The 115,343-nt window shown below is 69.2% G+C and carries 89 protein-coding genes, 1 pseudogene and 4 CRISPR repeat arrays (1 of these 94 cut by a window edge); of the genes and pseudogenes, 58 read left to right on the top strand and 32 right to left on the bottom strand.

Features of this window, described 5'->3' with window-relative positions; translation table 11 throughout:
* Positions 1-653: 653 nt before the first annotated feature.
* Together O7624_RS26675 and O7624_RS26680 are read right to left on the bottom strand one after the other, a co-directional pair.
* Positions 654-1,514, bottom strand: coding sequence for a hypothetical protein (locus tag O7624_RS26675; protein WP_282237724.1), 861 nt, complete (start codon positions 1,512-1,514; stop codon positions 654-656).
* 138 nt (positions 1,515-1,652) lie between these two features.
* A CRISPR array of direct repeats spans positions 1,653-2,906; the repeat unit is 28 nt; unit sequence GGATCACCCCCGCGTGCCCGGGGAGCAG.
* A 441-nt stretch (positions 2,907-3,347) separates the two neighbouring features.
* Complete coding sequence (locus O7624_RS26680; RefSeq protein ID WP_282237725.1) at positions 3,348-3,794, bottom strand: hypothetical protein; 447 nt, start codon at positions 3,792-3,794, stop codon at positions 3,348-3,350.
* 671 nt (positions 3,795-4,465) lie between these two features.
* On the opposite strand from O7624_RS26680, the gene O7624_RS26685 reads away from it, so the two are divergent.
* From O7624_RS26685 to O7624_RS26750, 14 genes are all read left to right on the top strand, one after another.
* Positions 4,466-5,188 (top strand): hypothetical protein, encoded by a 723-nt coding sequence (locus O7624_RS26685; protein ID WP_282237726.1) that lies wholly within the window; start codon positions 4,466-4,468, stop codon positions 5,186-5,188.
* Complete coding sequence (locus tag O7624_RS26690; protein ID WP_282237727.1) at positions 5,188-5,553, top strand: hypothetical protein; 366 nt, start codon at positions 5,188-5,190, stop codon at positions 5,551-5,553. Before O7624_RS26685 ends, O7624_RS26690 begins: the two co-directional genes overlap by 1 nt.
* 11 nt (positions 5,554-5,564) lie before the next feature.
* Positions 5,565-6,257 (top strand): hypothetical protein, encoded by a 693-nt coding sequence (locus O7624_RS26695; RefSeq protein ID WP_282237728.1) that lies wholly within the window; start codon positions 5,565-5,567, stop codon positions 6,255-6,257.
* A gap of 5 nt (positions 6,258-6,262) precedes the next feature.
* The gene (locus O7624_RS26700) at positions 6,263-8,152 is read left to right on the top strand and encodes a hypothetical protein (protein ID WP_282237729.1); all 1,890 of its coding nucleotides are present in this window, start codon (positions 6,263-6,265) and stop codon (positions 8,150-8,152) included.
* A 17-nt stretch (positions 8,153-8,169) separates the two neighbouring features.
* On the top strand, positions 8,170-9,660 hold the full coding sequence (locus O7624_RS26705) for an SCO6880 family protein (RefSeq protein WP_282237730.1): 1,491 nt from the start codon (positions 8,170-8,172) through the stop codon (positions 9,658-9,660).
* On the top strand, positions 9,657-11,210 hold the full coding sequence (locus tag O7624_RS26710) for a hypothetical protein (protein WP_282237731.1): 1,554 nt from the start codon (positions 9,657-9,659) through the stop codon (positions 11,208-11,210). Before O7624_RS26705 ends, O7624_RS26710 begins: the two co-directional genes overlap by 4 nt.
* The gene (locus O7624_RS26715) at positions 11,210-13,060 is read left to right on the top strand and encodes a TraM recognition domain-containing protein (RefSeq protein WP_282237732.1); all 1,851 of its coding nucleotides are present in this window, start codon (positions 11,210-11,212) and stop codon (positions 13,058-13,060) included. Before O7624_RS26710 ends, O7624_RS26715 begins: the two co-directional genes overlap by 1 nt.
* Positions 13,060-13,665 carry a hypothetical protein gene (locus tag O7624_RS26720; protein WP_282237733.1) on the top strand — a complete coding sequence of 202 codons (606 nt, stop codon included), beginning with the start codon at positions 13,060-13,062 and terminating at the stop codon, positions 13,663-13,665. The genes O7624_RS26715 and O7624_RS26720 overlap by 1 nt, the downstream gene beginning before the upstream one ends.
* Positions 13,662-13,919 (top strand): hypothetical protein, encoded by a 258-nt coding sequence (locus tag O7624_RS26725; protein WP_282237734.1) that lies wholly within the window; start codon positions 13,662-13,664, stop codon positions 13,917-13,919. Before O7624_RS26720 ends, O7624_RS26725 begins: the two co-directional genes overlap by 4 nt.
* Positions 13,920-14,133: 214 nt before the next feature.
* On the top strand, positions 14,134-14,658 hold the full coding sequence (locus O7624_RS26730) for a hypothetical protein (protein ID WP_282237735.1): 525 nt from the start codon (positions 14,134-14,136) through the stop codon (positions 14,656-14,658).
* Positions 14,651-15,730: a M23 family metallopeptidase gene (locus O7624_RS26735; RefSeq protein ID WP_282237736.1), complete on the top strand. Its 1,080-nt coding sequence runs from the start codon at positions 14,651-14,653 to the stop codon at positions 15,728-15,730. Before O7624_RS26730 ends, O7624_RS26735 begins: the two co-directional genes overlap by 8 nt.
* A gap of 191 nt (positions 15,731-15,921) precedes the next feature.
* Positions 15,922-16,461 (top strand): MarR family transcriptional regulator, encoded by a 540-nt coding sequence (locus O7624_RS26740; RefSeq protein WP_282237737.1) that lies wholly within the window; start codon positions 15,922-15,924, stop codon positions 16,459-16,461.
* A gap of 191 nt (positions 16,462-16,652) precedes the next feature.
* Positions 16,653-17,831 (top strand): histidine decarboxylase, encoded by a 1,179-nt coding sequence (locus O7624_RS26745; protein ID WP_282237738.1) that lies wholly within the window; start codon positions 16,653-16,655, stop codon positions 17,829-17,831.
* A 174-nt stretch (positions 17,832-18,005) separates the two neighbouring features.
* Positions 18,006-20,835: a CRISPR direct-repeat array (repeat unit 29 nt; unit sequence GGGATCACCCCCGCGTGCGCGGGGAGCAG).
* A gap of 230 nt (positions 20,836-21,065) precedes the next feature.
* A complete protein-coding gene (locus O7624_RS26750; RefSeq protein ID WP_282237739.1) occupies positions 21,066-21,362 on the top strand; it encodes an NIPSNAP family protein in 297 nt (98 codons plus the stop codon).
* On the opposite strand, the gene O7624_RS26755 is transcribed toward O7624_RS26750, so the two are convergent.
* Both O7624_RS26755 and O7624_RS26760 read right to left on the bottom strand, forming a co-directional pair.
* Positions 21,359-24,895, bottom strand: a complete 3,537-nt coding sequence (locus O7624_RS26755; protein WP_282237740.1) for a hypothetical protein — start codon at positions 24,893-24,895, stop codon at positions 21,359-21,361. The two genes, O7624_RS26750 and O7624_RS26755, sit on opposite strands and share 4 nt — an antisense overlap.
* Before the next feature lie 154 nt (positions 24,896-25,049).
* A CRISPR array of direct repeats spans positions 25,050-26,905; the repeat unit is 28 nt; unit sequence GGATCACCCCCGCGTGCGCGGGGAGCAG.
* 224 nt (positions 26,906-27,129) lie between these two features.
* Entirely contained in the window at positions 27,130-29,223 is a 2,094-nt protein-coding gene (locus O7624_RS26760) for an N-6 DNA methylase (RefSeq protein WP_282237741.1), read from the bottom strand.
* Between the two features lie 89 nt (positions 29,224-29,312).
* On the opposite strand from O7624_RS26760, the gene O7624_RS26765 reads away from it, so the two are divergent.
* A complete protein-coding gene (locus tag O7624_RS26765) occupies positions 29,313-29,483 on the top strand; it encodes a hypothetical protein (protein ID WP_282237742.1) in 171 nt (56 codons plus the stop codon).
* Between the two features lie 168 nt (positions 29,484-29,651).
* Complete coding sequence (locus O7624_RS26770; protein ID WP_282237743.1) at positions 29,652-30,236, top strand: hypothetical protein; 585 nt, start codon at positions 29,652-29,654, stop codon at positions 30,234-30,236.
* On the opposite strand, the gene O7624_RS26775 is transcribed toward O7624_RS26770, so the two are convergent.
* The gene (locus O7624_RS26775) at positions 30,172-31,467 is read right to left on the bottom strand and encodes a serine/threonine-protein kinase (RefSeq protein ID WP_282237744.1); all 1,296 of its coding nucleotides are present in this window, start codon (positions 31,465-31,467) and stop codon (positions 30,172-30,174) included. The two genes, O7624_RS26770 and O7624_RS26775, sit on opposite strands and share 65 nt — an antisense overlap.
* Before the next feature lie 258 nt (positions 31,468-31,725).
* Between O7624_RS26775 and O7624_RS26780 the strand changes: the two genes are divergently transcribed.
* The 9 genes from O7624_RS26780 to cas2e are packed head-to-tail and all read left to right on the top strand — an operon-like array spanning position 31,726 to position 42,861.
* Positions 31,726-33,825, top strand: coding sequence for a UvrD-helicase domain-containing protein (locus O7624_RS26780; RefSeq protein ID WP_282237745.1), 2,100 nt, complete (start codon positions 31,726-31,728; stop codon positions 33,823-33,825).
* On the top strand, positions 33,822-36,668 hold the full coding sequence (locus tag O7624_RS26785; protein WP_282237746.1) for a CRISPR-associated endonuclease Cas3'': 2,847 nt from the start codon (positions 33,822-33,824) through the stop codon (positions 36,666-36,668). The genes O7624_RS26780 and O7624_RS26785 overlap by 4 nt, the downstream gene beginning before the upstream one ends.
* 34 nt (positions 36,669-36,702) lie before the next feature.
* A complete protein-coding gene (gene casA, locus O7624_RS26790) occupies positions 36,703-38,364 on the top strand; it encodes a type I-E CRISPR-associated protein Cse1/CasA (RefSeq protein ID WP_282237747.1) in 1,662 nt (553 codons plus the stop codon).
* On the top strand, positions 38,361-39,035 hold the full coding sequence (gene casB / locus O7624_RS26795) for a type I-E CRISPR-associated protein Cse2/CasB (RefSeq protein ID WP_282237748.1): 675 nt from the start codon (positions 38,361-38,363) through the stop codon (positions 39,033-39,035). Before casA ends, casB begins: the two co-directional genes overlap by 4 nt.
* On the top strand, positions 39,032-40,156 hold the full coding sequence (gene cas7e, locus O7624_RS26800; protein WP_282237749.1) for a type I-E CRISPR-associated protein Cas7/Cse4/CasC: 1,125 nt from the start codon (positions 39,032-39,034) through the stop codon (positions 40,154-40,156). The genes casB and cas7e overlap by 4 nt, the downstream gene beginning before the upstream one ends.
* On the top strand, positions 40,153-40,854 hold the full coding sequence (cas5e, locus tag O7624_RS26805; RefSeq protein ID WP_282237750.1) for a type I-E CRISPR-associated protein Cas5/CasD: 702 nt from the start codon (positions 40,153-40,155) through the stop codon (positions 40,852-40,854). Before cas7e ends, cas5e begins: the two co-directional genes overlap by 4 nt.
* Positions 40,855-40,856: 2 nt before the next feature.
* A complete protein-coding gene (gene cas6e, locus O7624_RS26810) occupies positions 40,857-41,534 on the top strand; it encodes a type I-E CRISPR-associated protein Cas6/Cse3/CasE (RefSeq protein ID WP_282237752.1) in 678 nt (225 codons plus the stop codon).
* Positions 41,531-42,502 (top strand): type I-E CRISPR-associated endonuclease Cas1e, encoded by a 972-nt coding sequence (gene cas1e, locus O7624_RS26815; protein ID WP_282237753.1) that lies wholly within the window; start codon positions 41,531-41,533, stop codon positions 42,500-42,502. The genes cas6e and cas1e overlap by 4 nt, the downstream gene beginning before the upstream one ends.
* Positions 42,499-42,861, top strand: coding sequence for a type I-E CRISPR-associated endoribonuclease Cas2e (gene cas2e / locus O7624_RS26820; protein WP_282237754.1), 363 nt, complete (start codon positions 42,499-42,501; stop codon positions 42,859-42,861). The genes cas1e and cas2e overlap by 4 nt, the downstream gene beginning before the upstream one ends.
* A 16-nt stretch (positions 42,862-42,877) precedes the next feature.
* Here the strand turns inward: cas2e and O7624_RS26825 are convergent, their stop codons facing one another.
* Positions 42,878-44,179, bottom strand: a complete 1,302-nt coding sequence (locus O7624_RS26825; protein WP_282236516.1) for an IS256 family transposase — start codon at positions 44,177-44,179, stop codon at positions 42,878-42,880.
* A gap of 220 nt (positions 44,180-44,399) precedes the next feature.
* Positions 44,400-45,341: direct repeats of the CRISPR family, unit length 29 nt; unit sequence GGGATCACCCCCGCGTGCGCGGGGAGCAG.
* 87 nt (positions 45,342-45,428) lie between these two features.
* Between O7624_RS26825 and O7624_RS26830 the strand changes: the two genes are divergently transcribed.
* The 4 genes from O7624_RS26830 to O7624_RS26845 all read left to right on the top strand — a co-directional run bounded on the left by O7624_RS26830 (position 45,429) and on the right by O7624_RS26845 (position 49,856).
* Positions 45,429-46,262 carry an IS5 family transposase gene (locus O7624_RS26830; protein WP_282237755.1) on the top strand — a complete coding sequence of 278 codons (834 nt, stop codon included), beginning with the start codon at positions 45,429-45,431 and terminating at the stop codon, positions 46,260-46,262.
* Positions 46,263-46,569: 307 nt separating this feature from the next.
* Complete coding sequence (locus O7624_RS26835) at positions 46,570-47,241, top strand: hypothetical protein (RefSeq protein WP_282237756.1); 672 nt, start codon at positions 46,570-46,572, stop codon at positions 47,239-47,241.
* Positions 47,242-47,245: 4 nt separating this feature from the next.
* Positions 47,246-49,378 (top strand): hypothetical protein, encoded by a 2,133-nt coding sequence (locus O7624_RS26840; protein ID WP_282237757.1) that lies wholly within the window; start codon positions 47,246-47,248, stop codon positions 49,376-49,378.
* A gap of 43 nt (positions 49,379-49,421) precedes the next feature.
* Entirely contained in the window at positions 49,422-49,856 is a 435-nt protein-coding gene (locus tag O7624_RS26845; RefSeq protein WP_282237758.1) for a hypothetical protein, read from the top strand.
* 189 nt (positions 49,857-50,045) lie between these two features.
* Here O7624_RS26845 and O7624_RS26850 read toward each other — a convergent pair whose 3' ends face one another.
* On the bottom strand, positions 50,046-50,711 hold the full coding sequence (locus tag O7624_RS26850; RefSeq protein WP_282237759.1) for a hypothetical protein: 666 nt from the start codon (positions 50,709-50,711) through the stop codon (positions 50,046-50,048).
* Positions 50,712-51,274: 563 nt separating this feature from the next.
* On the opposite strand from O7624_RS26850, the gene O7624_RS26855 reads away from it, so the two are divergent.
* Complete coding sequence (locus tag O7624_RS26855; protein ID WP_282237760.1) at positions 51,275-52,396, top strand: 5-methyltetrahydropteroyltriglutamate--homocysteine S-methyltransferase; 1,122 nt, start codon at positions 51,275-51,277, stop codon at positions 52,394-52,396.
* Between the two features lie 376 nt (positions 52,397-52,772).
* Entirely contained in the window at positions 52,773-53,363 is a 591-nt protein-coding gene (locus O7624_RS26860; protein WP_282237761.1) for a hypothetical protein, read from the top strand.
* Here the strand turns inward: O7624_RS26860 and O7624_RS26865 are convergent.
* Positions 53,345-54,544 (bottom strand): hypothetical protein, encoded by a 1,200-nt coding sequence (locus O7624_RS26865; RefSeq protein ID WP_282237762.1) that lies wholly within the window; start codon positions 54,542-54,544, stop codon positions 53,345-53,347. The genes O7624_RS26860 and O7624_RS26865 overlap by 19 nt on opposite strands.
* Positions 54,545-54,830: 286 nt before the next feature.
* Here O7624_RS26865 and O7624_RS26870 point away from each other — a divergent pair, with 286 nt between their 5' ends.
* From O7624_RS26870 to O7624_RS26880, 3 genes are all read left to right on the top strand, one after another.
* Positions 54,831-55,688 (top strand): hypothetical protein, encoded by an 858-nt coding sequence (locus tag O7624_RS26870; protein ID WP_282237763.1) that lies wholly within the window; start codon positions 54,831-54,833, stop codon positions 55,686-55,688.
* 364 nt (positions 55,689-56,052) lie between these two features.
* On the top strand, positions 56,053-56,538 hold the full coding sequence (locus O7624_RS26875; protein WP_282237764.1) for a hypothetical protein: 486 nt from the start codon (positions 56,053-56,055) through the stop codon (positions 56,536-56,538).
* Positions 56,539-56,762: 224 nt separating this feature from the next.
* Positions 56,763-57,290, top strand: coding sequence for a hypothetical protein (locus tag O7624_RS26880; RefSeq protein WP_282237765.1), 528 nt, complete (start codon positions 56,763-56,765; stop codon positions 57,288-57,290).
* Between the two features lie 66 nt (positions 57,291-57,356).
* On the opposite strand, the gene O7624_RS26885 is transcribed toward O7624_RS26880, so the two are convergent.
* Positions 57,357-57,836, bottom strand: coding sequence for a barstar family protein (locus tag O7624_RS26885; RefSeq protein ID WP_282237766.1), 480 nt, complete (start codon positions 57,834-57,836; stop codon positions 57,357-57,359).
* A 122-nt stretch (positions 57,837-57,958) separates the two neighbouring features.
* Here O7624_RS26885 and O7624_RS26890 point away from each other — a divergent pair, with 122 nt between their 5' ends.
* The gene (locus O7624_RS26890) at positions 57,959-58,315 is read left to right on the top strand and encodes a hypothetical protein (RefSeq protein WP_282237767.1); all 357 of its coding nucleotides are present in this window, start codon (positions 57,959-57,961) and stop codon (positions 58,313-58,315) included.
* Positions 58,316-58,495: 180 nt separating this feature from the next.
* Here the strand turns inward: O7624_RS26890 and O7624_RS26895 are convergent, their stop codons facing one another.
* From O7624_RS26895 to O7624_RS26925, 7 genes are all read right to left on the bottom strand, one after another.
* Positions 58,496-59,545: a methyltransferase domain-containing protein gene (locus tag O7624_RS26895; protein ID WP_282237768.1), complete on the bottom strand. Its 1,050-nt coding sequence runs from the start codon at positions 59,543-59,545 to the stop codon at positions 58,496-58,498.
* A gap of 470 nt (positions 59,546-60,015) precedes the next feature.
* Positions 60,016-60,282, bottom strand: coding sequence for a hypothetical protein (locus O7624_RS26900; protein WP_204014696.1), 267 nt, complete (start codon positions 60,280-60,282; stop codon positions 60,016-60,018).
* A gap of 68 nt (positions 60,283-60,350) precedes the next feature.
* Positions 60,351-61,367: an NlpC/P60 family protein gene (locus tag O7624_RS26905; protein WP_282237769.1), complete on the bottom strand. Its 1,017-nt coding sequence runs from the start codon at positions 61,365-61,367 to the stop codon at positions 60,351-60,353.
* Between the two features lie 288 nt (positions 61,368-61,655).
* Entirely contained in the window at positions 61,656-61,778 is a 123-nt protein-coding gene (locus O7624_RS26910; RefSeq protein ID WP_282237770.1) for a hypothetical protein, read from the bottom strand.
* Between the two features lie 78 nt (positions 61,779-61,856).
* The gene (locus tag O7624_RS26915; protein ID WP_282237771.1) at positions 61,857-62,186 is read right to left on the bottom strand and encodes a hypothetical protein; all 330 of its coding nucleotides are present in this window, start codon (positions 62,184-62,186) and stop codon (positions 61,857-61,859) included.
* 96 nt (positions 62,187-62,282) lie between these two features.
* Complete coding sequence (locus O7624_RS26920) at positions 62,283-62,726, bottom strand: hypothetical protein (RefSeq protein WP_282237772.1); 444 nt, start codon at positions 62,724-62,726, stop codon at positions 62,283-62,285.
* Entirely contained in the window at positions 62,723-63,142 is a 420-nt protein-coding gene (locus O7624_RS26925; RefSeq protein WP_282237773.1) for a hypothetical protein, read from the bottom strand. Before O7624_RS26925 ends, O7624_RS26920 begins: the two co-directional genes overlap by 4 nt.
* A 185-nt stretch (positions 63,143-63,327) precedes the next feature.
* Between O7624_RS26925 and O7624_RS26930 the strand changes: the two genes are divergently transcribed.
* From O7624_RS26930 to O7624_RS26950, 5 genes are read left to right on the top strand one after another with little or no spacing between them, the layout of a single operon-like run.
* A complete protein-coding gene (locus O7624_RS26930) occupies positions 63,328-64,614 on the top strand; it encodes a transposase (RefSeq protein ID WP_282237774.1) in 1,287 nt (428 codons plus the stop codon).
* A 25-nt stretch (positions 64,615-64,639) separates the two neighbouring features.
* Positions 64,640-65,893 (top strand): non-ribosomal peptide synthetase, encoded by a 1,254-nt coding sequence (locus tag O7624_RS26935; RefSeq protein WP_282237775.1) that lies wholly within the window; start codon positions 64,640-64,642, stop codon positions 65,891-65,893.
* A complete protein-coding gene (locus O7624_RS26940; protein WP_282237776.1) occupies positions 65,890-71,346 on the top strand; it encodes a type I polyketide synthase in 5,457 nt (1,818 codons plus the stop codon). The genes O7624_RS26935 and O7624_RS26940 overlap by 4 nt, the downstream gene beginning before the upstream one ends.
* A complete protein-coding gene (locus O7624_RS26945) occupies positions 71,343-77,018 on the top strand; it encodes a non-ribosomal peptide synthetase (protein ID WP_282237777.1) in 5,676 nt (1,891 codons plus the stop codon). Before O7624_RS26940 ends, O7624_RS26945 begins: the two co-directional genes overlap by 4 nt.
* Positions 77,015-77,764 carry an alpha/beta fold hydrolase gene (locus tag O7624_RS26950; protein WP_282237778.1) on the top strand — a complete coding sequence of 250 codons (750 nt, stop codon included), beginning with the start codon at positions 77,015-77,017 and terminating at the stop codon, positions 77,762-77,764. Before O7624_RS26945 ends, O7624_RS26950 begins: the two co-directional genes overlap by 4 nt.
* 57 nt (positions 77,765-77,821) lie before the next feature.
* Here O7624_RS26950 and O7624_RS26955 read toward each other — a convergent pair whose 3' ends face one another.
* On the bottom strand, positions 77,822-78,400 hold the full coding sequence (locus O7624_RS26955; RefSeq protein ID WP_080648942.1) for a TetR/AcrR family transcriptional regulator: 579 nt from the start codon (positions 78,398-78,400) through the stop codon (positions 77,822-77,824).
* Between the two features lie 90 nt (positions 78,401-78,490).
* Here O7624_RS26955 and O7624_RS26960 point away from each other — a divergent pair, with 90 nt between their 5' ends.
* Positions 78,491-79,417 carry an ABC transporter ATP-binding protein gene (locus O7624_RS26960; protein ID WP_282237779.1) on the top strand — a complete coding sequence of 309 codons (927 nt, stop codon included), beginning with the start codon at positions 78,491-78,493 and terminating at the stop codon, positions 79,415-79,417.
* A complete protein-coding gene (locus tag O7624_RS26965; protein ID WP_282237780.1) occupies positions 79,414-80,973 on the top strand; it encodes a hypothetical protein in 1,560 nt (519 codons plus the stop codon). Before O7624_RS26960 ends, O7624_RS26965 begins: the two co-directional genes overlap by 4 nt.
* A gap of 36 nt (positions 80,974-81,009) precedes the next feature.
* On the opposite strand, the gene O7624_RS26970 is transcribed toward O7624_RS26965, so the two are convergent.
* Positions 81,010-81,249 (bottom strand): hypothetical protein, encoded by a 240-nt coding sequence (locus O7624_RS26970; RefSeq protein WP_282237781.1) that lies wholly within the window; start codon positions 81,247-81,249, stop codon positions 81,010-81,012.
* A gap of 1,067 nt (positions 81,250-82,316) precedes the next feature.
* Between O7624_RS26970 and O7624_RS26975 the strand changes: the two genes are divergently transcribed.
* On the top strand, positions 82,317-83,687 hold the full coding sequence (locus tag O7624_RS26975; RefSeq protein WP_282237782.1) for a hypothetical protein: 1,371 nt from the start codon (positions 82,317-82,319) through the stop codon (positions 83,685-83,687).
* A 32-nt stretch (positions 83,688-83,719) separates the two neighbouring features.
* Here the strand turns inward: O7624_RS26975 and O7624_RS26980 are convergent, their stop codons facing one another.
* The gene (locus O7624_RS26980) at positions 83,720-84,937 is read right to left on the bottom strand and encodes an alpha/beta fold hydrolase (protein WP_282237783.1); all 1,218 of its coding nucleotides are present in this window, start codon (positions 84,935-84,937) and stop codon (positions 83,720-83,722) included.
* Between the two features lie 491 nt (positions 84,938-85,428).
* Between O7624_RS26980 and O7624_RS26985 the strand changes: the two genes are divergently transcribed.
* Positions 85,429-86,679 (top strand): hypothetical protein, encoded by a 1,251-nt coding sequence (locus tag O7624_RS26985; protein WP_282237784.1) that lies wholly within the window; start codon positions 85,429-85,431, stop codon positions 86,677-86,679.
* Positions 86,680-87,387: 708 nt separating this feature from the next.
* On the opposite strand, the gene O7624_RS26990 is transcribed toward O7624_RS26985, so the two are convergent.
* Positions 87,388-87,822 (bottom strand): hypothetical protein, encoded by a 435-nt coding sequence (locus O7624_RS26990; RefSeq protein ID WP_282237785.1) that lies wholly within the window; start codon positions 87,820-87,822, stop codon positions 87,388-87,390.
* 175 nt (positions 87,823-87,997) lie between these two features.
* Between O7624_RS26990 and O7624_RS26995 the strand changes: the two genes are divergently transcribed.
* Positions 87,998-88,846 (top strand): ATP-grasp domain-containing protein, encoded by an 849-nt coding sequence (locus O7624_RS26995; protein WP_282240772.1) that lies wholly within the window; start codon positions 87,998-88,000, stop codon positions 88,844-88,846.
* 100 nt (positions 88,847-88,946) lie between these two features.
* Here the strand turns inward: O7624_RS26995 and O7624_RS27000 are convergent, their stop codons facing one another.
* A complete protein-coding gene (locus tag O7624_RS27000) occupies positions 88,947-91,352 on the bottom strand; it encodes a hypothetical protein (protein ID WP_282237786.1) in 2,406 nt (801 codons plus the stop codon).
* Between the two features lie 125 nt (positions 91,353-91,477).
* Complete coding sequence (locus tag O7624_RS27005) at positions 91,478-91,822, bottom strand: hypothetical protein (protein WP_282237787.1); 345 nt, start codon at positions 91,820-91,822, stop codon at positions 91,478-91,480.
* Positions 91,823-92,620: 798 nt separating this feature from the next.
* On the opposite strand from O7624_RS27005, the gene O7624_RS27010 reads away from it, so the two are divergent.
* The 4 genes and pseudogenes from O7624_RS27010 to O7624_RS27020 all read left to right on the top strand — a co-directional run bounded on the left by O7624_RS27010 (position 92,621) and on the right by O7624_RS27020 (position 95,391).
* Positions 92,621-93,085 (top strand): DIP1984 family protein, encoded by a 465-nt coding sequence (locus O7624_RS27010; RefSeq protein WP_282237788.1) that lies wholly within the window; start codon positions 92,621-92,623, stop codon positions 93,083-93,085.
* Positions 93,086-93,601: 516 nt separating this feature from the next.
* On the top strand, positions 93,602-94,528 hold the full coding sequence (locus tag O7624_RS27015) for a class I SAM-dependent methyltransferase (protein ID WP_282237789.1): 927 nt from the start codon (positions 93,602-93,604) through the stop codon (positions 94,526-94,528).
* Positions 94,529-94,805: 277 nt separating this feature from the next.
* Positions 94,806-95,147: pseudogene (locus O7624_RS30705) on the top strand (GIY-YIG nuclease family protein); the annotation flags it as partial.
* 67 nt (positions 95,148-95,214) lie between these two features.
* Positions 95,215-95,391 carry a hypothetical protein gene (locus tag O7624_RS27020; protein ID WP_282237790.1) on the top strand — a complete coding sequence of 59 codons (177 nt, stop codon included), beginning with the start codon at positions 95,215-95,217 and terminating at the stop codon, positions 95,389-95,391.
* A gap of 83 nt (positions 95,392-95,474) precedes the next feature.
* Here the strand turns inward: O7624_RS27020 and O7624_RS27025 are convergent, their stop codons facing one another.
* On the bottom strand, positions 95,475-95,843 hold the full coding sequence (locus O7624_RS27025) for a hypothetical protein (protein WP_282237791.1): 369 nt from the start codon (positions 95,841-95,843) through the stop codon (positions 95,475-95,477).
* A 117-nt stretch (positions 95,844-95,960) separates the two neighbouring features.
* Entirely contained in the window at positions 95,961-96,362 is a 402-nt protein-coding gene (locus O7624_RS27030; RefSeq protein WP_282237792.1) for a hypothetical protein, read from the bottom strand.
* Positions 96,363-96,443: 81 nt separating this feature from the next.
* On the opposite strand from O7624_RS27030, the gene O7624_RS27035 reads away from it, so the two are divergent.
* Positions 96,444-97,271 (top strand): alpha/beta hydrolase, encoded by an 828-nt coding sequence (locus O7624_RS27035; protein WP_282237793.1) that lies wholly within the window; start codon positions 96,444-96,446, stop codon positions 97,269-97,271.
* Positions 97,272-97,595: 324 nt separating this feature from the next.
* Here the strand turns inward: O7624_RS27035 and O7624_RS27040 are convergent, their stop codons facing one another.
* Positions 97,596-99,044 (bottom strand): NF041680 family putative transposase, encoded by a 1,449-nt coding sequence (locus O7624_RS27040; protein WP_282236745.1) that lies wholly within the window; start codon positions 99,042-99,044, stop codon positions 97,596-97,598.
* A gap of 191 nt (positions 99,045-99,235) precedes the next feature.
* Here O7624_RS27040 and O7624_RS27045 point away from each other — a divergent pair, with 191 nt between their 5' ends.
* Complete coding sequence (locus O7624_RS27045; RefSeq protein WP_282237755.1) at positions 99,236-100,069, top strand: IS5 family transposase; 834 nt, start codon at positions 99,236-99,238, stop codon at positions 100,067-100,069.
* A gap of 35 nt (positions 100,070-100,104) precedes the next feature.
* Here O7624_RS27045 and O7624_RS27050 read toward each other — a convergent pair whose 3' ends face one another.
* From O7624_RS27050 to O7624_RS27060, 3 genes are all read right to left on the bottom strand, one after another.
* On the bottom strand, positions 100,105-101,553 hold the full coding sequence (locus tag O7624_RS27050) for an NF041680 family putative transposase (protein ID WP_282236745.1): 1,449 nt from the start codon (positions 101,551-101,553) through the stop codon (positions 100,105-100,107).
* A 259-nt stretch (positions 101,554-101,812) separates the two neighbouring features.
* Positions 101,813-102,469 carry a response regulator transcription factor gene (locus tag O7624_RS27055; RefSeq protein ID WP_282237794.1) on the bottom strand — a complete coding sequence of 219 codons (657 nt, stop codon included), beginning with the start codon at positions 102,467-102,469 and terminating at the stop codon, positions 101,813-101,815.
* The gene (locus O7624_RS27060; RefSeq protein ID WP_282237795.1) at positions 102,466-103,548 is read right to left on the bottom strand and encodes a HAMP domain-containing sensor histidine kinase; all 1,083 of its coding nucleotides are present in this window, start codon (positions 103,546-103,548) and stop codon (positions 102,466-102,468) included. The genes O7624_RS27055 and O7624_RS27060 overlap by 4 nt, the downstream gene beginning before the upstream one ends.
* 128 nt (positions 103,549-103,676) lie before the next feature.
* Here O7624_RS27060 and O7624_RS27065 point away from each other — a divergent pair, with 128 nt between their 5' ends.
* The gene (locus O7624_RS27065) at positions 103,677-105,182 is read left to right on the top strand and encodes a hypothetical protein (protein ID WP_282237796.1); all 1,506 of its coding nucleotides are present in this window, start codon (positions 103,677-103,679) and stop codon (positions 105,180-105,182) included.
* A 724-nt stretch (positions 105,183-105,906) separates the two neighbouring features.
* Here O7624_RS27065 and O7624_RS27070 read toward each other — a convergent pair.
* Entirely contained in the window at positions 105,907-106,305 is a 399-nt protein-coding gene (locus O7624_RS27070; RefSeq protein ID WP_282237797.1) for a PadR family transcriptional regulator, read from the bottom strand.
* Positions 106,306-106,609: 304 nt separating this feature from the next.
* Here O7624_RS27070 and O7624_RS27075 point away from each other — a divergent pair, with 304 nt between their 5' ends.
* From O7624_RS27075 to O7624_RS27085, 3 genes are all read left to right on the top strand, one after another.
* Positions 106,610-107,341, top strand: a complete 732-nt coding sequence (locus O7624_RS27075) for a hypothetical protein (protein WP_282237798.1) — start codon at positions 106,610-106,612, stop codon at positions 107,339-107,341.
* Positions 107,342-107,634: 293 nt separating this feature from the next.
* Entirely contained in the window at positions 107,635-108,144 is a 510-nt protein-coding gene (locus O7624_RS27080; protein WP_282237799.1) for an O-acetyl-ADP-ribose deacetylase, read from the top strand.
* Positions 108,145-108,550: 406 nt separating this feature from the next.
* Complete coding sequence (locus O7624_RS27085) at positions 108,551-110,119, top strand: ISL3 family transposase (protein ID WP_282237800.1); 1,569 nt, start codon at positions 108,551-108,553, stop codon at positions 110,117-110,119.
* Positions 110,120-110,259: 140 nt separating this feature from the next.
* Here O7624_RS27085 and O7624_RS27090 read toward each other — a convergent pair whose 3' ends face one another.
* Positions 110,260-110,970 carry a hypothetical protein gene (locus O7624_RS27090; RefSeq protein ID WP_282237801.1) on the bottom strand — a complete coding sequence of 237 codons (711 nt, stop codon included), beginning with the start codon at positions 110,968-110,970 and terminating at the stop codon, positions 110,260-110,262.
* A gap of 231 nt (positions 110,971-111,201) precedes the next feature.
* On the opposite strand from O7624_RS27090, the gene O7624_RS27095 reads away from it, so the two are divergent.
* Positions 111,202-111,786 carry a DinB family protein gene (locus tag O7624_RS27095; RefSeq protein WP_282237802.1) on the top strand — a complete coding sequence of 195 codons (585 nt, stop codon included), beginning with the start codon at positions 111,202-111,204 and terminating at the stop codon, positions 111,784-111,786.
* Between the two features lie 158 nt (positions 111,787-111,944).
* Complete coding sequence (locus O7624_RS27100) at positions 111,945-112,550, top strand: hypothetical protein (RefSeq protein ID WP_282237803.1); 606 nt, start codon at positions 111,945-111,947, stop codon at positions 112,548-112,550.
* Positions 112,551-112,913: 363 nt separating this feature from the next.
* On the opposite strand, the gene O7624_RS27105 is transcribed toward O7624_RS27100, so the two are convergent.
* On the bottom strand, positions 112,914-113,180 hold the full coding sequence (locus O7624_RS27105; protein WP_282237804.1) for a hypothetical protein: 267 nt from the start codon (positions 113,178-113,180) through the stop codon (positions 112,914-112,916).
* A 194-nt stretch (positions 113,181-113,374) separates the two neighbouring features.
* Between O7624_RS27105 and O7624_RS27110 the strand changes: the two genes are divergently transcribed.
* Entirely contained in the window at positions 113,375-113,776 is a 402-nt protein-coding gene (locus tag O7624_RS27110; protein WP_282237805.1) for a sugar O-acetyltransferase, read from the top strand.
* 1,145 nt (positions 113,777-114,921) lie between these two features.
* On the opposite strand, the gene O7624_RS27120 is transcribed toward O7624_RS27110, so the two are convergent.
* A protein-coding gene (locus O7624_RS27120) for an SRPBCC domain-containing protein (protein ID WP_282237806.1) crosses the window boundary here: on the bottom strand, positions 114,922-115,343 show its 3' portion. It continues 67 nt past the right edge of the window; 422 of the gene's 489 nt are visible here — the last part of the coding sequence; its start codon lies beyond the right edge, outside the window; it ends in the stop codon at positions 114,922-114,924.

Consider the following 115,343-nt stretch of genomic DNA (forward strand, 5'->3'; position numbering starts at 1 on the left):
TGACCTGCGGCGCTGAAGATCAACTTCTTCGATTTTGTTCGCTTTGGTTTGCAAGATCGCCCTTCCGTACTGGCGTTGCAAGGGCGGCGGGCGGCCGTTGACGTGCGGCTGGGGGCAGCGTAGCGGGCGATTGCGGGGGCGAAGGGGTGACGCCTCGTACCGCTTGAAGGCGATCACGGTTCGGTCGCCGTTCCTGGTTGCCGGTCCGCCCGAATCTATCGGGTCCGATCAGGACGTGGCTGAGGGTGCCGTCGCATAGAAGGCCCGTTTCCTCGCCGTGGCTTCGGCAGTTCGATTGGCCGGACCGTCTTAACGGCGGATTGGAACTGCTGTCCTGCGGCCTGGGCGGTGCGACTCGCCTGCTCTCCGCGTACGCGGGGATGATCCTGCCCCGTATAGGCGCTCCGTGGCTTCAGTCCTTGCCTGCGCCCTGGTCCAGGTAGCTCGACGGGCTAGGGCCACTGCGGTATGCGCCAGTCGGTACCGCCGACGTGGAGGAAGTGCGACGTCGACGCAGCGTTCGAACACCGTCGGTGGCGCCATCGAGTGCGCTGTGCAGTAGTCGGATCCGATCTGTTGATCTATGAGCTACCGCTGCTTCTTGCAAACGAAGGATCCGGAACTGTTCCGGGGAACTGGCGGCGAGTGCTGGCCTACTCGATGTACTGGCCGTCGTTGCCGTCGGCTCGCCAGTCGGCGAACAGTTCGGCGAGCTTGGTTTTCGTTTGGTCGTTGAGGATCTTGGTGGTGTCGTCTCCGAGTGGTTTCAGGGCGTGTCGGCGTACCGCTGGGTGTCGTGCTGGTGCCGGGCAGATGAAGACGGCGAGGACTCGTAGCGCGCGAAGGGCTTCGTCACTGGAGACGATGTCGAGTAGCGGGACGCCGCCGAAGGCTGCGGTTTGAAAGCCGTGCCATGCCTTGTCGACGATCAAGCTGATCACGGCTTCGGTGACGTGTGGCCGGTCGACTTGCCAGGTCGAGTTCAGGATCATGTCGGTGACCTTGCTGGAAATGCTGTTGAACGTGTACCGGGTCGCCTCGATGGCCTGAACCAGTCCGATGAAGAGATCGCACCAGCCGTGGTTCGTAAGCTCGCGCTTGACGGTGTCAGTGTCGGACGTGATGCGGTCAAGCCCTGCGGCGATCTCCTGCCAGGCCCCGCGGCCCATCTCTTCGGCGAACGCTGTCACTTGGTCGACGGGTGACGGGTAGGGCTCGCCGAAATCAGCAACGACGGGTGTCAGGCGGACAGCGAGCCAGTCGGTGATGTCTACGCGGGCGAGGTCGATAGTCGTTTCCTGATTGCGGCCGACCAGTTTCAGGCGTCGCGGATGGTCATCCGTCCAGGCCAGCTTGCTCTGGAGGTTCTCGCGTTTCCGCTGGCGTACCGTGTGATCGCGTCCAACGTGGTCCAACCAGCCCTGTACGCCGTGCTGGGAACCACCGCAGCCGGTGCAGACGCAAAAATGCCTCTGGGCTGTCTCACAGCGGGAGTTGTGCGTGCCGTTGTCCATCTGCGGCCACCTCACTGGTCCGGTCGTCCCGGGCTGTGGAGCTCAATCGGTCAGTGACATGACTAAAAGAATCGGTATCAGTACGCTACGTCACTGATCGGCGCACAACAATGGGTTGCACCTTTCCGTCAGGTCGGCGGATCGCCCCCGCATGCGCCGGGAGTAGACCTGGTGGTGGTGCAACATCGTCACGCCGGCGGGATCATCCTCGTGTGCGCGGGGAGCAGATCAGCCCGGTTCCGCGGTTCACCACGGCAACGGGATCACCCCCGCGTGCGCGGGAAGCAGGGGCCACCGCCGCTGCAACGGCGATGGCCCTGAGGATCACCCCCGCGTGCGCGGGGAGCAGCATCACGGCTTCAAGGTCGACGCAGACGGCGAGGGATCACCCCCGCGTGCGCGGGGAGCAGGATGACGAGGTGGTTTTCTACGGTCGCGATTCGGGATCACCCCCGCGTGCGCGGGGAGCAGCAGCATGCCAATCTTCCGCACAAAGCCGGTGGCGGATCACCCCCGCGTGCGCGGGGAGCAGGGCATGAAGGCAGCCGACATCACGGACGAGAAGGGATCACCCCCGCGTGCGCGGGGAGCAGTTCGTCATGCTGAGCCGTGGCGCGGTTCGCCCAGGATCACTCCCGCGTGCGCGGGGAGCAGCCCAGCGTGTCGGCGCGGGTATCCATGATCGTGGGATCACCCCCGCGTGCGCGGGGAGCAGGAGACGCGCCGGATGCCTCTGCGGGTGGTGCCGGGATCACCCCCGCGTGCGCGGGGAGCAGGGAATGTCCGTACCGACCGCCCAATGGAGTACGGGATCACCCCCGCGTGCGCGGGGAGCAGGCCATGACTCGCCGCCCGCGACTGCTCGACCTGGGATCACCCCCGCGTGCCCGGGGAGCAGGGATCCACGTGTCGGCGGTGACGTCGGCGCCGGGGATCACCCCCGCGTGCCCGGGGAGCAGCCTGACCCGTGCCCTGGACCACGCGGATCCCGACGAGGGGGATCACCCCCGCGTGCCCGGGGAGCAGGGTGACCGGGTCGCCTCGGGTGATGGCCACCTAGGATCACCCCCGCGTGCCCGGGGAGCAGGTAGCCGACGTAGTTGGCGTGTGGGTGTGCGGCGGATCACCCCCGCGTGCCCGGGGAGCAGCGTCCGGGGCGACACCGAGTACAGCTCAGCGAGGGATCACCCCCGCGTGCCCGGGGAGCAGAAGTTCGAGTAGTGGAACCGGAACGGCTTCGTGGGATCACCCCCGCGTGCCCGGGGAGCAGGAGCTGGACGCGACCACGTTCGGCTCCGGCGGGGGATCACCCCCGCGTGCCCGGGGAGCAGTGTACAGCCTCAGGCACTGGTTCGGCACCTGGGGGATCACCCCCGCGTGCCCGGGGAGCAGACTTCTTGACCTGCATCGCTATAGATCAACTGCTTCGATTTCATTCGCTTTGGTTTGCAAGATCGCCCCTTCCATACTGGCGTTGCAAGGGAGCGGGTAGCCGTTGACGTGCAGCTGGAAAGCAGCATACCGGGCGATCATGGGGACGAAGGGAGGCGGCGCTTCACACTCGCTTGAAGACGATCACGTTTCGGTCGCCGCTCCTGGCCGTCGCCCCGTCCTGCTCCATCGGTTCTAATCAGGATGTGACGCGATGCTCCCGGCAGCTTGCCGAGCCGTTCGGTCACTGGCAGTGGACCACTCGTCGCCGCTTGTGGCGCGAGTTTTTGGTTTGTGGTGCCGATGGCTGGGGTCGACGAGATGGGCCTCCTTAACTGGGTGGGGAGGGGAAGGGCCCCTGGATGAGCGACCTGTCCACGAGCATGGTGAGCCGGAGTGGTCTCACGGTTGATCGCTGGCTGGAGGACGATGCTGGCTTTCGCCGGTGCGTGCTGCTTCCTCGACGCGTAGCAGGTTGTCGATGATTTCGGCTAGTCCTGCTTGTGAGGCGGGGGAGAGTTTGGTGATGGAGCGGGCCATGACGCGTACGTCGCGGCTTTGTCTTTCGAGGGGTTCTTGGTCGCCGAGGAGGTATCCGGCGGGTACGCCGAAGAACCTGGCGAGGGCTTGTAGGGTTCTGGCCTTCGGGTTGGGGTTGGGTGAGCGGAGGAGGCTTCTGATGCCTTCGGCAGTGATGCGGTCGCCTGCTGCGGTGAGGGCTCGGGCGACTTCGGCTTCGGTGTAGGGGCCTCGTCCTGGAGGCGCGTTCTGGAAGAGCTCGCGCAGTCTGGATTGAAGCAGGTTCTGCCCGGCTGCCTCGGTGGGCGGGGTGTCGTGTGGTGGTGTCATGGCGTCCCCCAACTGCAACTACAGTTGTCTCTATTCCAATCTGTAGTTGACGCCTCTCGGCGGGTCGTGCTTAGCTCTCAGTGTTCGGCAACTGCGGTTGTGGTCTAACGGAACTGCGGTTGGTTGAGAGTAGCGGATCGGGCTATCGCTAGCCAGATGGGTTCTGGTCCGCTGCGGCAGCGGTGGCCGGCGTGCGGGTGCCGCTGCCGCGAGGGCCTGCTCGCGATGCTCGGCGTTCAGGTCGTGACAGTGACGGGGGACCGACCCGCGTCGACGTGACGTCGGCGCTGGTCTGTGCTGCCGCGACGCGCTTCGAAGGAGGCGTAATGCTGATCGCATCGAACCGCGGGCCCGACTGCCTCGCGGATCCCGGAATGCCGATTACGGCGTCCCGGGTCCGCGAGGCAGGACAGCCAGAAAGGGCGAGTCGTGCCCTGTTGCCGGCTCCGTCGGTCACCGAGGAACCGCCGGTGTTTCCGCAATCTGAAAGTCCGTGGTGGAGGGCGCAGCGGTCGGAGGCGCCGGAGATTCCGCGTGAGTTCGGATCTGGCTCCCGTGTGGAGTCGTTGTGGCTGCGCGCTGCGGGATTACAGCCGGGCTGCCCGTTGGTCAGTGTGTCGTCCGCCGATGGTGGGGTTGGCCGGTCGACATTGACCGCCGCCGTGGGGGGTGTGCTGGCGTTGGCAGTGCCGGGGCCGGTGGTCGCGGTCGACGCGAATTTGCGGGCGTGGGGTGGTCTGGAGCATCGGGTGCCGCGGCGTAGCGCGGCGACGGTCTGGGATGCCGTGTGCGCGGGGGACGCGCTGACCAGGCCGCCGGTGGTGGAACGGTTCACGCAACTCGGTCCTACGGGCCTGCGTGTTCTGGTGGGCGAAAGCACGATGACGAGCCAACGGCGTCCGCCGTCGTGGCCTGAGTTGTTCGGGGTCGTCGGGCACCTGCGGTCCGTCTACACCCTGGCCCTGCTTGATCTTTCTCCGGCGGCGGTCGCGCCGGTGTGGCGTGCGTTGGCGTGGGCGACCGTGCCGGTTCTGGTGAGCAGGGCGACGGTGGATTCGTTGCAGCACACGATGCGGCTGCTGGCGCACATGAAAGCGGTGGGTTTGCACGAGACGGTGGACCGGGCGGTGGTGGTGGTCATGGCTGCCGCGCCGTCGGTGGCTCGTGAGGTGCGCGCGGTGCAGCAGTTGGCGGGGCAGGCGGCAGCGCATCTGGTGCGGGTGCCGTATGACCCGGCGTTGACCCGTCCGCAGGTGCTCGATCCGAGGTCCGTGGGCAAGGCCGCACGTTCGGCGTTGGTCGAGGTCGCCGCGGCGATTGTGGATCGCTGCCAGATCGATCGTGAACCACCTGCTGCTGCTGAGGCGGCGACTGACGGGGGGAAGGAATCGTGATGCTGCGATGGATGGCAGCGGCGCTGGCAGTGCAGGCGCCGACGGTGGTGGGGGTGTTGGCGGCACCGGAGCCGACACCGACGCCGAGCGGCGGGGGATTCGACTTCGGTCGGATCAGCCCTGACCCGGGGGCGGTTCCGCGCGCTGACTTGTTCTACAGCCTGGTCAACGCGTCGCTGTTCCTCGGGGTGGTGGCTGCGGTGGCAGGGCTTGCGGCCGGGGCGATCGCGTTCGGGGTGGGTCCGATCTTCGGCGCGCACATCATTTCCGATCGCGGCAAGTCGATGATGTGGAAGGCCGGGCTCGTCGCGATCGTGATCGGCTCGGTGACCACGATCATCAGCTTCCTCCTCCTGGAGATTTGAGGAGGCCGGGTATGCGCGGGACGCAGTTCAAGTCCACTGCTGGCCACTCGCGGTCGCGCCTGGTGGTGCCGGTCGTTGCGGTGGCCGCCGTGACGTTCGCTGTGGGACGGCTCAGCGCACCCGCACCGGCGGTGCAACCAGCCCCGCCTGGTGTGCGGGTCGTCGGTGGGGTGCCGGTCGGTTTTGCCGGTACCGCCCGGGGTGGTGGTGACGCCGCCGCAGCATTCGTGGTGGGCCTGTCGGTTGCTGCTACCCGGTCGGCTGCCGAACGGCAGACGGTGATCGCGGAGGTGATGGCCGAGGGTGTGCCGACCGCCGAGGTGGTCGGCGAGGCGCCGACGCCCGCCAACGGCGCCACGATCGTGCAGACGGTAGTGGCCCGGGTGTGGGTGCCGAATGAGGATCTGGACGCGCGCCTGCCGCAGGGGGCGGAGGTTGAGGCGCAGCTGCTGGTGTGTGCGCTCAGCGGCGCCGCCATCGGTGGCGGTGGCGTCGACCCGGAGGGGGGTTTGGCGGGCGGCTGGTACGTCCAGGCGGTGCGGGTGCGGTGGGCGGAGGGCCGGTGGCGGATCGTCGCCGCCCGGCGGCCGTTGCCGGTGCCGCCGCCGGATCTGCGCGGGACACAGCGCGACGGCGGACCTCGCGATATGCGGCCGTTGGCCGATGTGCTGAGCGCCCGGTCGTGGGTGCCGGGGACGGTGTGACGGTCATGCGCGCCACCGCCCGGCTGGTCCTGGCCGTTGTCCTGGGGTTCCTGGCCGTCGTGGTCGCGCCGGGCGGCGTCGTCGCGGCGCCCACGCCTGAGCCGTCGCCGCTCTCGGAGTCGTGCCCTGCCCCGTCGGTGGAGCGACCGGTGACCGGGGAGGACATGAATCCGCAGGTGAACTGGTGTGTGCCGTGGGTGCGGTGGCGGGCCGGGACGGGCTGGCTGACCGACTGCGGTAAGGCGGCCAGCGCGGTGGATCAGGAGCACTGCGACGCGGTGTCGTTGACGGTGCAGTCCCCGCCGCCGGAGGGCGTGGTGTCGGTGCTCGACGACCGGCTGCCTCCGCCTGGTGCTGTGCCGGTGCGGTGCGAACGGTTCGGTGACCGGGCGGGTGAGGATCCGGCGAACGCTGGCCGTTGGTCGGCGAAGCAGTCCCGTTGTGAGGCGCTGCGCGATGTGATCGCCGGCTTCTCGTCGCTGCGGGCCAGTGTGTGTGGAGAGCTTGATGTGGCGTGCCAGGTGGGCGAGCAGGTCAGGGGTGCCGCGCGGTCCGGCTTTGAGGGTTTGGCGGACATCGCGGTGGCGGGTTTCGCGTGGGCGCTGGGCAAACTCGCCACCCTGGTGTTCGCCGAGACCTCCGTGGTGGCCGACGAGCCGTTCTACGGCGTCTACAACGACATCTCCGGCGTGCTGATCATCGTGGTGCTGCTGTTCTTCGTCTTCTCCACCGCCATCAACGGGCTGCGGCTGCACGGACCGGGGCCGTTGTCGTCGTTGGGTGGTCTGGTGCGCGCGATGTTCGGCATCGCGTTCGCCGGTGGGATCGCGTTCCTGCTGATGGCGGCGTGGGATGAGGCCACGGTGGCGTTGATTCGCCGCAACCAGCAGCGGGACTGGCAGCCGAGCATGTGGGTGGAGGCGCTCAACGCGCTGACCGCGGACACCGGGACGGTGTTGTTTGCCTTCCTGGTGGCGGTCGTCGGGGTGTTCGGGCTGGTGCTGGTGTTTCTGATGCTGCTGTTCCGGTCGCTGCTGGCTGCCGGCGCGGCGGTGGTGGGGGCGATGGCGATGACCGGTCAGGTCATGCAGGAAACCCGGGGGTGGGGGCGGAAGTGGTTCTGGACCTGCAACGCCCTCGCCTCGTCGAAGTTCTTCATCGCCGCGTTCTGGATCTACGGCACGCGTAGCAGCTACGAGTCCGATCATGTGATCAACGTGCTGCGGGGGCTGTTCATCATCGTGCTGATGGTGATCGCGCCGTGGATTCTGCTGCGGCTGATGAGCATGTGGGACGGCTACCTCGCCGACATCGACGCCCGGGGGTTCGCGATGTCGGCCGTCAGCGCGGTGGGGCTCGACGCCGCCGCGCAGCGGCTGACCAACCCGGCCGGTGGTGGGGATGACGCGGCGGCGGTGATGCGCGGTAACGCCGACACCATCCCCACCACACCGGGCGCGCCGACCGGACATGGCGCTGCCCGCTCCGATGCGTTGCAGGCGCTGGATCGACAGGTCGGCGAGCGGGGCCGCGAACCCGACGGGCCGGACGGTGGCCAGGGCGGTGGGGAGAACGCGCAGGAGGCCGACGGCGTCGAGCGTGATTCGCGTACCGCGCAGGGCGACGTGTCGCGGGGGCAGCTCACCGTGCCTGGTGACCCGACCGGTCAGCAGGGCGCGCTGCCCGTCGTGCCCGGCCTCGGCTCCGGCCAGGCCGGACCGCCGGGCAGCGGCGGTCTACCGCAGGGCGGTTCGTCCACAGGCGACAGCTCGGGCAGGCCCGGGCCGACGCCGACCGAGGGTCCGGCACCTGCCGGTCCTGCCGCGGGCGGGACAGCGGGTGGAGCAGGTGCCGCTGGTGGGGCGGCGGCGGACATTCCGATCGTGCCGCTGTAGGCGAGAGGACACGGGGGATGCAGTTTCAGTTTCCGCCGCGCTCGACGCGCGGCTCGGTACTCGGGTTCAGCTGGGGGCAGATCGGCACGGTCGTCGCCGGGGTGATCAGTCTCGTCGTGGCGGCGAACCTGTACGCCGCCGGCCGTCCGGGAGTTGCTGTCGGGATGCTGCTGTCGGCGATCTTGCTGGTCACGGTTGGGCTGTTGCGGTTGCGGGGGCGGCGGCTCACCGAGTGGGTACCGATCGCCGTCGGCGCGGCGGTGCAGCGGACTGCCCGGCAGGACCGCTTCCGGGGTGGCCCGTTCGCCGACGGGCCGGTGCCTCACCTGCATGTGCCGGGTCCCGCGGCCGGCTACCGGTGGCTGCCTGCCGTCGCCGCTGACGGGTTGACCGAGATCGGGTTGCTGCACCACCGGCGCGAACGGACGGTGACTGCGGCCTTGTCGTGTGCGGGCAGCAACCTGGTGTTGGCGGACACGTCGGTGCAGCAGCAGCGGCTCACTGGGTGGGCGGATGTGCTCAACCTGCTCGGCACCGAGTACGCCGACGCCGGCTTGGTCCGCTGGTCGCTGATGGCGCGGGCGGTGCCGGAGACCGCCACGTCGGCGCAGCGGTACCTGACCCAGCGGGCGGTGGCCACCGACACGGCCGCCTATCGGTCGTTGGCGGAGTTGACCGCCGCGGCGGCGCCGTCCACGCAGCGGCACGAGGTCTACCTGGTGGCGGTGTTCGATTTGCGCAGGCTGTCGGGGGAGATCAGCGACGCCGGGGGCAGCGACGCCGCTGTCGCCACGGTGGTGCTGGACAAGCTTGTCGGGATCGAGGCGGCGGTGCGGGAGGCTGGCATCGGCACGACCGGCTGGTTGAGCCCGCGGGTGTACACGTCGGTGCTGCGGACCCAGTTCGATCCGCAGGATCAGCCGTTCGTCGACATGCGGGCCGGGCCGGAGCCGGTCGTCGCCCCCTTTACGGCGGGTCCGGTGGCCGCCGAGACGGTGGGCTGGTCGACCTACCGGCACGATTCCGGGGTCTCGCAGACGCTGTGGGTGTATGACATGCCGCGCCAGCCGGTGCCGGCGACGTGGATGACGGCGCTGTTCACCCGCACGGTCGGCCGCCGCACCGTGAGCCTGGTGGCGGAGCCGGTGCCGGCGCAGCTCGCCGCGCTGGCGACGCGTCGGGACAAGGTTGCCCGTGCCGGTGACGCGCTGACCAAGCAGCGGATGCGGCTGGTGCGCACGGCCCGTGAGGACGAGGAGGCCCGCGCGGTCGAGCAGATCGACCGGGAGCAGGCCGCCGGGCATGTCCGTTACCGGTACGCGATCCTCGTGACCGTCACCGCCCCCGACGTCGAGCAGCTGCGGCACGACGTGCGGACGATCCGGCGGGTGCTGGCCCGTACCGGCTGCCAGGCGGTTGTGCTCTACGGCGAGCAGGACCAGGGCTTCGTGGCGGGGGCGTTGCCGCTGGCGCGCGGGCTCAAACCGTTGCGGGGGTGGTTCGCGTGAGCGGGGTGCGTAGGGAAGGGGCGTGGTCGCTGCGCCTGGCCGACGCATCCGCGCGGCGGGATGTCGCGGCGGCGCAGGCCGCGCTGGGACGTGAGCGGCGGCAGCTGGCGCGGTTGTCGGATCGGCTGCTCGGCCCACCCGCCGCTGATCGGCGGGGCGCGTTCGGCCAGGCTGCGGGGCGGGTGTACTGGCGGCAGGCGTTGCCGCCGCTGGTGACCACGAGCGCGCAGTTGTGCTCGGTGTACCCGTTCGTCGCCGACCCGGGGTTGGGTGTCGATGGGCCGCTGATCGGGCAGGAGGTGTACTCGCGGTCCGGGTTCGTCTTCTCGGTCCATGAGCTGTACCGGGCGGGGGTGCTCAGCGCACCCAACGCCGTGGTCACCGGGGAGATCGGCAGCGGGAAGTCGTCGCTGCTGAAGACCATCGCGTTTCGGGGTGTGGTGTTCGGCACGCGCTACTACATCACCGACGTCAAGGGCGAGTACGACGGCCTGGCCGCCGCCACCGGCATCCGTCCGGTGCGGGTCGGTCCCGGCGGCGGGGTGGTGATGAATCCGCTGGCCGGGATCCGTCGCCTGCCGGGGCAGAGTGAGGCGCAGTGGTTGCAGGTGCAGCGGACCCGCCGGTTGTTGCTGGTGGAGGGGCTGCTGGAGATACAGCTCGGCGGGCCGCTGAGCGAGGCGGAACGCTCGCTGGTCGAGTACGCCCTCGACGCGGTGACCCGCAGCGACGACGGCACCAGCCCCGAGCGGATGGCGGTGCCGAACCTGTCGCGGGTCCTGGCCGCGATGGGCGACCCGGATCGGTGGGCGCATCGGTTGGTCGGGGTGCATTACCCGGTGGCGCAGTTCGTGGTGGACAGCCGGCGGGTGCGGCTGGCGTGGGAACGGCTGATTACCGGGGTGCTCGGTGGGATCTTCGACGCGCCGGATGCTGCGGGTCTGTCGGTGGACTTCGACCAGCCGGGCGCGATCCTCGACCTGAGGGCGGTCCGGGCGTCGGACGCGATGACGGCGATGGCGATGACCTGCGCCCAGTCGTGGCTGGAGGCGGAGCTGACCCGCCCAGACGCCCCGCCGCGGGTGTGCCTGTACGACGAGTTCGCGTTGATCGCCCGGCATCTGGGCCTGATCCGCCGGATGCGGGAGCAGCTGAAACTCGCCCGCGCCCTCGGCACGGCGAACATCCTGGCGTTCCACCGGTTCAGTGACCTTGCCGCCAGCGGCAGCGCCGACTCCGAGCAGGTCCGCATCGCCCGAGGGCTGATCGAGGACACCGGCGTGCGGGTGTCGTACCGGCAGGCCGTCGGCTCGCTGGAGGCGGCCCGCGAGTTTCTGGGCACCACCGATGTCGAGACCGACCTGCTGGCGCACCTTCGACGCGGTATCGGGCTGTGGAAAATCGGACTGCGGTCCTACGTGGTCAAACACCAGATCTCGGCGGTAGAGCGGGAGTTGGTGGACACCGACAGCCGGATGCACCACACACCCACCGCCACCGACCAAAAAGCGTCGGCCGTCGAGCCGGCCGCCACAGGGGAGGTGCGGTGATGGCCCGGTCGATCATGTCCCCGGGGCATCGACTGCCCCGCCGCGGGATGGCACGCGCCGACATCACCGCCCGGCTGACTCTGCTGGGCCTGACCGGGCTGCTGATGGTGGTGTGCACGGGCACGCTGTGGCTGGCCGGGCAGCTCGGTGGATTCATCGTCCACCGGCGTTGGCCCGACAGCAGTCCCGCCGACGCTCCGCGCATCGCCCTGCGTGTGGTGGCCGACCTGGGGGATCCGGCGGCGGCGTGGCCGCCAGCCGCCCGCGACGTCCTGCCGCCGACGCCGGTGCTGTACGGGCTGTGGCTGATCCTGCTGTGCGGCGTCGTCGCCGGCGTCGGTGTTCCTGTGTTGCGGTTCGCGCGGCGTCGGGTCCGGCGCCGGGGGTTCGCCGGCCGCCGGGACCTGGAGCAGGTGGTGACCGCTGCGGCGGTGCTGCGGCGGGTCGATGTGCTGCGGCCGGGCCTAAGCATCCGTGAGGCCGACAGCCCGCAGACGGTGGCGGTCAAGCAGCGTCGTCGGACGGATCCGCTGGAGGTGGGCCGGTTCCTCGGCCGGCACGCGCTCACCGGCGAGCCGCTGTACCTGGCCAACGAGTACACCGAACTGCTCGCTGGGGCGGCCCGGTTCGCCAACAAGACCTCCCGCTACATCATCCCGCGTGTCGCGGACGCCCGTGGGGCGGTGATCTCCACCTCGACCCGGCTGGATGTTGCCGCCGTCACCTACGACCTGCGCGCGCAGATCGGCCCGACGTGGATCTTCGAGCCGCAGGGGCAGGTGCGCGGGGTGCCACGTCTGCGGTGGTCACCGATCGAGGGTGCCGACGACCCGGACGTCGCCGCCTTGCGGGCCAAAGGGTTCGCCGCCGGCGCTGGTCTGAAGGGCAACGTCGAGAACGGGCAGTATTTCCAGGACCAGGCGGCGTCGATCATCCGCGGGCTGCTGCACGCCGCCGCCCTGGACGAGCGGGCGACGATGATCGACGTCGCGAGCTGGGCAGCCAACCCCGTCGACCCGCGGGCGGAGCGGATCCTGCGCCACCACGGGCAGACCGTGTGGGCCGACCGGCTGGCCTTTCACCGCGAATCCACCGGCCGCAGCCGCGACGCCATCCAGTCGGTGGTGTTCGGCGCGCTGGACCCGTTCAGCAACCCGCGGATCCTGCACGCCTGCTCCCCACCGCGCGGGCAGCAGTTCCAGCCGGAGCAGTGGCTGGCCGAGTCCGGCACCCTCTACCTCGTCGGCACCCGCAGCGGGCAGTCGCTGATCGCGCCGCTGTTCGCGGCCATCGCCGAGGACATCATCTACCGCACCCTGCAAGCGTCGTTCACCGCGCCCGGCGGCCGGGTCGAACCGTGCCTGTACCTGATCGGTGACGAGATCACCAACATCGCGCCGCTGCCGTCGCTGCCCGCGTTGGCCTCCGAAGGCGGCGGTTCCGGGATCGCGGTGTCGATCGCCTGCCAGAACACCCACCAGCTGGAGGAGCGGTGGGGCCGCGACGGTGGCCAGGCGCTGCGCGACGGCGCGAACGCCCGGTTCGTCATGGGCGGCACCCACGACGTCAACGCTCTCAAGGACGCCCAGTCGCTGCTGGGGCAGGTGCAGGAGCTGACCTCGGCGGCGAGCTGGGGCGGGGGCCGGGCCAGCGTGCAGGAGAACACCCGGCGGGAGAACCTGATCGACCTGGCCGAACTGCGCACGCTGCCCACCGGGCACGCGCTGGTGCTGCTGGGCAACATGCCGCCGGTCGAGGTCGTGCAGCCGGCCTGGTGGCAGCGTCCGGACGCCGACCGCTTCCACACTGCGCAGGCCGCGTTCACCGCCCGCCTCGAAGGGGCTTGCTGATGTCGCAGCGAACATTCACGTTCGACCTGCCCGAGGACGCGTCCGCGCAGCAGCGGGCCACCGTCGAGTTGGCCGAACTCATCGACTCCCTGCGCGGATCGGTGGAGCACCTCGCGGAAGCGCACGTCGCGCTGGTCGACCGCGTCGACGCCCTGGACAACCCGGCTGGCTGGATACCGGCACGGCACTGCTGGCGGGAGCTTGACCGCGATGCCGCCACCGAGTTGTGGGCGTGGCTGACCGACTGGACGCGGTGGTTGGTCGACCGGTACGGCCTGGCCCAGGACCTCGGCCCGTGCTGGCCGGCCCACCCGGCGCTGGTGGAGGAGCTGACCGCGCTCTGTGTGGCCTGGCACCACGCCTACTCCCGCAAGGCCGACCCGGACGCTCCGCTGCGCTGGCACGAGGCGCTGCACCGCGCCCAGCAGCGGTGGCAGCAGTGGGACCACACCCGCTGCCGCCACGGCCAGCACACCCCGACCAATCCGGACACCGTCTGGGCGGACTCCGTCCCCCACGAGGCCGCCGACCGGGCGGTCAGCGACGACATCACCGCACGGCCGGCCACCAGCGGGCCGGCCCCGGCCACAGGGGACAGCCGATGAGCCACCCGGCAGAGATCACCAACGTATGGGACTGGCAGCGATTCGAAACGGCGATCACCGGGCTGCGCGAGGGGATCACCCGCCTCGACGCCTTCATCGCCGGCATCCACGACACCCGCAACGACTGGCGCGACGAGGCAAGGGAGAGGCAGCAATGGACGGACATCGACGAGATGGCGCGGCGAGAGAACGAACTCGACTGGGCCAGCGACGGACACCTCGACGGCCGGTACCACCGCGCCGTCGACGAGTGACAACACGCCCCGTCGACGCCTGTCACGGGGTCGGCGACAGCCTGGAGCGACTCCGGCACCACATCGATTCTCTCATCGACACCGCCGCACGCCGGCCCGGCACCGACGCCCGAGGCGAGCTGGTCGACGTGCACCACCAACTCCGGCTGCTGGGCCAGCACCTCAACACCGCCCTGGCCGCCACCACGCCACCGGCGTTATCGCGGGAACTGCCGTGGACCAGCGGATAGCCCTGCGGGCGGTCACAATGGCGGCGGCCGGTCTGGTGGCCGCCTGCGGCACGACCACCGCGACACCGCCGCAGGGAGGGCCACCCAGCCAGACCCCGCCTGCGGCCACCAGCAGCAGTGGGCCAGCGGCGCAGGCGTCGAGGCTGCCGGCCGATCCGGACGGGGTCGGATCCACCGCGACAGCGCGCCCGGAACCGGCGACCTTGGATGCCGCGACGCGGTTCGTGCGGGCGTGGGCACGACCGCACCTGCCGGCCGAGCGGTGGCTGGCGGACTTGCAACCGCTCGCCGTCGCCGGGTACGCCGATCTGCTCGCCACGGTCGACCCGGCCAACGTTCCGGCCCGCCGCGTCACCGGTGCGGGCCGCGTCGCCACGGCAATCGACGGCCGGGTGGACGTCGATGTGCCCACTGATGCCGGGCCGCTGCGGGTAGCCGTGGTGCGGGAAGGAACCCGGTGGCTGGTCGCCACGATCGCCCCCGAACCCGGGGAGGCCGGTCGTGGGTAGCAGCCGGGTGGGGCTCGGCGTGGCGGTCGCCGCCGCAATGCTGCTGTGTGGACTGCCGGTCGCGGTGGTGGTGACCTCCGCCCCGGCCGACGGCGCATGCCTGCCATCGAACCCACCCGCCTCGGCCCTCACCGGCACCACATCCGGGTCGGTGGGGCGGTGGAACGCCGAGCAGGTGGGCAACGCCGCCATCATCGTCGAGGTGGGCCACGACCGGCAGATGCTGCCGCGCGGCTGGGTTATCGCCGTGGCCACCGCGATGGTCGAATCGAGCCTGCGGAACCTGCCCGGCGGTGACCGCGACAGCCTCGGATTGTTTCAGCAGCGGCCCAGCCAGGGCTGGGGAACTCCCGAGCAGATCCTCGACCCGGTGTACGCGTCCACAAGGTTCTACGACAAGTTGGAGCGGATCGACGGTTGGCAGCAGCTGCCGTTGACTGTCGCCGCTCAGCGGGTCCAGGTGTCTGCCTTCCCTGACCGGTATGGGGAGTTCGAACACGACGCCGAGCAGGTCGTCACCGCGGTCGCTGGCGTCGCCACGATCGGTGACCTGCCCGGGGCGAGCCTGACCAGCTGTCCGGAGTCCGCTCGGGTGGCCGCGTCCGGGTGGACGGTGCCGTTACAGGCGGCGGTCGGCAGCGGCTACGGGCCGCGGGGCGGACGCCTGCACGCGGGCGTGGACATGGCCGCACCCCGCCACACCGTCATTCGTGCCGCCTCGGCCGGCACCGTCGTGTGGGCAGGCTGCGACCCGAGCACCGGCAACTGCGACATCGACGGCAGCCCCCGCACACGCGGGTGCGGCTGGTACGTCGACCTCGTGCATCCGGGCGGATTCGGCACCCGCTACTGCCATCTCATCCGACGTCCCACCGTCGCCGACGGGGACACGGTGCAGGCGGGCCAGCCCATCGGCGAGGTCGGCAGCAGCGGTCGGTCATCCGGCCCGCACCTGCACTTCCAAACCCATGAGGGTGTTTGCACCGGGTCGCGGTGCGACCTGAACAACGCCAACTCCGTCGACCCGCAGCCATTCATGAGCGCCCGAGGCGCGCCCCTGGAAGGCAGGTGATGTCACCGCAGCACACCAGCGCATAACCAGCATCACTCTCACGGGGGGAGAGACGTGAACACGCACGACACGAACACGCCACGCCGACACGGACGGCACCGCACCGAGCCGGCACCACAGCCTCGGACCAATGTCGGACGGTTGCGGCAACGCCGCAACCGCCGCACCATCCGCAGGCCACGGTGGGTCCGATGAACGCCGCCATGCAGCGGCGGCCACGGCAGATCGCCGGCATCTACCGCCCACCGGTCACCAACCGCCCACCGCCACCACCGCCGCGACCCGGGCCGCTGGCGCAGCTGTTCCGCACCGCCAACACCATCCGTGCCCACCTCGAACACACCGTCCTGCGCGACGAGGGCATGACCTGGACCACCTACGACGTCCTGGTGCTCATCTGCGCCCGCCGAGTGATCGATACCCGCACCACCGCCGTTGAGATCGGCATCGCCAAAGCCACCCTCACCAACACGGTCGGACTTCTCGTCGACCGCGGCCTGGTCCGCCGCAACCTCCACGAACACGATCGCCGCCGCGTCGTGCTCCGCCCCACCCCCGAAGGGGTCGACCTGGCCCGCCGCATCCAGGGCCGCGTCGACGCCGAACAGACCCGCCTGCTCGCCACCGCCGGCATCTCCTCCGGCGACGGCCTCGCGCGGGCACTGCGGCAACTCGCGACGACATCCAGAGCCCACAAGGCGCTCACCAACCAGCCGGGAGCAGGCCGATGAGCGGCCGGATCGGCATGGCCCGCGGGCACGCGCTGTACGTCGGCGCGGTCCTTCTTGTCGCCCGTCGCACCTCGGTACCGCCGTGACAACCGGCGACGGTCGCCGGCAGCACTGCTCGCCGCGCGACCGCCCAAACGGACGACTCGCTGGCCGCCCCGGACGGAGCTTCCACCCCGAGAAGGAGAGACAGCATGGCTCGCACCGTGCTCAACGGACCCGATGACGACCCTCGTCTCAGTGCCCTGCTGCGCCACCTCGGCGGCAGCGCCAACACCAACCTCGGCTTCCCGGCCGCTGTGGACCTCGACTACCGCACGCTCAGCCCCTTTCTCGGGCACCTACTCAACAACGTCGGTGACCCCGGCCTCGACCCCACTCATCCCCACCACAGCAAACCGTTTGAACGCGAGGTGCTGGCATTCTTCGCCGACCTGTTCCGCGCCCCTCAACCGTGGATGGGATACGTGAGCAGCGGCGGCAGCGAAAGCAACCTGTGGGCGTTGTACCGTGCCCGCAGCCGCTACCCCGATGGCGTCGTCTTTCACTCCGCCGCGGCTCACTACAGCGTCTCCAAAGCCGCGCACCTGCTCGGCATGCCCACCGTCGTCGTCAGCAGCCAGCGGAACGGGGAGGTCGACTACGACGAGCTTGCCCGCTACGCCGAACTACACCGCCGCCGACCGATCATCGTCGTCGCCACCATCGGCACCACCATGACCGAAGCCGTCGATGACGTCGCCTACATCCAAGACCTCCTGGCCGACGTCGGCGTGCGTGACCGGCACATCCACAGTGACGCGGCCCTGTCCGGCGTACCGCTGGCCCTCAGCGAGGACCCGCCGGGCTTCGACCTGACCGACGGAGCCGACAGCATCTGCGTCAGCGGCCACAAGTTCCTCGGAACACCTGTGCCGTGCAGCGTCGTCATCGCCCGTCACCACGACAACGACAACCGCGGCAAAGCCGTCGCCTATACCGGTAGCCCTGACACGACCATCACCGGCTCACGCAACGGGCTCGCCGTTCTGATGCTGTGGGTGGTCCTTCAACAACTTGGTCGTACGGGTCTGCGCGTACGCGCAGAGTCCGGGCGCGACGTGGCGCAGTACGCCCACCAACGCCTGCTGGACATTGGCTGGCCGAGCTGGCGCAATCCCCACGCGCTGACCGTTGTCCTGCGTAGGCCGCCTCCGGCAATTCTGGCGCGATGGCCGATGCCGACGCTGGCCGGACTCAGCCACTTCATCTGCATGCCGGGTGTAACCCGCGGCCAGGTTGATCAGCTCACGGCGACCCTGGCAGCGATGACCCTCGGGGCGGCTACCCCGGCCTGTGTCAAGCAGCCAGCCGTGGGAGCGCCGATGACGTGACTTGGAAGGGCGTCGCCCGGTCTGGTCACTCCGTCTGAGGCGCTAGCCGGTATTGACATCCTCTGCGTGCGCAGGAAGCAGCACGATGCCCAACTCATCCTGTACGCCGACATGGGACCACCACCCCCGCATGCGCGGGGAGGAGGGGGTGCATGCCGGGATAGCGGCCTGCGGCCCCGGACCACCCTGCATGCGCGGGGGCAGGTGGCTTCAGCCACGCTGGCGACGCGGTCCGCGGATCACTCTCGCGTGCGCGGGGAGCAGCTGTGGCTGTGCGTAGCGCTGTTCAGCCGCCGGGATTACTCCCGCGTGCGCGGGAGCAGGGGCGCCGGAGGGGGCGTGGTGGCCCCGGCCCGGATCACCCCCGCGTGCGCGGAGCAGTCGGGCTGGAGTGGTGACCCGGGAGGTAGAGGGGGATCACCCCCGCGTGCGGGGAGCAGAGGCAGATCCGGCCCTTGATGTTGGCCTGCGCGGGATCACCCCTGCGTGCGCGGGGAGCAGTCGTCACGGAGCGGGGCTACGGTACGCGTGTGGGGATCACCCCCCGCGTGCGGGGGAGCAGTCGCTGTCATGGAAGTTTCCCCTTCGTCGGAGGGGATCACCCCCGGGGTGCGCGGGGAGCAGTGCGTCCGCGCCACACGGCGGGCGAGGGTGCGGGGATCACCCCCGCGTACGCGGGGAGCAGATCACCGCCGCTACCGGAGAGGTACACCTGACGGGATCACCCCCGCGTGCGCGGGGAGCAGGGAGAGCGGTCCCGTCGATGGGTACCGCCGTAGGGATCACCCCCACGTGCGCGGGGAGCAGCCGAGGAGCTTGAGTGTGCGGCCCTTGCGGTCGGGATCACCCCCGCGTGCGCGGGGAGCAGAGGGCGCGCCGGACGTCGCGGCGTGCCCAGGTGGGATGACCCCCGCGTGCGCGGGGAGCAGCCGGCCGCGCCGGATGGCCGGCACGGCAAGCGCGGATCACCCCCGCGTGCGCGGGGAGCAGGGCACCTGTTCGCGCCTGGGGTAGCCGCGTTCGGGATCACCCCCGCGTGCGCGGGGAGCAGGCCAAGGGGCATCTGCGGGTCATCGCTGGCACGGGATCACCCCCGCGTGCGCGGGGAGCAGGTGGGACAGCGACACCCTCTACCGGTGGTCCGGGGATCACCCCCGCGTGCGCGGGGAGCAGACGGCGTATTCGGCGGTGGCGTCGCCGGCCCAGGGATCACCCCCGCGTGCGCGGGGAGCAGGGCATCCCCGCCTTGACCCACGCGTACAGCTCGGGATCACCCCCGCGTGCGCGGGGAGCAGGGCGCCGTCGACGTGCCGCGCGCTCTGGCCGAGGGATCACCCCCGCGTGCGCGGGGAGCAGTCCTGGAGGTCGGTGAGCGGCTTGCGGGCACCGGGATCACCCCCGCGTGCGCGGGGAGCAGACTGATGGGAATTGAACCCGTAACGGGGACCTGGGATCACCCCCGCGTGCGCGGGGAGCAGACGTGCTCCGACAGCGTGTCGCCGGAGCGGCTGGGATCACCCCCGCGTGCGCGGGGAGCAGAAGCCGGCGGCCTGGAGGCGGGCGCGGACCTGGGGATCACCCCCGCGTGCGCGGGGAGCAGATGACCGATTGGCCTGGCCACGTGCTGGAGCCGGGATCACCCCCGCGTGCGCGGGGAGCAGGGCCCCCTCCTACTGCTGAGGAGGCACCGATGGGGATCACCCCCGCGTGCGCGGGGAGCAGGAGGTGGAGCTGGGCGCGGTCGGTTCGGATCAGGGATCACCCCCGCGTGCGCGGGGAGCAGGCGGTGCAGTCGCCTGGCCGGGGGCCGCCTACGGGATCACCCCCGCGTGCGCGGGGAGCAGGTTTCCGTGGCCATCGCGCAGCATCTGGAGCGGGGATCACCCCCGCGTGCGCGGGGAGCAGGTCATCCCGGGCCAGGTGGACATGTTCGAGGTGGGATCACCCCCGCGTGCGCGGGGAGCAGGTAGCCGGCCATCCACCGGCGGGCGTGATCACGGGATCACCCCCGCGTGCGCGGGGAGCAGTTCATCGCCGGCTGGCGTCAGTGGCGGCACGAGGGATCACCCCCGCGTGCGCGGGGAGCAGGTCGGCGCGGGCATCCTCGCTGGTCAAGTCCTGGGATCACCCCCGCGTGCGCGGGGAGCAGCCCGCAGGCTGGCCGGGCTGGGGCGGATATGGGGGATCACCCCCGCGTGCGCGGGGAGCAGCTCCACGTCCCCCGATCCGGCGAGCGGGTGCAGGGATCACCCCCGCGTGCGCGGGGAGCAGGGTGGTCCAGGCGACGCTGACGGCCCCGGCGGGGGATCACCCCCGCGTGCGCGGGGAGCAGGGCTCGACGCGGCGGCCCGTGGACATGTACTCGGGATCACCCCCGCGTGCGCGGGGAGCAGCTCTTTGTCCTCGTCCGGTGCGGGCTGGGTGCGGGATCACCCCCGCGTGCGCGGGGAGCAGCGCGGGTTGCGGGGCGAGTAGATGCCGCCCGGGGGATCACCCCCGCGTGCGCGGGGAGCAGGTGTCCTCTACGTGTGCGGAGCGATCGTCGCCGGGATCACCCCCGCGTGCGCGGGGAGCAGGGCCGAGCAGGGCCTGAAGGATCTCGCCACCCAGGGATCACCCCCGCGTGCGCGGGGAGCAGCCGACTCAAACCCGCACACGACTCACGTTCACGGGATCACCCCCGCGTGCGCGGGGAGCAGCCAGACTTGCCCATCGACAGACCACGCGAACGGGGATCACCCCCGCGTGCGCGGGGAGCAGCACCTGGCCGGGCTTCAGTACGTGCGGGGCGGGGGATCACCCCCGCGTGCGCGGGGAGCAGCGCACCAGCAAGATCAATGAGACGTACGCGCCGGGATCACCCCCGCGTGCGCGGGGAGCAGCCGTTCAACGACCTGCGGGCCGCCGCCCTGAAGGGATCACCCCCGCGTGCGCGGGGAGCAGCGGCACCGTCCGCAGTCCCATCCGCGCCGCAACGGATCACCCCCGCGTGCGCGGGGAGCAGGCTTGCTGACCTGCGGCGCTAGAGATCAAGTACTCCGTTTTTGTTTACTTTGCCTCGCAAGATCGTCTAGCTTCTTTCCGTTGGTAGCGGGTCGGGTGAGTGGTGCGGCGGAAGTTTGGGGTTCAGCGTAGCGGGTGTCATCGTGAGGATTACCGCTGCGCGAATGGCCTAGCTGGCTCCGCGGGCGGTGCTGGGCGTCAGGATGTGCTGCCGGACACGATGGAGTTGCTGTGAGGACTGTGCAGATCCGCACCTACAGCGTGCGGCAGGGGCGGCTAGACGAGTGGGTGCAGGCGTGGCAGACCTTGGTCGTGCCGTTGCGGCGTGAGTTCGGTTTCGAGGTGCACGGGTCGTGGGTGGACCGCGAGCGCGATGCCCATATCTGGGTTATCTCTTACGACGGTGACCAGTCGTTTGAGGACGCGAACGCGGCCTACTGGGCGTCGCCGCAGCGCGAGCAGCTCGGTGTGGATCCGGCGGAGTTCCTCGTGGGTGAGGAGGTTCGCACGGTGGAGCAGGTGCTCTAGCTTTCGGTCACGGGCAGCAGGTGGGCGCGGCGTTCGTCCGTGGTGAGGGACCGGAACACCCGGGCCCGCGCGGCGTCGGTCAGCGTCGGCAGGTCGACGTCGATGGTCCAGATGCGGGCGGTGGCGTCGACCGAGCCGGTGACCACGTGCGACCCGTCCGCGAGCCAGGCGAGCCAGGCGAGGCAGGTGACCGGGTCGCGGTGGACGCCGATCACCTGGCCGTCGCCGGTCTGGATGTCCCAGCGGCGTACGGTGCGGTCGTCGCCGCCCGAGGCGAGATAGCGGCCGTCGGGGGAGTAGGCGACGGCGCGTACCCGTCGGTCGTGGCCGGTGAGGATGCGGGCCGGCGCGTCCGGCTCAGTGGGTGACCAGATGCGGATGGTCCAGTCGGCGGAGCAGCTGGCGAGGTGGCGTTCGTCGGGTGCCCATGCGACGCCGTCGACGTAGTTCTGGTGGCCGGCGAGCAGTCGGCCGGCGGCGGGGTTTTCGATGTCCCAGACGCGGATGGTGCGGTCGTCGGAGCCGGAGGCGAGGTAACGGCCGCTGGGTGACCAGGCGAGTGCGCCGATCCAGTCGGTGTGGCCGCGCAGGAAGCCGACAACGGCAGCAGTGCGTACGTCGATGAGGTGGATGGTGTTGTCCTTCGCCCCCGCGGCGAGCCGTGATCCGTCGGGCGAGAAGGCCAGGGACTCGATCTCGACGCCGTCGTTGCGTAAGACGGTCTCGCCGGAGCTGTCGAGTAGACGCAGCGAGCCGTCCTGCGCCGCCACGGCTAGCCGGTCTCCGTGGCTGGCCATCGCGGTTATCCCTGCGGAAGCCGGGTGGATGGTGTCCTGCCGGCGTCGGTTCCGGTGCCAGCGGCGGACCGTGCCGTCCGCCGAGCCGGTAACGATGAGGCCCTGGTCGTCGACGGTCAGCCCGGTGAGGGCGGCGCGGTGCCCGGAAAGGAGGGCTTGTTCGGCGCCGCGTGGGCGCAGTGCCCAGATGCGGGCGGTGGCGTCGGCCGAGCCGCTGAGCACCCGGGTGCCGTCAGGGCTGACGGTGACGCACCAGGCCGTGTGCTCGTGCCCGCGCAGCTCGGCGACCTCCCGCAGCCGGTCGGTGTCCCACACGCGGATGGTGCCGTCGCCGGTGGCGAAGGCGACCTGCTGGCTGTCCGGCGTCCAGGCCACCGACCAGACGGTGTCGCGTTGCCCACCGATGACGCTGTGCTGCGTGCCCGTGGCCGCGTCCCAGATCCGTACCGTGTGGTCGGCGGATCCGCTGCCGATCCACCGCCCGTCCGGGGAGTAGGCGACGGCTTCGACGAGTTCGAGGTGGCCGCGCAGCGTCGCCGCCGGGCTGCCGGTGGCGGCGTCCCAGACGATGAGCGTACGGTCGTGCGAGGCGGTGACCAGGCGTGCCGAGTCGGGTGCCCAGTGGACGCCCCACACGTCGCCGGTGTGTCCGGTCAGCGTGGCGTGGGTGGTCCAGGTGGCGGTGTCCCACAGGTGGACGAGACCGTCGCGGCTGGTGGCGGCCAGTAGGGTGCCGTCGGGAGAGAACGCGACCCCGCGTACGCAGTCGTCGCACGCCAGGACCGTGACCAGGGTGCCGCTGGCCACCTCCCAGATCCGTACCGTGGCGTCTCTTGACGCGGTGGCGACGTGGGCGGAGTCGGGGGAGAAGGTGATGGCCTCGACCATGTCGGTGTGGCCGCGAAGCACGGCGGCGACGGTGCCGGTGGTGGCGTCCCACAGCCGTGCCGTGCCGTCGCGGGACGCGGTGGCGACCAGGCTTGCGTCGGGTGACCAGGCCACGCCCCGGACCGCATCGGTGTGTCCGGGCAGCACTGCCTCGACGTGGCTGAACGCCAACGCGGACATCAGCGCCTGCGCGGCGGCGGGAGTGGTGGGACATTCCGTCAACGCGGCCGTGGTCAACAGGACGGCCAATTCCGGGTAGCGGTCGACGTTGGCCAGCGCGTAGCGGCCGATCGACTCCGACACACGGCGCAGGAAAGCGGTGTCGCGGCGACGCGACGCGTCGACCAAGGCGTCCGCGGTGGGACTGTCCTGCCCGGCCGAGCGCATCGCCTCCAGCCACTGCCCGGCCAGCGTCAGCCGATCACCGGTCAGCAGATAGTCGGGGCTGCGGCCGGAGCGCTGCCAGTCCGCTGCCCACCGCTCCAACTCGGTACGCCGTTTCAATTGCTCGGCCCGCGTCTCGACCTCCTGGCGCAGCGGCGCCCACTGCCGGAACAACGCCTCATGCGCCACCTGCACGTACGGGTCGCCGTCAGCGGCTGAGGTCAACAGCCGGGCGTCGGTGAAGACGTCCACGATCCGCCGCTGCTGCGTTGACAGCTCGGTCAGCGGCACTCGACGTCGGGTCGGTTCGCCACCGTCCATCGACACCAGACGCAGCAAAGTGGACAGGATCAGCTCGACGTCGTATCTGGTACGCAGCTCGGCCAGGACGGTGTCCGCCTGCCGCGCCAGCGCCCCGGCCACCCCGCCCGACTCCTGGTACCGCTGCCGAGTGACCACGTTGCCGGCACCAACGGCCAGGTACAGCTCCTGCAACAGGTACGCCAGCAGAGGCAACGCGTCCGGCGTGCCGGTCTCCTCGACGATCCGGTCGACCAGCCCCGGCTCGAAACTCATCCCCGCCAGCCGGGCCGGCTTCTCGACAACGCTCACCAACTCGCCGCGCCGCATGGTGCCCACCGCCACCGGCGCGGCGAACAGCCGCGCGTACTCACCGGCGAGCAGCTCGGCCAGGAACTCGATGCGCAGCGTCGCCACCACCCACAGCCGGCGGTCCGCGTCCAGCGCCGTGGCAACCTGGCCGAGGAACAGGGTCCGCTCGGCCGGACCGGACAGCGTGATTAACTCCTCCAACTGGTCGAGGATCAGCAGCACCCGACCGTGCCGGTTGCCGACCTTCACCCGCCACGCCCGTACCGCCTTAGCGAAAGCGTCAGCCTCCGACCACATCTCGCGCAGCGCGACCGGACGCTGCCCACCGGACAACGTCGCTGCCAGCCCCGCGAGCCGGGCAACAGGCTCGCCCGCCGGGGCCAGCGAACCGAGCAGCTGCCACCGCTGCCCCCGCAGCCGAGGCACCACACCGGCATGCACCAGCGACGACTTCCCGCTCCCCGAAGCCCCGGTGACACAGACGAAACGCGCCTCAGCGTCTGCGGTGAGCTGGTGCATGCGGCGGACCAGATCCGCGGCCAGGTCGTCGCGGCCGAAGAACACCGCCGCGTCCTGCTCGGTGAACGCCGACAGTCCCGGATAGGGCGAACGGTCACCATCCCAGGTCGGCTTAGGGGTACGAGGGTTCTCCCACCACAGAATCAGCGCATTACCGCCGACCAGCACCAGCAACAACACGATCAGCGCGGGCCCGGCGATCACCTCGACCCAGGCGAACAACCCAGAACCGGCAGCCGCGTCCGTGGCCAGGCTCGTCGTTACCTCAAGCAGCACCGCGAGCAAAAGCACCGACAATTGCAGCGTCAGTGACGAACGCCGACCGTGCCGCAATCTTCCTCCCCCATGGACGGACGAACGTGTCGCGCCAGCGTTCACGGTAGTCGACCGAGCGCCGACCGTGACAGGCCGGCGGCTCGGTACTCGACGCGGGATCCGTAGGCGCAGGGAGCAGTTGCCGGCCCAGCCACGCGTCTTCACCGTCTCCGGATCACGTCCGCGTGCGCGGGGAGCAGCGCGTTCGCGCGCCGGACTCCGCCGTCTAGGGTGGATTACCCCCGGCGTGCCCGGGGAGCAGCCGTGCCGCCGGAAGTAGGCGACGGCGTTCGGGGATCACCCCCGCGTGCGCGGGGAGCAGCGCACCCCGCGCAGGAATCCGCCGGGGTTGATGGGATCACCCCCGCGTGCGCGGGGAGCAGGTGGGGCCCCACACTTCGCGCAGGCGCCGCTGTGGATCACCCCTGCGTGCGCGGGGAGCAGACTGCTCCCGGCCAGGCAACCTGCGGTGGGTCGGGATCACCCCCGCGTGCGCGGGGAGCAGCCACAACCATGAAGGGAGCTGCCGAGATGCAGGGATCACCCCCGCGTGCGCGGGGAGCAGCTGGAGGGTGTCCCGCTGAATGTCCCGATCAAGGGATCACCCCCGCGTGCGCGGGGAGCAGGCCCTCTAGACCTGGGTTGACGTCCCAGGTTGGGGATCACCCCCGCGTGCGCGGGGAGCAGGCCGCACGAATGTCGGTCAGCGTCGGCGTGGCGGGATCACCCCCGCGTGCGCGGGGAGCAGGGTGAGGCTCAGGTCGAGGCCGAGCACCTTCGGGGATCACCCCCGCGTGCGCGGGGAGCAGCGCTGGTTGCAGGGCGCGCATGCGCTGACGGTGGGATCACCCCCGCGTGCGCGGGGAGCAGGGGCGGACCCCCGCGCCGCCGGCCGCTGGCAGGGGATCACCCCCGCGTGCGCGGGGAGCAGCGCCAGCCCCACCCCCTGTTCGGCGCACAGCCGGGATCACCCCCGCGTGCGCGGGGAGCAGGGCCTGTACGACGGGCTGAGCGTCGGCGTGGACGGATCACCCCCGCGTGCGCGGGGAGCAGAAGTTGTACCGCGCCACCGCCGCCTCCTAGTAGGGATCACCCCCGCGTGCGCGGGGAGCAGGGCGTCCGGTCCGTGTACTCCGCCCGGACGTGGGGATCACCCCCGCGTGCGCGGGGAACAGAAGATTTCGCCCGTCTCCGAATGGACGAGCAGGGGATCACCCCCGCGTGCGCGGGGAGCAGGTTCCCGCGTGGCAAGGAGCCGCCGTATGAAGGGGATCACCCCCGCGTGCGCGGGGAGCAGCACACGTCGGTGCCTTTCCACTGGATGTAGACGGGATCACCCCCGCGTGCGCGGGGAGCAGACGGCGGCATCCGCGATGTCGTCGTGCGGGGCCGGATCACCCCCGCGTGCGCGGGGAGCAGACGGCGGCATCCGCGATGTCGTCGTGCGGGGCCGGATCACCCCCGCGTGCGCGGGGAGCAGTCCTTCACCGGCGACCAGGCCGCCACCGTCGTGGGATCACCCCCGCGTGCGCGGGGAGCAGACGGCGGCATCCGCGATGTCGTCGTGCGGGGCCGGATCACCCCCGCGTGCGCGGGGAGCAGTCCTTCACCGGCGACCAGGCCGCCACCGTCGTGGGATCACCCCCGCGTGCGCGGGGAGCAGACGGCGGCATCCGCGATGTCGTCGTGCGGGGCCGGATCACCCCCGCGTGCGCGGGGAGCAGTCCTTCACCGGCGACCAGGCCGCCACCGTCGTGGGATCACCCCCGCGTGCGCGGGGAGCAGCCTGGCCGCCGTCCACAAACGTGATCACAGTCGGGATCACCCCCGCGTGCGCGGGGAGCAGGTAGGCGGCCATCTGGCGTGGGGTGGCGCGGCGGGATCACCCCCGCGTGCGCGGGGAGCAGCGCCGGTGGACACGGGCAGGGACGGCGGTGGCGGGATCACCCCCGCGTGCGCGGGGAGCAGCCCACGTCGGACACCGCAGCTCAGGTCAACGAGGATCACCCCCGCGTGCGCGGGGAGCAGACTTCTTGACCTGCGGCGCTATAGATCAACTACTCCGATTTCATTCACTTTGCTTCGCAAGATCGCCTCTTTGCGGACTGTGTTGCAAGGGCGACGCCTCAGTGCTGAGGTGCGGTGAGAGCAGCGTACCGGGCGCGGCCGGTTCAGACGGCTGCTCAGGGATGACCAGTTTTGGTCGCCGCTATTGGTTTGCCGACCGCCCAGCTCCATCGTGGTCAGTTGAATCAGGATGTGAGGCCGAGGGTGCCCGATGTCAGGGCGTCGCTGATCTCGCGGGCGAGTGTGGCTCCGGTTGCTGATGCTCGTTCCAGGGTGGCGCGGAACTCGACGAGTTGGCGGAAGGCTTGGCCGTACGCGTGCTGCTGTTCGAGTGCCACGACCGGAATGGACAGTCGCCGAACGTCGATGCGCATGGCCCCGTTGCCGGTGCTGGCGGCGCGGCCGGCGATGCGCAGGTTGTCGGTGCGGGAGATGACGCCGGCGATGAACCACGGGTCGAAGCGGGTGGTGTCGACGCGGATCAGTTGGGTGCCGGGGCCGAGTTCGGCACCGACCTGTTCTGGGGTGGCCACCCGGGCGGTGATTCTGCGCCCGATGACGGGGACGAGGATGTCGCCGGGGCGTATCTCCGGTCCTGGTTCGTCGTCGGCGGTGCGGGTCGTCGTGCCGGTGGCGGGGCTGCCGGAGAGGATGTCGGCGGCGGTCAGCACGACAGCGGTGGCGGTGGCGCCCGTCGATCGGCTGCGTGCGGCGGCGCGGTGCACGGAGATGCTGCCGGAGCGGACGAGGTCGGCGACGTCGGCCTGTGGGGCGTCGCGTAGGGGTATGTCCGGTGCCTGTCGTACTGCCGGCAGACCGCGCCGTAGCTGGTCGAGGAGCTGGTCGAAATCGCTGATGTGGGCGATGACCTGGGTCGGGTCGGCAGTGAGGTCGCTGGTGTGTGGGAGGTGGCGTTGTGGGGTGAGGTCGACCTGGTCGTCGAGGACGTCGATGGCGGGCACGGTGCGGTGTACGCCGGGCAGTTCGGCGTACGCGGTCGAGCGGTAGGCGCTCCATGCCGTGGCCACGGTGTCGGTGAGCGGCCGGTCGGGTGCGGCGGTGGTGTCGACCACGAGCAGGTCGCCGGCCGGTGGCTGGTGTGGGTCGGGTTGTGTGAGCACCCAGACGTGCAGTCCGATGCCGGTGGGTGGCATCAGTCCGGCGGGTAGGGCGACGACGGCGCGTAGCGCGCCACGGCGGATCAGTTCGGCGCGGACGCGGCGGCCGGCGGGGCGCGATGCGGCGGCCGGGGGCATGAGGACGACGGCGGTGCCGCCGGGTGTCAGGTGGGCGAGGGCGTGCTGTACCCAGGCGAGTTCGGGTTCGGTGCGTGGGGGCAGGCCGTAGGTCCAGCGGGGGTCGTAGGCGAGCTTGTCGTGGCCCCATTCGTGGACGCCGAAGGGGAAGTTCGCCACGATGACGTCGGCCCGCAGGTCGGGCAGTGCGTCGGCGAGCAGGCTGTCGCCGACGTGGACGACGGGTGGCACGGCGTCGGGCACGCTGCGTCGGACGCGTAGGTGCAGCAGCCACAGCCGCAGCAGGGTGATCAGGGCGTACTGCGGGTTGATTTCCTGGGCGTAGCACCGGGTTGCCGTGCCCCGTGTCAGGGCTCGGTCGGCGGCCAGCCGCAGGATCGACCCGGTGCCGCTGGTGAAGTCGAAGGTGACGTCGCCTCGCCCGGCGAGGGCCAGCATCATCTCGGCGACGGTGTCCGGTGTTCCGGCCAGGCCGGACAGGGAGTGGGCCGAGGAGACGTAGCGGTGGTGCAGGTGTTCGAAGGCCGCTTCCGGGCCCTGTTCGGCAGCGAGTTGGTCGACGGTGCCGAGCAGGGTGCTGAGCTGTGCGGTCCACTGTTTCGGCAGCAGTGGGTCGACCATTGTGGCCACCGCCGGGTCGAGGGCGTGCAGCCGGGTGATGAGTTGCCGGGGTGTGGGCAGGCCGGCGTGGGGGGTGGGGGCCTGGTCGGCGCGGACGAGCAGGAGCGCGCCGGCGATGCCGAGCGCGTGACTGATCTGCGCGGCCGGCTGGTAGCTCTCGATGTGTCGCCAGGCCCACTCGTTGGTGCCGGCCTGGTGCAGCCGGCCGTGTCGGCGTAGCCAGTGCTCCACCTCGCGGGCGTCGAAGGACGGGCTCGCCGGGGTGCCGCCGACGGGTGTCGGGAAGTCGGCGTAGCGCCGTCGCCAGTTGCTTACCGCGGCCCGGCCGACGTTGGCCAGCCGGGCGATGCCGCTGGCGGTCAGGGTGGTCTCGCTCGGGGCCAGGGTCGGCTCTGTTGTCACTCGTGAACGTTAGCATAATGATCGAGATTGTGTACCCGGTTTACAGGCGCTACAGTTCCGGTCGATCAGTTCACACCCGGGAGGTTTCCATGCCACGTCGTGGGCGCAGCACCACCGTCGGAAAGATCGCCCAGCTCTGCCAGGCCCGTCGCGCCTCCGAGATCCGGATGCTCGGCGAGATGCTCCGCCGCGAGCAGCGCACCGAGACGCGTGAGGGCACCTACCCGCAGCCGGCGCGGGACAGCTTGACGCCGCGCTGACCACTTATCCGCACCTGCCGAATCCCGTCGATCTGAGGAGGACCATGAACACCCTTGCGCGAACCGACGCCCTCACCCGTTGCGTCCCCGTGCTTCCCGCCGGTCGCGTACGTCTGTCGCGGCGCGCGGCGCTACGCTCCCGGCACCCCGTCCCAGGCGTACGCGCGAGTGCGCCTTGACCCCGTCGTCGGCGCGGCCGTCGCCGACGCGTATGTGGCGGCCCCGCAGCGTGACGAGCGGGCCTACGCCGCCTACGCGGCCTTCTGCCGGGAGACCGTCGCGCAGTACCACCTCCTGGTGGGGCGGGTGGAGTTCGGTGGCCTGGGCGTGACGGTGCGCATCGTCGACGAGGACCCGTATCCCGACGTCGAGTCGATGATCGACGACGTGCGGCAGCGCCGGTTGAAGGTGTTCGCCAGTGCGGCCAGCGACAACCCCCACCCGTATCTCAGCGACGGGGAGAACGACATGTTCCGCGCGGTCCACGACGTGTTCGGGCACGCGGCGAGTGGCCGGGGGTTCGACCGGCACGGCGAGGAGGCGGCCTGGTTGAAGCACAGCACGATGTACTCGCCGCTGGCGGTACAGGCGATGACGACCGAGACGCGCGGGCAGAACTGCGCCCAGATCTTCCGTTACGGGGGTCGCCGGTTCGCCGAGCAGAAGGCGGCGCTGCTGCCCCGGCTGTTCAGCGATCCGCGTCTGGTGCGTACTGCTGCGGCAGCGCAAGCGAGCCGGTTCGTTCCGCGTTGAGCCGGACGATTTCCTCGCGTAGCTCCCGCACGGCCGGGTGATCCGGCCCGTCCACCCGCTCCCGGCTCTCCAGCAGGGTCGTGAGCTGTCGCACCGCCCGGTCGCGCTCGCCGAGCGCCAGATGAGTACGCGCGGCACGCAGACGAAGATCGAACACCAGGGGATCGTCGTCGCCGTGCTGGCGGGCCCGGTGCTCGGCGAGCCGTCGCCACTGCCTGGCGGCGGCGCGGAACTTGCCCGCGGCCTGCATCTGCTCAGCCTGCCGGATGGCCTTGTCGAGTTCCACATCGGACGGCTCGCCGGCAGGTGCGGCGGCGGCCCCGTGGTGGGGCGGGGTGCGCCCGACGATCGCCGCGTACGCCTGGACCGCGGTGACGGACTCGTCCAACACGCCCGGAATCGGCGGCAGATCCGCAGCCAACGGGGCCAGCACGCGGTAGACGTCGGCGGCGCTGTCCGGGCGGTCGTCGGGGGTGGGTGTCAGCAGCGCGTGGACCAGGTCGTCGAGGACCGCCGGGGTGTCGGGTCGTAGCGTGGCGGGCCGGGGCGGGGCGGCGGCCACCTGCCGCCGCACGGTGGTCATGGTGGTCAGGTCGTCGAAGGGTGCGCTGCCGGTGAGCAGGTCGAACAGGGTGGCTCCGAGGCCGTACAGGTCGGCGCGGTGGTCGGTTGGCTGGCCGAGGATCTGCTCCGGTGCCATGTAGCCGATCGTGCCGAGCGCCTGCCCGCTCTGGGTGATCCGGGAGTAGCGGTCGTCGTTGGGGATCGCGGCCAGGCCGAAGTCGAGTACCTTCACCGCGCCGCTCGGTTCCAGCATGGCGTTGCTGGGCTTGATGTCGCGGTGCACGAGTCCGAGTCGTTGGGCGGCGAGCAGGACGCTGCTGATCTGGGCGCCGATGGCGGCCACCCAGCCGATCGGGAGTGGACCGTGTTCGGCGACCAGGTCCGACAGGGCGACACCATTGATCTTTTGAAGGACCGCGTAGGGGTGGCCGGCGTGTTCGCCGAGGTCGTAGACGGCGGGTACGCCGGGGTGGTCGAGGCGGGCGGTGAGCAGTGCCTCGCGGCGGAAACGGCGGACCAGATCCAGGTCCGTGGCAGCGACGAACTTGACGATCACCGGCCGGTCGAGCAGCGCGTCATGGGCCGGCCAGACCTCACTCATTCCCTTGTGGGCCAACGGATATCGGGCCAGCCGATAGCGGTCCTTGAGGCTCGTGCTAGGCACCACGGGGCTCAGCATAACGACCGAAGCGGTCACCGTCGGACACATCCGTTCGGCACGCCGCATCCACTCTGGTGAACATTGCCCACGGAAGTACCCTTGCAAGCACAGTTCACAAGGTGCATCATGGGCTCGATGCGTGGCGGTGAGCGCTCGGTGCCGCCGTCCATGCTGCGTGAACCAGGCCGCCGGTCGTGTCCGGCGCGCGACAGTTCGTCCACCTTGCTCCTGGCCACGCCCAGGGTGCCCGTCATCGGGGGATGTATGGCTGAGTTGGCCATCGGCCGGGGCTTTCTGCCCGCCTACGCCCGGCTGCAACGCCGGGTGCAGCGCGCTGTCGACGCCGCCATCGGCAAGTTCGCCGAGCACACCCACGCGGGCCTGCACCTGGAGAAGCTGACCGGTGCGCGGGATCCGAACATCCGCACCATCCGGATCGACCAGTTCTACCGGGGGGTGGTGCTCGCGCTCGGCGAGGACAGGTACGCGCTGCTCGACGTCCTGCCCCACGACGACGCCATCGCCTTCGCGGTGAGCCGCCGGTTCACCGTCAACCAGACCCTGGGCGTGCTGGAGATGCGGGACCAGGTCGGCATCGAGGAGTTCACCCGCGCCGAGCCGGCACCGGCGAGCGCCGGACTGTTCGCCCACGTCTCGATCGCCGACCTCACCCGGCTCGGTGTGGACGAGGACCTGCTGCCGCTGCTGCGGGTCATCACCACCGACAAGCAGCTCGAGAGCCTGGCTGGACGCCTGCCGGAGAGCCAACTCGACGTGCTGCTGGGCCTGGCCAGTGGGCTGTCCGTCGAGGAGGTCTGGGCGGAACTGGCCGACCGGACCGTGTCCGGGGTGGACACCGACGACCTGCTGACCGCGGCGCGACGCACCCCCGAGCGGATCGCGTTCGTTTCGGGGCCGGTGGAACTCGCGGCCATCCTCGCCCATCCGTTCGACGTGTGGCGCACCTTCCTGCACCCGACCCAGCGGGACGTGGCCTACCGCGACACCTACAGCGGGCCCGCGCTGGTCACCGGCAGCGCCGGCACCGGCAAGACCGTGACCGGCCTGCACCGGGCGGTGTTCCTCGCCCAGCGGCTGCCAGACGGACAGAAGGTCCTGCTGACCACGTTCACCCGTGCCCTCGCCGACGCCCTCGCCCGACAGCTCTACCGGCTCACCGACGACCCGGCGGTACGCGCCCGCATCGACGTGATCAGCGTCGACAAGCTCGCCTACGAGATCGTCACCCGAGGCAGCGGTCGGGTGACCGTCGCCGACGCCGAGGTTGTCGACCAGCTGTGGGAGGCCGCGGCGAAGGCCGGCCCGACCTACCTCAACCGTGCCGGCCAGGTCACCACGTTCAGCCCCGCCTTCCTGCGCCACGAGTGGGAGCAGGTGGTGCTGGCCCAGCAGGTCACCAGCCGGGAGGCGTACCGCGAGGCGACCCGCCGGGGACGCGGCGCCGGCCTGCGCGCCGCGCAGCGCGACCAGGTGTGGACCGTCATCGAGACAGTGACCGGTGAGCTGGCCAAACGGCGGCTGCGCACCCACACCCAGCTCGCCGACGACGCCGCCGCCATCGCCCGCCACGCACCGGCACCGTATCGGCACGTCGTCGTCGACGAGGGACAGGATCTGCACCCGGCGCAGTGGCGGCTGCTGCGGGCGCTGGCCGCACCCGGCCCCAACGACATGTTCCTGCTCGCCGACCCGTACCAGCGCATCTACGACAGCCACGTATCCCTGGCCCAACTCGGCATCGAGGTCCGGGGCCGCACCCGCCGGCTCAGCGTCAACTACCGGACCACCCACGAGATCCTCGACCTGTCGGTCAAGGTCCTCGGCGGTGACGCCACCGTCGGACTCGACGGTCAGGACGACACTCTGCGCGGCTACCGGTCGGTCACCCGTGGCGGAAGACCCGAACTGGCCGCGCACGTCAGCCGCGACGGCGAGTGCGAGGCGCTCATCGAGCGGGTCGGCGCCTGGCTCGACCAGGGCGTCGAACCGCACGCGGTCGGGGTGGCCGTGCGCACCGGGCAACTGGTCAAGACCGTCGGCCGGATCCTGAGCGACGCCCACATCCCCGTCGCCGACGACAAGCGCGGCACCGACGGGGTGCGGGTTGCCACCATGCACCGGATGAAGGGGCTGGAGTTCCAGTGCCTTGCGGTCGTCGGGCTCGATGCGGGCGTGCTGCCGGCACCACACGCGCTCACCTCCGCCGCCGAGGATCCCCACGCCCACCGGCAGGACCTCCAGCGGGAGCGCTGCCTGCTGTTCGTCGCGCTGACCCGGGCTCGGGACGTGCTCTACCTGTCCCACAGCGGCACGCCGAGCCCGCTGCTGCCGGTGGCCCGATGAACGCCCGCATCAGCGCCGACGCCCCACCGCTGGGCGCGGCGGCACGCACGGTCTGGGGCAAGACCGACCGCCGGGGCACTTCGCCGGTGGGATGGCTTCCGCTGTGGCGACACTTGGCGGACGCCGCCGACGTGGCCGGACAACTGTGGGATCACTGGCTGGGCCGCGCCGCCCGGCACCGCATCGCCGACGAGCTGCCCGCCGGTGAAGCGGACGCCCGCGCCCTGATCGTCTGGCTCGCCGGCATCCACGACATCGGCAAGGCCACCCCCGCTTTCGCCTGCCAGGCGTACAACCTCGCGGAGCGGATGCGTGACCACGGACTCGGCTACCAGCGGGACCTGATCAGCGCCGACCGCAGGTACGCACCGCATGCCACCGCCGGGCATGTGCTGCTGGCCGACTGGCTGCACGAGCAGGACTGGGCCGACCCGCACCCGTACGCGGTGGTCGTCGGCGGGCACCACGGCGTGCCGCCGACCGACATGGGCCTGCGCGACGTGCGGGTGCGCCCCCACCTGCTCGGCGGCGACGCGTGGCGGCCCGTCCAGCACGAGCTATTGACCTGGATGACACACCGGTCCGGCGCCGGAGACCGGCTCGCCGACTGGCGCGACGTCGCCCTCTCCCAACCCGTGCAGGCCCTGCTCACCGGCCTGGTCATCGTGTCCGACTGGATCGCCAGCAACGAGGAGTACTTCCCCTACCTGCTCACCGGCAGCGACACAGATCGGCTACGCACCGGGTGGGAACTGGTGGACCTGCCCGTGCTCTGGCGACCCGCCGCCGCGCCGGCCAGCGTCGACGAGCTGTTCACGGCACGGTTCGCGCTACCGGCGGGGGCGACCCCACGCCCGGTGCAGCGCACCGCCGCCGACCTGGCCGAGACCATGCCCACGCCCGGCATGATGATCGTCGAAGCGGCCATGGGGGAGGGCAAGACCGAAGCGGCCCTGGCGGCGGTCGAGATCCTGGCCCGCCGCACCGGGGCATCCGGCTGCTACCTGGCCCTGCCCACCCGAGCCACCAGCGACGCCATGTTCGGCCGGATGCTGTCCTGGCTACGCCAACTGCCCGACACACAGGTCGGCCGGGGCGACCGTGACGTGCGACTGGCCCACGGCAAAGCCGCCCTCAACCCCGACTACGACGACCTGCGGACGACCTCGCTGCCCAGCGGCATCGGCGAGGACGCCGGAGGCGCCGACATCGGCGTGCACCGCTGGCTCGCCGGCGCCAAACGCACGATGCTGTCTAGCTTCGTCGTCGGCACCATCGACCAGCTGCTGTTCGCCGCGCTGCGCAGCAAACACCTCGTGCTGCGCCACCTCGGCCTCGCCGGCAAGGTCGTCGTCATCGACGAGGCACACGCCTACGACGTCTACATGGGCCGGTTCCTCGACCGGGCGCTGGAATGGCTCGGCGCGTACGGCGTACCGGTGGTCGTGCTCTCCGCGACACTGCCGGCACACCGACGCGCCGAACTGATGAAGGCGTACGACGACGGCCGCCTCGGCCCACCTCCGCCGCTGACCTGGCGAGACCGGGGCACACCACGCATCGACCCGTACGCGCCACTGCGCACCGATCTGCGGTACCCCCTGGTGACCGTCTCCACCGACAAGCGCGGCGCCACCGCCATCAGCTGCGGCGACTCCGGACGGGGCATCGACGTGACACTGCGGCGGCTCCCCGACGATCTGCCCGCACTGGTGGACCTGCTCCGCGACCAGCTGACCGATGGCGGCTGCGCCCTCGTCGTCCGCAACACCGTGGCCCGGGTCCAGGAGACCGCCGCCGCACTACGGACGGCCCTCGGGCCGGACACACCCGTGTCGGTGGCGCACTCCCGCTTCATGGCCGTCGACCGGGCCGCCAAGGACCGCTGGCTGCGCGACACCTTCGGCCCACCGGGCAGCACCGGCAACCGCCCGCACCGGCACGTCGTGGTGGCCAGCCAAGTCGCCGAGCAGTCCCTCGACATCGACTTCGACCTGCTCATCACCGACCTTGCCCCCGTCGACCTGATACTGCAACGTATCGGCCGGCTGCACCGCCACCCCCGCGCCGACCGACCCGCCCGGCTCACCGAGGCGACCTGCTGGATCACCGGTGCCGACTGGAGTGTCGAACTACCCCAGCCGGTCAGCGGATCACGGCGCGTCTACCAGCCAGCCACCCTGCTGCGCAGCGCCGCCGTTCTCCTGCCGTACCTGAACGGCGTGCCGGTGCGGCTGCCGCGCGACATCGCGCCGATCACCCAGACCGCCTACGGCGACACGCCGGTCGGCCCCGAGTCCTGGCAGCCCGCCATGGCCGAGGCGGAGGCCAGACAACGCGACGAGATCGCCACCAAGGAGTCCAAGGCCGACAGCTTCCGCCTGGCCGCCGTCGCCGAACCAGGCGTACCCCTGATCGGCTGGCTCTCCGGCGGCGTCGGCGACGCCAACGAACGCGTGGCGCAGGGCCACGTCCGCGACACCGACGCCGAAACCCTCGAAGTCCTACTCCTGGTACGCACCCCGCAGGGCCTGATCCTCCCCCCATGGATCGACGGCGGCGGCGTACCGGTGCCGACCAACAGTCTTCCCCGACGTCCGCTACCTCGGATGATCGCCCGCTGCACCCTGCCATTGCCACGAGCGATGACCGCCACCGACCTCATCGACGAGGTCATCGCCGAACTGGAACAGCGCCACGACCTCCGCGCCTGGCAGGACAGCCCGTGGCTGGCCGGCGAACTCGTGCTCGACATCAACGCCGACGGGACCGTATCGGTGGCCGGCTTCGACCTGCACTACGACCCGGACGAAGGGTTACGTACCACCCGCGCCACGACCTGAGTCCCACCCGACTGCGAATAAGGAGGTGATACCGGTGACCGGAGCACCACAGCCCGCCGGGTTCTCGCTTGTTGACCAGGCGTGGATTCCGGTGCTGGACATCGCCGGGACCCGCCGCGAGGTGTCCCTGCGCGACCTGTTCGAAAAGGCCAACGACCTGCGCATGATCGCCTGCGAGTTGCCCACGCAGAGCTTCGCGATCCTGCGCCTCGCGTTAGCGGTCCTGCACCGCGCCACGGACGGTCCGCCGGTGGAGGCCGCCTGGCGCACGCTGTGGCGGGGCCGTCAACTACCGACCGCCGACATCGCCGAGTATCTCGACGCCTTCCGAGACAGGTTCGACCTGCTGCATCCGCACCAGCCGTTCTACCAGGTCGCCGACCTGCGGGCGGCGAAGGAGAACACATACGGCCTGGAACGGCTGATCGCCGACGTACCGAACGGGATGCCGTTCCTGACCACCCGCGCCGGACCAGGCATGGAGTCGATCAGCCCGGCGGAGGCGGCCCGCTGGGTGGTGCACTGCCAGGCGTACGACACCTCCGGCATCAAGACCGGAGCGGTCGGTGACCCCCAGGCCAAGAACGGCAAGGGCTATCCGATCGGCGCGGGATCGGTCGGGTGGCTGGGCGGCGTCCACCTGGAAGGCGCGAACCTGCGAGAGACCCTGCTGCTCAACCTGGTGCCGTTCGCTCCCGGCTGGCAGTCGGGCGACGAGCGGGACCTGCCGGTGTGGGAGCGCGAGCCGCACACCGCCGCCGAGGAACCCGCCTCGACGCGTGGCCCGTACGGCTTGCTCAGCCTCTACACCTGGCAGTCCCGCCGCATCCGGCTGTTCGGCGATGCCGACGGCATCACCGGAGCCATGATCGCCAACGGTGACCGGATCGAATGGCAGGACCGGCACCTGCTGGAACCCCTGAGCGTCTGGGGTCGCAGCGCACCCCGCGAACGCGACCAGAAACGCACCCCGATCTACCTGCCCCGACCGCACGACCACGGCCGGGCCCTGTGGCGCGGGCTGCAAACCCTGCTGCCCGCGCCGCCACCGCCCGGTGGTGAGCCGCCGCAGCGGCTGCCGCCGATGGTGGTGCAGTGGCTGGCCCGGCTCACCGTCACCGGCGTCGTCGGCACCGACTTCCAGACCCGCACCCGTGCCGTGAGCATCACCTACGGCGCCAAGCAGTCGGTTGTCGACGAGGTGTTCAGCGATGCGCTGACGATGAACGTGCTGCTACTGGTGGCGGACTCGGCGCTGCGCGCGACAGCAGTCGACGCGGCCGGCGACGCCGAGGCCGCAGTGACCGTGCTGCGCCGCCTCGCCGACAACCTGGCCCGCGCCGCCGGTAGCCGGGACACCGAGGGTGGCGCCGCCGACCGCGCTGCCGAGCGCGCGTACGCCCTGCTGGACCGGCAGTTCCGCGACTGGCTGGCGCGCCTGGGCCCGGACAGCGACCCGGCCGCCGAGCGGGGCCAGTGGCAACGGCTGGTCTGGCGGGCCATCAGCCGGCTCGGTGCCGGGCTGGTGGAAGCGGCAGGCCCGACGGCATGGGTCGGCCGCACCGGCACCGACCGCGCCGGCCGGGATGTCCACTACTCCAGCTCCCAGGCCGAGGCGTGGTTCCGCACCGGTCTGGCCAAGGCGTTGCCGATGGGGGTCGAATCCCCGCAGCAGAGACAGGAGCAACCAGCATGACCACGGCAGTGGAAGCCGATCCGGCGGGCCCACCCCACAAGGTGCGGTACCGGCGTCGCCGGGAACTCGGCGAGCACGTCGCCCGCACCGTCGGCCACCTCCAGGCGCGGGCGTTGAGCACCGTGCCGCAACCCGAGGCGGTCAGCGCACTCGCGCGGCTGCGGCGCGGTATCGGACGAACCCCCGGCTTCGACTTCACCCTGGAGCGGTACGTGCAGGTGCCAGAGCACCTGCTGGGTCACCGCCCCGCCGACGACACCGAGCCGACCGACGCCGAACAGGCCGCCCACGACGCGGTCACCCTGTACTCGCTGCACCAGCAGTCCCGCCGGGAACGCATGCACGCCGACGGACGCGGGCTCGGCCACGCCATGGCCGACCTGGTCCGCAGAACGGCGGGGCCGGACGGGGTACGGCGACGGTTCGCCGCCCTCGGCACCGCCAGCACCTACCCCGAGAGCATCTACCACCTGCGCAGCCTGATCACGATGCTGCGGGAACACCAGATCCCACTCGACTACGGCCTGCTCGCCGACGACCTCCAGACCCTCCGCCGCCCTGACCGCCGCCCCACCATCCAGGCGATCTGGGGACGGGAGTTCTTCCGCAGCCGACCCAGCACCCACGCTGACGCTCCGAACACCGACAACTCCGAGGAGGACCCGTCATGAGCCGCACCATCATCGACATCTACGCCCTGCAGACCGTACCGCCGAGCAACCTCAACCGCGACGACACCGGCTCACCGAAGACCGCCGTCTACGGGGGCGTACGTCGTGCGCGGGTGTCCAGCCAGGCGTGGAAGCGGGCGATCCGGCTCTCCTTCGCCGACCTGCTCGACCGCTCCCAGCTCGGCGAGCGGACCAAGCGCGTGGGGGAGTCCCTCGCCGGGCGGATTCGGGCGCTCGACCCGAGCATGTCCGAGGAAGCAGCGTCGGCGCTGGCTGCCGACACCTTCGTGGCTGGTGGCCTGGCCAAGGCCGACAAGAAGAAGGGCGAGCTGAAGGACGTCGAGTCCGGCTACCTGCTGTTCCTGAGCCACCGGCAACTGGACAACCTCGCCGCCGCCGCGCTGGAAGCGGCGCAGACCGGCGGCACCCTCGACAAGGCCCGGTTCAAGGCGCTCGTCGACTCCGAGCACTCGGTCGACATCGCGATGTTCGGGCGGATGGTCGCCGACATGACCGACATCAACGTCGACGCCGCCTGCCAGGTCTCCCACGCCATCAGCGTCCACGCCGTCGACAACGAGTTCGACTACTTCACCGCCGTTGACGACCGCAAAGCCGACGCCGCCGAAACCGGCGCCGGCATGATCGGCACCGTCGAATTCAACTCCTCCACCCTGTACCGGTACGCCACCGTGGACGTCGACGCCCTGCACCGCACCCTCGGCGACGCCACTGCCACCCGGGCCGCCGTCGAAGCGTTCCTGACCGCGTTCGCCCGCAGCATGCCCACCGGAAAGCAGAACACCTTCGCCCACCGCACGCTCCCCGACGCCGTGCTGGTCCGGCTGCGCGACACCCAGCCGATCAACCTCGTCGGCGCCTTCGAGACACCCATCCGGGAGACCCACGCCGCCGGACGCATCGAACTGGCCGCCGAGGCACTGGCGAAGCACACCGTGGCGGTCGAGAGCGCCTACGGGGAACGGCCCGTCGGCAGCTGGGTCACCCAGGTCGGCGAGCGGACCGCAGTCCTGGCCGACCTGGGCAAGGCAGTCACCTTCAGCGAACTCGTCACCGGGGTGGGGGAGCAGGTCACTGTGGCACTCGGGCAGCCGGCATGAGTGTGCTGCTGCTGAAACTGGCTGGCCCACTGCAATCGTGGGGCTCGTCCAGCCGCTTCGCCCGACGGGGAACCGAGGTCGCACCGACGAAGAGCGGCGTCATCGGCCTGCTCGCCGCCGCCAAGGGCATGCGACGCACCGAACCGCTCACCGACCTGCTGGGCCTCCAGTTCGGCGTACGCCTGGACCAGCCCGGTCAGATCCTGCGCGACTTCCAGACGGCACGGTCCCTCGACGGCCGCCGCAGCGCACCATTGACCTACCGCTTCTACCTGTCCGACGCGGTCTTCCTCGCCGCCGTCAGCGGCGAACGGACCCTACTGACCGGCCTGGCCGAGGCTCTGGACCGCCCCCAGTTCCCCCTCTACCTCGGCCGTCGATCCTGCCCACCGGTCGGCCCGATCAACCTCGGCGTCCACGACGACACCCTCGACGACGCGTTGAGCCAGTGGCCCTGGCTCGCCGCCGCCTGGCACCGCAAGAAGGCCGCCCACACCGTCCGCCTGGAGATCATCCGGGATGCGCGCCCGGGGGAGCCGGTCACCGAAACGGTTCCCGACGAGCCGGTCAGCTTCGACCCCGCACATCGGCAACACACCTGGCGGTCGGTGGTGCGCCGGCACGTCGACGTCACCAACGACCTCGTCGAGCGGGCCGGTGTCGCCGAGCACGACCCGCTGAGCCTGCTGGGAGGCTGAGCATGTTCCTCACCCGGTTCCAGATTAACGCCGCCCGCCGCAACGCCCGCAAGCTGCTCGCCTCGCCGCACGCCATGCACGCGGCCGTCCGCGCCGCCTTCGCCGACGCCGCCGACTACGAGCGCCCCGCAGCCCGCACGCTATGGCGCCTCGACACCCCGGCTACCGCCACCGTCCACCTCTACATCGTCAGCCCTGGACGACCCGACCTCACCCACCTGGTCGAGCAGGCCGGCTGGCCCACCAGCGACGAAGCCTGGACCACCCGGGAGTACGACGGCCTGCTCGCCTCGCTGCGACCGGGCCAGGAGTGGGCGTTCCGCCTCACCGCCAACCCGACCCACAGCGGACGAAAGACCGCCGAGGCGAAGGAGACGCAACGCTTCGGATACCTCCGCGAGCACGAACAAACCGCATGGCTGCTCGGGCGGGCCGAACGACATGGCTTCGCCCTCGCGACACAGCAGGACGGCCGCCCCAACCTGCGGTTGCACAGGCGTCAGACGCAGTCCTTCAAACGTGGCATGGGAACCGTCACCCTCACCACGGCCACCTACGACGGCATCCTCCAGGTCCTCGACGCCGAAGCCTTCCGACGCGCGTTGACCAGCGGGATCGGGCACGCCAAGGCGTACGGCTGCGGCCTGCTCACCCTCGCTCCCGTCCAGGACCGCCAGTGAAGATCCCCGGCGTCCCACCGGCGGAACTGGCCGACCTCAACCGCGCGCAGGACCGGCTCAGCTTCATCTACCTCGAACGCTGCGTCATCCACCGCGACAGCAACGCGATCACCACAACCGACGACAAGGGCGTCACCCACATCCCGGCCGCCACCCTCGGCGTGCTCCTGCTCGGACCGGGCACCAGCATCACCCAGCAAGCGATGATGCTGCTCGCCGACAACGGCGCGACCGCGGTCTGGGTCGGCGAACACGGCGTGCGCTACTACGCCCACGGACGCCCCCTCGCCCGATCCAGCCGACTACTCGTCGCCCAGGCCGCCGCAGTCACGCACCGCGACCGGCGGCTCCACGTCGCGCGGGAAATGTATCGGATGCGCTTCCCCGGCGAAGACACCACCGCCCTCACCATGCAGCAACTCCGCGGCAAAGAGGGAGCCCGAGTACGCCGCAGCTACCGCGAACATGCCAAGCGGACCGGTGTGAACTGGAACAACCGCGAGTACAACCCGGACGACTTCACCGACAGCGATCCCGTCAACCAGGCATTGTCCGCCGCCCACGCCTGCCTGTACGGCGTCGTGCACGCCGTCGTCGTCGCGATCGGCGCCTCACCCGGCCTCGGTTTCGTCCACACCGGGCACGACCGATCCTTCGTCTACGACATCGCCGACCTCTACAAGGCCGACATCACCATCCCGGTCGCCTTCGACATCGCCGCCAGCGGCTCGACCGACATCGGCGCGGACACCCGCCGCGCTGTCCGCGACCGCATCCACGACGGTGCCCTCCTCGACCGCTGCGTACGCGACATCCGCACTCTGCTGCTCAGCCCTGGCCCCACCGGGCCGATCGACGAGGAGTGGCTCGACGAGGAAGCAGAGAACGACACCGTACGCCTCTGGGACGACAGCGGCCACGAACTCACCAGCGGCCGCAACTACGGCGGTGGAGCCGACTTCTTATGACCGTCATTATCCTTACCGCCTGTCCCGAAGGGCTGCGCGGCCACCTGACTCAGTGGCTGCTCGAAATTTCCGCCGGCGTGTACGTGGGCCACGTGAACAGCCGAATCCGGCAACGTCTCTGGGGCAAGGTTGTCGAGATGGCCGGGCCTGGCCGGGCCCTGCTCGTCCATCAGCAGCCAGGTGAACAACGGCTGTGCTTCCAGGTCCACGACCACCACTGGCAGCCCGTGGACCTCGATGGCATCACGCTGATCCGTCGACCCACCGACCGGAAGACCTACAACCCGGCCCTGTCTCGGGGCTGGAGCAAGGCATCAAAGCGTCGCCGCTTCGGAGGGTCTGTCAAACGAACGGTGTAACTCGGGTTGTTGACGGCTACTTGCGGCCTGCGGACAGGCGTCCTTCGAAGGCGATGTCGAAGGCGTTGAGGGCTGGCTTCCAGCGGATGGTCCAGCGCCGGCGGCCCTGCCCGGTGGGGTCGAGGCTCATCACGGCCAGGTAGACGCATTTCAGCGCGGCGGCCTCGTTGGGGAAGTGGCCGCGGGCGCGGACGGCGCGGCGGATGCGGGCGTTGACGCTCTCGATGGCGTTGGTGGAGCAGACGACGGTGCGGATCTCGGCGTCGAAGGCCAGGAACGGCACGAACTCCGCCCACGCCTGCTCCCACAGCCGCACGATCGCCGGATACTTGCCGCCCCACGCCTCGGTGAACTCGGCGAACCGGGCCCTGGCAGCCGGCTCGGTGGGCGCGGTGTAGACCGGCCGCAGGGCTTTGGCGATGGCGTCCCAGTGCTGCCGGCCGGCATACCGGAACGAGGCACGCAGCAGATGGATCACGCAGGTCTGCACCACCGCTTCGGGCCACACCTCGCCGATCGCGTCGGGCAGCCCTTTGAGTCCGTCACAGACCACCATGCACGCGTCCGCGACACCGCGGTTCTTCAGCTCGGTGAGGACCTGCAGCCAGAACTTGGCGCCCTCACCGCCGTCACCGGCCCACAGCCCGAGGATGTCCCGGGTGCCGTCAACGGTGACGGCCAGGGCCAGGTAGATGGGCCGGTTGGCGACCTTCCCGTCACGGATCTTCACGTGCACCGCGTCCAGGAAGATCACCGGGTAGACCGGGTCCAAAGGCCGGTTCTGCCACTCGGTCATGCCCTCGACAACCTTGTCAGTGATCGTCGAGATCGTCTGCCGTGACACGTCGGCACCGTAGACCTCGGCGAGGTGGGCCTGGATCTCCCCGGTGGTCAGGCCCTTGGCGGACAGCGAGATGACCATGTCGTCCACACCGGACAACCGACGCTGCCGCTTGCGGACGATCTGCGGCGCGAACGACCCATCCCGGTCGCGCGGCACGTCAATCTCGACCGGGCCGACATCGGTGAGCACCGTCTTGGCCCGCACACCGTTGCGGGAGTTCCCGCCGTTCCTGCCCGCCGGCTCGCCCTTGTCATAGCCCAAGTGATCGGTGATTTCGCCCTCAAGCGCTGATTCCAGGACTCGCTTCGTGAGCTGCTGCAACAGACCGCCGTCGCCGGTCAGCTGCAGACCCGCCGCACGGGCCTGCTCCACGATCTGGGCGACGAGTTCCCCGTCGAGACCCTCCGCCGGTTGTCCCGGCCCGTTCTTCGCCACCGCGGCAGTATCCACGGCGGCCATCGATCCATCAGACATCAGGTGCTGCTCCTTGATCAGGAGTTACACCGTTCGTCTTACAGTCCCGCTTCGGACGCCGTTCTCGGGAGAACGACCGCACCTCGGCGGCGATCGCGAAACGAGGTGAAGAAGACGAACTCAGTTGAACTCTCAGTAACCTTTCTGCGCCGAAGTCATGTCGCCGTATCGGGATCACCCCGCGAGCAGTGAGGCGATTTTATGAGTGACAGCTACGTAGAGGATCACCGCCGCGTGCGCAGGGAGCAGAGTTTGTTCGCCGTCTGGTAGGCCGGCTGGGCGGGATCACCCCGCGTACGCGGGGAGCAAGTCGCCTCGTGGTCATCCAGGCGCCCCAATGGGGATCATCTCCGCGTGCGCGGGGAGCAGAGGTTGGCCAGGTCGACCACTGCGCGGCGGGCGGGATCACCCCCGCGTGCGCGGGGAACAGGCGCTGGGGGTCATTTGGGCGACGGTGTTGTTGGGATCACCCCCGCGTGCGCGGGGAGCAGATCGACACCGTGCACGCCTTCCTGCGCACCAAGGGATCACCCCCGCGTGCGCGGGGAGCAGAAGCTGGGCGAGGTCGACACGCCCACCCGCACGGGATCACCCCCGCGTGCGCGGGGAGCAGGGCACCGTCCACCGCAGCCGACCCACCGTCGCGGGATCACCCCCGCGTGCGCGGGGAGCAGTTCTTCTCTAGGGTGTCGATTCCCCGGGGCCGCGGATCACCCCCGCGTGCGCGGGGAGCAGGTCCAGCCGTACGCGGCGGAGAACACCCGCCGGGGATCACCCCCGCGTGCGCGGGGAGCAGTGGGATTTGCAGTCGAGCGGCGGCGGCTACCGGGGATCACCCCCGCGTGCGCGAGGAGCAGCACAGGCCGTAGGAGTTGTCCGGGGGCCGCGTGGGATCACCCCCGCGTGCGCGGGGAGCAGCGACGGCCCGGTTGAGTAGGGCGGTGCGCTGAGGGATCACCCCCGCGTGCGCGGGGAGCAGGCCGCAATCGACCCGTAGGCGGTGTCCGGGATGGGATCACCCCCGCGTGCGCGGGGAGCAGACGTCCTACGGCTACCGGACGTGGTCCGGGGCGGGATCACCCCCGCGTGCGCGGGGAGCAGTCAGAGCTTCCACCTATGGCTGGTGTGCCAGCCGGATCACCCCCGCGTGCGCGGGGAGCAGGGCCGGTGCTAAGAGTGTGTTTGAGAAGGTCTGTTGTGGACGGTGTGGCGGCGTGACATCTGTTGCCGGGGCGGGCAGGGTGGCGCGGTGGTTGCACGTCGCGGTTACCCCTCGGACCTGACTGACGCCCAGTGGGCGCTGATCGAGCCGTTGTTGCCCGAGCCGAGCACGGACGGCCGCAGGGAGAAGCATCCGCGTCGGGAGATCGTGAACGCGATCTTGTACGTGGTGCGGTCGGGGTGTCCGTGGCGCTATCTGCCGGCGGATCTGCCGCCGTGGCAGACGGTGTACTGGTACTTCACCCGGTGGGAAGAAGCCGGCGTCACCGAGAAGCTCCTGACCACGCTGCGGGTCAAGGCGCGGGTGCAGCAAGGCCGTCAGCCGGACCCGTCGGCGGGGATCATCGACTCCCAGACGGTGAAGGGCGCGGATACCGTGGGTCGGGACAGTCGGGGCTACGACGCCGGGAAGAAGGTCAACGGCCGCAAGCGGTTCATCGTCACCGACACCCTGGGACTGCTGGTCGCCGTCACCGTCCTCGCCGCGAGTTGGCAGGACCGCGACGGTGCCAAGACCGCCCTGCTGGGCGCCTACATGATCAGCCCGATCCGGCATGTCTACGCCGACCAGGGCTTCGCCGGCCGCCTGGTCGACTGGACTCGCGACACCTTGCGCACCACCCTGGAGATCGTCCGTAAACCCGCTGACCAGCGCGGCTTCGCCGTCCACCCACGTCGGTGGGTGGTCGAGCGGACTCTGGCCTGGCTCACCGCCTGCCGCCGCCTGGCCCGCGACTACGAACGCCACCCGGCCATCTCCGCAGCCCTCATCCGCTGGGCCGCCATCGCCGGCATCACCCGCCGCATCACCCGCGGCCAACCCGCCCGCCGGCAACCCCGCCGCACCTTCACCAGGACCTGATCAACTCCATCTCAAACACGCACTAAGTGGGCGTTGGCTACCCCCGAACGGCTGGTCCCACAGTGCCGTCGAGTGCGCTCTTTCAGGCCGCTAGCGGGTGGCCGACTTGGCGTTTTGGACGAGAGTGGAACGCACGTCAGCTACCTGACAGTTCCGCCGGTGATCGTCTGAGTACGATCGCCCGCGCTGGAGATGGGAGGAAGATGTGGCGCTTTTTAGGAAACGGAACACGCAGCCGGTAACGCCTCGCCACGTTGTGGAACCGCCGGCACCCCGGCGACCGGAGTCGGCATCAGCGCTTCTTAACGTGCTGTCGGCCGGGCTCGAAAGCGCACTGCCGGAGAGCCAGCGCTCGGCCATCTGGTCCGGGTTCAACGGTCCAGTTGATTCCTCAGAGGCCAGCGAGAGTCGGCGCGCTTTTATATCGCTCGACTGGCTAATCCGAAGCTGGACTCCTCAGTGGACGAGATATGTCGACGGCGTCGGCGAGGAGCTAGCGGTCAAGCTCGAAGGGTTGCCGCCGATCGTTGACCTCCCCACAGCCGAGACCGCGGGAAACTTCGTCGGCGTCTTGGAGAGCATTCCGGCAGAGGCCGAGAAGACGATCGCAAAGTACAAGGGCAACGCCTACGATGAGGCAGCCGCTGCGGCGGCCCGAGAGGCAGCGAGCAGAGTATGCGCGGAGTCGGCGGGTAGTGCCGTGGCCAACGCCGCCGCGTCGACCAACCTCGATGCGTGCATGGCTGCGCGGACGGATGTGGCGCTGGCTGGCGTGACCGCAATCGCGCTCCTAGCCAGTCTAGACGGGGTTGCTCCCTACATTCGGCATTGGGCGTCCGGTCCGGGTGACGCCGAAGCGAAGATCATCTCGGTTCAGGCTCTAGCGCCTCACGCGGCGTGGCGTTCACTCAGTCCGACTGCCGAGTCTCTTCAACAGTCGGCGTTGCAGCTTCATCGCCGCCTCGCGATGTTGGGCTAGAGATTTGCAAGGGGACGCGATTACCACTCTAGACATCGGAGACACCCGAGGCGCGGCGGCCGCCGCGTTCCGTTGTGACGCGCTTGCCTCTTACGTCGTCGAGCGAAACCTCAGCCTGGTACAGGCTCTCTCGGCGGCCGCGAAACGGGCCGGTGACCTCCAGCAAGCGAACGAGGCCGTCCTGTCCGACCTGTCGGCACGCACGCTTAGCTCCGCCACGTCGCGGCATCTACGCAACGCTCAGGTCGCGACCCAGCGGGTTTACGGCCTCATCCAGGATGAGATCCGACGAAGTCATCGCGCCGCAAGCGACAGGGCGGACGGTGGTGCCGCGCTGGCGGCCGAGTTCGATCGCCTCGCGCAGGCATGGCGGCAATCCGTCCAGAACGCCGTGGAGGCTGCCCGACTGGCGGCTCAGACTTTGCCGGCCGAGCTCGATGTTCTGGAACCCATTGTGGGACAAGTACACCCTGGTCCGGCGTCACGTCTGCCCGCGTATGTCTTCCCACAGGACAGCTACAAGGGAGATGGCCAGCGCGACGAGACGCAGGAATGCCGGTGGCTGATGGAATTGGAGGTTTTGCCCGACCGCCCCTGGGCCGTAGTCCCCCGCATCGATCGTGGCGAGCGGAGCGTCATCTTCCAGCCAGATGACCGTGACTTTCCGGTGGAGGCCGCGTGCCGTGCCGTGCAAGCCGTCATAGTCGACCAGATGTCCCGTGCCGCACCGAATACGTTGCGGCTGACCTGGATCGACACCCTACACCAAGGACAGAGCGCCGGTCCGCTGCTCGACTTAGTGACCTCAAACAGCCGGGTGATCGATGAACAGGTGTGGACCCAATCCGACGACATCGAGCAGGCGCTGCGCCGCGCCAGCGAGCGGATGACGCAGATCGAACAGCACTGCCTGCGGGGCCGACATGCGGATCTGGACGACTACAACCGGCAGGCCGGCGCACTTGCCGAGGCCCGCCACGTGATCGTCGTCTCGGGGTATCCACATGGCCTCAGCGCGACGAGTGCGGAGCAACTAAGGCGAATCACCGAGTCCGGAGGACGGCTCGGCGTCTCGGCGCTGGTGGTGATGCATCCCTTGATGGCGTCGCTTGCTCGCCTGGTGGATGGCCTTGCGCCGGGATACGCGCGCTTGGCGGACGGCGTCAACCCGCCGAGCCTGCCGTCGTGGTGGGAAAACGGTCATCTGCTGCGTGGCGATTATGTATTGGGTCGGGCCGGACGCCCTTATGCCAGCGTGACCACTCGCGACACGGGTGTGACAGTCTGGGTGCCGGTCCGCTTCCGACAGCTTGCCGTCTCGGCAGCGGCCAAGATCGTTGGCGCCTATGCCTCAGCTGCCGACCGGTTGCCGCCCTCGGGAATGAGCGCCCGCAAACAGGCTGAACAAGAGCTCGACCCGGCGGTACGCACCCCGGCGGTACGCTCGGCGATGATTCGATGGTTGTATGACCAGCAGCTGGTGGGCGCTGCACCCGAGGACTGGGAGATCTTCGTTCAGACCGGATCCTCGTCGCTTCGCTTTCTGCACCGCGAACCACTCGGCCACGACGAAGTCCGTAGGCAGGCTGCCTACCTCTACCAAGAGGCTTATGTGGATGCAGCCGACGGTTCCGAGGGCTGGACGAGCCCGAGACTTACCGCACGAGGGACAGACAAAGCACTAGCTCGCGATAACACTCTGGCGGGCTACCTGCTCAGCAGCTCAAGGACGGTTGTGCACATGACCGAACAGAACAACTATGGCCTGAACATTCAAGGCGGTGTCCATGGCGGGCAGGTGTCTTGGATTAACGGTATCGCTGAGCAAAATCAGGTGAATGATTTGCGTGCCGCACGTGGGTACGAGAGCGTCGCGGAAGTTGTCAAGGAAGTTCTCGCCCAACTACCGCAGTTTGGGCTTCCGGAGGATGAGGCCGAAGGGGCGCGCGACAGCGCCAACGAGCTTTTGGTCGAGACCTCTTCGCCGACACCGAACCGGAGCAAAGTGCTTCGGTCGCTGGCCGCGCTCAAGGGATTTCTACTGCCGGTCCTGAACCAAGCGGCAGATGGCGCGGGAGCGGGAGCGCACGAAATGGCCAAGACGGCTGTCCAACGACTGCAGCACATCTCCTTCTAAGCCTGTTAGTAGATCCCAATACAGCCACCCGGGGACGACACGGATGAATGAAGACGAGATTCGAAACGCGATCAAGATGAGCCTGGAAGCGGCTTTTAGCAACGTCGTAGTTAACGAATTTGGTTCAGTCATGGTCTACATGCCGGGGAACCCCATCGGCTGCAAGATCGCTCGTCTCCCAGACGGATCATTGATAGTTAACCTTGAGGCACCAATTCTTCTTGACGTCCCGACACCCCCATCGAGCCTATACGAATTGATCTGCTTGCTGGCCGGGAAAATCGGCTACGGTTCCTTCCTCGTGATCGGCCACTCCAACAAGGACATTCACATATTCCTGAGAGCGCAGCTCCTGCCCGAGGTAGCCTGCGGACCAGAGATTCGCCGCGCGGTCGAGCTGCTCCACGCTGCCTCGATCCAGGAGATTCAACGATTCCGCTCCTTCACTCCGCCGATTGGCGGTACTACGGTGCAGTGAGCCGCACGTCAGCCAGCAAATGGCCGACGAACTGGCGCCACCTTGCGAGGGAAGACAGCACAGCCGGTGCTGCGGGGTCACGCTCGACCACTTCAAACGTCATGTCGAGCTCCTGGGCATCCCGCTCGTGCCGCCGTCCGCGCTCCGTGCTGTGGAACTCGCAGTGACGCAGAGGGGTCTGCGGTGGGTTTATGGTGCTTGGAGCCAGCGGGTGTGGATGTCTTGGTAGCGGAGTGGGTCGACGGCTGCCGGGTCGTTGAGGAGTTCGACGAGTAGGGCGCCGTTGGGGAGCCGTCGTGTGTGGGCGATGATCTCGGGCAGTGGTGCCGGTGGCAGGTGGCGATCGGGGCCGAGGTAGGTCCACCAGCCGAGTTCTGCGGGCCAACCACCGGCAGGGTGAGAGCCGTCGTGGATGTCGAGGTGCCACACCTGCTCGGATGACCACTCGTCGAGAATCCGCCCGACATCGGCCTGCAGTCGCTCGGCGGCTTCAAGCCACAGGCTGGTCAGCCGGGCGTGCAGGTCGCGGAAGGTGTCGGCCTCTGGGACTGGGCGACGGTGACAGAACACCGCGTCCAGCGCCCACGTGAGAGTCCCCGCCCGCCACGCTACGAAGACATCGACCCCGTCAGTGGTCCACAGTTGGCCACCCGCGGTGCCCGTCGCCATGGCGTCGAGTGCCGCTTGCGGGTCGTCTACCGTGCGTGCGTCGCCGTCCGGGTTGGTGAACAGGTTGATCAGCCCGTCGGGGCGTTGCGGGCGCAGGCCATGGCAGGCCGCCAAGGCGTACAGCTCGCGAAGAGCCGGCTCTGCCGCCGCCGGCACGTGTAGTTCCCAGAACCAGTCCGACCCCACGACGGCATGATGACGATCGGCTTCAGGCCGCAGCAAGCCACTACCACCAGAACACGGTGAAGCGCGGCTTCGTCGCGGCGGACACACTATCGCTTGGCACATTCTTTGCAAGATCGAGTATACGGACATGCCGCAGATCGGGCGTTGCGGTACGTGACCGAGGACAGCAGAGCCTGGCGCGCGGTCGTGCCGAAGAGCGTGCATCCGATTCAAGAATGCCCTGATCGGCCGCAGCTACTCACCGTCAGCGAACTCTGTCCGGCACCGCCTGACGCCACCGACCGATCACGACGGGATGTGCACCGGAGGGCCATTGTGAATTCTTCGATCGGATTCCACGGCCGGCCGCCGAGCCCGAGCCGGAGCAGCCGCCCCGGCCCGCCTGGATGAAGCCGGCGGATCTGCTCGGCGCGGCGGTACCCCGGCATGTCGACCCGGTGCCTGTGGCTTGCCGCTGGCTTGCCTAGCCGGAGACATCGCCCTTGCGGCCCGCGGGCGCCATCGCCTGATCCGCTTGCAAGCGGTAGCGTATCGAGCGGGGTAATTCCACGGAAGGATCAACGATGACGCTGCGCGATACCCCGCCGTTCCGTGCCGACCACGTCGGCAGCCTGCTCCGCCCAGCCCTTCTGCTCAAAGCGCGCGAGCAGATGGCCACCGGCGAGATCAGCGCCGACGAGCTGCGCGCCATCGAGGACGAGGCCATCCGCGACGTGATCCGCATGCAGCGCGACGTGGGTATGCGCTCAGCCACCGACGGCGAGTTCCGGCGCACCTCATGGCACATGGACTTTATCTACCGTTTAGGGGGGATTCGTCCCACCGATGAGAAGATCCAGGTGCACTTCCGTAACGATCAGGGCGAGCTCGATTTCGAGTCGGCGGCGCTGGCGATCGACGCCCCGGTCCGGCTCACCGAGACGATTTTCGGCGACGACTTCACCTTCCTGGCGAACGAGGTGGATGACGACGTCACCGCCAAGCTGACCATCCCGTCGCCCAGCATGGTCCACTACCGGGGCGGCCGCGCGGCCATCGACCCGAAGGTCTACCCCGACGAGGAGCAGTTCTGGGCCGACCTCAGTGCCGCCTACGCCGAACAGGTCCGCCGCGTCGCGGACCTGGGCTGCCGCTACCTGCAACTCGACGACACCAGCCTCGCCTACCTGAACGACCCCGCTCAGCGGCAGCTGCTCAACGAACGCGGCGACGACGCCGAACACCAGCACCTGCGCTACATCCGCCAGATCAACGCCGCGATCGCCGACCGCCCCGCCGGCCTGGCCGTCACCACCCACATGTGCCGCGGCAACTTCCGCTCCTCATGGGCCGCCGAAGGCGGCTACGACTTCGTCGCCGAAGCCCTGTTCAGCGAGCTGGCCGTCGACGGCTTCTTCCTGGAGTACGACGACGAACGCTCAGGCGGTTTCGCCCCGCTGCGTTTCGTCCCGCCCGGCAAAATGGTCGTCCTCGGCCTGGTCACCACGAAGAAGGGCGCCCTCGAATCCAAGGACACCCTCAAGCGCCGCATCGACGAGGCCGCCAAATACGTCCCGCTCGACCGAATCTGCCTCTCCCCGCAGTGCGGCTTCTCCTCAACGGTGGAAGGCAACGTGCTCACCTACGACGAAGAGGTCGCCAAACTCCGGCTGATCGCCGAAACCGCAGAGGAAATCTGGGGCTGACCGCTCAGAGGGCGGTCGGAGATCTCTGGTGTTGGTCTATGCGTTGTGTCCGGTTGGGGATCGTTGCGCCTCGCACCAGAAAGGTCCCGAGCGATCCAGGTCGGCGCAGTCCAGGACCACCGCCAGGATGACGTCGCTGCGTCCACCAAACCGAGCCGGCCCGTCAGTCATTGCTGCAGGCTATGCGGCAACCATGGGCTCCGGACGGGGCGCCTCGCAGGAGGTACTGCGCTTGCCCAATAGGCCACCGGGTCTGCCGCCGACCGGCCGCGCTGTCTGCGCTGACGGTGTTCCGGCGGACGTCTCTGCGACCACGGACAACGGAGCTTGACCGGGATCATCGGCCTTTGTCCTCGGTACGACTACTGTGGTGGGGGTGTCGGAGTTGCCGGTCGCTGCGCTGACGTCGGCATTCCCCGAAGTGCTGGCCGCGCAGGTTCGGGCCGTCCAGCAGGTGCTGCGTCCACCGGAGTTGAGTCATGCGGCCCCGTTTCCGGTACGCGTTGGCGGAGAAGCGCTGCTCATCCCGTACCGGGTGTACTACCCCGTACCGGACGCCGATGTCCTGCGAGACCTGACGGTTCACCAACAGCTGGTCCTGGGATGCATCTTCACCCGGCACCATGACGGGCTCGTGCGACAAGCGCACTTGGAGCAGGTCATCGGGTCCACGGAGCCTTGGGTGGTGCCATATGTGGTGCAACTCGTCGGGGAGTACGTGCTGCAAATCATCCTTGCTATCCGGCGGGAGTTGACCGCGGTGGGCGTCGTCGGGACCACTCAGCAGACTGTTTACGGACAGTTCATTGCCGACAACCCGACGGACTTTCGCCTCGTCCGCCAGCGGGTGGCCAGATATTGGGCCTGTTACTACCGCAGCAGGTACATACGCCTCGCGGACTATCCCGGGGAGACCCTCGCTGCCGCCCTCCAGCTCGCAGCGCGCCATTACGCCGCTGCGCACTGATCTGCCGCCGACCGGGCGTCACAGCGCGTGACGGAGGAACGGCGGCGACAGGCGCGTTCGTGCCGATGAGCGTGCGTTGGGCCGAGGCAGGGGTGGTGCTGGCCGCGCGGCGATGCGGGCTTATACACGAGGCTGGGCTTGACCGCGATCCATTCGCGGAGCTGGTCGGCGAGCCGTTCATCCTGGACCTCGTCCAGGTGCCATTGAGCAGCATTGACCAGGTTTCTCGCAAGGCGAGACAGGCGCATCTGGGTGCGGTCAAGTCTGTGCAGGTCTCGGCGGGCGCCGAGCATGGGCACTTGGTCCCGACCAACCGGGATGGCGTCAAGGCAGGCCCGGACGATGTCATCAGCGGATGGCAGCAGATCCGGTAACTCGGCTCCCGCGCGTCGCATGTCAGCCGCGAAGTAGGCCACCTTCTCGGCGCTTTCGGCTCGGGTGAGGACACCGCGGGCCTGTCCCTGGCGCAGTAGCCATAGCTTCAGCTCCACCCAGTCGGCCCGCCGACGTGGTTGGTCGCCAAGGAGTTGGTCGATGACCAGCAGCAGATACAGCCACCAGTTGACCCGTGCGCTCGTTGCCGGCTGGCGGCGGTCCAGCCAGTCCCTACGCTGGTTGTCGCCGAGCCGTAGCAGATGAGCCAGCCCATCGGTGATGGCCTGACGCTGCGCTCCGAGACCCGCGGCCGCCACGGCCTCGGGAGGTTGCCGCCCACTGATCGACCAGACGTCGCCAACGTCGGTCACCTCCCCGCCTGGAGTGGGGGCGACCACGAGGGACACCCGCGACTCGGCAAGCCAGTAACGCCGGAAGCCGGCATCAGACGCTTGAGTGATCTCGTCGAGTCGATAGCCGAGCCGCTCCAATTCGGCGTTCAGGCGCGCGAACCCCAGGTGTCGACCGAACGGCCCGTACCGTCGGATGAGGCTCCCGGTGACGTCGAGGGACGCCAAGCGGTGCACTTGCACGGTGAAGCCCGTCGCATGCCAGGGATCGGATCCGGACCGACGCGCCCAAAAGAACTCCACCAGGCCGTAGTCGCGCCGCATCACCGCATGGCCGCAGTCCTCGACGAAGTCAGTACCGATCGCGTGAGCTACGCCGTCCGGCGAGTCGATCAGGCCCACTCCGACCACGGCGCCACTGACGATCACGTCCACAAAGATGTCCAGATCAGCCACCCGGCAAGCGTGAACAAGCAACCGCCGCGACGCAAACACGATCGGCCACCCAACGACCGATCTCCGGCCCGTCGCGCATGCGCATCCGCACATGCCGCCGTCCGCGTGCTGTCGGGAAGGCGCTGGCGCAGCCGGGTGCGGTGGCCTGCAGGGCTGCCTTGTACCGTGGCTGATCACCTATGGCTTACTGTCGTCCAGCGTGGACGGCGTTTAAGTAGTTCGGCTGGAGGTAGGCGGGCTGAACTCGATCGCTCACCTACTGCCCAAGGCACGTGGCCGGTGCGGGGTGTACGAGTTGACCTTCGCCGACGGCCAGCGCTACGTGGGGCAGGCTGTAGATGTGGTGACACGGTTCTGCGCCCACCGCCGGACTTGGTCGGACATCGTCGAGATCGCCTTCCAACGCGTCAACCGTAGCCAGCTCGACGAGGCGGAGCGTGATCAGATCCGCCGGCGCGAGGCAGCCGGGGTGCAGCTGCGCAATGTCGTACACACCGCGGGTCGGCTCGGTGTCAGCGAACTGGACGTTCTCCTACCGCCAGCGGAGCAGCGACGCTGGCTGATTGACCACAAGCCGCGGATAGTTCGCCTCGGTAGCCGGCCACACGATCCCGTCCTACACCACCGGGGTCGACATCGCTTCACTCGGCTGACGGCCGATCCGCGGTTCACCGACGAGTTGGCCCGCCTGGTGGGCACCTACCTGCGCGCCATGGTACCGGTGCCGGAGCTGACGGAGCTGAGCTACTGGACGATCAGCGCGCTCCCGGCTACCAACGTCGCCACCTACCCGCGCCTGCTCACCGTCTCGGTGCACGCTCTGGAGACCCTGTACGTCTACCACGACAGACACACTCCGCAGGATCTGCGCCTCTGCATGAATATCGATCGGGCTGCCGCAAGATCGCACCTTCGTACTCGCCTCGGACTGGCGTGGATGAACACGGTCGAGGCCTGCTACCGGATCCGCCCCGGGGTGCTGGGACTGCACTTCACGTCGATACGATCCGTCCACGACGCGCTCACCCACCCAGGAATCATCAAGGCTGCCCGCAGGCTCAACCTGGACCTCATGCGCAAGGGCCCGGCGCTGAACTGGAAGACCCACTGTCCGGACCTCGTCGAGCACGTCCTGTCCATCTGACCGGAACAGTGCCAAACCAGCACTACCAAGGCGGACATGATCCGCGTCCGGTGACGTCCGAACCTGCTCAAGCCGGTCCGGCCTGCATGTCTACGGAAAGGCGACCGAGGATGGCTGTATGCGACGGATGGCCTGGGCGTCAGGTGAAGCGTGGTGGCTGCTTCGGTCGCGAGAGCGCAGATGATCAGGGTCAGCCTGAGCCTCCTAACGGGAGGTGACGGGAATCATCATTCGAGCACGTACGCCGTCACATGGCCAAGGGGCGAATAGCCAGCAGCATCCTGCCCGCTACCGCCCGGTGTCCGCTGATCGAGCGGTAAGTTCGCTGGCTGCAGCGGATGGATCCGTAGTAGAGCGGAGCTTGATGATCACGGGATATGACACGGTCCTCATCACGGCCGCGCCGGTCGACGCTGGCATTCGAGTGATGCTGGACGATCTGCACGGCAGATGGCCGAATATGGTGGTCGCCCTGGGCGGGGACCACGTCGGGCCCTTTCTTCCGTGGCGGACGACGCGGGCGCAGGTACCGGCTGGCGCAGGTGAGGTGTACGTCGCGCGCGATGCGGAGATGGAGCGGCGTTGGGACGATCTCGGGTACTCCCTCATGGAGTACGCCGAAGGACCGTTCGCCGTGCTCTACCAGCCCTCCAGCCAGCCGACGGTCGAGATTCAGCTCAATGAAGATCCCTACGGACCAGGAGGATTTGGCTTCGAGCCCTATCCGGCGACGGTGGTCACCGCCGGGCTGTCGCTGGTCACTCTCGTTACGCCGAACGCGGACAGCTCCTTCAGTCAAGGTCTGCTCAACGCGCTCAGACAGGCGCTGATCAGTCAGGCACGCGGCTGATCCATCCCGCTGCGATCTATCGCTGAGCATCGTCATCTGCCGCGCCCGGTGCGCTGCGTTACGTACGGCTCGACCACCGAGACAAGGCCCCTTGACCGCGCTGTCCATCGTGAGATCGGCTCGTCGGCTCATGCCTGCGAGCCGCCGCTGTGCAGTGTCCCGCCGAGCCGGTCCTGGTTCCGGTCCGGACGTGGCCGATGGGCGTGCGCCGTATCGTGTTGGCCATGATCGAGGCCGCTGCGCCGAGGACGCGTAATCGGAGAGGCACGGTTGCCCTCGTGTGCGCGTGCGTGAGTCTGCTTCTGTCGCTGATCGCGTGCGGCGTGGTGGGACTGTCCGTCGGCAGCAACAGCATAGACCTGCTCCCAGTGCAGTCCGGGCCGCAGGTCGCCAGCGCGGCCCAGGTGGAAGCCATCGCTCAGGTGACCCTGCCGCCCGGCAGCGTGCTGCTGGTCGCGGTGTATCGCAATGGCCTGGAAACCCAGCTCTCGGCCAAGTTCCGCATACCCCGCACGGAACTCGACGCCTTCGTCGCCACGGCGAATTTCACGACGGCTCTCGCACCAGGGCTTCGGGCAGTCGACGCCACGCACAACATCGGTGGCGGCAACACATGGGACCCCGAAACCGCCAAGACCATCGCCGGCCTCGATGAGGAGCAGCCACTTGCAGACGGCACCCGCCGAGCGCTCCTGGTCGACCTCGACGCACCCGATGCAGTCACCGTCTACCTGTACGCCAGCCGCGGCTGAACCCTTCAGGCCGGCATATCCTTCGCCGCAAGCAGCGGATGCCGGACGCCGGGTGCGGTTCGGACTTCAGTGCCCACCGTAAAGTGCCTGCGTGATGTCCTGCCGTAGTTGCACCGCCTCTTCGTCGCCGTCGACCAGCAGCAACACCATGAACGGAGCGACCTGCCCCTGCGGTCGGCCGAGCGGGCTGGCCCAGTGGCGAACTGCCCGGGCGAGGACACGGAAGAGCGTGTGCCGGTCCTGGACGCTGTCCGACAACAACTGGGTTGCGTTGTCGACGATCACCAGGTAGCCGTCCGCCGGCAGCCAGCGCAGATCTCGGAGGCAGTCGGACATGGCGTTCCAGTTCCAGCCGAAGTAGCTGGGGAAGAACAACGCGTCCGAGAAGTCGTAGAAGACATGGTCGGCATCCGCCATCCTCGTACCGTCAAGGCGGGCGACCACGAACCTGCCGGACGCTGGTAACACCGCCGCCAACTCCACCACGGAGCCGCGTGAGCAGACCACGAGCGGATCACTCAAGCCGTGCCACGCGTCGTCCGTCATCCTCCTGTCCACCTCAAGCGACGTCCTCCCCAGCTATCGCGGCCCCATGGTGTCACCTACGTCCGGAGCTCCCGCCACGCGTGCGCTTCGGTTGGAACAGTAGGGCCGGTACGCTCGGTCCTGTGATCGAGCTGGGTAGCCGAATGCGGTCCCAGCCGGCGCCTCCCCGAGTTGTCTGGGCATCGCTGATCCGACCTCGCGATCCCAGGGCTCGGCAATGGTTGGACCTGCTTGATGACGAGGTCGACCCACAAATCCTGGATAGCCTTGAACCGCGTCTTGTGGTCTGGTCGTCTCTTTGGGCGGACAGGCTCGACGAACGGATCCGGTTCGATATCGAGCAGGATGGTTATGAAAGTCGGCTGCGCTGGACGCTGCTGACCCCGGGACCGGAGCCGACGGTCAGCAAGATCGGGCACATGCGGTTCCGGCTCAACGTCCTCATCAACGGACGGCTGCGTCGCTCGTACGGTCAATAACGAAGCGGCGTGCCGAGGGCGGAGCACATCGTGGCCGGCGCGGACCAGACCAACTTCCCCATGGTCGCCACCTTTGCGAGGGCCGGCTATCCGATCGCCCAGGAACGCATCGGCCGGATCTGAGCGGGAGCGGACCAGGCCATCACTGACGGACATCCGTGATGGTGGGGGCGGGCGGTGTCAGCGGCGGTCAACGGTCGGCGGAGTTCCGGAAGCGATAGTGAGATCCCAGCCGGGGAGGTCAATGTCGTCGTTCGGCGTGAGCATGGGCCTGTACGAGGTGGCGGCGGGCCGGCCGGCGTGCTCCCACCGGTCGAGCCAGCTCCGCAATGCGGCCAGGGATGGGGATCGTGGGCCGTCGGCGATGATGGTGGAGTTGGTGAGGATCATGGCCGCTGAGGAGGCGGTCGTGTGGCCGATGCCGCGTACGCCGTTGTGGAGAGCGGCGACGCTGCGGTTGTCGCCGGCGGCGACGACCGAGTAGGCCGTCCACGACAGCCAGTCCAGCGGTGATCCGGCGTAGGTTTCGGTGTGCTCGGGATTCAGTAGCAGACGCAGTGCTGCCCGGGCGCCGGTGTGCTGTTGGTCGTCGCGGTCGCGCCAGCCTATGGAGATCCACGCGGGTGCCGGCTGTTGGTGGATGTAATCCACCCAACGGCCAGGGACGGTCAGCGCGTCTTCTACCGGGCTGGCGGTGCTCTGGGCGTAGCCGCCGAAGGTCATTGCGTCGACGCGTGGTTGTCCTGCCGACAGGCTGATGGTCGTGATCATGGTGGTGGATGGCTGCGCGGCGATGGGTAGGCAGGTCACGATTCGGCCGTCGGGGGTCAGTTGGTCCACCCACGCGCGTGGTAGCCGCGGTGGGGTGCACCACGCCACCAACCGCTGGTAGGGGGCGTGCGGCGGGTAGCCGGCCATACCGTCGACGACGTGGCAGGTGATGGTGGTCAGTCCGCGTTGGCGGTGTAGCCGGTCGGCCCAGCTGATCAGGTGCTCGTTGATGTCGATACTGGTTACGCGACCGGATGCTCCGGCCAAGGCGGCCAGTAGCGCGCCGGAGTATCCGGTTCCGGTGCCGATCTCCAGCACGCGAGCGCCCTCAATGACGTCGAGGGCGATCAGCTCCCGGTGGATCGACTCGGAGGCGGAGCGGTGCAGAGTCTCACCGCGGTGCTCGTTGTGGATGTAGTAGTGCTCGGGCACAGCGCGGAATACGACTGCGAGGTCCACCGTCCTGCACTACTCCCATTCCTTCCGGCGGGGGCGTTGACGAGATCGAGCACAGCAGGCGGCGTGATACGCCCTCCGTGACGTGCCCTCGCGACGTGGGCGGTGCCATAGCGGCGGATCAACTCATGGCCCAGCCGTCGTCATCGTCTGAAAAGACGCTAGCCGCAGCCCGAGCTGCTCCGAAAGTCCGCCGCGCAAGCATCGAGGCCGCCTCCGAACAGGTGGGTGAACGCCGGATACGCCGTCGGCGCGGACGTGACCTGGGTGGTGCCTCCTCCTTGCAGACGGTGCCACTGCGAGCGTCGATCCGGCCGGCGGGGATGTCACCGTCCGCGTCGGGATGGATCACAGGTCCGGTACGACTCGTGTGGTCGTCGGACTGGCGCCGACAGCGGGGCTGGACGTGCGTGGCGCCCGATCCCGTGGTCCGGGGCCGCCCTTTGGTGTCGGCGCGTTCGAGGCGGTGGTGGTTACGGTCCGGGTGGGCGGCGGGGGTAGTTGTCGGTGACGGCGAGGATGTCGGCGACGGCGTCGCGCCAGTGCATCGACTGGCGTTCGGTGCCGAAGTGGAGGTGTTCGGCGCAGAACCAGTAGGCGTTTTCCGGGTGGCCGACCCAGTGTGCGGCTTCGCGTCTGGCGAATGCTGCTTTCTCTTGGTCGTTGATGGCGAAGTGCACCACGGTGAATTGTGTTGCTCGGTCGGTTGATCCGCAGACGAGGCACAGCGGTGGCTTCATGATGGTGAGTGTCCCAGCTTCGATCCGAATCTTGGCACCAGGTTTCCGAGGGATACGCGTTCTCGCGGTCACCAGGTGATGATTCGTCGGATGGTGGCGATCTGGTTGGCCCAGCCGTCGATGCGGATGATCGTGACGGTGGCGCCGGTGCGGGGTGCGTGGATGATGAGTCCGTCACCGAGGTACATGCCGACGTGGCGTGGGTTGGTCATGCTGCCGTGGCTGCCGGGGATGAGGATGAGGTCGCCGGGCAGCAGGAGTGCGGGGTCGGTGACCTGGTGGCCGGTGTGGGCTTGGTCGGTGGTGACGCGTGGGATGGTGATGCCGGCTGCCCGGTAGGCGGCCTGCGTCAGCGATGAGCAGTCGCACTGCTGGGCTGGGTCGCCGGAGTGCGGGTTGGTGCAGGAGCCGCCGAAGTGGTATGGGGTGCCGATCTGGTGCATGGCCCAGCCGATGGCGGTCGTGACGGCGGGTGGGGTGTCCGTGGGTAGCGTGAACTGGTCGGGTAGGGGACCGAGTGCGTCGGTGGCGCAGGTGGTGAGGGTGCCGGCCAGGTGCTCCACCAGGTGCAGCGCGTCGTCGGTCCATGTGGCGTAGGCGTGCGGGAAGGCGGAGACCTGGACCGTCTGGGCGGTGTGGCTGAGCGGCATGGACTCCCATCCGGGGACGGTGAGGAGCTTGTCGTAGAACTGTGCGGCTTGGTGGGCGGGGTTCGACAGGTGGGTGGTGGTGCTCCAGCCTTGGCTGGGGCGTTGTTGGAACACGCCGATGGAGTCGTGGTCGTTGCGGTCGCCGAGGTGCGGCAGGTTCCGTAGGCCGGATTCCTGCATGGCGGTGGCGAGGGCGATGACCCAGCCCCAGCGGGGTACGCCTTTGGCGACGCCGACGTCGATGATGGTCGCGGCGATGTCGAGCTGCTCGGTGTCCCACCCGCCGGGTGGGGGACCGGTGAGCCGTGAGGCGGGTATGGCGGCGGCACCGCATCCGCCGGGACCGCCACCGGTGGCGGCCGAGAGCAGGAGTACGGGTAGGCCGAAGCAGGCGACGATGACCACGGCGACGACTCCGATGATGATTCTGATCATGGACGTTGCCCTCCGGTGAAGACGAAAAAGGGCCGGTGCCGCGAGTGCGCGGCCGGCGGGAACGGCCTGCTCCTGTGGGGTGCCGGTGATCGATGAGCGGCAGCAGCCTGGCGGGGGCCGTGCGGAGCAGTCCGGCGATCAGGTCGGTGGCTTCGAACAGGGATTGCCGATCGGGTCGGTGCGGCAGGGCGCCAGCTCCAGTGACCGCGCTCCCCAGGTGGGCACCGACCAGCTGGTGGCGGGGACGGTGAGGAACAGGGCGCCGGTGACCTGCCGGGGCGAGCAGGGTCATCGGCTGGCCGGACCGGTGGCCAGACGCTGGCAGGTGCGGTCGTTTGCGGCGAGGCAGCGCTGGCCGTGGTGGGTGGGGCAGGTGCAGTCGCAGGTGCGCTCGTAGGCGCGGCGGTTCACCGCTGTCTGCCCGGATCGTGAAGCACGAAAAGGGGACGGTGGGCCGCCGACGCGGGCGGCCCACCGTACGGGTTGTGGTCAGGCAGTGGAGGTGCGCAGCACGTCGGCGGCTTGGCGGAGCAGATGCTCGATGGTGCGGCTGGCGTTGTAGTGGTCGTGCCGGCTGTCGATTTCGGCGGCGTAGGCCCAGTCGAAGGTGCCGTGGGTCACGGCGGGCACGTGCCAGAGGTCGCCGGCGTGGTCGAGGAAGAGGGCGCAGCCCCACCGGTCGGCTAGGAGGGTGAGGGGTTGGGTGGTGCAGGTGATGGTGCAGGCGCAGTCGGGGTCGGTGTAGGTGGTGCGCGGCTGCTGGTGGTGGACGAGGCAGCGGCAGTCGCAGAGCCGCTGCCACGGCGGGATGTAGGCCATCGGGTTCCTCCGAACGTCTACGCGCGCACGCCTCGGTCGCCGCCGGCGGTGGGCAGCTTCCGGGTGTACGCGGTGGTGGAGTGGTCAGCCCGTCGCTCAGTTCGGCGGCGGGGTGATGGAGGTGCGGCAGGGTCGCAGGAGGACGTTGTCCTGGACCTGGCGGGTCTCCTCGACGGTGAGCAGATGGGCGGGCAGCCGCGGTAGGTGCTCGCGCCAGGCGCGGTAGAGGCGGTGGGTTCCGTCGATGAGCAGCGGGGCGGGTGGGGGCCCGCTGATGTCGAGTTGGGCGACGATCACGGGTGTGGTCAGGTCGGTGGTCATGGCGTAGGCCCGGTCGAGTGCGGTGCTGGTCGGGCCGATGAGGCTGACCGCCCGCTGGTGCGGGTCGTCGAGCCGGGTCAGGCCGTACGCGGTCGCCCACGTCGCGACATCGAGGGGCCGGGTGTCGCGGGGCGTGGTGGCGATCAACGCCTGTGCGGCGTCGATGGAGAACACCCAGGGCCCGAAGTGGAACCACTGCGGCTGTCGGGGGCGAGTCATGTGCCGCGTCCGTTGTTGGTGAGGTGGGTGTAGATCGCGACGCAGCGCAGGATCAGCTCGTGTGAGGGCAGGGTCAGCAGCCGCTGTCGTTTGTCGTCACGAAGCTGGTCCCAGATGAGGACGGTGACGGCGGCGGACCACACGTCCACGATCACGCCGTCGATCTTGGCGTGCTGGCGGTCGGCGACGATGCGTTGCAGGGTGTCGATGAGCGTGGCGTCTCCGGGTGGGTGGTTGGCGTCATCGGGTCGCTGGGCCTCGGGGAGCAGGGTGTAGCAGTCCTCGCAGGTGTCATCGATGCGCGGTGGGTCCTCGGTCTCCCACCGCTGCACGTCGGCGGCAAGGAGTCCGCACACCGACTGCCGTAGGTCGCGGGGGTGGCGGATGTGGCCGCTGATGGCATTACCTTCGTTCATCAGAGGTCCCCTTCCGGGAACGCTTTGGCCGCTTGTCCCTTGAGGACTGATATGAGACGGCGTCCCGGGAGGGTGGCCTTGGAGGCCCGACGCCCACAAGGGTGTCGTCCCGCGAGGACTGGTCCATCAGCACGGCGCCGCGCCTTCGGTCTGTACGCACAGTCACGATGTGAAGGGGTGGTGCGATGCTGGGGGTCGGTATCGACTGGGCGGAGGAGTTCCATCTGGTCGCGGTGGGCCGTCCGGGTGAGGGTGTGGTCGAGGTGGCCCGGGTGGAACACACTCCGGCTGCGGTGGCGGCGCTGGTGGCGCGGATCGCCGGGTTGGAGCCGGACCCGGCCGAGGTGCGGGTGGTCATCGAGACCCGGCATGGGCTGCTGGTCGAGGCCCTGGTCGACGCCGGGTACACGGTGTTGCCGGTCAACCCGGACCTGGTGGCCCGCCGGCGTGGGCCGGCGCGTAAGAAGGACGACGCCGAGGATGCGCGGATCGCCTGCCTGCTCGCGTTGGACCAGTACAGCGATCTGCGGGCCTTGATCCCGCACGGGGAACTGGCCGGAGAACTGCGCGCTATCGCCCGCGACGACATCCGGGCCTGCCGTGACGAACGCAGGTTGCTCAACCGGCTGCGCGCCGACCTGGCCGCGGTGTTTCCGGCCGCGCTGGCCATCGCCGGTGACGATCTGGGGAGCCCGGTGGTGCTCAAGCTGCTGCAACGCTGGCCCACCGCCGACGAGTTGGCCGCCGCCAGCCACGACGAGGTCGAGGCCCTCGCCCGGGCGGCCAAGCATGGTTGGCCGCACCGGCTCGCCGACCGGGTCACCCAGGCCCTGACCGGTGATCACTTCCAGCCCCGCGACTACCTCATCCGCGCCAAGGCCGACACCATCCGGCTGGCCTGCGCCCAGTTGTTGCTGCTGCGCGAGCAACGCCGCAGCTGGCACCGACGCATGGGCGAACTGCTGCTGGGCGACCGGCGTCGAGGACGCGCCAAACAGCCCGGTGATAACCGGGGGCCGGCGGTTCCTGGCGGCGAGATCTACCTCAGCTTTCCAGGGCTCGGAGATCGACTCGCCACCAGGATCGCCGGTGAAATCGGCGACGCGATCGGACAGTTCGACACACCGAACGCGCTGCAATGCTACGCCGGCAAGGCCCCGGTCACCCGCCGCTCCGGCAAGAGCGAGCTCGTCGTCGCGTCCCGGCTGGCCTGCAACCGCTACCTCGCCGACGCCGTACAGCAGTGGGCCTTCACCAGCCTGCGCACCTCCGGCTGGGCCCGGGAGTTCTACGACACGCAACGTAGTCGAGGAAGAAAGCACCACGCCGCACTGCGAGCGCTGGGCAACCGCTGGCTGGAGGTCCTGTGGCACTGCCTGACCAAGAACACCCCCTACGACGAGAACGTCCACGTCGCCAACCGCAACCGCGCACTCGGCCGGGTCAACCAGCCCTCGAAACTCGCTGCTTGACCCGGGGGTTGACAAAGGGTGTCTGATGACCGGCGCCTGCCTGGTGATGGCCGAGCCGGGCGGCCACCGCGACGCCCGCTACCTGGTCGAGACCATCCGCCGCGAGCGCATCACCACCGTGCACTTCGTCCCGTCGATGCTGCGGGTCTTCCTGGCCGAGGACGGGGTGGCGGACTGTCCCGGCCTGCGCCGGGTGCTGTGCAGCGGCGAGGCCCTGCCGCGTGAGCTGCAGGAGCGGTTCTTCGCCGTCTCGACGGCCGAGCTGCACAACCTGTACGGCCCGACCGAGGCGGCCGTCGACGTCACCGCCTGGGCGTGCCGCCGCGACGGCGACCCGAGGCCGGTGCCGATCGGCCACGCCATCGCCAACACCCGCATCCACGTGCTCGACCAGCTGTTGCAGCCGGTACCGGCCGGCGTGGCCGGTGAACTCTGCATCGGCGGGCGGAACCTGGCCCGGGGCTACCTCAACCGACCGGACCTGACCGCGGAGCGGTTCGTCGAGCACTCGTTCGACCCGGCCCTCGGTCAGCGCCTCTACCGCACGGGCGACCTGGCGCGGTTCCGCGACGACGGCGCCGTCGAGTACCTGGGCCGCCTCGACCACCAGGTGAAGCTCCGCGGTCACCGCATCGAGCTGGGCGAGATCGAGCAGACGCTCACCGACCACCCGGCCGTTCGCGACGCCATCGTCACCGCCCGGCCGTACGGTGGTGACCAACGGCTGGTGGCCTACCTGTCCGGCGACGAGCCGCCCGCCGCCGGCACCCTCATCGCCCACCTGCGGCAGCGGCTGCCCGACTACATGGTGCCGGCCGTCTTCGTCACGCTGCCGGCGTTCCCGCTGCTACCGAACGGGAAGGTGGACCGCTCGGCGCTGCCCGAGCCGGAGCTGTCGCGGCCCGACCTGGCCAGCCCGTACGAGGCCCCGCGTGACGATCTGGAGCGGACCGTCGCCGCGGCGTGGAGCCGGCTGCTCGGCATCGAGCAGGTGGGTGTGCATGACAACTTCTTCGAGCTGGGCGGCCACTCGCTGCTGATGGCGGAGCTGCGCGGCGCGCTGCAGGACACCATCGGCCGGCCGGTCACGCTCGTCGAGCTGTTCCAGCATCCGACCGTGCGCGCGCTGGCCGAGCACCTGGCGGCCGCCCCGGCCGCCGATCCGCTGACCGCCGCCCGCGAGCGGGTGGCCGGCAGGCGGGCGGCGCTGGCGGAACGCCGCCGGAGCGCCGCGCGCCGCGCAAGATCCGTACCGAATCCACAGGGGAGTGACCAGTGAGCGACTCGATCGACGACCTGTCCCAGGTGGCCGTCATCGGCATGGCGGGACGCTTCCCGCAGGCCGCCGACGTGGAGGCCTTCTGGGCGAACCTGGTGGCCGGGAAGGAGGGCATCTCCGCCTTCTCGGCGGACGAGCTGCGCGCGGCCGGGGTCGACCCCGCGCTGGTGAGCCGGCCCGGTTACGTACGCGCCAAGGGGGTCCTCGACGGCGCCGACACCTTCGACGCCGGCTTCTTCGGATACAGCCCCCGCGAGGCGGAGCTGATGGATCCCCAGCATCGGGTCCTGCTGGAGTGCGCCTGGGAGGCGCTGGAGTCGGCCGGCTACGACCCGCAGGCGTTCCCCGGCCGGATCGGCGTCTTCGCCGGCGCCAGCCTGAACACCTACCTCCTGTACAATCTGATGGCCAACCGCGGCGTGATCGAGGCGCTCGGCCCGTACCAGACCCAGCTCGCCAACGACAAGGACTTCCTCGCCACCCGGGCCGCGTACAAGCTCGGGCTGCGCGGGCCCGCCATCACCGTGCAGACCGCCTGTTCCACCTCGCTGGTGGCGGTTCACCTCGCCTGCCAGAGCCTGCTGTCCGGGGAGTCCGACATCATCCTGGCCGGCGGGGTGTCGGTGAACGTCCCGCTGCGTAACGGATACCAGTACGAGCCCGGCGGCATCCTGTCCGCGGACGGGCACTGCCGGCCGTTCGACGCCGCGGCCGGCGGCACCGTCATCGGTAACGGCGTCGCCCTGGTCGTGCTGCGCCGGCTCGCCGACGCGCGCCAGCACGGCGACATCATCGACGCGGTGATCCGCGGATCTGCGGTGAACAACGACGGCGCGCTCAAGGTGGGCTACACCGCGCCGTCCGCGGACGGCCAGGCCGAGGTGATCGCCGAGGCGCTCGGCGTCGCCGGCGTCGCGCCGGAGACGGTCGGCTACGTGGAGACCCACGGCACCGGCACGGCACTCGGTGACCCGATCGAGATCGCCGGCCTCACCCGCGCCTACGGCGAGGAAGCCGCGACCCGTGGCTCCTGCGCGATCGGCTCGGTGAAGAGCAACATCGGCCACCTGGACGCGGCTGCCGGCGCGGCCGCCCTGATCAAGGCGACCCTCGCTCTCAAGCACGAGGCCATCCCGGCCAGCCTGCACTACGACCGGCCCAACCCGGAACTGGCGCTGGAGACGAGTCCGTTCCACGTGAACGCCGTGCACCGGCCGTGGCCCCGTACCGACGAGCCGCGCCGGGCCGGGGTGAGCTCGTTCGGCATCGGCGGGACCAACGCCCACGTGGTGCTGGAGGAGGGTCCGCCGGCCGTACCGGCGGAGCCCGGCCGCCCCTGGCAGCTGCTGCCGCTGTCGGCGCGTACCGACGCCGCCCTCGCGCAGGCCGCCGAGCGGCTCGCCGACCACCTCGAGGCGCATCCCGACGACGAGCTGGCCGACGTGGCCTTCACTCTGGCCACCGGGCGCCGAGCCTTCGAGCGGCGGCGCGCGGTGGTGGCCGTCGACCGCGCTGACGCGGTACGCCGGCTGCGCCGGGCCGCCGGTACGCCGGGTACCGCCGGTCGGCCGGTGAAGGTGGCCTTCCTCTTCCCGGGACAGGGCACCCAGTACGCCGGCATGGCCCGCGACCTGTACGACGAGGACCCGGTCTTCCGGTCCGAGCTGGACCGCTGCCTCAACCTCTTCCCCCCGGCAGTACGCGCGGCGCTGTTCCCTGCCGGCGAGCCGCGGGCCGACCTGACCGAGACCGAGCTCGCCCAGCCCGCCTTGTTCGCCGTCGAGTACGCCCTGGCCCGTACCCTGATCGCGGCCGGCGTCGAGCCGCACGCGCTGGCCGGCCACAGCATCGGCGAGTACGTCGCCGCCTGCCTCGCCGGCGTGTTCCGCCTCGAGGACGCGGCCGCCCTGGTCACCGCGCGGGGCCGGCTCATGCAGGCCACGCCGCACGGCGCGATGCTGGCCGTCTTCCTGCCCGAGGCCGAGACCGTGGAGCTGCTCTCCGACCGGCTCGACCTCGCCGCCGTCAACGGCGCCGCGCTGTGCGTCGCCTCTGGGCCGGGCGACGCCGTGGACGACCTGGAGCAGCAGCTCAAGACCCGGGGCGTCGGCTGCCGCCGGCTGCACACCTCGCACGCCTTCCACTCGGCGCTGGTCGAGGACGCGGTGCCACCGTTCGTCGCGGAGGTCGGCGGGGTCGCGTTGCACCCTCCGACGATCCCAATCTGTTCCAACCGCACCGGAACGTGGCTCGAGGACGACCAGGCCACCGACCCGCAGTACTGGGGCGCACACCTGCGCTCCACCGTGCGCTTCGCCGACAACCTGAGCACCCTGCTCGCCGATCCCGACCTGATCCTGCTCGAGGTCGGCCCGGGCGACTCGCTGACCACCTTCGCCCGGCGGCATCCCCGCTGGACGGCGGAGCGTGTCGCGGCCGGCACCATGCCCCGGCCCGGCGAGCAGCGGGTCGACCGGCAGGCCCTGCTGGAGGGGCTGGGCACCATCTGGGCCGCGGGCGCCACGCTCGACTGGTCCGCCGTGTGCGAGGCCGACCGCCGCCGGCGGGTACGCCTTCCCTCGTACCCGTTCCGGCGCCGCCGCTACTGGGTGGAGCCCGACCGCCCGGAGACCTCGGGCCCGGCCACGCCGGCGGCCTCGTCGCCGACCTACCGCCCGAGCTGGCGACGGTTGCAGCCGGGCCGCCCCGGCGTCGACGACGGCCCCTGGCTGCTGCTCGGCGCGGAGCTGCCCGCGGGCCGGGCCCTCGCCGGGTCGCTGCCCGCCGTCGTACGCGTCCGCGCGGGCAGCGGCTTCGCCCAGGACGGCCCGGACGCCTTCACCGTCGACCCGACCGACCGCGACGACCACCGGCGGCTCCTCGACGCGCTCGGCGACCGCCGGCCGACCCGGGTCGTGCACCTGTGGAGCCTGGCCGTGGAACCCGGCACCGACCTGGACCGCGCCGAGGCCCTCGGATTCCACAGCGTGCTGGCGTTCGCGCAGGCGCTCGCCGACCGGCCGGACCAGTTGGCGCTCACCCTGGACGTGCTGACCCGCGGCGTGTTCGGCGTGACCGGCGACGAGCGCCTGCAACCGGAGAACGCCACCCTGGTCGGCCCGTGCACCGTCGTCCCGCAGGAGGTCCCCGGCGTCACCTGCCGGCTGCTCGACCTCACCGGGACGGGCGTCGAGTCGCTGGCCGACGCCCTGCGGTCGGCGCCCGCCGAGCCGGTCCTGGCCCGGCGGGGCAGCCACTGGTGGACCCGCACCTTCGACGCCGTCGACCTCGACCCCGGCCCGTCCACCGGCCGGCTGCGCGACCACGGCGTCTACCTCATCACCGGCGGCCTGGGCGGCATCGGCCTGGCGCTCGCCGAACACCTGGCCCGTTCCGTGCGGGCCCCGGCGATCGGCCTCCTCGGGCGGACCCCCGTCCCGCCCGAGGAGGCCTGGTCGCAGTGGCTGGCCGAGCACGACGCCGACGACGCCACCAGCATCCGGATCCGCCGGCTGGAAGGGCTCCGCCGCCTCGGCGCCCGTGCGGTGGTGCTGCCCGCCGACGTCACGGACCTCGCGCAGACCACCCGCGCGGTCGACGAGCTGCGGTCCCGCTTCGGCGCGCTGTCCGGCGTCATCCACGCGGCCGGGCTGCCGGCGAGCGGTCTGCTCGCCGGGAAGTCACGGGCCGACGCCGACGCGGTCCTCGCCGCCAAGACGCGCGGCACCCTGGTCCTGGACACGGTGTGCGGCCGCGACCCGCTCGACTTCTTCCTGCTCTGCTCCTCGCGCACCGCGATCCTCGGCGGGCCGGGCCAGCTGGACTACTGCGCCGCCAACGCCTTCCTGGACACCTTCGCCGCCGCGCGCGACGGGGTGACGGCCGTCGCGTGGGACACCTGGCGCGACACCGGGATGGCGGCCGACCCGGCCGGCGGGACGGCCGTCGCCCATCCGCTGCTGCAACGCCGACTGCGCAGCAGCCCGACGGTCGAGACCTTCCGCACCACCATCAGCACGGCCGACAGCTGGATCGTCGACGAGCACCGGATGCAGGGGCACGGGCTGGTCCCGGGCACCACCTACCTGGAGATGGTCCGGGCCGCCGTGGCGCCGTACGCCGACGGCCGGGAGATCGAGTTCCGGGAGGTGCTCTTCACCTCGCCGGTGATCGTCCCGGACGACCAGGAGCGCGAGATGCTCACCACCGTCGAGCGCGGCGACGACGCCGTGCTGAGGTTCCGGGTGCACAGCCGGGGGGCCGCGGGACGGCAGGAGCACTGCACCGGAACGGTCGTGCTGCACGACCCGGTGCGGCGGCCGCCGCGCGCTGCCGCTGACCTGCTCGCCGCCTGCGACGTCCAGGAGGTGATCGAGGGGGAGGCCGCGCTCCGCCGGCGGCTGCGCCTCGACTTCGCCGCCGAGGGCGGGCTCATCCGGTTCGCCGTGCACGGCCGGTGGCGTAGCCTCAGCCGCGTCCACGTCGGCACCTCGGGAATGGTCGCCGACCTCGAACTGCCCGAGCGGTACGCCGGCGACCTGGACACCTACCTGCTGCACCCGGCCCTGCTCGACGTGGTCGGCGGCGCGTCCCGGGTGTACGCCGCCGAGGGCTACTACCTGCCGTTCTGGTACGGCAGCCTGCGGTTCGTCCGGGGCCTGACCACCCGGATGGTGTGCCACATCCGGGTCAAGGAGGGCGACTCGTCCGGCGAGACGCTCACCTGCGACGCCGACGTCCACGACGAGCAGGGCCGGCTGCTCGTGCAGATGCGCGACTTCGTCATGAAGCGGATCCACGAACCGGCGGCGATGCGCGACGAGGTCGAGCGGGCCGCGTCCGCCCCGCCGCAGCCCGTACCGTCCGGCCTGGCCACCCTGACCGACCCGACCGGTGGGCTGACCGTGGCCGAGGGGACCGACCTGTTCGACCGGATCCTGGCGACCGACCCGCGCCCCGAGCAGCTTGTCGTCTCGACCCGCGACCTGGCCGCGGCGCAGCGGGCGGCCGCGGCCATCGACCCGGCCCGGCTGGCCGCCGAGCTGGCCGAGGTGGCGGCACCGTCCGTCCTGCACCCCCGCCCCGACCTCGACGTCCCCTACGAGGAGCCCGCCCCGGGCGCCGAGGCGGACATCGCCGCCATCTGGCGCGACGCGCTCGGCATCGACCGGATCGGCCGCCACGACGACTTCTTCGCGCTGGGCGGCCACTCCCTGGCCGCGGTTCAGATCGGCACGAAGCTGCGTGCCCGGTTCGGGGTGGACCTGACCCTGCGCGACTTCTTCGACCAGCCCACCGTGGCGAACACGTCCAGGCTGATGGCCGGCGCCGCGGACACGCCGGCGCCGGCGCCGATCGAACCCATCGCCGACGGCGTGAACGAGCTCTCCGACGACGAGGTGGACGCCATGCTGCGCGAGCTGCTGGCGGCCGAAGGGGGAAGCGAGGCATGACCATGCCCGATCTTGACGGCCTCTCCGCGGCCGACAAGCGGCGGCTGCTGGCCGAGCGGCTGCGTACGCGGGCGCGCGAGTTCCCGCTCTCCTTCCCGCAGCAGCGGCTGTGGTTCCTGGAGCAGCTCGTGCCGGGCGGGGCCGCGTACAACGTGCCGATCGCGGTGCGCCTCGACGGGCCGCTCGACCTGGACGTGTGGCGGCGTTGCTGCGACGAGATCGTGCGCCGGCACGCCGCGCTGCGTACCACCTTCGCCGAGGTGGACGGCGAGCCGGTGCAGCGGGTCGCGGCCACCGGGCGGGCCGACCTCGCGGTGGTCGACTGCGCCGGCGACGACGTGCAGCGCCTCGTCCAGCAGGAGGTGCGGAAGCCGTTCGACCTCGGTACCGGCCCGCTGCTGCGGGTGCGGTTCTTCCGGGTGGCGCCGCGGGAGCACATCCTCGTGCTCAGCGTGCACCACATCGTCGCCGACCTCTGGTCGGTGGCGGTGACCGTACGCGAGCTGGTCACCCTCTATCCGGCGCTGCGCGACGGCCGCCCGTCCCCGCTGCCGGACCTGCCCATCGAGTACGTCGACTTCGCCGCCTGGCAGCGCCGGCAGCTCGAAGGCCCAGGTCTCGCCGACGACCTCGCGTACTGGGCGGCGGCGCTGGACGGCGCGCCGCCGGTGCTCGACCTGCCCACCGACCGGCCACGACCGCCGGTGCAGACCTCGCGGGGCGGGTCCACCCCGTTCCGGCTTTCCGGTCCGCTGACCGAGCGGCTGCGCGCGTTGACCCGCCAGGAGGGCGCGACGCCGTTCATGACGATGCTCGCCGCGTTCACCGCGCTGCTGTCGCGCTACAGCGGTCAGGACGACGTCGTGATCGGCGCGCCGATCGCCAACCGGACCCGGCCGGAGATCGAGGGGCTGGTCGGCTTCTTCGTCAACACGTTGGCGCTGCGCGTGGACCTCTCCGGAAACCCCACCTTCCGTGATTTGCTGTCCCGGGTCCGGACCGCCTGCCTCGGCGCGTACGCGCACCAGGACCTGCCGTTCGAGCGTCTCGTCGAGGAGCTGCACCCGCAGCGGGACCTGTCCCGGTCACCGCTGTTCCAGGTCTCCTTCGTCTTCCAGAACATCGAGGTGCCGGCGCTGGACCTCGGCGGGCTGCGGGTCAGCCCGTACACGGTCGCCAGCACGACCGCGCGTTTCGACCTGGAGCTGCAGGTCTTCGACCGGCCCGACGGGCTGGGCGGCTGGTTCGAGTACAACGCCGACCTGTTCGACGGCGCCACCATCGAGCACCTGTCCAGGGCGCTGCACCGGCTGGTCGAGCACGCCACCGCAGCGCCGGACCAGCCGGTCGCCCGGCTCGACCTGCTGAGCGAGGACGAACGCCACCGGCTGGCGCGCGAACCCAACGACACCCGCCGGCTGTGGGCCGACCTGTCCTGGCCGCACCTCGAGGTCGCCGCCCGCGTACGGGCCGATCCCGACGCCGAGGCGCTGCGCTGCGGTGACCGGTGCCTGACCTACGCCGAGCTGGACCGCCGGGCCAACCAGCTCGCGCACCACCTGCGCCGGCTCGGCGCCGGGCCCGGGGACCTGGTCGGGATCTGCACCGAGCGCAGCCCGCAGATGCTGGTGGCGATGCTCGGCACCCTCAAGGCCGGGTGCGCGTACGTCCCGCTCGATCCGACGTACCCGGTCGAACGCCTCGCGTTCATGATGGCCGACTCGGGGCTCAAGACCCTGCTCACCGAGGGCGACCTCGCCGACCGGCTGCCGGAGCCACCGGCCGTGGTGGTCCGCCTCGACGGGGACGCGGACGCGCTCGCGGCCGAGGACACGGCGGCGCCGGACGTCGAGGTCGCCGGCGACGACCTGGCCTACGTGATCTACACCTCCGGCTCCACGGGGCGACCCAAGGGTGTGCAGATTCCGCACCGGGCCCTGGCGAACTTCCTGCGCTCGATGCGCGAGCTGCCGGGGATCACCCCGGCGGACACCCTGCTCGCCGTCACCACGCTCAGTTTCGACATCTCGATGCTGGAGCTGCTCCTGCCGCTCACCACCGGCGCGCGGGTGCACCTGGTCAGCCGGGAGGTGGCCGCCGACGGCGCCCGGCTCGCGGCGGCGCTGATCGCCTCGGGGGCCACCCTGATGCAGGCCACGCCCTCGACGTGGCGGCTGCTGCTGGACGCCGGCTGGACGCCACCGGCCGGGTTCCGGATGCTCTGCGGCGGGGAGGCGCTGCCCGAGGACCTGGCCCGGCGGCTGGCCGGTGCCGGCGGGGAACTGTGGAACATGTACGGCCCCACCGAGACCACCATCTGGTCGGCGGTGTCGCGGATCACCGGCGGGGTACGGCTGGGCGAGCCGATCGCCAACACCGAACTGCACGTCCTCGACGCGTACAGCCGACTGGTGCCACCCGGCGTACCCGGTGAACTGCACATCGGCGGCGCGGGGCTGGCCCGCGGCTACCTCGGCCGGCTCGAGCTGACCGCTGAGCGGTTCGTTCGGCATCCCTTCCCGATCGGACTGGGTGACCGGCTCTACCGCACCGGCGACCTGGTGCGGCGCCGTGCCGACGGCGGCCTGGAGTTCCTCGGCCGGATGGACCACCAGGTGAAACTGCGCGGTTTCCGCATCGAGCTGGGTGAAATCGAGACGCTGTTGGCGCAGCAGCCGGCGGTCCGGCAGGCGGTCGTGCTGGTACGCGAGGACACCCCCGGCGACCAGCGCCTGGTGGCGTACGTCGTGGCCGACGAGCTGCCGGCGCAGCCGGACGAGCTGGACCAGTGGCGCAGCATCTGGGACTCCGCGTACGACGAGGCGGCGCCGCAGGTCGACCCGACGTTCGATATCAGCGGCTGGAACAGCAGCTACACCGGTGAGCCCATCCCCGCGGTGCAGATGCGTGACTGGGTGGACCGGACCGCCGAGCTGGTGCTGGAGCGCGCGCCGCGCTCGGTGCTCGACGTCGGGTGCGGAACCGGCCTCATCCTGCACGCCGTGGCCCCGCACTGCCGCCGCTACTGGGGCACCGACTTCTCCACCGTCGCGCTGGACCGGCTGCGGCGCTCCGCCCGCTATCCCGGCGACGTCCAGCTGCACGAGTGCGCCGCCGACCAGCTCGACCGGCTGCCGGACCAGCTCTTCGACGTCGTCCTGCTGAACTCCGTCGTCCAGTACTTCCCGGACGGGGAGTACCTGGCTCGGGTGATCGAAGGGGCACTGCGCCGGCTCGCCCCGGGCGGCGCCGTGGTGATCGGCGACGTCCGCAGCCTGCCGCTGCTCGAGGCCTTCCACACCTCGGTCGAGCGCCACCGGGCCGAGCCCGGTGACACCGAGGACATCCTCGCCGCGCGGGTACGCCGCCGGGTGGCCGAGGAGGAGGAGCTGGTCATCGACCCGCGCTACTTCCTGGCCCTGCGCGACCGCATCCCCGGCATCGCCGACGTCCGCGTGCAGCCCAAGCGCGGCGGGTTCGACAACGAGCTCACCCGCTTCCGGTACGACGTCGTACTGGCCGCCGGCGCGGCCGTTGCTGCGGTGCCGTGCCCCTGGCAGGAGTGGACCTCCATGGGGGCGTTGCGCGCGCAGTTGGGCGGCGACATCGTCGCCGTACGGGGCGTGCCGAACGCCCGGGTGCTGCCCAACGGTGGCGTCGACCCGGAGGACCTGGTCCGCTTCGCCGAGGCGGCCGGCTACCGGGCCGAACTGGACTGGTCCGACCACGGCCCGGACGGCGCCTACCATGTCGTGCTGCGCCGGCCCGGCGCCGCGGACCACCCGGTCGCCGCGGCGCAGCCGTCGCCTGCGGACCGGCCGCTGTCGGCCTATGTCAACGGCACCGCCGCCCGGCGTGCCCGCAAGCTTCAGCCGCGGCTGCGCGCCGCACTCGCCGAACGGCTGCCGGAGTACATGGTCCCGTCGGTGTACGTGTTCCTGGACGCGCTGCCGCTGACGCCCAACGACAAGGTCGACCGCCGCGCGCTGCCCGCCCCCGACCGGCTGCGCGCGAGCCTGCGCACGCCGTACGAGCCGCCCCGCGACGACCTGCAGCGCGCGCTCGCCGACATCTGGGGTGAGCTGCTGCGTGTGGACGGGCTCAGCGTGCACGACGACTTCTTCGACCTGGGCGGCCACTCGTTGCTGGCCACCCAGGTCATCTCGCGGATGCGGGCCCGCCTCGGCGTCGACGTGTCGCTGCGGGATCTGTTCGAGCATCCGACAGTCGCGACGCTGGCCGGATGGTTGACCGCCCGGGGTCCGGTACCGGCCGCCGTGCCGACGGCCGTCGAACCGGTGCCCCGCGGCGGGGACCTGCCGCTGTCGTTCGCCCAGGAGCAGTTGTGCGTCGACTTCCCGGTCCCGCCGCAGGACGCCTTCCACACGGTGGTGACCGCCGCGCGCCTGCGCGGGCCGCTGGACGAGGACGCCCTGGGCCGGGCCCTCGATCACCTGGTGCGACGGCACGAGACGCTGCGCACTCGGCTGGTCACCCGGCCGGAGGGGCTGGTGCAGGTGATCGACGAGGAGGGGTTCTGGCCGCTGACCCGGGTACGGCTCGACGAGGCCGACGCCGCGGACCCACTGCCCGCCGTCCGGCGCGTGCTGGACGAGGAGGCGGATCTGCCCTTCCCGCTGGCCGACGGTCCGCTGGTCCGGGCCCGGCTGATCACGGTGGACGACCGGGACCGCGTGCTCATGCTCGCCATCCACCACGCCGTCACCGACAACTGGTCGTACGGGGTGCTGCTGCGTGAGCTGGCGGTGGCGTACGACGCGTTCGCCGACGGGCGGGACCCGGGCCTGCCGCCGTTGCCCGTCCAGTTCGTCGACTTCGCCGCCTGGCAGCGCCAGGAGTACGCCTCCGGCGCGTGGGACCGGCAGGCCCGCTACTGGCGCGACCGGCTGGCCGACCTGCCCCCGACGCCGTCGTTTGTCGTCGAGGACCTGACGGCCGACGAGGCGCTGCCCGCGTCCCGCCACGACTTCGTGCTCGGCGCGGAGCTCACTGCGGGCCTTCGGGCGCTGGCCAACCGGGAGAACGCCACGCTGTTCATGGTGCTGCTGGCGGCGTACGACGCGCTGCTGGCCGCGTACACCGACAGCCGTGACCTGGCGGTCGGCTTCCCGACGGCCGGCCGCGACCGGCCGGAGGCCGAGAACCTGATCGGCTACCTGGTCAACTCCCTGGTGGTGCGCGCCGACCTCGGGGGCGACCCGAGCTTCCGCGAGCTGACGGCGCGGGTGCGGGAACGAACCCTCGAGGCGCACGCCCACCACACCGTCCCGATGCAGCCGCTGCGGCGCGAGATGCCCGCCGCGCGCGACCGGGTGCGGCTGGGGTTCAACCTGCTCAACGCGCCGCTGCCGCCGACCGTGCTGCGCGGCGTACGCCTCGAACCGGTGTCACCCGACGACGGCTGGGTCTTCGTGCACGTGCCGCCCGGCCTGCGGCCGGCGGAGGTGGACCTCGGCCTGATCGTGATGGAGGACGCCGGCGTGCTGCGGGGCCTGTGGCTGCATGCCGCCGACCGCGTCGACGCGCGCCTGGTGGGTCGCCTGCGACGCCAGTGGGGCCGGCTGCTGGAGATGGTGGTGGCCGACCCCGACCGGCGGATCGAGGAGCTGGGACGGGTCCTGCGCGCCGACGGGGCGGGGGAGCCGAGATGAGCGAGAAGTGGTTCTGGGCCCGCCGTCCGCGGCCGGCCGCGTCGACCCGCCTGGTGTGTCTTCCGTACGCCGGCGGAGCGGCGACGGCCTACCGGACATGGGCCCACCTGGCACCCAGTCACGTCGAGGTGTGCCCGGTCGAGCTGCCCGGCCGCGGCGTGCGGATGGGGGAGGAGCCGTACCGCCGGCTCGCACCGCTGGTCCGGGCACTGGCCGATGCGCTCGAACCGTTGCTCGACCGGCCCTACGCGCTGTTCGGCCACAGCATGGGTGGCCTGCTCGCCTTCGAGCTCGCCCGGCTGCAGCGCCGCCGCGGCCACCCCGCGCCCGCACACCTGTTCGTGTCCGCCTCGCCGGCCCCGGGACGGCGCCACGAGTCCACGGTGCACGACGCCAGCGACGCCGAGGTGAAGGCCCGGCTGCGCTCGTTCAACGGCACCCCGCCGGAGGTGCTCGACAACGAGGAGCTGATGGCGCTGGCGCTGCCGATCATCCGCGCCGACTTCGCCGTGCTGGAGACCTACGAACTCGTGGACGAGCCACCGCTCGACATTCCGCTCACCGTGTTCGGTGGCATCCACGACCGCACCGTCCAGCCGGCCGACCTTGCGGGCTGGCGTGACCACGCGACGAGCGTGCAGCTGCGGATGCTGCCCGCCGGCCACTTCTTCCTCGACGAGCTGGCGCCGGAGCTGATCCGGTTGATCACCGCCGGGGTCGGCCCCGTCCGTCATCCGGTTCGGTAGCGCAGCGTCGGGCTTGCGTGCCGGCACGCAAGCCCGACGGCCCGCCGGTCGGGCAGGTCACGGGCCGGCGCTCGGCCCGGCCGCCCGCTGCTCGGTGGGTATCGCCTCCAGCGCTTCTCGCGCGTACTCGCCGATGGGCCGGGTGCGGCCGTCGTCGTGCCACTGTTCGAGGGCGCTGAAGTAGACACCGAAGATGTAGGTGCGCGCCAGGACCCGGGCCGGAACCGGCCCGTGCCCGCGGTCGGCCAGGGCCGCGGCGATGCGCTCGACCATGGCGTCCATCGTGGCGTACACGGCCGCCCGGACGGCGGGTTCCTCCAGCACGTAGCGCATCCCGCGCCACGGCCCTCCGTCGCCGGCGCTGGCCGCGAGGCGGGTCATCGTGCCGGGCAGGTCGTCGAGGTCGAAGACCTCGTCGAAGCCGTCCGCCCCGACGGCCGCGAACGGGTCGACGGTGAACAGCCCCTCCTTCGAGCCGAAGTAGCGGTAGAAGGTGGACGGTGACACCGCCGCTTCCCGCGCGATGTCGTCGATGGTGACGTTGTGGAACCCGCGAGAGTCGAAGAGCTCCATGGCCGTGTCCTGGATTGCCCGGATCGCGGCCATGCGATTGCGTTGACGCAGGCTGAGCGGCATGTCGTTGAGTGTAGCGATGTGAAACTCTTACTCAGAAAGCAACCAACTATCAAGGTGATAGTAGCTGTCAGAATTTGCTACGATGCCGGTATGGACGCGATCGCGGTGCGAGGTGTGCGCAAGGTGTTCGGCGGCACCGTCGCGTTGAACGGCCTGGACCTCACGGTCACCGAGGGCGAGGTGCACGGCTTCCTCGGGCCGAACGGGGCGGGCAAGAGCACGACCATCCGGGCCCTGCTCGGCCAGCTACGGGTGGACGCCGGTGAGGCGAAGATCTTTGGTCTCGACTGCTGGACCCAGTCGGTGGCGGCCCACCGGCACCTGGCGTACGTGCCGGGGGACGTGGCGCTGTGGCCCGGCCTGACGGGAGGGGCCTGCATCGACGTCCTCGGCCGGCTGCACGGAGGGGCGGACCCGCGCCGACGGCGGGAGCTCATCGAGCGGTTCGAGCTCGACCCGACGAAGCGCACGCGCACCTACTCGAAGGGCAACCGACAGAAGGTGGCGCTGATCGCGGCGCTCGCCACGAACGCCGACCTTCTCCTGTTCGACGAGCCGACCTCGGGGCTGGACCCGCTGATGGAGGAGGTCTTCCAACAGTGCGTCCGGGAGCTCAAGGACGGCGGTCGGACCGTCCTGCTGAGCAGCCACATCCTCTCCGAGGTGGAGGTCCTGTGCGACCGCGTCAGCATCATCAGACGCGGTGCGGTGATCCGTACCGGAACGCTCACCGATCTGCGCAGCCGTACCCTCACCCGGGTCACCGCCCTGACCAGGCACCCGCTGTCCGGCCTGGAGCAGCTCGACGGTCTCGTCGACCTCGCCGTGACGACCCGGCCGGACGGCACCCACGTCAGCTTCCGCGCCGGCCCCGCGGCGCTGGCCGCGGCGGTCGGCTGCGTCGCCGCCGCCGAACCGGCCTCGCTGACGGTGCAGCCGCCCAGCCTCGACGAGCTGTTCCTCACCAACTACCGCAGTGACGTCCCGGACGCCGTCGCCGGGAGCGCGGCGCGATGACCGGATACTGGCGCTGCCTGGCGCTGAGCCTGCGCACCGGCTACACCCAGGTCCTCGGCTGGCCCCTGCTGGTGGCCGCCCTCGTGGTCGCGAGCGCGGCCACCATCAACGACACGTACCCCGACCAGGCCAGCCGCGACCGGTACGCCGGGGCGTACGAGCTGCTGAACGGCAGCGCGGCGTTGCAGGGTCGGGGGTACGACCTGCACACCCTGGGCGGCATCCTGGTCAACGAGATGGGCTACCTGACCCTGATCATGATTCCCCTGATCGGCGTGCACCTCGCGATCCGGTTCACCCGCAGCGTCGAGGACACCGGACGGCTCGACATCCTCACGTCGTACCCGGTCCACCGGCTGGCACCGGCCGCGGCCGGGGTGACCGCCGCCGCGGTCGCGGCGGCACTGACCGCCGTGATGACCGCGATCGGGCTGTCGGCGCTGGGTTACCCGCCCGGCGGGTCCTGGCGCTACGCCGGCGGGCTCGCGATCTTCATGCTCGTCTTCACCGGGGTGGGCACCCTGATCGCCCAGTGCTGCCGAACCGCCCGGACCGCCTACCTGCTCGCGGCGGGTGTCTGGCTGATCAGCTACCTGGCCCGCGCGGCGGTGGACGCGCAGCAGTGGGACGCGACCGGGTGGAATCCGCAGTCATGGCTGGCCGAGATCCGGCCGTTCGCCGCCGACCCCCCGTTGTGGCCCTGGCTCGCCGCCGGCGCGCTCGCCGTCGGCCTGTTCGCCGCCACCGCCGCGGTCGCCGTCCGGCGTGACCAGGGAGCCGGCATCATCGCCCCACGGCCGGGTCCGGCCACGGCGCCGGCCTGGGTCCGTTCCCCCTTCACCCTCCTGGTACGGCTCACCGGCGGTCTCGGTGCCGGCTGGGTCGGGGCGAGCGCGTTGTTCGCCTTCGCCTTCGGATACCTGACCCCCCAGATCAACCACCTGGACGCCGCCACGAAGGCCGAGCAGAGCGCCACCGTCGACGCCACCCTGACGATCTTCGTCCAGCTGACCGCGCTGCTCGCCGCCGCCGCCGGGATCCAGATCGTGCAGTGGCTGGCGGCCGAGGAGACGGCCGGCCGGGTGGGCTACAGCCTGTCCACCATGGTGAGCCGGTGGCGGTGGTGGACGTCCACCACGCTGCTGGCGACGATGTGGTCGATGCTGGTCCTGCTCTGCGGTGGTCTCGCCACCGGTCTGGGCCTCCAGGCGGGCTTCGGCGAGGGCCACTACTTCGGCAAGGGGCTGACCGCCACCCTGTCGTACGCCGCCGCGGTCGTGCTGCTGACCGGCGCCGCCGTGGCCGTGCATGCGCTGAGCCCCAGAGCGGTTCCCGTCGCGTGGCTCGCCGTCGGCTGGGGCCTCGTCGTCTGCCTCCGTGCCGACCTGCTCAAACTCCCGTCCTGGGCGCGTCAGCTCTCCCCGGTGCACTGGATCGGCGCGGTTCCCCGCGACGCCTGGCACCGGCCCGCGGCCCTCGCCATGGCCGTTGCCGCCGTCGCTCTCGTCGCCGTGTCGGCGGTGCGCTACCGCTGGCGGGACCTCGAAGCCGGGTGACCTCCGCCGCATGAGCGCGGCCGCCGTGGATTCCGACTACGCGGCTCGGCCCCCGTCCCGCTCCGACCGCCAGTCGGCGGACAGGTCGACGTCTTCGCTGGGGCGGTCGAGGACGCCGTGTGCGGCGATGGCGTGTCCGCTGGCCAGTGCGAACCCGTACCGGCCGCCGACCTGCAGGGCGATCTGCGCGTGCCGGCGGTGGATCGGCGGGCTCTGGCCGGCCACTATGCGGCTTGTCGGCGCGAGCTGACCAGTTCGGGGAAGCGTGCTTCCCACAGGTGGCGCACCTGTGGGGCAACACGAGGGTGGGCCACAGGCGTAGCAGGACAAAGATGAGCGGGAGCAGGACCCGCACTTGCTCCTGGTGCGCTGAAGAAGGGCACGACAAGCGGTCGTGAAAATCTCCCAACGTGGGGCAGTTGCAGCGTCCTACCGCGGGCACGACAAGCGCAACTGCCCGCGCAAGTGAACCGCCGCGACGGCTGATCGCAGCGGCTGTGGGCGCGGCGACCGGGTGGGCGGGCCGCCGGCGCTGGCGGTTCGCCGCAGGCGAGGGACACGCATCCATTTAGGGCCCAGCAGGCGGTGCCACACGAACTGCTCCAACAGGTGATTGTCGAGAGTGGAGCACCGCCGACGATCAGCCGACCTGACCCCCCGCATTTCCGGTTCGTCGTTCGAGGGGTGATTCGCGAGAGCAGAATCGAAGCCTGCGATCGTGGGAACCGGGCGCCGCCCTGCAGACGGCAGTTCGACGACTGGTCGATCCACCAGGTCAGCGAACTCTCGGCGGTGACATCGCACCAGTGAGATCATGCAACTTGTCCGGCGAGCCTGCGAAGGCAAGCAGTGGGTGACTAACGAGTACAAGTTGACGCTGATGGGGGGATCTCCCGTTGGAGCATCGCGTCGGGCGAGGACCGCAACGTAGATGCGGGCGGGTCGGAGACGGCGATGTACAGCTGCGCTCGACCACTGCGTAGGGCCGATGCGACAGGATCATCCGAGCGCGACCACTCCTGACACCCAATGCGGTGTTCCGATCGCGGGCGTGCGCGGGGAGCAGTCGCCGAGACTCGCCCTGAACAGGGTCGGCTCCGCCTGAAAGTTCAGCCGGCGTTGACAGGTGAGGCGACGCCGGCGGGCGTGAGCACGGCTGCGGGGTTGGGGGCGCTCGTCGGAGCGGCCCTTGCCGCGGCTCATGTTCTCCTCGGAGAATCATCAGAACTTCGTCAAGTATCCGACTGATGGGGGTGCGAGGCTGCGGCAAGGCGATCCGTCCGGTCTCAGGTTCGCCCGTCGATGTTCTCCGACCGCGACGCGCCAGAGTGGGGTGACCGAAGATGGGCAGACGTCGCGGCGACAAGGCGATCGTCATCGGAGCGAGTGTGGCGGGCCTGGTGACCGCACGAGTTCTGAGCGATCACTTCGACCGGGTGACGATCCTGGAACGCGATCGTCTGCCTGACGAGGCGGTCGTGCGGCGTGGCGTACCCCAGGGTCGGCACGCCCATGTGCTTTTGACCGCCGGCCAGAAACTAAGTGACGTCTGGTTCCCCGGGCTCGCCGGCGACCTTCTGGCGGAGGGAGCGGTGCTTTTCCGTACCAGAGATGTGTTGTGGCATCAGGGAGGTGCCTACTGGGTGAGGCCTGATCCCGGCCGCCCTGGGCTGTCGATGAGCAGGCCACTGCTCGAGAGAGCGATCCGCAGGCAGCTACTGCTGGAGCGGTCCAATGTTTCGATCGTCGACGATGTGGCGGTGGACGGTCTCATCCTGAACGGTGACCGGGTGGTCGGTGTCCGCTCCGACGAGTCAGAGCACCGGGCGGACCTCGTCGTCGGATGCACCGGCCGCAACACCAGATTCCTCGACCACCTGGCCAAGGCCGGTTATCCCGTGCCCGAGGTTTCCGCCATCCCGATCGATGTGACCTACGGGACTCGGCTGATGCGCCGGCGACCAGGCACGGAGAACAGCGTGCCGATTTTCGTTCTCGGCGACCCGGCTGGCGATCACCGGGTAGGGACTGCACTGCCTGTCGAGGGCGATCGATGGATAGTCACCCTCGGCGCCGTGCACGGCGAGGAGCTTCCCACTGATCCGGACGAGTTCGAGGAGTTCGCCAGCACCCTGCCCGCACCCGTACTCGCCGACATACTGTCCGGGGCCGAGCCGTTGGGCCCGGTCCTGGTGCAAGGGCTAGCGACCAGCCAGCGCCGCCATGTGGAGAGGCTGCGGCGAACTCCAGCGGGATTCGTCGTTCTGGGAGACGCCATCTGCAGTGTCAACCCCATCTACGGGCAGGGGATGTCAACGGCAGCCATTCAGGCGGAGGCGCTGGGTCAGGCCATCGAACGGCATGGCGGTACCTCCCCGGCGCTGCCGCGGGATTTCTATCGGAGAGCGGCAAAGGCCATCGACATGCCCTGGCGGATGGCCGCCGGGCCTGCCTTCACGGGGCGCGGCTCCGGTATAGCCGGGACCATCAGTGCCACGATCGGGGGCTGGTATTTCGACAGGGTGATCCGGGCGTGCCACACGTCGGTCCGGGTCTCTCGTCGCATGGTTCAGGTGCAGAACCTGACGGCCCGTCCGGCGACGCTGGTCACTCCGGCCATGATCGTCCGGGTCCTGTTGTCGTCGCGGCGGTCCCCGGCCCGGAGTGACGCCCGGCGAACGACCGACAGGGCCATGTCGAACCGGCGACAGTGATCGGGCTCAGGGACCGGGAGCGGTCCCCGGGCTCAGGCCAGGAACCTGTCGATGTGGAACAGGAATTCGGCCCAAGCCGGTTCAACGGCGGTCAGCAGGTGGTTCCGGCTCTCCAGGAACACCAACTGGCTGTCCGGGATGAGGGCGGCCAACTCGCTCGCCTGCGAGGCAGGAACCCGGGCGTCGTCGCGGGAATGGATGACCAGGGTCGGGCACTCGACCCGGTGAGCGATGTCGGAGACGTCGATGTCAGCGAACTCTTCGAGGAATCGAACTCCGTTCTCCGGTGAGGTCGTCTGCCGCTGAAAGGCGATGAAGGCCTCACACTCCTCAGGCCTGCCGTCCGGCAGGAACTGAGACGCGAACACCCGGAGGAAGCTGGGATCCTGGTGTATCCACCCCACCCGGGCCAGGTCCAGATCGAGTGCCGCCGCGGCGCGTTCGGCGTCGTTCGATGCACGGACCTGTCGTCCACGTGCATAGGCGCCCGCGAGGATCAGCCGGCTGACCCGCTCGGGATGGCGCACGGCATAGGCGATCGCCACCGCGCCGCCCTGCGATACGCCCAGCAACGGAAACTGATCAAGGCCCATCGCGTCGGCCACGGTCTCCAGATCGTCGACCCAGTCTTCGAAGGTGAAGCTCGGCACGTCCCAGTCGGACAGGCCGCAACCCCGCTCGTCATAACGAATCAGCCGTCGGTTACGGGCGAGCCCGTCGAGCCAATGCGACCACAACGGAGTGGTCCGCTCGAGGTCGAGGTGAGTCATCCAGTTGGCCGCCTTGAGCAGGGGCTGCCCCGACCCGATCGCCGCGTATGCGATCCGGGTGCCGTCCTCCGCGTTGCAGAACCGGATCGTCTGCCGGTCTATGCTGACCGGTCGGCCCGGCCAGCTGCCGGAGGCCTGGCGGGTTTCGCTCGCCGACGGCGAGCCCGCCGGCGTGGTCGGGCTGACGAACTGGTAGCCGCGCCGATGTACGGTTCGGATCATCTGCTGCCGGCTGCCACTGTCCCCGACGGCCAGGCGCGCTGTCCTCAACCCGGTCGTGAGGGCGGCCTCGCTGACGAATCGGTCGCCCCACACCTCGTCCAGCAGTTCGTTCTTCGTCACCACCCGGTCCCGGTGCCGGACCAGATGGCACAGGAGATAGAGGGCCCGCGGCTCCACATGAACCAACCTGCCCGCGTGCACCAGCTCATGCCGGTCCAAGTCCAGTTCGTACTCACCGAAGCGATAGCTGTCTCCCACAATGCCCGAAGCCTACTGTTCGCGACAGGTTGGCCCATAGGACGAGACGGATGTTCGTCAGGTGCCTCTCCGATGTGGCGCCCAGTGCCTACGCGGCCATCGCCCGCCGGCGCCGGTAGCCGGGTCGGGGAGCGATTCACGCTTCCGTTGATCCCGCTCTCCAGGCTGCGAGCCGAATCCTGCTGGACTTCCGTTGCCCGATTCGCGGCACCGTTGGCGTGCATGCGGGAGATGGCAACCCTACGGCGCCCGGTGTGGGTCCATCCCACGGATCGGGCCCGGCGCGTTGGTATCGGCCTGGTCCTCGTGTCCTCGAGCCTTGCCGGCGTGTGGCGGACGATCCGGCTCGGCGCGGCTCTCGACGTCGAGGGCGCCCACATCCAGGGCAACTCAAACATCCACCGAGTTTCCTCAGACGTCCCTCAGGACTGCGGGCTCCGAATCCACGACACTTCAATGGTCGATCTTCAAGGAGATCAAAGGAGGAGTAGTTGTCCAGAATCAAGGGAACCCCGTCGAGGCGATTGACGTTCCTCACGGCAGTCGCCGTCGCCGTCACCGGCGTGGCGACCGCGACGGGTGCGCCGGCGGCGGCCGCCGCGCCATCGAGCCCTTCAGCCGCCACCCCGCATTGTGTGGTGTTCGGCTTCACCTACAGCCAGACCCCTCGAACGACGGAATGCTACGCCTCCCTGCGGACGGCGATCGAGGTGGCAACTACCGGCGGCGCGGGCATGATCACCAACGGCCCGACGACCAGTGCCGGTCTCACCGAGGGCTACCGAGCCACGGTCAACGCCGCAGGTGACGCGGCCAGGGCCGCCGGCGGGAATTCCCGGTACATCGGCGCCATCGCGTTCAGCGGGAAGAACTACACGGGATACAGCACCATCGCCTCCCTGGCCGTGCAGTTGAGCGGTAACGGCCTATCCCTGGACAGCTGCCGAGGCGCTACCACCAGCATATTCGCCAGGCACGTCACCGGCATCCAGTCGATTCAGAGCTTCAACCAGTGCCTCGTCCGCAATCAGTTCGGTGGACTGAAAGTGCACGCCTTTCCCGACGAAAGGCTTCCGGATCGCGACATCCCCTACAGCATCTCCCCCCTGAACTTCGTAGACGCACCGACGCGCGACGAACTGCTGACCAGGTGCGATCAGCACCCGGACGACTGCGAATTCCAGGTCGAATCGGAACTCGTCCAGACACCGGGCGAATATGAATACCAGGACCGGCTGGCGAACTGCTCAAACAGCGACTCGTCCCTCGAGCTCTCCTGGAACAGGACCGTCGGCGGCAGTATCTCGATGGGGCTCTCCGTCTCGGTCACCGCCACCGCAGGAGTTCCCGGCGCAGCGGCGATCGAGTCGTCGGTCACCGCGGAATTCGGCACGACATGGCAGTGGTCGGGAAGCCGAACGAAGACAGTCGCGACCACGGTCCGCCCGAACGACTGGGCACAACTGGTCGTGAGCCCGCTGATGCAGACGGTCTCGGGCAAGTACATCGTCACCTTCGACCAGCCGGTGCACGGACTGACGTCGTGGGAGATCTGGGACGTCGAGGCCGAGCGCCCGCACCCCAGTGAGGCAGTCCACTACACCGTGATTGGCGACACGATGACGCCGGCCGAGATCGAGGCCTATTGCAGCCTGGGGGCCGTCGCTGCGCGCCGCGCCGGCACCGCTCCCGAAACGCCCGGAATGCGGTTCATCGATCCACCCTACGGATCAGAAGGTTAGGGGTTCGAGTCCCTTCGGGCGCGCCACGCGATCAAGGCCGTGACCAGCGAAAACGTTGGTTGCGGCCTTGACTGTTCCCGCTATGTGCCGCGATCTTCCACCATGTGGGAGATCGGTGCTCCGTTGGTGCTCCAAAGTTCGCGTGCCGTCTGAGTGGCGGTTTGTGCTCGTGCGTGCTGACCAGTGCGTTTGCGTGTCGCCTGGTCTGGATCATCGCGGAGGTGTGCGTCGGCAGGTCGTCGGGTTCCGTCCACTGTGGCCATTGGTGTGGATCTTCTTGGCGGCTGTCGCCGCGGGTGTGGTCGGCGGGCGTTGACGTGGGTTCACGGCTTGGCGGGTCGGGGGCTGCACCATGGGGTGGGGGTAGTGGCCAGTGGTGGCGGTGGTGTGGTGTGGGCATCTGATCTCCGCCCGGTTGTCCTGTCCCGGGCGCCGGGTAGTGGAGGGCACTTGACAGGGTGCGGTTGAAGACCGTGCGGGTTGGGTTTGGGCCGGCACGAGCCGGGCTCCCGGCTCGTCGCCGGGGTTTCCATCGGGTCTGGACCAGGTCGGTGCCGGCTACGCGATGAACCGCAGCCGCCGGTGACCGGCGCGGGAGGGTGTTGGTCGAGCGGCTTCGCCCACGAACCGTTCACGTGCGGTGCCTGCACGATGCGGTTCGGGACTGCCATCACCGGCGCACGCTCATGCCGATGAGCGGGCAGGAGATCATGCGCGATGATCCGGTGCGGCATAGGAGGCGTCACTGTTCGGTGCTGAGCTGAACTTTCGTGTATCGCCACGTGCCAGTACTTCTTTGATCATCGGGCGGGTGTAGGCCTTCTCCGGATCCTCCGAAGGATCGCCGCCTTGGTAATACTCGCCTTCGTCGAACGCCTCGAACACGTCAAGAAACACCTGGGGTAGCGCTGTTTCGAAGGTGGCCGTGTGGTGAGCATGAAACCAGTTGACAATCTCGTCGCACGTCCCAAACGGCAATCGTCCCTGGTCATAGAGGGTGGCCAGTTCCATGGCCAGACCATCCAGGAAGGCGTCGTAGTCGAGCCGGGTCCACGCCGTCCATCGTTCGATCTCCTCTGTTCCCGTGATAATTTCCTCGCCGCGCGCGTCTCGGCTGACGAGCTCTGTCAGCACCTCGCTCATCCGCATACGGAATTCCACCACGTACGCGGCCGCCCGACGACTCTCTTGTCGATCATCCAGTAGTGCCGGTGAGCCGGCAGAGGTCATGCACGCTTCTGCCGCTCCCCGTGTATCGCGCTGCGGCTGGAATATGGCGTGGAGGTTGCTGGCCGGGTCGGGCACGATGCGGGGTGTGATGCTGCTGGTTCCTGCGGATCCATTGCGACCGCGTCGTCCCGACGAGCACTTCAAGGCGGAGGCGGTGGCTGCTCGTGAGGCCGGACTTGACGTGGCGGTGGTCGATCACGACGCGCTGACCAGGCCGGGGCGTGTGGATCAGGCGGTGGCGTTGGTGCCCGCCGGCGGTGAGGCGGTCTACCGCGGCTGGATGCTGCGCAGCGAACAGTACGCAGCCTTCGCCGAGGCGCTGTCCCGACGCGGCGTGAAACTGCGAACCTCGCCCGAGCAGTACCGGCGGGCCCACGAACTGCCCGGCTGGTACGCCGCGCTGGCGGCACACACCCCCACGTCGGTGTGGACCACGGGCGACCTGCGCGCCGAGTTCGATCGGGTGCGCGTCGAGCTGGGCAACGGCCCGGCCGTCCTACGCGACTACACCAAGTCGATGAAGCACCACTGGCACGAGGCGGCGTTCATCCCCGACCTCGCCGACAGCGAGACGGCCTGGAAGGTGGCAAGCCGCCTGCGGCACCTGCGTGAAGACGACTTCGTCGGCGGGTTCGTCCTACGCCGCTATGAGCGGTTCACCTCCGCCGAGGCGCGTACCTGGTGGGTCAACGGCGTCTGCGCCCTGGTCAGCGCGCATCCGGACACCCCGAACGACGTCCCGCCCCACAACGTGGACCTGGACGCGGTCACACCGCTCATCGCCGCACTCGGCCTGCCATTCATCACGGTCGACCTCGCCCTACGCTCCGACGGACTCTGGCGGATCATCGAGACCGGCGACGGCCAAGTCAGCGACCGCCCAACCACCACCGAACCCAGCACAATGATCACCGCGCTGCTCGCCGGCACCAGCTGACTGTCGTATGTGTACCACGGCGAGGCATCACCGATGAGCTGCGAGCCCTTCACGCTCGGGTCGACTCCAGCCACGAACCCCGCTCAACTTCGAAGAGCCATCATACGTGCGCGTTGACGAACCCACCGAGGGGTCTTCTGGCAACCCGCTCTCTTTGGTTCAGTGCACGTTGTAATTGAACAAGATCATCCAAGGCCTCGGCAATACCAGCTGCCGAAGGCGCTGCCTCCCCCAGTCTTCTCCTCAGTGCCATCACATCCGCCTCGGCTTGTAGCGCCTCCAAGCGTCGCCCGGCCTCGTACAACCGAATACTGTTGTTGTTGAGCGCTGCCACCAAGTCTCGCTCGTACGCCAGCGGGTTGTTCCGCGCGAGTTTCTGGTAGATGGTCACTGCTTCTCCGCTGATTGTCGCTGCCTGCTCGAAGTCCTCCGTGTCCGCGAGCCAGATGGAGTGGAGATAGAGGGTGATGGCAAGGTCACTGAGGTAGCGGTTGGGTACGTCGACCGCCAACGCACGGTAGATAGCTGCCGATTCCGCGCCGATCTCGACGGCTTTCGATGGACTTTCGCCTGAGTTTGATATCGCGAGGGCGAAGTTCCGCAGTGCCCGCGCCAAGCCGCCGTAGAACCTCCTGCCCTGCTCACCGCCGGCCAGCAGGCGAAGAATGTCTACGCTCTCGCGCGCCTTGTTCACTGCTGCGTCGTGCCTGCCGACTTCGGTCAGCCGCACCGCAAGATGATCGAGCGCCCCAGCGAGGCCATAACGGTCGCGGGGTGTTCCGCTGTCGAGCCGACGCCAGATACCCTCAGCTCGTTCGGTGTATTCAAGCGCGGCTTCGCGGTCGCCGAACTCGGATTCGAGGTAGCTCATATTGACCAAAGTTCGTGCGAGCTTGAGTTGCACCTCCCGATGGTCGTCGACGGCAAGCAGGCCTTGGTAGATGTCCTTGGCGGTGCGCGTCGGAGGCAGGGCATCCTGCCGCCTGCCGGCGCCCGTCAGTCGCCTCCCGAGTCGGGCATTCCAGTCCGCTGCCGTTATTGGGGCATGAGCGCCTGTCAGAGCGTGTGGAGTCAGGTACTCCATCAGCGCGGCAGCCGGAGGATCGAGCTCCAGGTCAGGATGTTCCGGGATCGACGCCTCTACGGCCAGTAGTACGGCCGGGTCACTACCCAACAGGCCAATCAGACCGGTGAGCGCGAGGCTTCCGGCTGCTACGGCCAACTCCGGACGTTGACGAAGCACCGGAGCCAACCAGGTGCGTGTTACGTGCTCCCAGCGACGTGCTGCCTCCACATGCATAGCGATGGCCCTGCCTTGGAGGCGGGTGATGTCGGGCCCTGCGTCCAATCCTGGGCTTAGCAGTTGGTCACGGATTCCGGCGGCCCACGGCTGTGCCGCGCTATCCGTGATCGGGTGCCCCGCGATGCTCAAGGCGACGAAGTCCTCACCGAGCCGATCTGGACGCAGCGGTTCCAGTACGGTGTGGCCGTCCATGGACGGGTAGCACACCAGATAATCATCCAACAACACGGAGGCTCGTTCGGCATCGGCCGCAATGCCCACTCGTTGAAGAATCCGTTGCCCCACGGCGTACGTGACGCCGGAGATCAAGGTGGCCAGGTAGGCCATCCGCGCCATCACCGGGGCCGGACTCGATACCTTGCCGTTCGCGTGTAACTTTTCCCAGTGCGCATACTCCCTGTCGATAAGGTACGCGGAGATGGCATGGTCATTCGAGGGCAGTTGTGAGTTGTCACGGGCTGCGACGACCGACGCGAGTGCGGACATGTGGATCGTCAGCACCGATTGTGGTTCGTCACCCCACCCTGCCGGTGGGGTGAGCTCATCCCTCGGAATCCGCACTTTGAGGATGTCAGCAAATCTCCGCGCGGTCGTCTGGAAGAGCTCGTCGCGCCGGCAGGGCGTTGATGCCAGCGGCATCAGCTGGATGGTTTGTGTCGCCACTCCGTTCTCATGCAACTCGTGAGCAAGAGTTCTCCACCACTCGGTCGACCTCGCGACCAGAAGCACGCGCGCTTTCGTCTCGGCCCTTGCAATGATGTCCGCAAGAGCCCCTCGGAGATCAGTTGCAGGCCAGCGGTCAGCATAATCGATGAGGAAGAGGAAGCCGTCTGGTGGCTTCGCGTCGGGGCCAAAGGCACTGTACGGCGAGGCCATAACGTCGTCCCCTGCTCCTGCCAGGCTGCTCTCATGAGCGATTTCCGCCGCCTGCCACCTGCCCGTCCCCGCGATATGGTCGACGAAATGCGATGCCAACCGAGTCTTACCCTGACCGCCTAATCCACTGACGAGCAGCACGGAGAATTGAGGTGAAGAATCGACCCATTGCTGAAGAACATCCGTCTCCGCATCACGGTCGACAAACCCGACAACCCTGTATCGCGCTGCGAGCAGCTGACTCGGAGACAACTGAGCAAGTCGCCGGTCGTCTACCGCTTCTCTCAAGAGACGCTGTGCCCTATAACTGCGGCGACCGATGGCCACATCCCCAACCATGAGCCCCGTTATGCCAACAAGGGCGTTGCTTACGTTCCCCGTCCTGCTCACGTTCAGCTTCGATCGGTTCCCCAGCAGAGGACCCGGATCACGCGGCGTAGATGGGGACATGCTCATGAAAGCCTCGCTCCAGTGATTCCTTCGCCGCCACCACCGTCAATATCGCCGGTTTCCTCTACTACGAGGTCAGTGTCCTTCAGATGTTCGGCAGGGGCGTCGAGCCCTGTGATCGCTCGGTACTTTCCGCCCCCGACTTTCCCGGTGCCTTTTACGGTTATGGTCCTGCGCCGACTTGCCTTACTGGTCGCTACCAGCCCTGCAGCCAGCGCCAAGACGCCGCTCATCGCCGAGATCGGGCCGGCCACCTTGTCTGACGTGTCCAAACCAACGAGAACGAAGAACACGGCCATTGCAACGGCCGCCACAACCGCCACTGTCCACACAAGTCGCTTGAGCACTTAGGCCCTCCATCTAGGACACGCCGACCCGCCCCACATCCAAGGTGCGTCCATGTCCTTGCTCTCCACCAGTCTGACGGCTACCGTGCTTAAGCGACAACCCGCCGTGTAGCAACGCATACAGCTTGAACGGCGCGGTCCAAGAGCTGGCCGCACCATACAGGTGGTCCCAGCAGGTACAGCCTTGAGAGGGCCCGAGCGCCGGATCTTGCCGTAACGAACATTGAGCCTATTCGAGGCTGATCTTGCATCTCAGGGTAGGTGCGGTAGGCCTGGTGATTCGATGGGCGCGAGGCTCCAGGTAGGACAGCTGTCGACCAAGACTCGAAGCCCCGACCGGGAGCCTCGCCATGCTGTCCGAGTGGACCGCCGGAAGCAAGCATCAGCCGGATCGCGCAGTAGCCGGATGCCTCGACCTTCTCCCGTACCCAGAGCTGCCCGTCTTCTTCCCGCTTAACGCGGAAGATGTCACCCTTGGCGGCATCCAGGGCGGCCCATGGTGCAGAGGGCAGCCGGACTCGGTCCGGCGAGAGCGCCTCGGCGCCCATCCCGAGGGCCGATGCCGGCCCACCTGACATCGGGAACCAAACCTGCACCCATTCCATTGCCGGTGTGATCAAGGCGTCGTCTGTCGAGGGCATCGCTCAATTTTGTCGCACCGGACGGCCAGAGGCATGGGACAAACAAGATCGGGTTCACTCTCATGCCGCAACCGGCGCGCCGATCTTGCTGCTCCGTCGTGCCGTGGTCCGGGAAATTGGAAGGCGGTAGTGATCTTCGCTGGTCATACTGGTGCCCATGAAGCTCGCTGAGGCTCTTGCGCTGCGCGCGGATGCGTCGCGTCGCGCCGAACAACTCCGTGCCCGCATCGTCGCCAGTGCTCGATACCAGGAGGGTGAGACGCCTGCCGAAGACGCCGCCGCACTTCTGGTGGAGGCGGGCGAGGTGCTGGGGGAACTGGAGACGCTGATCCGGCGGATCAACCGCACCAACGCCGCCACGCATGTTGAGGGTGGCACACTCACCGACGCGCTGGCCCGCCGCGACGTGCTGCGCTTGCGGCACAGCGTGGTCACGTCTGCCGCGGACGCCGCAGCCGGGGAGGGCCAGCGCGGGTTTCGGCAGTTGCGGTCGGAGCTGAAGATGATTCCGGCGCTGCCCGTGGCGCAGCTGCGGCGCCAGGCCGACGATCTCGCCCGACAACTTCGCGAGGTCGACACCGTGGTCCAGCGGACGAATTGGGAGGTTGACCTGCTGGACTGAGAGGTTGCGGAGCAGGTAGCCGATGTGGAGGCGTGCACGAACCCGAGAGCCGGCGGGTAATCCGGTTCACTCCTGGCGCGCCGAGGGCAGGCGCAGGGGTTCGACTCCCCAGCACACAACGCACGCCCAGCACAGCACACAGGTGACGGCGCACAGGGCACGGCACACTACCGAGTGCAGATCCACGACGGTGAGGGTGGGGCAGGGGCCTACCGCAACCCATACAGATGCAGCTCGTTCCTTACAACGTCCGATGCCCGCACTGATCTGAGACCGCAAGCCGCGCGCTACGCAGCGTTGCGCCGAGCCGGCCCGGGTTCCGTCCGATCGTGCCGATGCGGGTACACGTGATCTTGATGGCGGGGCCGACGATCGGTACGGCTTCCGCCTGTGCGGTGAATCGGTCATCGCTCGTTGCCGTGCGGTGACCAGTCACGTGTCGGCGTAAACCAGAGCAGGGCTGAGCCGTGCGGGAATTGGGTAGTCCGATCCGCACGTCGTCGCTACCGTCGCGTGGTGGCCTACCAGCATCCGCTCGCTTACACCTTGGGGCTCGAGGGCGTGTCGTTGCTGCGTGCCTTTGCCGGCGACTACGACCAGGACTTCGTCGAAGCGCGGATCAGCGAGGTCCGGCGCCTTCTGGACAGCCCTGCGCTGGACGGTGCCGGAGTCACCGCGGCGCAGGTCGACACCCTGAACGGCTACAAAGTGTGGTCCGCGACCTATGATCAGCCAGGTAATGGGTTGTTCGCTGTCGAAGAACCCATCGTGCACGAGATCCTCGGCGCCCTGCCTCTGGGCGTGGCCTTGGACGCGGCTTGCGGCACCGGTAGGTACATCGGGTACCTGGCCGAGCAGGGCCACCACGTCATCGGCGTCGACAGTTCCCCGGACATGCTCGCTCACGCTCGTATCCGCGTTCCGAACGCGGAATTGCGGCAGGGCGACCTGCGCAATCTCCCCCTGCCCAACGACCATGTCGACGTCGTCGTGTGTGCTCTGGCGCTGACTCACCTTCCGGATGTCGGGCCGGCGATCACCGAGTTTGCCCGAGTCCTGCGTCCTGGCGGCCATCTGGTGATCACGGACGTGCATCAGGAACTCGTGGCGTTGGGCTCAGTGCCGCGCGTTCGTGCTGCCGACGGTGATCCTGGGCTACTTCCGGCTTTCCGACATCGGGCTAGTGACTATCTCCGCGTCGCCTTGCCGTTGGGCCTGCAGGTACGGCGTTGCGAGGAACCTCGGATGTTCGGCGATGCCAGCGGGAACATGCCCGCGGAAATCGTGACGGGACCGTGGGACGCATGGCCTTGGTCGTTGCTGGGCATCGTCCCGGCGGCATTCGGCGCCGCCTGGGACGGAACACCGAGTCAGATCATCTGGCACTTCCAACTGGCGACAAGCGCAACCACGGCTGCTGCCCCTCCTTCCACTATGCGCTGAGCCAGTCCTGACACCGTTCCTGTCGATGATGGTGGACGAGGCCCGACCCGAGACCGAGTGGCCGATCAGACCGTATCGAGCGGCAACGGCGCTATTGCCGAACTCTCGCCGCCCCCGATCTGACTCGTTCCGGCCTGCCGACCGCATGATCATGTACGCGGATCTGCCGCACCGAGCGCATGGCAGCGTCCCCGCCAGGGTGGTGCAGGTGCCGATGCTGGGGCATTCGGTCCTTCCGGCCCCGGCCACCATCCGCCCGGAACCTACGATGGTCTCGATGACCATTCCCGAACGGCGACACGAAGACGTGCCCACCGACGAAGCCCGCGTCGACGAGGCTCTGCGGCTGCTCTCCGGCGTGCCGGTCGAGCTCAACGCTGCCGTCAAGCGGCTCAGCCGGGGCAGCGGTGTCTACGCCTGGTGGGCTGCCCCGTCGGTCCTGCCCGATCTCCCCGGGCTGCCGAATGAGAACGCCCCGTCGTTACGGCTGCTGTATCTCGGACGGGCGACCAGCCTGCGAGGGCGGATCCTGCGCAACCATCTGAGGCGTTCGGGCAGCTCGACGCTGCGCCGTACCCTGGCCGGACTTCTGGTGTCCGAGAGATACCGGACGACCTGGACCGACCGTGTCGTCCTGGTCCCCGAGGACGAGGCGCGGCTGACCACGTGGATGCACACACCTGCGCTTGACGTGGGCGCAGGACCCGGAACCGACGACCATCGAGACCGAACTCGTCCAGCGTCTGCACCCGCCGCTGAACGTCCACGGCGTCGACCCCGAACACATCCAGCCGGCCGTTGTCGCCGCCAAGAACTCATACAACGCCAGCAGCCGCCCGGCCGAGCCTCCGCCAACGCCGTAACTGGTCAGCCGACATGCGGACGGGTACGGCTTTCGCGCTCATGCCGCGATCACGTCGAGGTGCGTGTACTCGGACATGTTCGACTATGTTACGAAGTCGTCTGCGCGCGGGTCGGCATCCCACCCAAGCCGAGCCAGTTCCCGAAGGACTGCTCGCGCACGATGAGTCCAGAAAAGCAGAACGTGATCACGTTCTGCGGTCCCGAAGGACACCGCGAGTGCAAGGGCCCAATGCCTGCCCACGATCGGCCCGTGTGGCAATGCGGTCACCTCAGCGTGTTGCAACACCTCGGAGCCGGCCCGCGACGAAAAAGTCAATGTGCTGTCCTCGACCCAGAGGCATACTGACGGCCAGCGCATCCGCTTGACGACGCGCAGTGAATCGCCGCGGGTGAAGTCACGACGATCGACATAGGTGAGTCCACCGCGTGCCAGCAAGGTCTTGGAAGCCATCGCGGGATGATATGCCTACAGCCCGATAGCTCGGCGCGCGCCGGCGAGTCTCAGCGGTGCCGCAGGAACCTTCATGGTCCTGTACGGATCAAGTAGCGGTCGAGCCGGGGGCGCTGGTTAGGCATTCTGCTCGTCGAACGGCTCGTCACTCCACCGCCACCACGCCTCCTCGCCATCGAGGTGGAGAAGAAACTCAGGAACCTCCTGGCCATCCGGGTACCGAAGCGTCACAGCGTTCCGGACGGCCTCGTACGCGTGCTCCCAGGACTCGACATCCTCATCGATGCCATCGAGCAGCCGCAGCTCCTCGGCGAACAGCGGCCGAAGCTCCGTCAGCCCTTCTCTCGGGTCGACACGAGCGTTCAACCACGGGAAGTCGCCACCGTTCACCACGAGCTCAGCAAGCACCCCGCCGTCGTCGCGTCGGTGCAGCGTCCAGGCACCACCGTGATGATCAATCACGATCACGACACTAGCGACCCGTAGAAGCGTCTCTGCTGACCTGCCCGGCTTCGACACGGTCACACCTCCGGCCAGCAAATGCACGCTTCTGCCGCACCCCGCGCGGTTGGTGCTCCAGCCGGATGGCAGGGTTCTTGCATGTCGGAGGACAAGATCGGTTGGCTAAGTCGGGAGCTGGCGGTGCCGGAGGTGGCGCTGGCCGTGTACGACTCAGCCGGGCCCGGGCAAGTCATCCTCTTTCTGCATGGGCTTGGTGGATACGCGTTGGAGTGCTCTGCCGTCGCTTCGCGCCTGGGCAACGAGCACCGGGTGGTGAGCCTTGACCAGCGTGGTCATGGATCGAGCACCACGCGTCCGGATGACCTCAGCAGGGCGGCGTTCGTCAGCGACGCCGTGGCCGTGATCGAGAACCTAGATGTGGGTCCGGTCATGGTGGTCGGTCAGTCCTTCGGAGCCCACACGGCCCTCCTGCTGGCAGCAAGTCGCCCAGAGCTGGTGTCGGCGCTCATCCTCGTCGAGGGAGGCGTGGGCGGCGGCGGGCAGGAGGCAACCAACGAGGTCATCGACTGGTTCGCATCGTGGCCGACCCCGTTTGCCGACACAACGGCCGCCGCCACGTACTTCGGCGGGGGGAGGGCAGGTGAAGCCTGGGCGGCAGGACTCGCGCCATCCGCCACGGGACTGGTGCCCCGCTTCGAGCTCGAGGTCCTCCGAGAGGCGATCCATGCAGTCAACGCCGAAGCGCGGTGGGCCGATTGGGCGGCCATCAGCACGCCGACCCTGCTCGTCAAGGGCCAGCGAGGTTTCCTGGAGCAGGCCGAAGCGGACGAGATGCTGGCAAGCAACCCCATGGCCGCCATGATCGTCATCGATGGGGCCGGCCACGACGTTCATTTGGACTCTTCCGAACAGCTTGCCGCCGCGATCTCAACATTCGTCGGCGAAATCGAATCCCGCACCACTTGATCGACCGCCGTCCGCAGCAGCACCCGTGCGTTTACCGGATTTGCCGCATAGCGCTTGTAATCGGAGGTGGGATCAGGGCGTGCTGGCGGCCGGCCGTAGCCGAATAGCAAACGTCGGGCGTCCCAGACGTCGGGGCATGACGTTGGGTGCGGATGGTGGCGAAGTCGGAGGCAGTGACGTGAACGGAGTGCTCACCATCGATGAGCGTCGCGTCGTTGGTTGTGCGCACCAACTTGGCCTCATACTGAGCAGTCACTGGCCAGATGTAGCCGCTCACCTAATCGCACAAGGGGCCGACGGGGAAGCGGTCGCTTAGCTTGATCTTTAACCTGTGCGGCGTGGGCGGGGACTGCTCGAGGTCTTCGGTTTCTTCCTTGCGTTCGCGCTGATGTGCACGTCGTGTCGTTGAGCGGGTTGCTTGTTCGGTCGGCCTGGTGGTCGCCCTGGACCTGGTCGGGAGGGTTTCGGTGCGCTGGCCAGGCAGGCGGTCTTCGCGCGGAGGTGCCGGAACCCTCGTCGGACGCGGGCGGGTGAGAGGCGTTCGGGCGGTGTCGGTTTCTCCCAGGGGCGGCGCAGGTCACTGGTGAGGCCGCGTGCCAGGCGCAGCTGCGCGTAGACGGCCAGAATGAGCCAGGTCCACCGGTCGGCGGCTTGTGGGGTGCGGATCTTCGGGCAGGTCCAGCCAAGGGTCTGTTTGAGCAGCCGGAAGGTGTGCTCGATGTCGAAGCGGCGCAGGAACGCCTGCCAGAGCCGGTCAACGTCGGCGGGTGTGGCATCGGTCTCGGACCACCACAGCCACACCGGCTTCGGGATCGCGCCGCTAGGCAGGTGATTCACCTCCAGCCGGATCACGGTGCCTTCGATGAGTGGCAGGTCGCCGGTCTGGTCGATCCAGGCGTTGCGGTGCGTCAGCCGGGGATGTAGCCGGTCCCAGCTGCGGGCGGTGGCAGCGCCGTAGAGGCGAGTGTCGGTCACCGTGGTCACCTCGGGCGCGCCCCAGCTCGCGGGGTCACCGAAGATGAACTCGCTGCCGTGGCGGGGTGGTCGACCGTTCGTGCCCGGCCGTCGGGGCGGGGCCGCGTGGCGCAGCACTCGATCGGAGCGCATCCGGCCCAGCACCTGCACCGGCAGGTCGCGCAGCAGGTATGCCAATCGGGGCGTGTCGTAGCCGGCGTCGGCGACGACCAGGATGTGGGGATCACCGGTGCGCCACTGCCCAGCGGCGATGAGTCGCTGCACGAGGTGGCGGAGTTGCCCGGCGGTGACGGTGGCGGCATCATCGCCCGGCGCGAGCCGCTGAGCATCCAGCGGCGCGGTCCAGGAACTGCGACCGGGCTCCAACGCCGTGACGAACGAGTACGGCCAGCCAGGAATCATCACGTGCTGGTCCTTGCCGCGGCCGTAGGTGTGGCACAGGATCCGCTCCGCGGAGGTATGCGCGTCGGGCCGCAGCCAGCAGGTGATGTCGACCGCCAGGACAAGCCGGCCGTCGGCCGCGCGAGGCAGCGGAAGCGCCGCCAAGCTCCTGCGCAGCCGCTCGACATCCACCCGACCTCGGGCCAGCGCCGCGTACAGCGACCCATGGCCACGACGATGCTCGCCCACCAGCGACAGCTCCACCAGCGAATGCACCGGCCCGTCGCCGCACAACACCGCGTCGGCCAACTCGAACATCGCATCCGCCCGAGCGGTCAGACAGGCATGGAACTCCCGCCGAAACGCCGCCAGCTCCCCGAACGCACCAGCAGAACCAGCATCATGCACACTGACCACCAAGACAGCCCCTGGTATTGATCCTCTTCCCTCGACAAGAAGATGATCGACCAGGGGCTGTCACCATGATCAGCCGGGGTCACCGACCAGCCGCCAAAGGTTAAAGATCAAGCTTAGAGTGTGTTTGAGAAGGTCTGTTGTGGACGGTGTGGCGGCGTGACATCTGTTGCCGGGGCGGGCAGGGTGGCGCGGTGGTTGCACGTCGCGGTTACCCCTCGGACCTGACTGACGCCCAGTGGGCGCTGATCGAGCCGTTGTTGCCCGAGCCGAGCACGGACGGCCGCAGGGAGAAGCATCCGCGTCGGGAGATCGTGAACGCGATCTTGTACGTGGTGCGGTCGGGGTGTCCGTGGCGCTATCTGCCGGCGGATCTGCCGCCGTGGCAGACGGTGTACTGGTACTTCACCCGGTGGGAAGAAGCCGGCGTCACCGAGAAGCTCCTGACCACGCTGCGGGTCAAGGCGCGGGTGCAGCAAGGCCGTCAGCCGGACCCGTCGGCGGGGATCATCGACTCCCAGACGGTGAAGGGCGCGGATACCGTGGGTCGGGACAGTCGGGGCTACGACGCCGGGAAGAAGGTCAACGGCCGCAAGCGGTTCATCGTCACCGACACCCTGGGACTGCTGGTCGCCGTCACCGTCCTCGCCGCGAGTTGGCAGGACCGCGACGGTGCCAAGACCGCCCTGCTGGGCGCCTACATGATCAGCCCGATCCGGCATGTCTACGCCGACCAGGGCTTCGCCGGCCGCCTGGTCGACTGGACTCGCGACACCTTGCGCACCACCCTGGAGATCGTCCGTAAACCCGCTGACCAGCGCGGCTTCGCCGTCCACCCACGTCGGTGGGTGGTCGAGCGGACTCTGGCCTGGCTCACCGCCTGCCGCCGCCTGGCCCGCGACTACGAACGCCACCCGGCCATCTCCGCAGCCCTCATCCGCTGGGCCGCCATCGCCGGCATCACCCGCCGCATCACCCGCGGCCAACCCGCCCGCCGGCAACCCCGCCGCACCTTCACCAGGACCTGATCAACTCCATCTCAAACACGCACTTAGCTTGATCTTTAACCTGTGCGGCGTGGGCGGGGACTGCTCGAGGTCTTCGGTTTCTTCCTTGCGTTCGCGCTGATGTGCACGTCGTGTCGTTGAGCGGGTTGCTTGTTCGGTCGGCCTGGTGGTCGCCCTGGACCTGGTCGGGAGGGTTTCGGTGCGCTGGCCAGGCAGGCGGTCTTCGCGCGGAGGTGCCGGAACCCTCGTCGGACGCGGGCGGGTGAGAGGCGTTCGGGCGGTGTCGGTTTCTCCCAGGGGCGGCGCAGGTCACTGGTGAGGCCGCGTGCCAGGCGCAGCTGCGCGTAGACGGCCAGAATGAGCCAGGTCCACCGGTCGGCGGCTTGTGGGGTGCGGATCTTCGGGCAGGTCCAGCCAAGGGTCTGTTTGAGCAGCCGGAAGGTGTGCTCGATGTCGAAGCGGCGCAGGAACGCCTGCCAGAGCCGGTCAACGTCGGCGGGTGTGGCATCGGTCTCGGACCACCACAGCCACACCGGCTTCGGGATCGCGCCGCTAGGCAGGTGATTCACCTCCAGCCGGATCACGGTGCCTTCGATGAGTGGCAGGTCGCCGGTCTGGTCGATCCAGGCGTTGCGGTGCGTCAGCCGGGGATGTAGCCGGTCCCAGCTGCGGGCGGTGGCAGCGCCGTAGAGGCGAGTGTCGGTCACCGTGGTCACCTCGGGCGCGCCCCAGCTCGCGGGGTCACCGAAGATGAACTCGCTGCCGTGGCGGGGTGGTCGACCGTTCGTGCCCGGCCGTCGGGGCGGGGCCGCGTGGCGCAGCACTCGATCGGAGCGCATCCGGCCCAGCACCTGCACCGGCAGGTCGCGCAGCAGGTATGCCAATCGGGGCGTGTCGTAGCCGGCGTCGGCGACGACCAGGATGTGGGGATCACCGGTGCGCCACTGCCCAGCGGCGATGAGTCGCTGCACGAGGTGGCGGAGTTGCCCGGCGGTGACGGTGGCGGCATCATCGCCCGGCGCGAGCCGCTGAGCATCCAGCGGCGCGGTCCAGGAACTGCGACCGGGCTCCAACGCCGTGACGAACGAGTACGGCCAGCCAGGAATCATCACGTGCTGGTCCTTGCCGCGGCCGTAGGTGTGGCACAGGATCCGCTCCGCGGAGGTATGCGCGTCGGGCCGCAGCCAGCAGGTGATGTCGACCGCCAGGACAAGCCGGCCGTCGGCCGCGCGAGGCAGCGGAAGCGCCGCCAAGCTCCTGCGCAGCCGCTCGACATCCACCCGACCTCGGGCCAGCGCCGCGTACAGCGACCCATGGCCACGACGATGCTCGCCCACCAGCGACAGCTCCACCAGCGAATGCACCGGCCCGTCGCCGCACAACACCGCGTCGGCCAACTCGAACATCGCATCCGCCCGAGCGGTCAGACAGGCATGGAACTCCCGCCGAAACGCCGCCAGCTCCCCGAACGCACCAGCAGAACCAGCATCATGCACACTGACCACCAAGACAGCCCCTGGTATTGATCCTCTTCCCTCGACAAGAAGATGATCGACCAGGGGCTGTCACCATGATCAGCCGGGGTCACCGACCAGCCGCCAAAGGTTAAAGATCAAGCTTAGAGGGCGGCGGCAAAGCACGAACAGCGGCCATCCGCGTGTTGGCCGCTGTCCGGCGCAGTGCACTCGATCGTGTCGAGATGAGTGTCCAGTCAGAGTGGCACGCCCGAATCGGTCTCCTGGGTGCCGTCGCGGGTCGGTGGGATCAGGCGATCCGGTAGCCGACTCCTGGTGTCGTTGCGATGGTCGGCGGATCTCCGAGTTTGCGTCGTAACCGGCCCATGGTCACCGTGACGGTGTTGGTGAACGGGTCGGCGTTCTCGTCCCAGACCTGGTCGAGCAGGGCTTCGGTGCTCAGGAAGCCTGGGCTGGCCCGTAGCAGCGCCTGCAGCACGGCGAACTCCTTGACCGAGAGGTTGAGTTGCCGTCCGTCCCGAACGGCGGTCCGGCGTACCGGGTCCAGCGCGATGCCGGCTGCGTAAAGCGTCCGGGGACGCGCGTCTGGCTTGCGGCGGACCAGCGCCTGGATACGCAGGATCAGTTCCGGGAAGTGGAAGGGCTTGGCGAGATAGTCGTCCGCGCCCAGGGTCAGCCCGCTGACCCGGTCACCTGGCGCGCTCGCCGCGGTCAGCATCAGCACCATCGGCCGGTCCGCCCGCTCGGTGATCATCTGGCACAGCGTGTCGCCGTGGAGGCCGGGCAGGTCCCGGTCCAACACCACTACGTCGTGCGCGGTGAAGTCGAGCTTGGCGCCGGCGGTCAGCCCGTCGTGCGCGAGGTCGACGGCCATCCCCTGGTCGCGCAGCCCCTCCGCCACGACTTCGGCGAGGGCGTGATCGTCTTCGACGACGAGGATCCTCATGCCACCACCGGTACCTTCGCGACCGGAAGCGTGATCGAGACGCGTAGGCCGCCCGCCGGCCGCGCGAGCAGGGCGAGTCGGCCGCCGTGGGCGGCAGCGATGGCGGCCACGATGGATAAGCCCAGTCCTGAGGAGCCGGTGCGCTCGCCACCGAGCCGCTCGAAGGGCTGCGTCAGCCGGTCGACTTCCCGCTGGTCGAGGACGCGGCCACCGGTTTCGACGACCAGCACCGTCTCCTCCTCGGTCGGGGATCCGGTGATCTCGATCCATCCGCCGTGCTCGTTGTGCGCCACTGCGTTGTCAACGACGTTGCCCACCAACCGCGATAGCAGTGCCGGGCTGCCCTGAATCGCTGTTGCCGGTGGTACGTCTGCCGTCACGCTCAGCCGTTTCGCCTTCACGTCGGCGGTCCTTTCGCGCAGGGCCGTACCGATGAGATCGCCGAGGTCGACCGTGGTGGCGTCGGCCAGCGTGCCGTGCTGTGCCCGGGCCAACACGAGGAACCCGTCGAGCAAATGGTCGACCCGGTCCAGTTGTATACGCAGGCGGTCCGCGAGCGCCACCGTCGAGGGGGCCGGGTCGGGCTTGGCAACCGCGACGTCCAGCGACGCCCGCATCGTCGCCAACGGCGTACGCAACTCATGGGATGCATTAGCGACGAAGCGGCGCTGTGCGGCGAACGAGGCTTCGAGTCGTTCGAGCAGTTCGTCGATGGTGTCGGCGAGGTCCTTCACCTCGTCGGCAGGGCCACTGACGGCAAGCCGCCAATCCAGGTTGTCGGCGGAGACGCGCCGCGTGGCGTTGGTGATGAGCCGCAGTGGTCGCAGCACCCGCTGAGCCAGCACCCGACCGAGCAGCAGCGACACGGCCGCCATCACCATAAGCGCTACCAGCGAGCCGGCCAGCAGTTGGCGGGCCTGCTGCGTGTGCACGGCGGCAAGCTGGTCCTCCAGCTGCCGGATACGCTGCTGCGCGGAATCCGCGCTGCCCCGGACCGGGGGATTCCCGGCGGGTGCGACGCGGCTGATGCTGCCGCCGGAGAGCAGGAAGGTCAGGCCCAGCAGCCCGATACCGGACACGAGGAACACCGCAGCATAGAGGATCGTGAACCTTGCCCGCACGGTCCCTCTGGACAGCCTGATCATTCCTCCAGGATGCCCTGGGCCACCTAACAACAGCATGACAGTGGCGGTTCGGGTGGCGTTACGTGCCAATCCGTAGAACCGACGGCATGCCGACCACCGAACTGCTCCGGCGGGAATGGGCCGCGTTCCGCCGCCCGGACCGCCTGACCGCCCTGGCCGCCGCAGCCCTCACGGTCATCGCGCTGGGCCTGTTGTACGCCTTCGGCAACCAGTCGTCCTGCCCCGGGCCGTGCCCGGCGGCTCCCGTGGCCAGCGACGGCGCTACGGTCAGCGACCAGTTCTGGTTTCTGCATCGCGACCTGGGCCCGGAGGGCAGCATCACGGTCAGGCTGACCGCGATGACCGGGACGATCACCTACCCTCCGCCGAACCATGACCAGATCGTGTCCGGGCTGGTGCCGTGGGCGAAGGCTGGGATCATCGTCAAGGACGGCGTGCGGCAGGGCTCCCAGTACGCGGCGCTGATGATGACCGGCGACCACGGCGTGCGGTTCCAGTACGACTACAGACACGACATCGCCGGAACCGCAGTCGTCTCGGAGCAGTCCCCGCGCTGGCTGCGCCTGACCCGCTCGGGCGACACCATCACGGGCTCCGAGTCGGCCGACGGCAAGCAGTGGCACACCGTCGCAACGGCGAAGCTCGACGGGCTGCCGGACACCGTGCAGGTCGGTCTCTTCGCTACCTCCCCCGGCGACCTCACGCTCCGGAAGGTCGGCCTCGGCGGTGCGATCGAGGAGGTCCGGTTCACTCAGGCCGTCGGCGTCTTCGACAACGTCGCCGTGGAGGGCACCACCGGTGGGTGGGCCAGCGACCCGGTCGGCGAAATGAACCACACCGACTGGGAGAAGCACCACAACGCGTCGGGAGCCGTCGAGAAGAACGGCGTCATCACAGTCAGCGGCACCGGCGACATCGGGCCGCTCGGCGAGGAGGGCGCGCGTAGCGTCGAGAAGGCCCTGCCCGGCCTGACGATCGCGCTGGTCATCGTGCTCATCGTCGCGGTCCGCTACGGCGTTCGCACAGTTCACGAGGCACCCACCCGGCGGGTGATCGCCACCCGGTCGGCTGTCGTCGGAGCGGCCACCTTCGTCACCGGTCTGGTCGCCGTCGGCATCGTCCTGCCGCTGTCCATCGCGATCCTGAAGGGCAACGGCATCCCGGTGCAACCGATACCGATACTGATCGGAACTCGGGTGATCGTCGGCGTACCGGCGGTGCTCGCCCTCTGCGCCGTCCTCACGTACGGGCTCGCCGTGTGGCTACGCCGCGGCTCGGCGGCGATCCTCATCGGGCTGTCGCTGGTCGCCCTGCCCTACGCCGTCACGGCGTTCCCACTACTACCCGACACGGTCTCCGAGTGGCTGCTCCGGCTCACCCCGGCCGCCGGCTTCGCCGTCAAACAGACAATGGAGGAGTACCCGCAGGTCACCGCGCATTACTCGCCGTCGACCGGGTACTTCCCACTTCCTTGGTGGGCCGGACTCGCCGTGCTCTGCGCGTACACCGTGATCGTGATGCGAATGGCCGTCGGCCGCAAGCAGGCTGCGGACAGCGACCGGCGATAGCAGGCGGTGCGGGGGCAACGCCCCCGCACCGCCTCCGACTACCCGAGGACGACGCCGTCGGCGTCGGCGATGCGCTTCGAATTGGGCGGGAAAAAACCACCAGCGACTGGTCCGTGCGCGACCACCCAAGTGGCTTGGCGGCACAAAGGTTGCAGGGCTCAGCAACCCGTTTCGGGAGAGGCGCGAATTTGGAGCCGAGCCGAGCCGGCGCACGCTCATGCCGCGGGTCGCGATCGCGGCGGCGATCGTGGGTGGCAGCAGCAGTGTCATTCGCGTAGCGGTGTGTCGGATGCGGGGTACGTCGCGCAGGGTGATGCGCACGGCGAGGACGGCGCCGGCGACGACGACCGCTGCGACGGCGCCGTAGAAGACACCAGCGGCAAGCCACACCGGTACGGGCACATCTCGGGGCAGGTCGAATGCCGCCACGAATGCCTGGTGCAGGCCGATGACCAGGACGTATCCCATGATGAGGGAGAGCGCTGCGCCCACGCTGGCCACGCCAAGTACCTGGCCGTAGCGCGGTGGGATCCGCTGCACGCCGGCTTCCTCGGCGATCCTCAGGGCGATCCCGGCGGGGTCGGTGCCGAGAAGCTCCGCAGGATCGATCCCGTCGGCAGTTGCGGCGTCGAGTTCGTTGCGCAGGTCGGCAGCGAGAGTCGCCCGGTCACGACGGTGAATGCCGAGAGCGCGCCATTCTCGGTCTGCGGCGGCGAGGAGGTTGTCAACGGCCGACGTCGACGTGCTCATGGTCATCTCCCGGATTCAGTGGACGGACGGCGAGGGTTTCGTTTACGACGCTGGCGAACTGGGTCCACTGCTCGCGCCAGACGTTCAGTCGGTCATGGCCGGTGTCCGTGAGCCGATAGACCTTGCGGGGCGGGCCGTTGGGGCTGGGCTGCATCGCGTTGGCCACGAGTCCTAAGCGGTGCAGTCGGGTGATCAACGGGTAGACGGTGCCGTAGCTCACCGTTCCGAACCCAGCGGCGTCGAGTCGGCGGACGAGTTGGTAGCCGTGCGCAGGCTCGGCGGCAAGTAGCGCAAGCAGGCACATGTCCAAGCAGCCGCGCAGGAGCTGGGCCTGCCGCTCGGCCGACTCGCCCGACTCGCCGTTCACTACCATGTGGCACATAGTACGGCCGGTACTATGTGGCGTCTAATAGATGTCCCGGAAGAGGGTGACAGCGGCTCAGCTCCGCCACCCACGCCACCCAGATGCTCCACTACGTCGCGGCGCCTCACCAACCACGTTTGCTCGCGGAGCCCCTCGTCCCTCGGGTTCTGCGACAGGTCCGACCCGGAACGCTACCGAGGTCTGACCGCGCAGCACCAAGATCGAGCGCACTGTTCTGCCGCAGTCCGGGCGCAAGCCTGTACATCGCCGAACGGAGGAGGCGGGACCATCGACCGTCGGTCAGACTCGATGTGTGACGGCTGCCAGCAATCGCGACCGTGTCTTTGAAGCACTTCGGCTCAGCTCCGGACCGCTGGACGATGACCAGCTGTCACAGCGTACGGGTGTCCGGCCGCGGCAGCAGGTCAACCAGATCTGCCGCGCGTTGCAGTTGGCCGGAGCCGTGCGGCGGTGGGAAGGCCCGGATGGGAAGATCGTCAACGAACTCGTCGAGCGGACGAGCGGGGTCCTAGCTGGCGAGGATCCGAGAACACCACGTAGCGGGCCGCTTTCTCCGGCTGCCGTTGTTCGGACGCTCGGAGATCACTTGCCTCCTGGGCACTCTGCGGAGCAGCGCCACGCCGAGCGGGTCATGCTTGATCTGCTGGGCCGTGACCTGGCCTTGACGTTGGAGCCGGCGAAGATCGCGGTGCCGTCGGGAGTTCGGGTCGAGGTCGACGGCTGCGACAGCGGCCGAACTGTTCTTGTGGAGTGCTGGGCCCATCAGGGTCCGCCGAAGTCGGCGCAGCGTCACAAGGTACTGGCCGACGCGTTGAAGCTGACGTGGATCGCAAGCACGATCGACCCGCGGCCCCGCCTGGTGCTCTGCATGAGCGACCCGGCCGCAGCGAGGCCGTTTCGGCCAGCGGCGCGTACCTGGGCCGCACAGGCGCTACTGGATCTCGCGATTGCCGTCCATGTGGTCGAGATTCCTGACGACATCCGTCAGAAGGTCCGCGCAGCTCAGGAACGCCAATACCGGTAGCGGACGACGCCGGACCGATGCCATTCGCAGGGGGAATGGCTCCGGCGAGCGCGTCTGCCTTGTCAGAATTTGGTGGCTGTTTGGGGCCCGTGCCGCGTGCCGCTGTCTGCCCGCTGACGCAGCAACGTCACGCTTTACCTGCCAGCCCCCGTACGTCACCGCACGGGCTGGTGAACGAGTATTGGATCTCCGCCGGCCGTGCGGCCGGATCTGTCGCCTCGCCCGGTGGAGTGGCTGCCCGGTTTGGCGACGGTGGGCCGGCACACCCTTGTCGGGTGTGCCAGGATCCTGCTGTGGTCCTGATCGAGATTGTGGTGGGTGACATCACGCGGGAGGACGTGGACGTCATCGTCACGGCCGCGAACGAGTCACTGCTCGGTGGCGGCGGTGTGGACGGCGCGGTTCACCGCGCTGCTGGGCCTCGCCTGGCGCAGGCCGGGGGTGCGATCGGCCCCTGCGAGCCGGGCGACGCGATGGCTACCCCGGCGTTTGACCTCGACCCGCCGGTGCGGCACATCATCCATGCGGTCGGCCCGGTCTGGGAAGGCGGCGACCACGGTGAGGCCGAGGTGCTGGCCTCCTGCTATCGCAGGAGCCTGCAGGTCGCCGACGAACTCGGCGCCCGCAGCGTCGCTTTCCCGGCAATCGCCACGGGCGTTTACGGGTTCCCCGCCGACCAGGCCGCCCGGATCGCAGTAGCAACGATCAAATCCACCCCGACAAACGTCCAACGGGCAAGACTCGTCGCATTCGACGAAGACACCCGCAAGCACTTCCAAGCCGCAGTGACAGCCACCGGCTGACCCATCCGGATTTGCCGCACCAAGCGCATGGGCGGCAGGTGTGCCCGTCGCGGACGGTAGTCGTCCTCGCTGGCGCGGACGTTCGGCCTTGCCGATGTGAGCGAGTCGGCTATGTCGCATGTCTGTGCGCGGCGAGGCATGCCGATCCGTGCTTCGAGCGAGTGAAGCGTCGATTCGGGCGCGTCGAGGCAAGGGCCAAGTGCGGTCGACGTGCAATGCGGACCTCGCCCACCAGGAAGAAGCAAGCCTCGATACGCTCGGTCGCCTCCGGCGGCCCCTGCTGCCGGGCGAGAACCACAGTTCGGTCACCGACCGCCCGACCGAGAAGTGTCGGCTCCGCCTGAAAACTGGCTCTGGCACACATTTTGTGAGTCGCGCTCGCCGGTAGTTCGGGTTGGGTGCCGAGGTGGAGATCATTCCGGCGTTGTTGCCGCACCTGACGGGCCTGCGGGTGGAAGCGGTGGTGGTTCGGGGCATCACGGTCAGGATCGACGCGGCGACGCAGACGGTGCGGGCGTCGTGCGGGGTCTGCGGCGCTTGGTCAACCACTGTGCACGGTCGCTATGTGCGGCGGCTGGGTGATGTCAGGTTGGGGAGCCACGAGGTGCTGGTCGCGTTGACGGTCCGCCGATTCGCTTGCGTGAACGCCGAATGCAGACGGCAGACGTTCGTCGAGCAGGTGCCGGGGCTGACCCGAAGGCATGCCCGCCACACGGTCCTCGCGACAGGTGATCTGCAAGCCGTCGCGGCGGCGTTGGGCGGCCGACCAGGCAGCCGGTTGGCGCAGCGGCTGGCCGTGTCGGTGTCCCGCTCCACGTTGATCCGGATGATCCGCCGGATGCCCGACCCGTCGCCGGTGACGCCGACGGTGCTGGGCGTCGACGACTTCGCCCGCCGCCGTGGGCACCGATATGCGACGGTGCTGATCGACATGCACACCCGCCGGCCGATCGACGTTCTGCCCGACCGCACCGCCGACACCCTCGCCGCCTGGCTGCGCGACCATCCTGGTGTTCAGATCATCTGCCGTGACCGAGGCGGCAGCTACGCCGAGGGCGCCCGCAAGGGAGCACCTGACGCGATCCAGGTCGCCGACCGGTGGCACCTGCTGAAGAACCTCAGCGACACCGTCGAGAAAGTCATCCGTGGACACCGCCGTTGCCTACGTACCCACACCGAACCGACATCTGCCCTGGTCGCCCCGGCCGACGAGTCGGTCAGGACGGGACGGCGGGCGGCGAACACCCGCCAACGCCACGCGGCCGTGCACGCCCTGCGAGCCGAAGGACTGTCGATCAGCGCGACCGCCCGCCGGCTCGACATGAACGTCAGAACCGCCCGCAAGTACGCCCACGCCGCCACCGCCGAGGCGTTGATCGGCCCGAACGCCGCCAGCCGACCCAGCGTCCTCGCCCCGTTCCACCCCTACCTGCGGCAACGCCTCACCGACGGCGTCCACCAGACAGCCGTGCTGCACGCCGAGATCGTGGCCCGCGGCTACCGGGGCAGCTTGCGGGTACTGCGGGACTGGCTCGCCATCAGCCGCACCCGCCCCACCCCTGCGACCGCAGTACGGGTGCCGTCGGCCCGGCGGATCACCGCCTGGATCATGCGCCCCGGCCACAAACTCACCGACGACGACCGCGCTGATCTCGCCGACGCCCGCCGCCGCTGCCCGGACCTCGACACCGTCGCCGGCCTCGCCCGCGGGTTCGCCGCCCTGGTCCGTCACCAGGGCACCGGGCAACACCTCGACGCCTGGATCAACCGAGCCCGCCATGCCGGATACCCCGAGATCCGCGGCTTCGCCGCCGGCCTGGCCAGCGACCGTGACGCCGTCGTTGCTGGCCTCACCCAGCCCTGGAGCTCAGGCCCCGTCGAGGGCCAGGTCAACCGCATCAAGACGATCAAGCGACAGATGTATGGCCGAGCGAACCTCGACCTCCTCCGCAAACGCGTCCTGACCACCCCGTGAGCCATCAACAAGATCAATCACAGAATGTGTGCCAGAGCCAAAGTTCAGCCGGCGTTGACAAGAAGATCTCCACAGCAGACCAATACCTCATCACCCCGCCCACGGACTTGTCAGGAGGGCCGATCTTCTACGGCGACCAGTCAGCCCGATTCGCCGCAGTCAGTGACCTCGGCCCGCTTCCGGATCAGGGACGAGTAAATGAGCGGGGATCCGGTAAGCGTGCTCCCGGACTCGGCACCCTCCCAGATGAAGTCCTGCGTATAGCTCCCGTAGCCGTCCAACGGGAACAGGCCGTCGTTGGTCATGTGCCACAGCCGGGTGGGATCTCGGAACACCAGCGACAGCACGAACCTGTTGCCGGGATCCTTCAGGCGCCCGGCGGTGGTCGCGTGGGCCAGAAGCGCTACGTCCACTTTCTCGCATGGTCTGAGGTCCTGCTGGTGCCAGAAGAACGCTTCTCCGGATTGCGCGATGGCGAAGACCGCGGCATCTCGGAGCGGGACGGGTGACCTGTTCAGCACCGAAACCGTCGCGACGATGACGAGGCTGGAAGACTGTGGCCTCGCGGACGCGGAGGTGTCGTCGTCGGCGATCCAGAAGGCCACGCGGGAGGCGTAGCGCCGTTCGTACCGCTCGCGGACGGTCTGGTTCAACGTGATCTGGTCACGGTTGACCTGCTGCTGATCTTTGAACGCCTGGAAGGCGAAGACCGCGGCCACGGCGCTGACGGGAATCGTGGTAAGCGCGGCAATTGCCTGAAGACCGGTCCCGTTGCGGTTGAACCATGAAAGCCGGCCGCGGCCCGCCACCGGCACCTTCTCGGATTCCACTGGGTCGTCCTGATTGGCCACAAAGCCACAGCCTATCGACGCCGACAAGCGGGTGGACCGGCGACGTATAGGCTCTCGTAGCCGCGACCCGGGCGCGCGGATCCGGACTTGCCGCCGATCGGTCTTCACTGTACGTGACCGCGGACGGCAGGGCTGAAGACGCGGTGTTCCGAGTTCCGTCGCTGGTGGCTGAGCGCTGCCGGTGTGAGCGCCGGTTGGGACCACGAGTAGCCCATGGCACGCTCATGCCGCATGAACGATGAATTCGCGAAGGTCAACCTGCACGGGAGGCTGCGGCGGGACCGCGAGGCGCTGCTGTGGAAGCTCGACGGCTTGTCCGAGTACGACGCCCGCCGGCCTTTGACAGTGACCGGGACCAACCTCATCGGTCTGGTCAAGCACGTGGCTACCGTCGAGGCCAGATACTTCGGCGAGGTCTTCGACCGCCCTTGCCCGGAGCCGCTGCCCCGGTGGCAGGATGCCAACGGCAGCGATCTGTGGGCGGCTGAGGACGAGACCCGCGATCAGATCATCGCGTTCTACCGGCGCACGTGGGAACACTCGGACGCGACGATCAACGAGCTTCCCCTCGACGCCCCCGGCCACGTGCCGTGGTGGCCGGAGCCTTATGCCGACACGAACCTGTTCGCCATCATGGTTCATGTCCTCGGCGAGTCCATCCGGCATGCCGGGCACGCCGATATCCTTCGCGAGGGCCTCGATGGCCGGACCGGATTGCGCGCCGAACACGAGAAGCAGATCGACGAGGAAGCCCGGGCAGCCCACTGCGCGAAGATCGAGCAGGCAGCCAGGTCGGCCGCACCAACCTCGGCTTAGTTCAGACATGGCCCACGCCGATCGCAGCGACGAAGCGCCCGGAACCCGTACGAGGTTCGGCACCTGGTTCAGTGGTACGAGGACGCCCGCACTCATCTGGCCGAGATGAGTGCGCCTGACCATGCCGATGGGCAAGGCCTTCGAGTTAGCATCGCCACATGGGAATGGAGGCCGGGGCGATCGTCGCAGGAGTGCTAGACCCCGCCGACATTCGCCCGCGGCTTGCCCGTGGTCGGGGTCTGCGCATCCCCCTTGGCGAAACTGTCACGATGCCTGTTGCCGCAGCCGCTGCGAGGTCCCTGCGTATCGCGCTCCGGCCTGATGTGGCCGTCTTCGCCTCGTCCAGCGGCGGAGGGCCGATGCTGACCGTCCTGCAACTGGTCAGCGACTCGGACGCCGCGACCGTGCGCCCGGCTTTGGAAAGCCTTGTCGCGGAGTTCCGCCTGGTGGCAAACGCGCTCGTCGCACAAATGGGAACGTACTCGTCCCCATTGAGCGGTCCTGACACGGAGTGCCCGGAGTCTGTGCGATATGACGACGCGACCTGGTACCTGCACCCGCACGGGGAGCACTGCCAGTTCGAAAATGCGGCGAGCGGCGAGGTCGTCGAGACAAACATCTATGCCCCTGACGTCGTCGATCCGTACTTCCTGTTGCAGTACGCGAAGACCTCCGGCCGCCATAGCGCTGTCGTCGACGCCTGCGTGGAGGGATTCCACGACATGTGCCGTCTACTCGATCGCGCTGGGATTCCTTACGGCTGAGGTCGTCTTTGTAGTGTGCTGCAGTGTCGGGAGGGGGAATTCCTTGCCGAACCGGCGCCCTTTCATGCCGCTACCGGCGCACTGCCCTCGCTGCTCCTTTTGCCGTGGCCCGTAAATTGGAAGGTGGCAGTGATCTTCGCTGGTCATACTGGTGCCCATGAAGCTTGCTGAGGCTCTTGCGCTGCGCGCGGATGCGGCGCGTCGCGCCGAACAACTCCGTGCCCGCATCGTCGCCAGCGCCGGGACTGCGTAGATCGACACACTCCCACATGAGCTGGTCCGAGCAGTACAGCGCCGAATACGCCGACGGACGTGTTCCGTTTCTCTCAGTTAGCCGACTGGGTTGGTGCCCCGGGATGCCTCTCAGGCACGGCTGGCGGACCCGTCGTGGCCGACCATAGGCCCGGCCGCGTTACGGCGTGCCGCCTCGGGCAGCGGAGGCTCGTTCGGGTCCACCTGTGGTACGGACTGTTGGCCGTTGCGCTGCCAGCCGGGGTTGGCGACGAGGCGACGTCCGTGCTCGTCGAACGTAGCGCCGCGCAGGTGGGCAGGAACGAACCCCGCCTCCGACTGGGATGCCTGCTGCCGCGGGGCTCGGGGCTTCTTCGGCTTTCGGCGGGGTTTACTCATGCTGTGAGTGTGACAGCGGCGACGCGAATTTCACGGGTCTGGCGGCGTGTCGTGGGCGTCACCGCCGGTGATGAACAGCAGTTCAGCCGAAGCGGCAGACCCGGACGTTTGATGAGGAGCCAACGATCATGGAGTGATGTATTCCCTGCCTGGGTCGTCACGCAGTCTCTGACTCGCCGTGCCAGGATCGTCTCGTGCGCAACGAGGAACGGCTACGAACACGGACGCCCGAGTCCCGAGCCTTCGCGCAGCGCGTACAGCTCGTCATGAACCTGACCTCGCGCCTCAACGTGCTGCCGTTTGACGACCTCGATGCGCGCAGGACGGTGCTGACCGAGATCTTCGGTAAACCGATCCCTGACTCGCTGTCCGTCCTGCCTCCGTTCTACTGCGACTACGGGCTTGGAGCATCGTTTGGAGAGCGTGTGTTCATCAACCAGGGATGCTTTTTCCTCGACTACGGGGGCATCACCATCGGTGACCGCGTCCTGATTGGTCCCCGAGTGACTCTGAGCACGGCCGGACATCCCGTCGAGCTCCACGAGCGGTACGACTTCATCACGCACGCGCCCATCGTCATCGAGGATGATGTGTGAATCGGTGCCGCGGTCACGGTCACCCCTGGAGTGACAATCGGTCGGGGCTCGGTCGTCGGCGCGGGCGCCGTTGTCGCGAAGGACGTGCCGCCGCTGAGTGTGGTGACGGCAACAAGCGTTGTCGAGCGAAAGCGTCTCAAGCCAGCGTCTACCGCAACCTGAAACCTGCGGCTCACCCACGCACATCGGCTACTTGACGGGAAGGCGGTAGCTGGCGTCATCCGGTCCACCGGCCAGTGCAGGCAGCGATGAAACCCTGGCAAGCGGCGCGCTCGGGAGACGGCAGATCCGTGCACTCGCCTGAACTGTTGCGCGAGGTCCGCACGCAACTGTGCAGGCGTCGGCCGCCGGCCCCCTCAGACGACGTGCGGACGCCACGGGAATCGCTCCGCGACGGCGGGATCGTCTTCCAGAAAGCCGACGAATGCTCGAATGACGTCCTCGACGTCCGGCAGCTCTGCCCGGAAGTGCTGGTCAGGCGCGCCATCTCGCCGTTCGAGCGCGTACCACCCAGGTCACGTACCGGCCTGTTGACCGTAACCGGCCTGGACATACCAGTCGTCGGCCCGAGCGAGCACCGCGTTGTAGTTGTCCGTGGACAGGTGCACGAGGACTTTGCGCACCAGGTCGGCATCCGGGTCACGGAACGGACGACCCCACGCAGAGGTCAACTCGAAGCGCCAGGACTCTCGAAACGGCGTGCGAAGCTGGTTCCACTGCGGGTCGTAACAGTTCAGCCCGTGCTCTTCCGCCAGTCGAACGGCTTCACACCATCGGGAAGTACACCAGTGGTCCCCCCGCCTCGCTCATCAGCGGTCCGGTGGACCAAGGGCTGTCCTCACCGGCATCGGTGCCGATGTCGGGGTATCGGGCCAGCAACGCCCGCACATACGAGGTCACACGCGCCGTAGGCGCCGCAGGAGCATCGGACCCGACGTAGCGGTCGTACAGGCGCTGGAACTCCGCGGCAGCAGCGAAGTCATTCGCCGGCCGGTCACCCTCCCAAACGGCAAGGTCATATGACGACGCTGCCTGACGAGCATTCGGCGCGGTCGAGTAACGACGGCGCTGAGGCGATTCCGCGGCTGCGGCCGGGTCAGTTCGCGGTCGCGAGGGCAGGCCAGGCTCTGGTCGGTGGCCTGCTTTCACCGCCGTTGCTGATGTGGACGTCCGGATTGCAGGGCCGCGTCAAGGCCGTTCAGCCGCAGCACGCTCGCGCCGCGCAGGTGCGCCAGGTCCACACTGCCGTCTCTCTCGTATCTGAGAAAGGTCACCTGCTCGGTCCAGTCCAGGCGGGTTCCGTCCGCATCGACACCGAGCCGGACCGTGACCAGCGAGGTCCATCGCAGTTCGCCGTCGATGACGGCCTCGTAGCCATAGACGATCCGGTGAGTGCCCACGATGTCGATGTATCGCGACCGGTACTCCAGCCGTTCGGGCACGGTGTCCAGCCCGGTGTAGGTACTGCTGGCCGTCTCGCCTCCGCCCACTCGGAAGTCGTGCTCGTAGGAGGCCCCGCTGCCGGGAAGCCGGAACCACCGCCGCCTGATCGCGGTGTCGGCGAACG

The organism is Verrucosispora sp. WMMD1129 (assembly GCF_029581255.1).
Classification (GTDB): Bacteria; Actinomycetota; Actinomycetes; order Mycobacteriales; family Micromonosporaceae; genus Micromonospora; species Micromonospora sediminimaris.

Coding starts and splice junctions, on each gene's coding strand:
- O7624_RS26740 (WP_282237737.1), top strand. CDS start 15,922: ATGAACGCCGCCATGCAGCGGCGGCCACGGCAGATCGCCGGCATCTAC.
- O7624_RS26705 (WP_282237730.1), top strand. CDS start 8,170: ATGCAGTTTCAGTTTCCGCCGCGCTCGACGCGCGGCTCGGTACTCGGG.
- O7624_RS26680 (WP_282237725.1), bottom strand. CDS start 3,794: ATGACACCACCACACGACACCCCGCCCACCGAGGCAGCCGGGCAGAAC.
- O7624_RS26695 (WP_282237728.1), top strand. CDS start 5,565: ATGCGCGGGACGCAGTTCAAGTCCACTGCTGGCCACTCGCGGTCGCGC.
- O7624_RS26945 (WP_282237777.1), top strand. CDS start 71,343: ATGACCATGCCCGATCTTGACGGCCTCTCCGCGGCCGACAAGCGGCGG.
- O7624_RS27055 (WP_282237794.1), bottom strand. CDS start 102,469: ATGAGGATCCTCGTCGTCGAAGACGATCACGCCCTCGCCGAAGTCGTG.
- O7624_RS26780 (WP_282237745.1), top strand. CDS start 31,726: ATGGCTGAGTTGGCCATCGGCCGGGGCTTTCTGCCCGCCTACGCCCGG.
- cas7e (WP_282237749.1), top strand. CDS start 39,032: ATGAGCCGCACCATCATCGACATCTACGCCCTGCAGACCGTACCGCCG.
- O7624_RS26975 (WP_282237782.1), top strand. CDS start 82,317: ATGGGCAGACGTCGCGGCGACAAGGCGATCGTCATCGGAGCGAGTGTG.
- O7624_RS26905 (WP_282237769.1), bottom strand. CDS start 61,367: ATGATCAGAATCATCATCGGAGTCGTCGCCGTGGTCATCGTCGCCTGC.
- O7624_RS27105 (WP_282237804.1), bottom strand. CDS start 113,180: ATGAGTAAACCCCGCCGAAAGCCGAAGAAGCCCCGAGCCCCGCGGCAG.
- O7624_RS26855 (WP_282237760.1), top strand. CDS start 51,275: ATGACGCTGCGCGATACCCCGCCGTTCCGTGCCGACCACGTCGGCAGC.
- O7624_RS26765 (WP_282237742.1), top strand. CDS start 29,313: ATGCCACGTCGTGGGCGCAGCACCACCGTCGGAAAGATCGCCCAGCTC.
- cas2e (WP_282237754.1), top strand. CDS start 42,499: ATGACCGTCATTATCCTTACCGCCTGTCCCGAAGGGCTGCGCGGCCAC.
- O7624_RS26990 (WP_282237785.1), bottom strand. CDS start 87,822: ATGAGCGAGGTGCTGACAGAGCTCGTCAGCCGAGACGCGCGCGGCGAG.
- O7624_RS26900 (WP_204014696.1), bottom strand. CDS start 60,282: ATGAAGCCACCGCTGTGCCTCGTCTGCGGATCAACCGACCGAGCAACA.
- O7624_RS26915 (WP_282237771.1), bottom strand. CDS start 62,186: ATGGCCTACATCCCGCCGTGGCAGCGGCTCTGCGACTGCCGCTGCCTC.
- O7624_RS26690 (WP_282237727.1), top strand. CDS start 5,188: ATGCTGCGATGGATGGCAGCGGCGCTGGCAGTGCAGGCGCCGACGGTG.
- O7624_RS26995 (WP_282240772.1), top strand. CDS start 87,998: ATGCTGCTGGTTCCTGCGGATCCATTGCGACCGCGTCGTCCCGACGAG.
- O7624_RS27025 (WP_282237791.1), bottom strand. CDS start 95,843: ATGGCTTCCAAGACCTTGCTGGCACGCGGTGGACTCACCTATGTCGAT.
- O7624_RS26675 (WP_282237724.1), bottom strand. CDS start 1,514: ATGGACAACGGCACGCACAACTCCCGCTGTGAGACAGCCCAGAGGCAT.
- O7624_RS26930 (WP_282237774.1), top strand. CDS start 63,328: ATGCTGGGGGTCGGTATCGACTGGGCGGAGGAGTTCCATCTGGTCGCG.
- O7624_RS26745 (WP_282237738.1), top strand. CDS start 16,653: ATGGCTCGCACCGTGCTCAACGGACCCGATGACGACCCTCGTCTCAGT.
- O7624_RS26825 (WP_282236516.1), bottom strand. CDS start 44,179: ATGTCTGATGGATCGATGGCCGCCGTGGATACTGCCGCGGTGGCGAAG.
- O7624_RS27100 (WP_282237803.1), top strand. CDS start 111,945: ATGGGAATGGAGGCCGGGGCGATCGTCGCAGGAGTGCTAGACCCCGCC.
- O7624_RS26955 (WP_080648942.1), bottom strand. CDS start 78,400: ATGCCGCTCAGCCTGCGTCAACGCAATCGCATGGCCGCGATCCGGGCA.
- O7624_RS26950 (WP_282237778.1), top strand. CDS start 77,015: ATGAGCGAGAAGTGGTTCTGGGCCCGCCGTCCGCGGCCGGCCGCGTCG.
- O7624_RS26880 (WP_282237765.1), top strand. CDS start 56,763: ATGATCGAGGCCGCTGCGCCGAGGACGCGTAATCGGAGAGGCACGGTT.
- O7624_RS26700 (WP_282237729.1), top strand. CDS start 6,263: ATGCGCGCCACCGCCCGGCTGGTCCTGGCCGTTGTCCTGGGGTTCCTG.
- O7624_RS26920 (WP_282237772.1), bottom strand. CDS start 62,726: ATGACTCGCCCCCGACAGCCGCAGTGGTTCCACTTCGGGCCCTGGGTG.
- casB (WP_282237748.1), top strand. CDS start 38,361: ATGACCACGGCAGTGGAAGCCGATCCGGCGGGCCCACCCCACAAGGTG.
- O7624_RS26715 (WP_282237732.1), top strand. CDS start 11,210: ATGGCCCGGTCGATCATGTCCCCGGGGCATCGACTGCCCCGCCGCGGG.
- O7624_RS27095 (WP_282237802.1), top strand. CDS start 111,202: ATGAACGATGAATTCGCGAAGGTCAACCTGCACGGGAGGCTGCGGCGG.
- O7624_RS26925 (WP_282237773.1), bottom strand. CDS start 63,142: ATGAACGAAGGTAATGCCATCAGCGGCCACATCCGCCACCCCCGCGAC.
- O7624_RS26960 (WP_282237779.1), top strand. CDS start 78,491: ATGGACGCGATCGCGGTGCGAGGTGTGCGCAAGGTGTTCGGCGGCACC.
- O7624_RS26965 (WP_282237780.1), top strand. CDS start 79,414: ATGACCGGATACTGGCGCTGCCTGGCGCTGAGCCTGCGCACCGGCTAC.
- O7624_RS26935 (WP_282237775.1), top strand. CDS start 64,640: ATGACCGGCGCCTGCCTGGTGATGGCCGAGCCGGGCGGCCACCGCGAC.
- O7624_RS26845 (WP_282237758.1), top strand. CDS start 49,422: ATGAATGAAGACGAGATTCGAAACGCGATCAAGATGAGCCTGGAAGCG.
- O7624_RS26720 (WP_282237733.1), top strand. CDS start 13,060: ATGTCGCAGCGAACATTCACGTTCGACCTGCCCGAGGACGCGTCCGCG.
- O7624_RS27010 (WP_282237788.1), top strand. CDS start 92,621: ATGAAGCTCGCTGAGGCTCTTGCGCTGCGCGCGGATGCGTCGCGTCGC.
- O7624_RS26885 (WP_282237766.1), bottom strand. CDS start 57,836: ATGACGGACGACGCGTGGCACGGCTTGAGTGATCCGCTCGTGGTCTGC.
- O7624_RS27070 (WP_282237797.1), bottom strand. CDS start 106,305: ATGGTAGTGAACGGCGAGTCGGGCGAGTCGGCCGAGCGGCAGGCCCAG.
- cas5e (WP_282237750.1), top strand. CDS start 40,153: ATGAGTGTGCTGCTGCTGAAACTGGCTGGCCCACTGCAATCGTGGGGC.
- O7624_RS26785 (WP_282237746.1), top strand. CDS start 33,822: ATGAACGCCCGCATCAGCGCCGACGCCCCACCGCTGGGCGCGGCGGCA.
- O7624_RS26875 (WP_282237764.1), top strand. CDS start 56,053: ATGATCACGGGATATGACACGGTCCTCATCACGGCCGCGCCGGTCGAC.
- O7624_RS26725 (WP_282237734.1), top strand. CDS start 13,662: ATGAGCCACCCGGCAGAGATCACCAACGTATGGGACTGGCAGCGATTC.
- cas6e (WP_282237752.1), top strand. CDS start 40,857: ATGTTCCTCACCCGGTTCCAGATTAACGCCGCCCGCCGCAACGCCCGC.
- O7624_RS27035 (WP_282237793.1), top strand. CDS start 96,444: ATGTCGGAGGACAAGATCGGTTGGCTAAGTCGGGAGCTGGCGGTGCCG.